This is a genomic window from Shewanella sp. MSW (assembly GCF_007636515.1).
Lineage (GTDB): Bacteria > Pseudomonadota > Gammaproteobacteria > Enterobacterales > Shewanellaceae > Shewanella > Shewanella indica.
The window spans coordinates 1-115,057 of the sequence record NZ_LVDR01000008.1 but is presented as its reverse complement, the minus strand read 5'-3'; the positions used below and the strand labels follow the sequence as shown (position 1 = coordinate 115,057).

Below are 115,057 nucleotides of genomic sequence, written 5' to 3'. Positions count from 1 at the left end.
ATCTATGTCGCCATAAACATTGTCGCGCAGCAGTCGTCCGGCCGAATTGACCTTGGAAATCTTCTCTTCGCTGTTACCGTGGTGGCCGCGGAAGGTAGCCACTTCAATAACATCCCGGCCAAAGACGATATGGGCCAGGCGGAAACGACGGCCAACCAGGCGGCAGTTGCGAAACAGCTTCTTGATCTCTTCCGGAGTGGCATTGGTGACCACGTCAAAGTCTTTCGGATCCAGTCCAAGCAGCAGATCGCGTACGCCGCCACCAACCAGATAGGCGTTAAAGCCAGACTTATGCAGGCGGTACAAAACCTTGAGCGCATTCTCGCTAATCTGTCTGCGGGAAATGCTGTGGCCATCGCGCGGGATAACCTCCAGGCTCAAACCTGTGTCTGTGTTGTCTTCTTGTTGAGCCTTGGCTGTCTGACCATCGTCAAACAACTGCTTACAAAACTGACTGATACGGCGAAAAATGGGACACCTCGGAACGTTAACGCAAAATAAGGGTTAAAAACTGGCGGCTATGATATACCAAATAGCGGGCGATGAGTATATCAGCGGCCGATGAGGATCTCTGTCTGTTTGGGAATGCTGTCCGGATCAAACTGAGCCACCGCCTGAGCCAACATCTGAGTCACATCGGCTTGGGGCGTGACAGCGGCCTGGCCGAGAAACTCAAGTGCCGCCAACAGCGCCGGCTGTGGATGGCGTTTATCCACCGGCGTGGCATGGTTTTGCTTGGAGAGCTTGCGTCCAGCCTGGGTGCTGGCCAGCGGCAGATGAAAAAAACTCGGTTCCTGAAACCCGAATTGGCGAAATAGGCTTATCTGTCGGCAACTGGCCTCCAAGAGATCGGCGCCGCGGACGATTTCTGTGATGCCCTGAAAGGCGTCGTCCAGCACTACCGCCAGTTGATAGGCGTACAGGCCATCGCTGCGCTTGATAATAAAGTCTTCTGCGGCGAAGGCCGGGTCGACACAGACTTGACCCAGATGGTCATCAATAAACTGAGCAACCGCCAATTGGTTGTGAATGCGAATAGCACCTTGCTTGAGTTGCAACTCCCGGCAGCGGCCGTCGTAAACGCCACCTCTTTGCTGGATCTGTTTGCGGGTGCACTGGCAATAGTAGGCCTGATTGGATTTCAGCAAGGCATCTATATGTTGTTGATAGTCTTGCAGGCGTTGGCTCTGGTACAGCACTTCGCCATCCCAGTGTAAGCCAAAGGCTTCCAGAGTGTGCATTATGTCATCGGCTGCGCCGCTGACTTCTCTTGGGGGGTCGATATCTTCTATTCGCAGTAACCACAGCCCTTGTTTTGAGCGGGCGCGTAGATAACTGCCGAGGGCGGCAACAAGAGAGCCAAAATGCAAAGAGCCAGAAGGCGAGGGGGCGAAACGGCCTATGTAGGAAGTGTTGTTCATCAAGGGCAGAGTGACAAAAAAATCGCGGGGCCAGTGTAACACTTGGCCCCGCGCTGTGGCAGATTAGATTAACCTGCCATCTGTTTTTCTTTGATCTCTGCCAGCGTTTTGCAGTCGATACACAGATCGGCTGTCGGTCTGGCTTCCAGACGACGGATGCCGATTTCAACGCCGCAGGATTCACAGAAACCGAAGTCATCTTCTTCAATTTTCTGCAGTGTCTTTTCGATTTTCTTGATCAACTTACGTTCGCGGTCGCGGGCGCGCAGTTCGAGGCTGAACTCTTCTTCCTGGGCGGCACGGTCCACCGGGTCCGGGAAGTTTGCAGCTTCATCCTGCATATGGGTAAGAGTGCGATCCACCTCTTGACGCAACTGATTCCTCCATGCTTCAAGAATGGTTTTGAAGTGACTCAGTTGTTGTGAGTTCATGTACTCCTCACCGGGTTTTTCCTGGTAAGGGTCTACACCAGCGATAGCGAGTACACCAAGTTTTTTAGTGCCTTCAGGCATAACGCATCTCCTGTTTCCATTTGCGTCGTAGGGCGTTCTTATGAACGGCCGCTATCTATATCAGAATCTCTCTACCTAGGCAAATATTTCGATTTACTTATTGCTAATTATTTGAATATGTCTGCTAAACCCGATTAAATCAACTTTTTATCACTTTTTACAGCTGGTTCAGCGGATAAATTCGAGCCTTGATTCCACCCTGAAGCCTTCTGGGGCAAGGCTTGTGGCATAGGCAAGCACTTCTACCCCGGCATCTATGGCTTCGTTCAATAAATCAGCATATTTTGAATCTATATGGCGGGCCGCTGATACGGTTTTTATGCCGGTATGTTGCACTAAAAACACCAATACCCCTCGTTGGCCACTTTTTACCACGGACATCAGTTCCCGCAAGTGTTTCTGACCGCGGCTGGTGACGGCATCAGGAAAGTAACCGTGACCCTCTTCCAAGAGTGTGGTGTTCTTCACTTCGATATAGCAATCGGCCTTTACCCCTTCGCTGAGAAAAATATCGATACGGCTGTTTTCATCACCGTATTTCACTTCCCGCTTGAGGTTTTGGTATCCCAGTAGTTCCTTGATGACACCTGTTTGGATCCCTTCCTCTACCAGGGCATTGGCCCGGCCGGTGTTGACTCCAATCAGGTCGCCTCCAGGGGTTTGCATCAGTTCCCAGGTGTGGGCGTACTTACGCTTGGGATTGTCCGAACAGGAGAACCAAACCCGCTCGCCGGGGAACTGGCAGTTCTTCATTGAACCCGTATTGGGGCAGTGCAGAGTAATCTCAGTGCCATCATCCAGCCTGACATCGGCCAGAAAGCGTTTATACCTTTGGATCAAAATGCCGGATTGCAGTGGTGGGATAAACTCCATCCCCATCTCCCTGAAGTGACTGAAAACTCCAAAGCCTAGCAGGCTTTACAGTTGGCAACAATTCTCATTCGGCGCAGGGCTTCAAGTGCCAGGCAGGAATGCAGTACACTGGACGCAATTGTGGCGCCTTGCGTTCACTACATATAAAAGAAGAAGGAATCGAAATGAGTCAATCCATGAAGATAGCGCTGACCCATGAGGCCCCTGCGGCCCATTGGGGCAAGGCCGATGTAACCTACAATGCTGAGCAGGCTCAGATCCACCTGCAGGGAAACGATGCCCTGCGACAAATTCAGATGGCCGCCCGCAAACTGCGTAACCAGGGGATCAATCAGGTTTCTTTGGTGGGAGAGGGTTGGGACCTCAACTGTCAGTGGGCCTTTGCCCAGGGCTTTGTCACTGCCAAAGGCGGCCATGAGATCCAGTGGGCCGGTGATGAGGCGCTCAAGGGCGCGCTGACCAGCAGGGCTTACAGCGCATCGTTTGCCCGCAGTCTTATTAATGAAACCCCGGAAAATCTGCCACCACTGAAACTGGCGCAGCAGGCGGCCAATTGGCTGGCAGAGCTCGGCGGTGACAAGGTCAGCTACCGGATAGTTGAAGGGGAAGCCTTGTTGCAGGAGCAATGGATAGGCATTCATGCAGTTGGCCGCGGCAGCGAAAGGCCACCAGCGTTGCTGGAACTGGATTTTAACCCTTTGGGTGAAGATGCTCCCGTGTCCGTCGCGCTGGTAGGTAAAGGGATCACCTTTGACTCAGGCGGTTACAGCATCAAGGCTTCCGAAGGCATGCTGGGCATGAAGGCGGATATGGGCGGCGCGGCAACGGTTACTGCGGCGCTGGGACTGGCGATTCAGAACGGTCTCGACAAGCGGGTTAAACTCTACCTCTGCTGCGCCGAGAACCTGATCAGTGGTCGTGCCTATAAGCTGGGAGACATACTGACCTACAAGAACGGCACCACGGTTGAAGTGGTCAATACCGACGCCGAGGGACGCCTGGTGCTGGCCGATGGTCTGCAGGCCGCCTGCGCCAGCGGTGCGACTCGGGTTATCGATGCCGCCACTCTGACCGGCGCCGCCGTGATGGCCGTTGGCCGCAACTATAACGCCATCTTCTCCCCCAGTCAGCCACTGCTGGCGTTGACGCAGCAAAAGGCGGCTCTAGTGGCCGAAAATGTTTGGCCTTTGCCGCTGGAGCCTTGGCATAAAGAGATGTGTCCTTCTGCCTATGCCGATACCGCCAACAGCCGCCCGGTAAAAGGTGGCGGCGCCGGTGGCGCTTCCAATGCCGCTGGTTTCCTGTGGCGTTTTGTCAATGAAGGTGTCGATTGGCTGCATATCGATCTGGCCGCCGCATTTGAAGACAATGCTTCGGCCCTTTGGGCTGCAGGCGCCACGACTCATGGTATGTTGACCATAGCCGAACTGCTGGCGGACTGAGTCATAGGGAATTAACGCCCAAACCAAGCCGCCCACAGGGCGGCTTTTTAATGCCTGTGTATCGCTATTTTTCAACGAAGGGAAGTGCAGGATGAAGTTACGCAAGGCAAGAAAGGAAGACGCACAAGCTGCCTGGGATATCCGTAATCTGGCGATTCAGGCCGGTTGCCAGGAGGTTTACACAAAGGCAGAGCTCAGAATTTGGACCCAAGGCGAGATGCCCTCTGTCTTTATCACCATGGTGGAGAGAGACTTTTATCTCATCGAACATCAGGGAAAAATACTGGCGACCGGCATGCTGGATAACGACCGAATTGAAGCCCTGTTCGTGCATCCACAAGCCATGGGCCAAGGGCTTGGGCGCGACTTACTCGCTCATCTCGAGTCTTTGGCGCGTGAAAGAGGCGTGACCGTGCTGACGCTGGAGTCTACCCTCAATGCCGCCGACTTCTATCGCAGTTGTGGCTTTTGCGGTGAGGGGATAAGCCAATACCACTCCCCAAGAGGTATAGTGCTCGACTGCGTGGTGATGCACAAGGCGCTTAAGTGATTCAGTCGCTTAACGGCCAACTGGCCAATATCCGGTACTCGACGCCGGTTGGAGTACTCAAAGACTCGTAGAGTTGCAGCTCGCTTGGCGTTAAATCGATAATCGGAATATGTTCGAGTTTCGGTAGGTTGCCGGCCCTTCGCATCAAGGTGATATGGGGGCGGTAATCATATTCGCTGCTATGCAGCCCAAGGTTTGTCGCCAGTTGTTGCGCCGCCCCGGCAAGCGCCATCAGTGCCGGATCCTCGGCTGTGCCGGCCAGGCAGAGTATTTTCGGCCCGGGCCAGAAACAGAGATGCTCGAGCCGCACCCGAAAGCGTTTCAAGGGCAAGCCGGGAATGGCAGCGAGTAAATCCCCATGCTGTTCTGCCGTCACCTGGCCGAGAAACGCCAGGGTAAGGTGCAGATTGGCCTCAGTCATTTTCTTGAGACCGGGGGCTGACGGTTCATCAGCTTGTTCACAAGCTTGCTGCAACGTCAGCAAGCTCGCTCTTTCTGCCGTGGTTGGCGCGAATCCCAGAAATAGCCTTTTAGGCGTAATTGAGCTCATTTTTCGTTCCCGGTTAAGACCTTGGCCTATACTGTGACTTGTACCATTGTACACAGGAGTCGATTCACTCGGTGAGAATGAAAAGCAATGGTATCGGATGGATTCTTCGGATCAAAAACAGTCGTAAGGAAATGACCCCATTATGCCCGCGAGTCTTGCCAATCAATTACAACATGCTCTGGTGGATGTCTTCAGCGATTCTCCACTGATCACCCTGGAGCAGAATGTTGATCGCGCCCTGGAGATCATCACCCGACAATTGGATTGTGACGGGGTGTTTGTGCTGGCGGCCGGTAAGACACCGGGGCGACTCAAGACCCGCAATCTCTACCTCAAACCCCAATTCAAGACTCAGCAAGCTTCCCGGGAATGGGGGCTGGGGAACATGCCTTTTTTTCGCAATCTGTTACGCCACCCCAAACTCCTGACCTTGGACAGTATTGAAGAGCTTCCCAAGGAAGCTCAGGAAGAGAAACGCTTCTTACGCCAGTGGCAGGTACGCAGCCTGTTGGTGCTGCCGCCACTGCATCTGGGAGATACCCATATCGCCGTTGGCGCCCTGCAATGCGGCGGCGAAAAGCGCTGGCAGGAAGATTTTATCAATGAACTCAGCCATGCGGCCGCTATGATAGGCTCGGCAATGGAGCTGACCCGCATCGCCTTGGCGCTGCTGGCCAGTGAGCGCAAGTATCAGGAGTTGTTTCAGCAGTTACCCCTGGCTTGTGGTCAGTTGGATAGCAGCAACCAACTGACCATGATGAACCGGATAGCCAAGCAGACGCTGGTGGCCGGTGACAGCAAGGATCTGCTGGCGTTGGTGCGTGAGGATGACAAGGGGATTTTGCTCGATACCCTGGCCGTGGTACGCGATGGGGTATTGAATCAGGCTTGGTGTGAGGTTGGTTTTCTGCATGGACAGGAGCTCTGCTGGCAAAAACTCAGTTTCAGCCGCAGTAAGGCTGATAAGCGTACTTTGGTGCTGATGGCCGAGGATGTCAGTGAACGCCACAGATTGGCCAGCGAGCTGTCATTTCACGCCAATTATGATGCGCTGACCGGCCTGCCCAACCGGGTGCATTTTGAAGCCCTGCTGGCCAAAGTGCTCGGCGAGGAACAGGCGCCGCCTGTGTGTATTGCCTTTGTGGATCTGGATCAGTTTCGGGTGATCAACAATGTCAGCGGTCATATCGCGGGTGACAGGCTCTTGTGTCAGGTGGCGCAGCGGCTCAAGCAACTGGTGCGCAAGGGGGATGTGGTGGCCAGGCTCGGCGGCGATGAGTTCGGGATCCTGATGCATTTTTGCAACCCAGAGTCGGCCAAACATATTGCCGAGCGTATCTGTCAGCAGCTGTTCAATCACGAATTCAACTGGGAAAACCGCAAACACGGGGTCTCGGCCAGCATAGGCATAGCCCAGTTGGATCCGGCAGCCCAGGACATCTATACCGTCATGGGCCAGGCCGACGCCGCCTGCCGACTGGCCAAGGAGCAGGGGCGCAACGGCTGGTTACTCTACGACAGCAGCGATCCCCGCCTCAAGCGGCTCTACAGCGAAATGACCGCCTCGGTCGATGTCCTGGGAGCCTTGGCCAACGACAAATTTGAGCTTTACTTCCAGGAGATCCGCCCGCTGGAAGCTACAGATAGCGGCATGCATCTGGAGATCTTGCTGCGTATGTATCAGGAGAAGGGGGAGATGCTGTCTCCGGCGATATTTCTGCCGGCGGCCGAGCGTTATAACTTGGCGTCCAGAGTGGATCGCTGGGTGATAGATCATCTGCTGCTCTGGGGCAATAGGCATCTTGAGTTGTGGCAATCCCTGTCTTTGGTGTCGCTGAACCTTTCGGCATCCTCGCTCGAGGATGACGAGTTTATGGACTGGCTTGAGATGCGCCTGCTGGCCGAACCCGAATTGGTCGATAAGCTGTGTATCGAAATCACTGAAACTTCGGTTCTCAGCCAGCTAGAGCAGGCCCACAGGTTGATTGAGCTGCTTAAACCCCTGGGTTGTAAGCTGGCGATGGATGACTTTGGCGCCGGCTTTTCCTCTTTTGCCTACCTTAAACAGTTGGCGGTGGATTATGTGAAGATTGACGGCCAGTTTGTGCTCAATCTCTGTGAAGACAAAGCGGATCAGGCGATTATTGCCGCCATGTGTCAGTTGGGGAAGCAGATGGCGTTTCAAACTATTGCCGAGTTTGTGGAAACCGAGGCCATAGTGGCGAAACTGCGGGAGCTAGGAGTGGATTATGCTCAAGGTTACGCCATAGGTAAACCCAGGCCCTTATTGGCGCTGAGCGAGCCAATTCGTTAGGTTAGCCACAGCGGCGGAAACTGGTTACACTGAGCGCCTGTTTTTGTAAGCCATGCCCTGAATCTTGAACGACTTACCCATTCAATCCCTGTTGCCTCAACTGCGCCAAACCTTGGCCAGTTGCCGGCAAGTTATCCTCGAAGCACCTACCGGAGCCGGTAAATCCACCGCGCTGCCCTTGGCACTGCTCGACTGGCCGGAAATCGACGGCAAGATCCTTATGCTGGAGCCAAGACGGGTGGCGGCCCGGGCCATCGCCGGCTTTTTAGCGCGCCAAAGAGGGCAGGCGCTGGGGCAAGAGGTGGGATTCAGGGTTCGTGGTGAGAGTCAGGTCAGCGGCAACACCCGACTCGAGATCATCACCGAGGGGGTGCTGACCCGCATGATCCAGCAGGACCCTGAGCTCAAGGGCGTTGCCATGATCATTTTCGATGAGATCCATGAGCGCCATCTGAGCACAGATCTTGGTCTGGCGTTGGCACTGGAAGTGCAGGCCTCATTGCGGGACGATTTACACTTGCTGGCCATGTCGGCAACGCTCGAAGGTTTGCCGTTACACACCTTGATGCCGGATGCCAAGCTACTTGCCAGTGAGGGTCGCAGCTACCCTGTGACTATCGCCTACAGCGCTGTTTCGGCGCAGAGGCGCAGCGGTTCGGGTTCCGGCTCTGGCATGGCGCCTTGGCTTGAACATATGGGGCGGCAGTTGCTGGCGCTGCTGGACCCTCAGCAGGCCAGTGCTTTGGGGGTTAGCGAAGCGCAGCAACAGGGCTCGATACTCGCCTTCCTGCCGGGACAGGGGGAAATTCAGCGCCTCAAGCACTATCTGCAATCCCGAGTGGCGGCCAATGTGCGCATTTGTCCTCTCTACGGCTCACTGAGTGCCAAAGAGCAGGATGCGGCGATTGCCCCGGCCAATGCCGGTGAGCGTAAGCTGGTATTGTCCACCAACCTGGCGGAATCCAGTCTGACCATAGAGGGGATTACTCTGGTGGTGGACAGTGGTTACAAGCGCCAGGCCAGTTTCAACCCCCGCAGCGGCGTGACCCGTTTGGGACTCAAGCGTATCAGCCAGGCATCGGCCACTCAAAGAGCCGGGCGGGCTGGGCGCACCAGTGCGGGTTTCTGCTTAAGGCTTTGGGGCCAGGAGGAGCACGGCCGCTTGCCGCAGGCGGATGAGCCGGAAATCTTGCATGCCGACTTGCTCTCCATGGCCTTGGATGCCGCTTGCTGGGGCGTGCGTAGCCTCAGTGACTTGCCTTTACTGACGCCACCGGCCAGAGCCAATGAGGCGGTGGCCTGGCAGCTGTTGCAGTCGCTGCAATTGGTAGACAGGCAACGTAAGCTTAGCGCCCATGGCCGCGCGGCCTATGCACTGGGGGCGCAGCCACGGCTGGCGCATATGCTGCTCCGGGCGCAGAGTTTGGGGCAGGGGCGCGGCGAACCTGAGCTCGCCGGTCTGGCTTGTCTGCTGGCTGCCTTATTGGAGGCCAGAAGCCTTGCGGGCAACGGCGCCGATATCATGGATAAACTTTCTCAGGCCACTCAAGGCCTTGAGGCCAGACAAGTCGGCAACTGGCTCAGACGCTTAGGGCTTAATGGCAAGGCGGCAGACTTTCTGAAATTGGCGAATCGTGCCGATTGCGCCCTGTTGTTGGCGCTGGCATTTCCTGACAGGATAGCCAAGGCAAGAGGCGTCGAGGGCTATCAGTTGGCCAATGGCAGCGGCGTGGTGCTCGATGCCGGTGACAGCCTCAGCGGCTGCGAGTTTCTGGTGGTGGCTGATTACCAGGAGACCGAGGGCCGCAGCGCCGGCCGCATCTATCTGGCGGCCGAATTACCGGCGGGGTTGCTGGAAAATGAGCTGGCTTTTCTCTGCACTTGGCAACAGCAGGCGGGCTGGGATGAGTCCAAGGGACGTTTCTTTGCCGAGCGCCAACTGCGTCTTGGGGAGATAGTGCTCAAGCGGGAAGCCGAGAAAGAGGTGGATCCCAAGCTGAGGGCTCAGGCGATTATGACGTTGCTGCGCAGTAAAGGCTTGGCGCTGCTCAATATGGATGAGGATGTCAGGCAGCTCCAGTTCAGGCTGGCACTGGCAAGATCCAAAGATCCGAGCCTATTCCCGGACAGCAGCGATCCGGCGCTGCTGGATTCTCTCGAGGAGTGGTTGGAGCCGTTTTTGAGCGATATCAAGCAGCTAAAGGGGTTAATGGCATTGGATATCAAGCAGTTGCTGCTCAATCGCCTCGAGTGGCAGGCGCAGCAGATGCTGAATGAATGGCTGCCGAGCCATTGGAAAATGGCCACGGGCACCCGGGCGCCGATCCGCTATGATGCCGGCGGGCGGGCGCTGCTGAGCGTGCGTCTGCAGGAAGCGCTGGGCATGGCCGAAAGCCCGCGGCTACTGCAAGGGGAGCTGACCGTAACCATGGAACTCTTGTCTCCGGCGCAGCGCCCTTTGGCACTGACGGCCGATCTGGCCAGCTTTTGGCAAGGGCCCTATGTCGAAGTGAAAAAAGAGATGCGTGGGCGCTACCCTAAACACCTGTGGCCCGACGACCCGGCTAATACTTTGCCGACCAAATTCACCAAGAAAAAGACCTTGAATATCCAGCAGTAAATTTTGGGATAAGCATGACCACCAAGAAAAGTACCACGAAAAAAAGTACCAGAAAAACCAGCAGCAAGAGCAAGCCGGCGCGGCAAAGCTCCGGGGTGTGGCGCAGGTTATGGTCGATAACCTGGAAGCTGGCCCTTATTCTGGTAGCGGCGTTGACCATCTATTGTATCTACCTGGATCAGATCATCGCCCGTAAGTTTGAAGGGCAGAAGTGGCACCTGCCGGCGCAGGTGTTCAGTCGCTCAATGGCACTCTATCCCGGGGCGGCGGTGAGCCACGCCCAGCTGATGGCCGAACTTAAGCTGCTGGGCTATCGCAAGGTGGCCAATCCGCGCCAGGTGGGGGAGTTTTCTGCCTCCAGTACCCGAATCGAGCTGTGGCGTCGCCCCTTCCTGCATCCTGAGGGTAGCCAGGCAGAGCAGCGGGTGATGATAAGTTTCGACTCCAACGGCGTCACTTCGGTGGCGCGCATGAGCGACAAACGTCAACTGGCGGTGTTTCATCTCGAACCTGTGCTGCTGGACAGGATCATCGCCGGTGATGGTGAGGACAGGCTATTTGTACCAACCGAACAGATCCCCGAACACATAGTCGAAGCGCTTATTTTGGTGGAAGACCGCAGCTTCTATGAGCACCACGGGGTGAATCCCTTTGCCATCGTCCGTGCCCTGCTGGTCAATATCAGCGCCGGTCGCACGGTACAGGGCGGCTCGACCCTGACCCAGCAGCTGGCGAAGAACTTCTTCCTCTCCAGCGAGCGCTCCTTAATCCGTAAGTCCAGGGAGGCCTTGATGGCGCTGATTATCGATTTTCGTTACAGCAAGGATGAAATTCTCGAGGCCTATCTCAATGAGGTCTACATGGGGCAGGACAAATCCAGAGCCGTGCATGGCATGGGGCTGGCATCGCAATTCTATTTTGGCCGCCCGGTCGGAGAGCTGACCCTGGCACAGCAAGCCTTCCTGGTCGCCGCTATCAAGGGGCCATCCTACTACAACCCTTGGCGCTATCCTGACAGGGCTCAGGAGCGGCGCGATCTGGTGCTCAGGTTGTTGATGGAAGGCAGCAAAATTTCTGTCGACCAATACAAGGCGGCAGCGGAGTCGCCGCTGGGATTAAGGCGCTCGGATAAGCCGGTGCACCAGAAACTGCCGGCCTTCTTTGCCGTGGTTAAACAGGAACTCAAGGACCGCTATGGTGCGGCGCTGCTGAAGCAGTCCGGCGTCAAGGTCTATACCACTTTGGATCCCATGGCGCAGGAAGCTGCCGAAAACGCCGTTGAGCGAACCCTGAAGGAGCTTGGCAAGAAAGATAAAGAGGTGCAGGTGGGCATGGTGGTGACCGACAAGTACAGCGCCGGGATTGCCGCCATGGTGGGCGATAAGGTGCCGGGCTACGAGGGTTTCAACCGGGCGGTGGAAATTCGCCGTCCCATAGGTTCACTGGTTAAGCCGTTTGTTTATGCCACGGCGCTGGCACAGGGCAGTAAGTTCAATCTCGCCAGCCCCCTCAAAGATGAGGCCATTACCCTCAAGAATGAGCAGGGCAAGACCTGGTCGCCCCAGAATGTGGATCGCAAGTTCCGCGGCCAGGTGCCGCTGTTGACGGCGTTCAAGAAATCGATGAACGTGCCGACCGTGAATCTGGGCATGATGGTTGGCGTCGATGCCGTAGCCGCGACGCTAAAAGAGGCCGGTTGGAATGAAGCTGTATCGGCTTATCCTTCCATGTTGCTCGGCGCCGTGAACGGTTCCCCCTTGATGGTGGCGCAGGTATATCAGACCCTGGCGGACGGAGGTCGTTATCGTAAGCTCAATGCGGTGACTGCCGTGCTGGACAGCGACAACCAGCCCCTGCCTGTGGCCAGTATGCCACGCCATGAGGCGATAACGCCTGCGGCCAACTATCTGGTGCAGTACGCCATGACCAAGGTGGTGGAGTCCGGCACGGCTTCGCGTCTTGGGGCGGCCTTCCCCGGAGTGATGCTGGCGGGCAAGACGGGCACCAGCAACGACCGCCGCGATTCCTGGTTTGCCGGATTTGACGAGCGTAACGTTGCCGCCGTTTGGGTTGGCCGTGATGACAACGGCAAGACCCAGTTCTATGGCAGCAGTGGTGCCATGACTGTTTATCAACGTTTCCTCGCCGAGCGGCCGCCGCTGGGGCTGAGATTGCCGCCGGTCAACGGTGTGGTGCAGGGCTATTTCGACCGGGATACAGGTGCGGCGAAACAAGCTGATTGCCGTAATGTGGTGGCGGTTCCTGCGCTGGCCGATAGTTATCATCCGGCGCCCAACTGTGGTGAACCTCTGCCTTGGTGGAAACGGATCCTCGGTGGTTAACGGCTAAAACTAAGCAGGGCGGCTATACCAGCGGCCCTGCTTATTGAGCAGGCCAAGCTGGGGCACTGAGTGTGCGTGAGCTTTAATCGGGGTTTTTCCACACCAACTTTTGGAGGGGGAAATGGACCAACAAGCGGTTGTTCTATTCCAGAGTGGCTGTGAATCGTACCGTTTTGTTCACAGTAATGGCATAGTGATACCACATTGCCAGATTACGTTTAATGCGATTCTCAAAGCAGTGCTTGTCCTTGTGAATTTCCCCCTCAGGGAAGGTCACCAAGTGCAAGGTAAAGTTATTGCAGCGGAGGGAGAGCCGAAGGCTCGCACTAGAGTAACTAAGACAACTTCTGACTGGTTCCTCCAGGTGAAATTCTAAGTACAAAAAAGCCCCTGTAATTAATTCTACTGGGGCTTTTTTGCAATCCTTTTAGTTAAGGATTTAGAACAGGATACCCTTGGCAACTATCTTGTATACACGGAGTTTCATTTGAGATACTCCATGACCCAGAATAATTATTATACATAAAAGTTTGTTCAGACTCTCTTGAGGTAAAACGAACAACGAAAGGAGTGTATTGGGAAATACCTGATTGCATTGCCATCTCGGTGATTCCTACGTACATCATGAGTGAGTCATAGCCTCCCCAACTTTGTAGTAGACGTCCCTCGACTTCTATCCGCTCAATTTCATCATCTTCACCTGATGTGGTTTGAAACACCTTATCCAGAGCAATGTTATGCAACTTTGCATTCAGCCTAGAGTAGGTTGCATATTGAGTGATAAGTCTATCCATTGAAGACTCTGGAATACCAAGACTTTGAGCCATGTTTAGCCTACGTGCTTTTATCAAAGCAAAGAGTTCACTCTTTTGCTCAACAGAAAGTGTAGAATAAGTAGTTCCAGCCCCCAAAGAGTTGATGTAAGTAGTCGTTTTTAAAAGAGGTTCTCCTAGGGTTTTCTTCCCGGACATCAGCTGATTTAATTCAGCTGAAAAGTGCAAGTAAGCCTCTGGACTTTGAAAACCAAAGTACTGAGCGTGAGCTTCTACTTTTTTTTGCACATCGCTTTCTGGTTTCGCAATCGCGTTTTGAGAGCAACACCCCAATAACAGAATTGCAAGTAAGATCCGTATACTCATTTCACATCTCCTTTGCATTTTTTAATCTGAGTATATCTAACAGACCTAATTTGCAGGGTCAATGATTTGATTGTCCATAAATTGAACAGTGAACGGGCGGAGATTCGGTGGGCTAAAGACCACTAAAGCCGGTCTTAGTGGCAGGTATGCACTTCTTATCTCATGGCGCAAGAAGCCGCCGAAAACGCCGTTGAGCGAACCCAGACGGAGCTTGGCAAGAAAGATAAAGAGGTGCAGGTGGGCATGGTAGTTGTTTCGGCATAGTGATGCCGCATTGCCAGATTGCTTTTAATACCATTCTCCAAAGCTGAGTTTATCTTTGTGAATCTCCCCTCTGTGCCACGAGGACTTATTCGCACCTTCCCTAAAGACAGCTTGGGGGCAGGAGATAGCGGCCTGAGGGCTCAAACCTGTAAAGAGCAGGCAAAAGAAGAGGGAGCCATCAGGCTCCCTCTATTACTCATGCTGTTACTGCGATAGGCTACTTAGAGTGATTTCAAAATCGCTTCTACGCTGGCCTTGGCATCGCCGAACAACATTTGGGTGTTGTCTTTGAAGAACAGTGGGTTCTGCACCCCGGCATAACCTGTGTTCATCGAGCGTTTGAAGCCGATGACGTTGCGGGCCTTCCACACTTCCAGTACCGGCATGCCGGCGATTGGGCTGGAAGGATCTTCAGTGGCCGCCGGGTTAACCGTATCGTTGGCACCTATCACCAGTACTGTATCTGTGTCTTCGAAATCATCATTGATCTCGTCCATCTCCAGCACTATGTCATAAGGCACTTTGGCCTCGGCCAACAGCACGTTCATATGGCCCGGCAGACGCCCGGCAACCGGGTGGATACCGAAGCGCACTTTCACTCCCAGATTACGCAGTTTCTGGGTGATCTCGGCCACGGGATACTGTGCCTGGGCCACCGCCATGCCGTATCCGGGGGTGATGATCACTGAGCTGGAGTTTTTCAGCAGCTCGGCTACCTCTTCGGCCGTGGTTTCACGGTATTCGCCCATCTCTTCATCACCGCTGGAAACGGCGCCATCGGTACCGAAACCGCCGGCAATTACAGAGATAAAGGAACGGTTCATCGCCTTACACATGATGTAAGACAGGATGGCACCGGAAGAACCTACCAGGGCACCTGTGACGATCAGCAGGTCGTTGGACAACATAAAGCCCGCCGCTGCGGCCGCCCAGCCAGAGTAGGAGTTGAGCATGGATACCACAACCGGCATGTCGGCGCCGCCTATGCTGGCTACCAGGTGCCAGCCAAAGGCAAAGGCTATCAGTGTCATGATCAGCAGAGGCCAGATGCTGCCACCTACGTTGACGAAGTAAATCATCAGCAGCAGGGATACCACTACCGCCAGCAGGTTGAGCTTGTGGCGATGAGGCAACATCATCGGCTTGGAGGAGATAATGCCTCTGAGTTTGCCGAATGCCACCACAGAGCCGGTGAAGGTCACGGCACCGATGAAGATCCCCAAGAAGACTTCCACCAGGTGGATGTTGAGCATGGCGCCAGTCATGGGCTCATGCGCTGCCGAGGCGGCGGCTTGCTCTATGGCTGCCCTGGCGGCTTCCAGAGTGGCATTGAGGTCATTACCGACAGTGACTATCACTTCGTTCATCGCCTGTGGGTGCAGGCCGAGGAAAGAGTTGAAACCTACCAATACGGCGGCCATACCCACAAAGCTGTGGAGAATGGCGACCAGCTCAGGCATCTCTGTCATCTCAACCTTGAGCGCCAGACGAATACCTATGGCACCGCCTATCACCATGGCGAGAATGATCCAGTGAACCCCATTGGTTTCGGGATTCAGTATGGTAGCGATCAAAGCGATCGACATCCCTATAACCCCAAACAGGTTTCCATTTTTTGCAGACTCCTGCTTCGATAAGCCGGCGAGGCTTAAGATGAAGAACAGGGCCGCTATGATATAGGCTGCTGTTACCAGTCCTTGAGACACGATATACCCCCTTAATCCTTACGGAACATCTTCAGCATGCGCTGGGTGACGGTAAAGCCACCAAAGATGTTGATACTGGCAATCAGCACGGCGATAAATGCCAGTGCGGTCATCAGGGCCGAGCCCTGGCCAACCTGCAGCAGTGCACCTACCACAATAATGCCGGAAATAGCGTTGGTGACTGACATCAATGGCGTATGCAGCGCATGAGTCACGTTCCAAACCACGTAGTAACCCACCACACAGGCGAGCACGAATACAGTAAAGTGCGACAGGAACTCAGCCGGAGCCACCGAGGCCACGGCGCCGAACGCGGCCACACCCAGAGCGCCCAAAATATACTTGAGCTTGGATGGCGCTTTCTCTTCAGCCTTTTTCGGCTCGACTTTGGCAGCCGGTTTTTTGGGCGCTGCGGTCACTGAGATCTGTGGCGGCGGGAAGGTGACTTCACCTGCCTTGACGACCGTCATGTTGCGCATCACCACGTCTTCGAAGTCTATGCTGGCGTTGCCGTCTTTCTCCTTGCACATCAGCTTCATCAGGTTCACCAGGTTGGTGCCGTAAAGCTGGGATGACTGTGCCGGCAAACGTCCTGGCAGATCTGTGTAACCTATGACTTTAACGCCATTGTCGGTCACAAAGAGTTCGCCGCTTTGGGTGTATTCGCAGTTGCCACCGGTAGCGGCCGCCAGGTCCACTATCACTGAGCCCGGCTTCATGGAGTCGACCATCTCTTTGGTGATGAGCTTGGGCGCAGGTTTGCCTGGAATCAGTGCTGTGGTGATGATGATATCCACTTCCTTGGCTTGCTCGGCGAACAGCGCCATTTCAGCCTTGATGAATTCATCAGACATCACTTTGGCATAGCCATCGCTGGAAGAGCCGTCTTCCCCGCCGAAGTCCAATTTGAGGAATTCACCGCCCATGGATTCGATCTGTTCGGCCACTTCCAGACGGGTATCGAAGGCGCGCACTATGGCGCCCAATGAACCGGCGGCACCAATGGCGGCAAGACCGGCAACCCCGGCACCTATCACCAGCACCTTGGCCGGTGGGACTTTACCCGCGGCAGTAATTTGGCCGGTAAAGAAACGGCCAAACTCATGGGCAGCTTCCACCACGGCGCGATAACCGCCGATATTGGCCATGGATGAGAGGGCGTCGAGGGACTGGGCACGGGAGATCCGCGGCACCATGTCCATCGCCATCACATTGATGTTGCGCTGTGACAACTTTTCCACCAATTCAGGATTTTGGGCCGGCCAGATAAAACTTACCAGGGTGGCTCCATCTTTGATTTGGCTGATTTCATCTTCTGTTGGCGCGTTGACCTTAAAGATCAAGTCGGCCTGCCATACATTCGGTACCACACTGGCACCGGCGGCTTCGAAGGCGGCATCACTGAAGCTGGACAGCGCACCCGCGCCTGCTTCCACTGCCACTTCAAAGCCGAGTTTTTTAAGTTGCTCTACCGTTGCCGGGGTCGCAGCGACCCGGGTTTCACCGGCGAGACTCTCTCTCGGTATTCCAATCTGCATGACTATTCCCTGATGGTTGATAAACAAAATTCACCCCGCCAAAACTCCGCTGGCAGAGTGAAAGAATGCAAGTCTGTTGACCTGGACTCGGGGGACTGGTCTTTCCCTTTCCATTGGGGACTTCCTGAAATGTTTTCAGGAACCAAGCCCGCTCATGAATGAAATCCTGGGTGTGGGGTACAGATATTCCTTTCATGGCACCTAGCGTGCTTTTGGCATTGTCGCAAGTCTTTCAATGGAAACAAGCTCATATTCTTCATGTGGTGTGTTTCTCCACTGGTCAGAGCAAATTCTTTGCGCCAGGCCACACTTTTGTAGCTTAATTTTTATACCATGCATATTCCTTATTGATATAAAAAATTAAATATTATTCTTTTTTGCTTTTCGATAGTGGGGCTAAGCTGCTGACATTACTCTGTCACCGGGCCGTCTCAATGTTACTGAAACAACTCTCTTCACTGGCTTCGCCACTCTCAGCACCACAAGTGGATAAGCTTAAACAACTCACCGCCGAGCTCAGCCCGCTGCAGCTGGCATGGGTCAGTGGTTATCTGGCCGCCAGCGCTCAGGGGCAGGAGGGCGCTTCCCCCCAAAACCAGAGCGGGCAAACTCTGACCATACTCTATGGCAGTCAGACGGGCAATGGCCGGGGTATCGCCAAGGCGTTGGCCACCAAGGCCCAGAGTCTGGGCTATGGCGTTAACCTGGCATCTATGGGCGAATACAATGTCCGGAACCTCAAGCAGGAAACCCTGCTGGTGGCCGTGGTGAGTACCCATGGTGAAGGTGAAGCTCCCGATGATGCCATTGAGCTGCACAAGTTTCTCGGCTCCAAACGCGCCCCCAAGCTGGATAAGCTTCAGTATGCGGTTCTCTCGCTGGGGGATTCCTCCTATGAGTTTTTCTGCCAGACAGGTAAAGACTTCGATGCCCGCCTGAGTGCCCTCGGGGCCAAGCCTTTACTGCCCAGAGTGGACTGTGATGTGGACTATCAGTTACAGAGTGACAGCTGGCAAACCGAGCTGCTTGAGCAGGTTAAGCCTCTGCTGCAGGCGACCGATGGCGCAGCGACCAATGTGGTGTCCATCAATGCCGTTAATGCAGGTATCAATGGCAATATCGGCCAGGAATATGACAAGCAAAACCCCTACAGCGCCGAAGTGATAGTCAGCCAGAAACTAACGGGCCGGGATTCACTCAAGGATATCCGTCATCTGGAAATCGATTTGGGCGAGTCGTCCATCAGCTATCAGGCGGGTGATGCGCTGGGAGTCTATTTCCATAACGATGAGGCTCTGGTGGCCGAAATTCTCGAGGCGCTGTCGCTGGCGCCGGATACCCGGGTTAAGCTTGGCAGCGAGTCTTTGGCGTTGCGTGATGCCCTGATTGAGCGCAAAGAGCTGACCCAACTCTACCCCGGTCTGGTGCAGTTTTGGGCCGAAACCGTACAGAGCGACGAGCTGCTCACTATCAGACAAGACAAGGAGCAGACCCGGCAGTTTATTCTCAGCCACCAACTGGTAGACCTGGTGAAACGCTACCCTCTCAATGGTGCCAAGCTGGATTCAGCCCAGGCTCTGTTGGACACGCTGCGCCCCATTACCCCAAGGCTTTACTCCATCGCTTCGAGTCAGAGTGAAGTGGAGTCTGAAGTGCATCTCACAGTGGCGCTGGTGGAAGAGGAACGTGACGGTCAACGCCGTTTCGGCGCCGCTTCTCACTTCCTGGCCCGGGCCGAGGAGGGCGCTCAGGTGCGGGTGTATGTGGAACCCAACAAGCACTTCCGCCTGCCCGAAGACCCACAGACGCCTGTGATCATGATAGGGCCGGGAACCGGTGTCGCGCCATTTCGGGCCTTCATGCAGCAAAGAGTGGCCGAGGGCGTGGCCGGCGACAGCTGGCTGTTCTTCGGTAATCCCCATTTCGAGCAGGATTTTCTCTATCAGACCGAGTGGCAACAGTACCTCAAGAGCGGCGCCCTGAGCCGGATCTCGCTGGCCTTCTCCCGGGATCAAGCGGAGAAAGTCTATGTTCAGCACAAGATTAAACAACAGGCCAAAGAGCTGTGGCAGTGGCTTGAGCGCGGGGCTCATATCTACCTGTGCGGCGATGCCGAGCGAATGGCCAAAGATGTACACCAGGCACTGCTTGAAGTGGCCATGGAGCAAGGCGGTTTGACGAGCGAGGCCGCCGAAGCGTTTCTTGATCAACTGCGCAGCGCCAAGCGTTACCAGAAAGATGTCTACTGAGCTGAAGAACCTAGGAATAAAGAGATAAGGCCATGAGTGAGCAGAAATTATCCGCCAACGAGCATATCAAGACCGACAGTGACTATCTGCGCGGCACCATACGCGAGGGTCTGGGCACGGAAGTGACAGGCGCCTTCAGCGACGACGATCAACAGTTGATCAAGTTTCACGGTTTCTATCAGCAGGACGACAGGGATCTGCGCAACGAACGTAAGGAGCAAAAGCTCGAGCCGCTGTACAGCTTTATGCTGCGGGCCCGGGTGCCGGGTGGTGTCTGTACTCCAGAGCAGTGGCTGGGGGTGGACAAGATAGCTTCGGAGCTGACCAGCTCCAACAGCATACGTTTGACGACCCGGCAGACATTCCAGTATCACGGCATCCCCAAGCGCAACCTGAAAACCATTATTCAGGGGCTGGACAGGGAAGCGCTGGACTCGATTGCCGCCTGTGGTGATGTGAATCGCAACGTCATGTGTAACCCCAACCCGGTAGAGTCCAAGCTGCATCAGCAGGCTTATTTCTGGGCCAAGAAGTTGTCGGATCATCTGCTGCCGCACACCCGTGCCTATGCCGAAATTTGGCTCGATGAGGAGAAGCTGCTCAGCACAGAAGATGAGCAGTCAGCCAAGGTCGAGCCTGTATACGGCAAGACCTACCTGCCGCGTAAGTTCAAGATGGCGGTAGCTGTGCCACCGGACAACGATGTGGATGTTTACACCAATGACCTGGGTTTTATTGCCGTGGCGCAAGAGGGCGAGCTGGTGGGCTTCAATCTGGTGGCCGGTGGCGGTATGGGCTCGACCCATGGCGAAGTGGAAACCTTCCCGCGGCTGGCCGATGACTTTGGTTTTATCAAGGCCGAAGACACCATTAAGTTTGCCGAGGCCGTGATGACAGTGCAGCGCGATTGGGGTAACCGCAGCAATCGTAAACGCTCCCGTCTCAAATACACCATAGTGGATCACGGCTTTGAGGCCTTTAAGGCCGAGGTTGAGAAGCGCGCCGGGGTTAAGTTCGCCCCCAAGCGTGATGTGGTCATTGGCGATCGCGGTGACAGATACGGCTGGGTTAAAGGCATAGACAGCCACTGGCACCTGACCCTGTTTATCGAAGGTGGCCGGGTGAAAGATACCCAGGGTAAGTTGTTGCAGACCGGGCTTCGGGAAATCGCCAAAATACATAAGGGCGATTTTCGGATGACTTCCAACCAGAACATTATCATCGCCAAAGTGGCGGATGAGGATAAGGCTGAAATCGAAGCACTGGCGCGTAAGCATGGCCTGATGGGGCAGGTGATCACCGCAACCCGTGGCCATTCTATCGCCTGTGTGGCGCTGCCGACCTGCGCCCTGGCCATGGCCGAAGCCGAGCGTTATTTCCCCGAGTTTATCGATCATGTGGATGCGCTGCAGGCCAAGCACGCCATAGGTGAGCAGGCGATAGTCGTGCGTATGACGGGCTGTCCCAACGGTTGTGCCCGCCCCTTTGCCGCCGAGATCGGTTTTGTGGGCAAGGCCCCTGGGCGCTACAACATGTATCTGGGCGCCAGCTTTGAAGGCACCCGATTGAACAAGATGTACCGTGAGAATATTCAGGAAGTCGAGATCCTCAGTGAGCTCGATGCCCTGTTTGGTCGCTATGCCGCCGAGCGCGAAATCGGCGAGAGCTTCGGTGATTTCACGGTGCGCGCCGGAATAGTAAAACCTGTATTGGACGCCGCGAGGGACTTTCATGGCTGATACCACAAGTTTATTGCACAGCGCCGAGGCGCTGCTGGCCTTGCTGGATGCGCCGACCTCTGAGCAGCAAAGTGCCCTCGCTGCCATCAATGGCTATCTTGGCGGATTGAGCGCTGAGGAGCGGATCCAATGGGCCCTGGCCTATCTGCCCGGAAGTCATGCCCTGTCGTCCAGCTTTGGTATTCAGGCGGCAGTGATGCTGCATCTGGTGAACTCGGTGCAGCAAGGCACACAAGTGATTTTGACCGACACCGGCTACCTGTTTCCCGAGACCTACCGCTTTATCGATCAACTGACAGAGCGGCTCGGACTCAATCTCAAGGTCTATCGGGCCGAGACGAGCGCCGCCTGGCAGGAGGCCAGATTCGGTAAGCTGTGGCAGCAGGGGCTTGAAGGGCTGGAGCAATACAACCGCATCAATAAGGTAGAGCCGATGCAGCGGGCACTGGCTGAGCTGGATGTCGGCACCTGGTTTGCCGGTTTGCGCCGTTCCCAGGCATCGACCCGGGAGGCGTTGCCGATTTTGGCTATCCACGGCAAGCGCTACAAGATGCTGCCGATTATCGAGTGGAGCAACAAACAGGTGCATGAGTATCTCAAGTGCTATGACTTGCCCTATCATCCCCTCTGGGAGCAGGGTTATGTCTCTGTGGGTGATAGCCATTCGAGCAAGCCCCTGGAGCTGGGGATGACGGAAGAAGAGACACGTTTCAACGGGTTAAAACGCGAGTGCGGATTGCACTATGAGATCTGATTTTGGGGCCGCTGTCATCAGCGGCCTTTTTCTGTCTGTGGACAAGTTGTCCGGCTTGTCATCTTGTGGTCATCTTGGAAAGTTAACCTTGAGGATTCCTATTGTTACGGTCTTCTAACCGTTGAGGGTTATACTTTAGTACATATTTGTTCACAGGGTTATGCACAGGGCGGTTTTCTGGTTTATAATCCATAGTTCCCGCTGGGGGAAGTGTGATATGTCATTCTGTATCGGGTGTTTTTATGAAACATCGGCTTAGCGGCAGGCAGTGCAGTCGGCAATACACATCAAGACGGCTCGCCTTTATGGCATCGGTTGCCCAGGTTTTTTCAGCAGTCGGTCGCGAGTGACCCCGAGCTTTGATTGGCTTGCTGGCGCAGCTTCAAAGCACTCTCCGTGTCCCGGATAGCCCACTTACCCTTTCATGGGGCTATCCGGGAATTGTTTGTTCCAAACTTCAACTTCATCTGTGTCTCTACTAACTAAGGTTTTCATCAAGTGACTTTTTGAATGAGTCAACTATTGAAAATAAGATGCCGGAGAGGGGCTACCGAGCAGTTGAGCTGGGCGTAGTCGAGCTTAATTGAGTCTTGGGTTCCATGAGTTCTGATTGAGCATCCTTAGACTTTCGCAAACGCTGCTCCGGGGAGATGAGTGACAGTAATCCCTGCCATTGCAAGGGGGCATCTGTAGGTAGCAACAGGTCCGGTTCTGTGCCGACTCCGGAAAGCAACTGACCATAACCGTCATAGCCAAGCGAGGCGCTGATACTCAGTTTAAGGCCGCTGGCCGGCAGGGTGAAATGATGTAAACGCCCCAGATCGCCGCGGGTCGGTTCGCCCACCAACAACGCCCTGCGCCAGCGTTTGGCGGCATAGGCAATCCATTCACACTCCTGACGACAGTCCGGGCCGATAAGCAGTACCAGGCGCCCCGACTCAGGCACGGGCGCTGCAGTCAGTTTTGGGAGCGGTCGGGCATACCAGTGACTCAGGTTGGGCTGTGGCTGATTGTCCAGTGCGGCCTGTACCGGCGGAAACGGTGCGAATTGAGTGAGCGGTTCAAAGTGCAGTGGCTGCAGAAAGTCGCGCCGTAGCTGCGGTGAGCGGCGGTAGCGGCTATAGCCCAGTGGTTGGCTGCTGAGTCCATCTTGATAGTTGCCGAGAAACTGCAGCAGGCTGTCGCTGAATCCGTTGGCGTGGCGCAGATCCAGCACCAGGGTGTGATTACTCATCGCGCGCAGCAGATCTTGTTGCAGCTGAGGGTCTGTCTCTATGGCGTTGAGATCCGTCAAGGTAAACAGGGCTGTGTCAGGCGCCAATTGTTGCCAACTGGCCAGAATAGACAGAGGAGCACTGAGAAATTGCAGCGGTACTTTTATCTCTATATTTTGTGGCTGGAGATCGGCCCCATAGAGCGTCAGTAGTACCTCATCTTTGACTCTAAGCCCCATCTCCCGCCGCAGAAGATCCAGCTGTTGCAGCCAAGGTATCTGCATAGGTACGTTATTTCGCTGCTCCGGCGGCAAAAAGTGATTGGCAATCTTCTGCCAATGGCTGATGGGCAGGCCATCGATATGGCTGATAAAAGGTGTATCACTTTGAAGGGGCTCGTCCTTGTCATTGAGCGCCAGCCATTTGTCTTCCATGGGCTTGAGCCTGAGGGGCAAGACGCCGGAAGGCAGCGCAGCTTGCTTGACCCTGACTCCGGGGTCTTTTAGCTCTCCCAGCAGTTTATTGACTTCGGCGGTGAAACGATTGATAGCTATGCTGTCTCGGTATTCCTGTTTCAGCCGTTGCAGCCGTTTCTCGAGCCGGGATTCAATGTCCGGATCCAGCACCATAAAGGCCGAGTGCTGCTGCAATTGTTTGAGCAGCACAGTCAGGTCGGCCTGCATCTGCCTTTGGCTAAGCAGCTCTTTTTTCGCAGGCTCAGGCAGCAGGAATCGTCCCAACTGCAGACAGGAGATCAGCAACAGCAGGATAAAGCAGCTAACTATTTCACGGAATCCCGGCTTCATATCTCTCCCTGATATCAGCCTCTGGGCCTATAAATGGCACAGAGGCAATCATTAAGCTCGCCCTTGATAGCTTACAGGATATCGTTGATGGCGACCCCTATACCTATACGCTGATTGTGATCGTTATAGTCGATAAGGCTTTCGCCGTAGCCATTGAAGTATTGTGCATATAGGCGCAGGTTACCGAGTATGGGGTAACTCCAGGTAAACTCCACCGCGCCGCGGTTGGAACTTTGAAGATTGTTACGCAACATCAGGCTGAATCTGTGGTCGTCTATGCCATAGACGCCGGTCAGCTCGAAGTGGCCAAGGTAATCTGTGATATCCGGGTTATCGTCGCCGCGGGGATCTCCCTCATACTCTTTCTCGCTTTCCGGGATCCGCCACCACACCTTGGCCGCCAGGGCGATTGGGCCTTTGTCGAACACCATGGTGCCATAAATACGGTTCCAACTGCGGGACAGGTCGCCCGACTTGCCATTGGACTGATGCACCGCGCCAAAGCCCCAGAAGGAGTTGGTGAAACCGGCTATTTTCCAGTCGTTGTTGAACAACATAAAGAGTTCGGGCTCGTGGTTGGTTTCCCGAAACGGCGAGGAGATATCCTTGTTGTACACCTGCCACCAGGATTGATTGGTATAGGCGAAAAACAGGTGACCATTGTCGCCAAACACGTTGTACATCAGCGGGAATTTGAAGCTTATTTGAAATTTGGCTTCATATTTATCCAAGGTTTCATCTTCTGAAGTCGTTTTCGATTCAAAAGGGGCCATGTTGGGCGAAGGATTATAGGTGACCGGTAGTATGTAATTGACCTTGTGCGGGGTGATTACAAAGGGTCGCTCTGAGGTTTCCAGCTCCTCTTGCACCCTTTGATCGACCAGCGAAGGGCCATTGGCTTCGGCGGCAGAGAGTTGGCTGGACGGTAATATGACCAGGGCCAAGGTCAGGCCGCTGAGGCTGGAACGGATTTTGGTATACATATTCTTCCCTGTTGTCTCTGAGGCTTGATGGGTGCCCGGCTATAGTTTCGGCTTGAGAGTGTAACATCCTGGCTTTAGCCTGCACATTCCCATCCCGAGTCGTAGTCACTGAGCTTAAACTAGAATTTTTTGCCATAAGTTAGTGCCAAATGCGGCAGTAAACAATAAAAAATTTCATCAACCCGGTTCGACTCTATTTTCGTAATTTATTGAAATTAAAAAGAAATGTTTTTTATTAACAGATTTATCCGTCCCAGATATCTTTTTCATTACCGCGATTTCCTCGTATATATCCAAAAGTAATAACAACTAATGATTCTCTATTTATAGTGGAATATGTGTAGCCGCTATATTGCTTGCATCAGCAAGATGGGGAATAGCGCATGGAATTACTGACACTGCCCGGTAAGCGGGCCAAAGGCAAAGTTTATCTGCTTGGAGCCGGTCCCGGCGATCCAGAACTATTGACCGTCAAGGCGTGGCACCTGCTTAAGCGCGCCGATGTGGTGCTGTTCGATGCCTTGGTCAGTCCCGAGATCCTGGCGCTGATCCCCGAAGGTGCCGAGCGCATTGCCGTGGGCAAACGGGCCGGTGAGCACAGTGCTTCCCAGAGTGAAATCAATCGTTTGTTGCTGACCAAGGCCTTCACCCGCCAAACCGTGGTCAGACTCAAGGGGGGCGATCCCTTTATCTTCGGTCGCGGCGGCGAGGAGTTGCAGACTATGGCGCAGGCCGGCGTTGCCTTTGAAGTGGTGCCGGGCATCACGGCCGCCAGCGGTACCGCCGCCTATGCGGGGATTCCCTTGACCCACAGGGATTTTGCCCAGGGGGTCAGCTTTATTACCGGTCATTGCCAGCTGCAAAACCGCCCCATGGATTGGCAAGGCTACGCCAACCCGGCCAACACCCTGGTGGTGTACATGGGGATCCTCAATGCCGGGCTTATTCAGCAACAACTGATTGCCCATGGTCGTAGCCCACAGACGCCGGTGGCCATAGTTTCCAAGGCCACGACCAGGCAGCAGCAGCGTGTTATCGGCACTCTGGAGCAGTTGCAAACCCTGGCTCAGGACTCGCGGGTAGTGATGCCGGCGCTGATGATCATAGGCGAAGTCGTCGCTCTGGCGGACAGCCTCAGCTGGTTTGAACCCGAGGCGGCGAACAATGGCCTGCAACTACAACATGATGCTGTTACAGCACTTTGAATCAATTGGAGAAATAAGATGTCAGGGCCAGTGTTGAGTCACCTTGAACAGTTGGAAGCCGAGAGCATCCAGATCTTTCGCGAAGTTGCCGCCGAATTTGACAACCCGGTGATGTTGTATTCCATCGGCAAGGATTCTTCCGTGCTGTTGCATCTGGCGCGCAAGGCTTTTTATCCGGGCAAGATCCCTTTCCCCTTGCTGCATGTGGATACCGACTGGAAGTTTCGCGAGATGATACGTTTTCGCGATCAGGCGGCCAAGAAGTACGGCTTCGAGCTTCTGGTGCACAAGAACCCGCAAGGCCTGGCGATGGGCATGAATCCCTTTACCTTCGGCTCGGCCAAGCACACAGACGTGATGAAGACCGAAGGCCTGAAACAGGCCCTGGATAAATACGGTTTCGATGCCGCTTTTGGCGGCGCCCGCCGCGACGAGGAGAAGTCCCGCGCCAAGGAACGTGTCTATTCCTTTCGCGATCGCCATCACCGCTGGGATCCCAAAAATCAGCGCCCCGAGCTGTGGCACACCTATAACGGCCAGGTCAACAAGGGGGAGAGCATCAGGGTCTTCCCGCTTTCCAACTGGACCGAGTTGGATATCTGGCAATACATCTATCAGGAAAACATCGACATAGTGCCGCTCTATTTTGCCGAGCAGCGCCCTGTGGTGGAGCGCGATGGCAGCCTGATCATGGTCGATGACGAGCGGATGCCGCTCAATGAAGGCGAAGTGCCCGAGTATCGCCGGGTGCGTTTTCGCACTTTGGGGTGTTATCCCCTGACCGGCGCCATAGAGTCCAGTGCCGCGACACTGGCAGAGATTATCGAAGAGATGTTGCTGTCCCGCTCCAGTGAGCGTCAGGGACGGGTCATCGACAGGGATTCGTCCGGGTCGATGGAAAAGAAAAAGCGTGAGGGGTATTTCTAATGTCGGTTGCACAACAAGTCAATGAGCTGGGTATAGAGCAATATCTTGAAAATCAGCAGCATAAATCGCTTTTGAAGTTTCTGACCTGTGGTTCCGTGGATGACGGCAAGTCAACACTGATAGGCCGTTTGCTGCACGACAGCGCCCAGATCTATGAAGATCAACTGGCGGCACTGCACAAGGATTCCAAGAACCATGGCACCACGGGCGAAGCCGTGGATCTGGCCTTGCTGGTGGATGGCCTGCAGGCCGAGCGCGAGCAGGGGATCACCATAGATGTGGCTTATCGTTATTTCTCTACCGAGAAGCGCAAATTCATCATTGCCGACACTCCCGGGCATGAGCAGTACACCCGCAATATGGCGACCGGCGCTTCCAACTGCGATCTGGCGATTATCCTGATCGACGGTCGCTACGGGGTGCAGACCCAGACCCGCAGACACAGCTTTATCTGCTCTCTTTTGGGGATCAAGCAGTTCATCGTGGCCGTCAACAAGATGGATCTGCTGGATTTCAGTGAGGAGCGTTTCGAGGCGATCAAGGCCGACTATCTGGCGTTTGCCGGCCAGTTGCAGCTGGAAGATATCCGCTTTGTACCGCTGTCGGCACTCGATGGCGACAACCTGGTGAACCGCTCGGCGCGCACCCCTTGGTATCAGGGTGAAACCCTGCTTGCCATGCTGGAGAGTGCGCCTGTGACCGGCTTTAATCACGCCTTCGATGCCCGCTTCCCGGTGCAGTATGTCAGCCGTCCCAACCTGGATTTCCGCGGTTTTGCCGGTACTTTGGCCTCCGGCAGTCTGCAAGTTGGTCAGAGGATCAAGGTGCTGCCTTCGGGGAAAGAGTCGACTATCGCCTCGATAGTCACCTTCGATGGTGATCGGCAGCAGGGCTATGCCGGCCAGGCACTGACCCTGACCCTGAATGATGAGATAGATATCAGCCGCGGCGATGTGATAGTACCGGCGGCGAGCCCTGTGGGCGTTTCCAACCGGCTGCTGGCCAAGGTGGTGTGGATGCACGAGCAGCCGCTGACACCCGGCAAGCAATACAACATCAAGCTGGGAACCAAAAAGGTGCCCGCCAGTGTCAGCCGCATACTGCACAGCATAGATGTGAATACCCTGGCACAGGATAGTGTTGCCGAGCTGAGCCTCAACACCATAGCCCTGGTTGAACTTGAGCTGAGTGAGGCCCTGGTATTCGATGCCTATAGTGACAATCGCGATACCGGCGGTTTTATCTTTATCGATCGTATCAGCAATGTCACAGTCGGTGCCGGTATGGTGCAGCAGGCGCTTGGGGAAACTGAAAAAACGACCCATTTCAGTGAGTTTGAATTGGAACTCAATGCCTTGATCCGCAAGCATTTCCCCCATTGGCAGGCGCTGGATATCCGCGCTCAGGGAGACTGAATTGTCTGAAACCTGGATCCTGGGGTTAATACTGCTCGCGCTGGTGGCCGGACTTGTCAGTGGTCTGGCATCACCGGCCATGCTGTTTACCATAGCGGCGCTGCTCAGTTACCTCTTGGGTATGCTGGAACTGGAGTCGCTGCTGGGCAGTTTTACCAACGCCAGTCTGGTGACTCTGGTGCTTCTGGTGCTGGCAACCACGGCACTGGAGAAGACGCCATTGCTTGGCAGGTTAAGCCAGGTCATAGGCTCAGGCTCCTTGGGGCTGACCATGGCCAAGCTGGGGTTTTCCACCGCGCTGCTGTCATCTTTTACCAACAATACCGCAGTGGTGGCCTCGTTGATTGGCGTGGTGCGTCGCAATCAGCAACACGCACCGGCCAAGTTATTGCTGCCCTTATCCTACGCGGCGATTTTGGGCGGCACCCTGACCCTGATTGGCACCTCGACCAACCTGATAGTGAACTCCTTTGTTGAAAATGCCGGGCTGAAACCCCTGGGCTTTTTTGAGTTTTCCTTGATTGGTCTGGCCGTGGTGGTGGCCGGTATTGCGCTTTTGGTATTGCTGTCACACCTGTTGCCCGATGGCGATGAGCAACATGGAGATGAAAGTCTGCCCTATCTGTTGGAAGCCAAGGTGTTGCCCGGCTCAACCCTGGTGGGCCGCAGCGTGCAGGACAACAGACTCAGGGCCCTGAAAAAGCTCTATCTGGCGGAGCTGGAGCGCAGCGGCATTCGCATCTGCCCTGTGCCGCCGCAACTCGTGCTGGCCGCGGGGGATGTGCTGCGCTTCAGCGGCGCGGTGGAGTCGGTGGAGTTGCTGCATCAATTCGATGGTTTGGAGTGGTTCGGCAAGCAGCAGGCCAGGGGCCAGAATCTGGTGGAAGCCGTGCTGGCGCCGTCTTCGGCTTTGGTGGGATCGTCACTCAAGGCCTCGCGATTTCGGGAGCAGTTTGATGCCGCCGTAATGGCGATTCGCCGTGGCCATCATCCACTCAAGGGCGGCTTGGGCGACATAGTGCTGCAGGCCGGAGATGTGTTGCTGTTGACCCCGGGCGATGGCTTTGGCCGTAATCCGCGTCTCAGTACCGACTTTGCCGCCGTCAGCGGCCTGGACCTGAGTGTCAGGCTGGACAGTCGCCGCAGTCAGTGGGTGCTGGCGGGCTTTGTGCTCACCATAGCTGCCAGTCTGCTGGGCTGGCTGCCGCTGGCCAAGGGGCTGGTGCTCTTGCTGCTCAGTTATCTGGCGATAGGTGCTGTGACCCTGGGCGAGCTCAAACGGCGGTTCCCGCTGGAGCTGGTGTTGATTGTCGGCAGTGCCCTGAGTCTGGCTAAGCTGATGTTGGATACCGGCTTGGCCAAAGGGATGGCCGATACTCTGCTCGGCGCTTTTTCCGGCTTTGGGGTCTTTGGTGCCTTTGTCGGGGTTTATTTGCTGACCTTGCTGTTGACCGAACTCATTACCAACAACGCGGCGGCGGCCTTGGCTTTTCCCGTGGCCTATGCGATTGCGACCAGCTTCGGGGTCGACAGTCGGCCTTTTATTCTGGCAGTGGTGTTTGGTGCCAGCGCCAGCTTTATTTCGCCCTATGGCTACCAAACCAATCTGATGGTGTTCAACGCCGGTAACTACCGCTTTATTGATTTTGTGCGCTTGGGGCTGCCGCTGTCGCTGCTTTACTCGGCGATAGTTCTGTTTCTGGTGCCCATGCTGTTCCCCTTTGATGCGGGTCTTTAAGGAGTGACGATGAAGAATTCTACCCAGCCCAATGCCGATATCGTTTGGCACCAGCATGCTGTCGATCAGGCGGCAAGGGCAGCCCAGAAGGGCCAACAACCTGTGCTGCTCTGGTTCACCGGGCTGTCCGGCGCCGGCAAGTCGACCCTGGCAGGTGCCCTGGAGCGGGCACTGTTCGAGGCGGGGTTTCATACCTATCTGCTCGATGGCGACAATGTGCGTCATGGTCTTTGCAAAGATCTCGGCTTCAGCGCCGCCGATAGGGATGAAAACCTGCGAAGAGTGGGCGAAGTGGCGCACCTGATGGTGGATGCCGGTTTGCTGGTACTGTCGGCCTTTATCTCGCCGACCCGGGCCGAGCGTGATGCCATTCGCTGTCGGTTTGCCGCGGGACGTTTTATCGAAGTGCATGTTTCCACGCCGCTGGCTGTGTGTGAGGCCCGCGATCCCAAGGGCTTGTATCAGAAGGCGCGTAAGGGGGAGATCCGAGACTTTACCGGGATTTCGGCGCCCTACGAAGAGCCGTTGGCCGCCGAGTTGACCATAGATACCAGCAAGGGCGATCTCAATACCCAGGTGCAGGCATTGCTGGATTACCTCTCTGCCTTGGAAGTGATCCCATCGACGCGATTACAGGCCAGCGCCTGAGGCTCAGTTGATGCCTAGCTAATGCTGAAGTCTTTGGTAAACAAGGCCTTCAGCGCCTTGATATAGGCTTCGTCTTCCCTTGGGCGCACCAAGAGTGCCAGTTCATCGCCCACAGGGGTAAAGCGGTAGTAGCTGAACAACAGGTGGCCTGATTTGGGGGTCAGCTTCAGGTGTTGCTGCTGGATCTGCAGTTGCAGTGGGCTCTTGCTGTCCAATATGCCGGTCTCGAACTCGCCTCTGTGCAGTATGCCGCCATCCACCAGGGTGAGTATGCTTGAGTAGGGCATGCCGAATTGCGACAACCCCAGGTTGACCGCGCTGTGTTTACGAAAATACTGGCCTATGCCGCCGCTGACTCTGTAACCACTGATAAGCTTGAGTCGGCTTTCATTGTTGACCTTGACCGCCATCCCCAGCGCTTTTTCCAGTATGTGTGCCTCTCTCAAGGTCAGCTGTTTCAGGGTTGCCAGGGTACGCAGGCTGAAGTTGCCTGGATTGATGATTTCACTGGAGAGGATCCGAGCCCACAGATCCTGCATCTTGCGATTGTGGATCTGCTCGGCCATTTGGAAGAATTGATGTACCCAGTCGGGATCCAGCTCCACCCCGGTCACGTCGGATGGGGTATAGCTCAGTGCCATGGCATAGATGTTTTCCAGGTTACGTTGGTACTGGGCTTGCTGTTTGTCGATGCGAAAGGCGGCCCGCTCGGCGACGCTGGCATTGGCGGGTTTGTAGTCCTGCTCAGAGGCGAGTCCCAGCAGGCGCCCGAGGCGCAGTGCCTTCTTGCGGGCCGATGCCTGACCTGGCTCTTCGATTTCTCTGGGGAGTTTTTCCTCTGCCATCTTAATTATCTTCTAGCAAAAACTGTGCTTATTTATGCATAGTTTTCAGTTAGTTGTCCAGTAGTTCAGCCGGCTTCCTGTTGTTGGGTTTCTGCAACGAGAGTCTTGTGCCAACTGAGTTCGCGCCCAGGGGCAGGATCTTTGGGCACCAGGCGTGCCAGCAACAGCGAACAGGCGGCGAAACCTGCACCGATATAGAATACTGCCGCAGGTGAACTGAGCCAGAGCACTCCGAGCAATACCGGGATCACCACGGCCGCGATATGATTGATGGTAAAACTGACCGACATGGTGGCGGCAATGTCTTTGGGCTCGGCAATTTTTTGGAAATAGGTCTTGATGGCAATCGCCATGGCAAACAGCAGGTGGTCTATCACATAGAGTGCCGCTGCCATGTGGCCGTCCTCCACCAGGGCATAACTGATAAATAGCAGCACCAGGCCGATATATTCCAGGGTCAGGGCGTGCCTTTCTCCTATGCGGCCGATAAAGCGGCCTATGGCCGGGGCAAACAGCAGGTTGACTACATAGTTGATCAGGAACAGAGCCGTGATCTCACTGACGCTGTAACCGAACTTCTCCACCATCATAAAGCCGGCGAACACCATAAATATTTGCCGTCTGGCTCCCGAGAAAAAAGTCAGCAAGTAATAAAGCCAGTAGCGTTTTCTGAGGATGATTTTCTTGTGCTGGACTTCGCCGGTATCGAACCTGGGGAAATAGCAGTAGAGGGTGATCACCATTAAAAGCCCCAAGGCCCCTATAAGGCTGTACATCCAGACATAGTCCAGCTTGAAGACTGTCATCACCAACCAGATGCTGCCATACCCCCCCAGGGCGGCCGCAGCGCGCCATGACATGGCCTTTCCCATAAAACCGGCTGTCTGGGACTTGTCGACCCATTGCAGGGTCAGGGATTGATTGATGGTTTCAAAGTAGTGAAAGCCAACTGACATTAAAACGGTCGTCAGGTAGAGTCCCAATACCTGGGGAAAGAAACCGGTAATGCCCACTCCAATACACAGCAGCGCCAGCGACAACAGAGCGAAGGCCTGTTCTTTAATCAACAGCAGCACAAAAATGGCGCTAAAGGCCAGAAACCCGGGAACTTCCCTGAGGCTTTGCAGCATGCCTATTTCGGCGCCGGTAAATTGTGCTCTTTCAACAACAAAGTTGTTCAACAGGGCCTGCCAGACGGCAAATACCAAGGACATGACAAAGGTCATCCATAGTAGCAAGGCCTGGGGATTGCGGCTTGGTTGCTGCATCTTGTTTAGAAAATGGCTGCAGAGTATCAGCTTATGCTAATGCCTGAACCTGGAGATAACCAGAAAACTTTGTTGAAAAATATTATTCGGCTGTAAAGCTGCTGTAGCGCCAAGGTTCCACTGCTATAACGGCTCCTTGAGGGACGGTTACTCAAAGGGTCTCACAGCGGTTATTTTTTGTGAACTACTCGGTATTTCCGCGGCTTGGATAGCGTTTCGCCCTTCGCCCGTGATCTGTTTCATGTAAATGAGCTAATGGATCACCTAAGATGACATCAGTACTAAGAGATTGAACTATTAGGGGTTAAGGTGAGCAAGACTCTTCTGCTGTATTCCAGCGTGCATGGTCAGACCCGCAAGATCTGTGACGTTATGGCAAAGCAACTTGGCGCTTTGGGGCAGCAAGTGACCATGGCGGCGATAGATGATGCGCCGGATCTGGCCGATTTTGATCGGGTCGCCATTGGAGCCAGTATTCGACACGGCAAACACAATCCCGCCGTGTTCGACTATATCCGTCAACATCAGCAGCAACTGGAAAGCAAGGCCAATGGCTTCTTTTCTGTGAGTCTGGTGGCGCGCAAGCCGGAAAAAAATACTCCTGAAACCAACCCTTACATGCAGGCGTTTCTTGCCAAGACTGAATGGAAGCCCAAGCAGTTGGCCGTATTTGGCGGCAACCTTGACTATCAGGGCTATGGAGCCATGGACAGAAATATCATACGTTTCATCATGTGGATCACCAAGGGACCGACCGATCCCAATACCTGTATTGAATACACTAATTGGGACAAGGTGCAGGAATTTGCCGAGCAATTGGCGGCGCAGGCTCTGATCTCCAGAGCGGGTTAAAGCGAGGCAGAAATGGCTCTGTTGCAACGTCTTTGGCGCTTCTATAGTGCCCATCAACACTTGTTGTTAATGCTCTTGTGTTTGTTTCTGGTGCTGGGTAGCAGCAGTTTGATGATGATCCGCAGCATCAGGGCCGGTGCCGGCTTCTGGGATCTGAGCCATGTTTATCTCGGGTTACTGTGTGTGCCGTTGTCGCTGACGTTTCTTGTGAGTAACTGCACTGCTGGCCGCTGGCGTCAGTATTTCAGCCTGTTTATCGGCGATTGGCGCCAGATAGGTGCCGATATCGGCGGCTTGTTCAAAGGCAAGTTACCGGTTGCCGGTGGCAAGGGGCTGTTCAGCCTGATAGAAGGGCTGGGGATGTTACTGCTGCTCGGTGTGGCCCTGACCGGCCTGCTCTGGTATTTGACCCAAGGCTCCAGTGATGCGCTGCTCTGGCGTGGTTGGCATAAACATCTGGCTCACGGTTTTATCGGATTTTTGATAGTGCACGCCATCTGTGCCCTCAGCCATTTGCTGGACTTCTTCCGTCAGTAGCACGCTGAAAGTAAAAAACTTTGGTAATAAAAATGCCGCTTTTAAGCGGCATTTTTATCTGACTTATTTGCGCAGTGCACGCCTGAGTATCTTGCCGACCGTGCTCTTGGGCAACTGGGCGACAAACTCTATCACCTTTGGCACCTTGTAGGCCGCGAGCTCTGCCCGGCAGTGTGCCTCTATAGCTGCTTGAGCCTGGGTGGCATCGGCCTCGGGTTTGAGTACAATTACCGCCTTGACAGCTTCACCGCTGCGCTCATCTTCAACACCGATAACCGCACATTCAAGTACCAATTCACAGCGGGCCAATACGTTTTCGACTTCATTGGGGTAAACATTGAAGCCGGAGACGATAATCAGATCTTTCTTGCGATCCACTATGCTGTGGAAACCATCTTCGCTCTCAATGGCGATATCCCCAGTCTTGAAGAAGCCATCCTCTGTCATCACAGCCGCAGTTTCATCGGGCTTTTGCCAGTAACCACTCATCACCTGAGGGCCGCGCACCGCCAGCTCACCGGCTTGCCCCGGCGGTAGGGGCTGGTCATTGCCATCGAGAATTTGCACCTGAGTTTCGATAACCGGCTTGCCTATGCTGCCCAGACGTTCCAACCCCGGCGCGTTGAGGGAGATAACCGGTGAAGTCTCACTCAGGCCATAGCCTTCGGATATGGTACAGCCAGTGGTTTGTTGCCAGAGTTTGGCCGCGGCTTCGGTCAGGGCTGTACCGCCGGAAATGGTGATCTTCAGATGAGAGAAGTCCAGTTCACGGAAGGCTTGCTGGTGGCACAGGCCAACAAAAAGGGTGTTGAGCCCGGCAAATCCGGTAAAGGGATATTTGGCCAAGGTCTTGATCAGCGAGGCTATGTCCCTCGGGTTGGGAATGAGTACTGTCAGGGCGCCTCGCTCGAAGTAGAGCACCAGATTCACCAAGAAGGCGTAAATATGATAGATGGGCAGCGGGGCGACGAAGATCTCTTCTCCCTGAACCAGGTTGGCGCCGATACGTGATTCACATTGCAGGGCGTTGGCAATCAGGTTTTTGTGGCTGAGCATAGCTCCCTTGGAAAGGCCTGTGGTACCGCCCGTGTATTGCAGCGCCACCAAATCGTCCAGCTTCAGCTTTACTTCGGTGAATTCCAGCTGACGCCCCTGTTCAAGAACTTTGGTAAATTCGAGGTTTTTCAGGCCGGTCTTGGGTTGAATTTGTGGCTCGATAAGATCCAGCGGATGGGTGGATATCACAGTTTCTATCGGGGTGCTGGCAACGACCTTGGCCAGAATCGGCAAGAGATCTGACAGTACCACTAGCGCCTTGGCGCCTGAATCTTTGAACTGATGGATCAATTCCCGTTCGGTATACAAGGGGTTGGTATTTACCAGTACCAGGCCTGCGCGAATAGCGCCATAGGCGGCAATAACGAATTGGCTGATATTGGGCAGTTGAATGGCGATGCGATCGCCGACTTGCAACTGGGTATTGTGCTGCAGGAAAGCGGCAAAGGCGCGTGAATCCCTCTCCAGTTCCCGGAAGCTGATGGCCTTGCCGAGGCAGGCAAAGGCGCTCTTGTCGCCATAACGCTCACAACTGCTGACTATCATATCTGCAAGAGAGTCGTAGCGGGAAAAATCCAACTGAGTCTGGCTATCGTATACCTGATTCTGTATCACTCTTGTCATCACCTTTTCCTTTGGAATTTATTATTGTTATTGGGTTTTGAATACTTATCCAGCCATGATATTAACTTTGGCCCGTGCTTCCCCCGACACTTTCTGCACCTTTTGGAGTGCTTAGTAATGATCAGAGTTCAGGTTAGAGGCAAAGCGCGGTCAAGGCAATGGTGACTGATGAAAAATCCTGTGCAATAAGTGGGTTAATTGACTGTAATTAAGGATAAAAACATGCAGAAACTGCGGATAAAGTTTATTTCCGGTAGCCTGAGGAAAGGTTCGTTCAACACCCGCCTAGCCCTTTATGCCGCAACAGCGGCCGCTGGACTGGGGCTGGAGCCTGAAGTGCTGACACTGAATGCCTTTCCCATGCCTCTGCTCAATCAGGATGAAGAGGCCGAATTTGGCGCTCCCGAAGCTGCCGTGGCACTCAAGGGCAAGCTGTTGCGGAGCGATTGTCTGGTGCTGGTGTGCCCCGAGTATAATGGTTCCATGACTGCGGCATTGAAAAATGCCATCGACTGGCTGTCCCGCCCGGCAACTCAGCCCGCGGGCAATGTATTTGCCGGTAAATGGGTGGCTTTGATGGCGGCAAGCCCGGGAGCTCTCGGGGGGCTCAGAGGCTTGACCCCGGTCCGCGAACTGATGTTCAACCTGGGAGCGCTGGTATTGCCCGAGCAGTTGGCGCTTGCCAAGGCTCACGAAGCCTTTACCGAAGATGGTTCTCTGCTGGGAGACTACCAGCAGAGCAAGGTGAAAAGCATACTGCAGGGGCTGATTGCCCAGCAGAGTAGAGGATAAAAAAGCGGGCGACGAAGCAGGGTGAAACACTTCGCCGCCCTGAGGCAACTCAAGGGGCAAAAAATACCGACTTCTGGCTGACGCTATTATCTGGCGCATCGGCCTCAAGCACTTTAAACAGCAGATTGCTGCGGTTGTTGTCAATTTGCGCCACAGGCACAGTCAGGGTCAGCGGCAATTCATACTGCTCGCCGGCGGCGATATGAACGCTATTGGTCGACAACTTATAGGGCAGGGCGCCGCTGATCTCTATCCGGTAGTGCTTATCCTGCTGGGTTTTATTGCGTATTTTCAGCAGATAGCTGTTTTCTATGCCGTCATCCAGGGTTTCCCGGTACAGGCTCTGGCGGTCGCGGATCACATTGAGCGTGATGGGATCCCGCGAGTAGATATCCAGCCCCATGGTGCAGAGTATGGCCAGCAAGGCGGCACCATAGCCAATAAAGCGTTTGCGTTGCCACAGTGGCGGAGTTTGCCCGGTCAGTGACTCTTCACTGGTATAGGAGATGAGCCCGGGGCGATAGCCAAACTTGCTCATGGTCTGATCGCAGGCATCGACGCAGGCGCCACAGTTGATGCACTCATATTGCAGGCCGTTACGAATATCTATACCGGTTGGGCACACCTCGACGCAGAGATTGCAATCGACACAGTCGCCAAGCTCTGTGGCTTGTTTGCGCTTTCTTGGGCCGCGGCTTTCACCCCGCTGGGCATCATAGGTCACTGTCTTGGTGAAGGAATCGAACATGGCCGATTGGAACCTTGAATAGGGGCAGCAATGCAGGCACATCTGTTCGCGCATCCAACCGGCATTGAGATAGGTACACAGGGCAAAAAAGTACACCCAGGCGCTATCCAAAAAACCGGCGGAGAAGGTAAAAATCTCCGGATACAACTGCTTGGCCGGTACAAAGTAGGCGATAAAGCCACAGCCGGTGAGCAGTGAAATCAATATCCACAGCAGGTGTTTGCCGCCGCGTTTGCTGGCCTTGCTGAGGCTCATGGGCGAAGCGTCCAGCTTGATCCTCTGGTTACGGCTGCCTTCGAGCTTCTCTTCTACCCAGGCGAAGCCGAATGTCCAGGCGGTTTGCGGGCAGAGATAACCACACCAGACCCGGCCCCAAAACAGGGTTACAAAAAACAGTGCAAAGGCGGCGGCGATAAAGAACCAGGCCAACAGGGTAAAATCCTGGGGCCAGAGGCTAGCACCAAAAAAGTAAAACTGTTGATTGGCCAGATCGAACCAGATGGCCTGTCGCCCCTGCCAGTCGATAAAGGGCAGTAACAGAAACAGGGCTATCAACAGGGCGTTGAGGCCGCTGCGCCAACGCTGAAAATAACCGCGTTGGCTACGAAAGTGGATTTTACCGCCTTGGTGGCTGCTCTTTTTATCTTGGGGGGAGGGGATAAAAGTGACCGGAATCGCTTCCGATGACTGTCTTGCCTGTTGAACCATGCTATTTCCTGAATGACGACTGACATACGGCTAGGCAATCGCAAGAGACGTGCCAGTTCAAATACAGGATTAACTTGTTGATTTATATCTAATGTTTGTTTAGATGTAGGAAACCCAACTCACGACATAGCGTGAGTTGGCGATATGTCGTGACTTTTTACGCCTTGAATCCCCTGTTATGGCTTTAACTGCCTTGGCGGCAGATCCCCAGCTTTTGCATCCGGGATCTCAAGGTGCTGGGAGGCAGCCCCAGACTGCTGGCCGCACCCCTTGGGCCGGATATTCGCCAGTGACAGGCATCCAGAGTCGCCTTGATATGAGCCGCCTCCACTTCGGCCAGAGTCTGACCCACGGTCGGCAGCTGTGTATCGCTGGGCAAGGGAGCGAGATGCAGTATCGGCTCGCGGGCAAGGATGGCTTCCCGCTCCAGCAGGTTTTGCAATTCACGCACATTTCCCGGCCATTGATATTGCATCATCCGCCGCAGACTATCGCCATCAACGCCCGCCAGCGGTTTACCCAGTTTCAATGACAGACTCTTGAGCAGCTGTTGCACCAGCTCGGGAATATCTTCCCGCCGCTGTCTCAGTGCCGGGACCTTGAGCGGAAAGACATTGAGTCGGTAGAAGAGATCCATCCGGAACAGACCTTGCTCCACCCGCTGCTGCAGATCGTGGTGAGTGGCGGCGATCAGTCGAATATCCACCTTGATACTGTCGCTGCCGCCGACGCGTTCAAACTCCTGCTCCTGAATGACCCGTAGCAGCTTGGATTGCGCCTCCAGACTGAGCTCGGCCACTTCGTCGAGGAACAGGGTGCCTCTATGGGCCAGTTCGAAGCGCCCCTTGCGCCGCTGACTGGCACCGGTAAAGGCGCCTTTCTCATGGCCGAATAGTTCGCTCTCCAAGAGTCCGGCAGAGAAGGCGGCGCAGTTGACCGAGATCATCGGCTTGTCTTTGCGGCTGCTGAGTCGGTGCAACTGGCGGGCGACCAGCTCCTTGCCGGTGCCATTTTCCCCCTGGATCAACACGGTACTGTCGGTATTGGCCACCAGGCGCAGCTGTTTGAGCAGAGTTTGGATCATCGGGCTGTTACCGGCAATCTCCTGGGTGCCCGTCTTGTCTTCCAGCTCGGCCTGCAGCCAGGAGTTTTCCGAGGCCAGCTGTTCCGATAGCGCCTGTACCTGTTCCAGCGCCTGACGCAGCGACAACTCAGTCTGTTTTTGCAGGCTAATGTCGCGAAATATCGCTACTACGCCCTTGAGCTTACCATCCTGCCACACTGGGGTGGAACTATAGTGTACGGGAAAGCAGCTGCCGTCCTTGCGCCAGAAGACTTCCGTGGTGATTTCTCTGGCTTTGCCATCTTTGAGTGTCTGATAGATGGGGCAATCTTCGTGGGGATAGACACTGCCATCGGCGTGGCTGTGATGGTGAAAGTCATGGATCTTGCGCCCCAGGAGTTCGGCGGTGCTCCAGCCGGTCATCTTCTCGGCAGCTGGGTTGATAAAGACGGCATTGCCTTTAAGATCAAAACCATAAATGCCTTCACTGACGGCATTGAGCAAGAGGCGGTTTTCGGGTAAAAAGCTGTTTGAGTCAGACAAGAGCGGCTCCTTCGGCACTGAGGACTGCGCCAGTATAGAGCCGCTTACGGGGCTTGTCAGTATAGAGGCACGATATATCGTGCCTTACTGCCTGGCTTGAACATGAGCCAGCACCTTGAGCAGATCATTGACCGTCAGGACGCTGGGCATCACGACTCCCTCGGGCACGGCCGGGCCATGGATGCGGTTATAAGGCACTCCGGCAACGCCCTGGGAGCTGAGATAGTTGGATACCGCCGGGTTGGGCTTACTGAGGTCGCCGCGCATCAATACAATATTCGGCTCGGCCAGCGCTCTGACAATCTGCTCCCGATGGAGCACATTGGCCTTGTTGGCCTGGCAAATCAGGCACCAATCGGCACTCACATCGATGACGACTGTTTTGCCTTCGGCCACCAGAGCCGGGATTGCCTGGCTGTCTAAGGTTTGCCAATGCAGTTCCCGGTAAGCCTCATAATCTTCGCCGCGATACACAAAACTGACCACGGCGGCGACACAAAAAGCCATTCCTCCCAACACCAGGATCACCGCCATGGGGATCTTGGCGCCGCGGCGTTTTTTGATTAACAGCAGCACAATCACTGCTATTAGGCTGAGCAGAGCCAGTATGCTGAGAGTAAGTATCATCCGGGCCTCAATGGGGTTCGGGAGCTATAAGGGCGCCCAGTATAGCCAGCAAGCCTTAAAACTAATTGAAAATTGGCGGCTCGAAAGCGCTGGCTTCATAGAGTATATTGACCAACCTGTTGCGGATGGTACTTGTCTTTTGTGGGTCACAAAACAGGGCTAAATGGTGTGGGTTTCATCGAGGGGAAACAATGAATTGGAGTGACTGGTTGGGACTGGTGGCTATCTCGTGTTTGGGGGCCATGTCACCCGGGCCGAGCCTGGCCATGGTGGTGCGCCACACCTTGGGTGGCGGTCGCAGTCGCGGTATTACCTGCGCCTGGGCACACTCTTTGGGGATAGGTGTTTATGCCTTTATCACTCTGCTGGGTTTGGCTGTGGTGTTGAAACACACCCCTTTGCTGTTTAATGGCATCGCCTTATTGGGGGCGCTTTATCTCGCCTGGCTTGGAATTCAGGCACTGCAATCCAAGGGCGGCATGCAGCAAAAACTCAGTGCCGGCAAGCCGACGAGCATGCTGACAGCCGCCCGTGACGGTATTGCCATTTCATTGTTTAACCCGAAAATTTTGCTGTTTTTCCTGGCCTTGTTCAGCCAGTTTGTCGCCGCCGCAGACAGCCTGCTGGGGCGAGGCATCATAGTCTTGACCCCCATGCTGGTGGATGGACTCTGGTACACCCTGATAGCTTTCCTCTTGTCTCAACCCAAGGTGTTACCCAAGCTCAGAGAGAAGGCACAGTTGATTGACCGCCTTAGCGGCCTGGTGCTTATCCTGTTGGCCGGGCGGGTGATCTATTCACTGCTGTGATTGCAATGCCTGCTCGAGATGTTCCCTGAGGGCGATAACCAAAGGACTGAGCTGGCGTCTGTCGGCGCAGAGCATATTGAGTGGTGCTTCTTCACCGCGCCACTCGGGGCAGAGTTGTAGTAGTTGACCATTTTTCAGTTCTTCACTGATATCGAGCCGTGACTTGTAGGCTATGCCTTTGCCGGCCACGGCCCAACGCCGTACCAACTCGCCATCATCGGCGACTCTATCGCCTTTGACCTGCACAGTGATTTGGCCCGACTGTGACTGAAAAAGCCACTTGCTGTGAGTCGCATCGGCCAGCATAAAGCACAGGCAGTTGTGTTTTGCCAGTTCCTCTGGGCTGCCCGGCGCACCGAACCTGGCAATATAGTCGGGCGAGGCGCACAGCACCCTGTCATTTTGGCGACAAAGCGGCAGGGCGATAAGCGCCGAGTCGGCTGGCAGCCCGTAGCGGATCACTAGGTCGACGGGGTGGCGATAGATATCCGTCAGGCGATCGCTTATCTGCACCCTGATACTCACCTGTGGGTGGCGTTCCATAAATTCATCCAATATCGGCAGCAAGCGGTTGCGGCCGAGATCCGATGGCAATGACAACTGTAACTTGCCCTTGAGCAGGCTCCGACCTTGTTGAATCGCCTGAAAGCCATTATCGAGAATATTCAGGGCTTCATTGCAGTGCTGCAGAAAGATTTCGCCTTCCTGAGTCAGACGCAGGCTGCGGGTAGAGCGGACAAAGAGCACAGTGTTGAGTTGGGCCTCAAGGCGCTTGATGGCAGCGCTGGTGGCGGCTGGAGTCAGATCAAGCTGTTGTGCCACCCGCGACAGGTTGCCCTGTCTGGCGGTTTCGCTGAATATTTTCAAGTCCTGCAATGCTCGTATCATGCGCGGTTACCCAGAATAGTCCTGTTGATGACTCTGGTATTTATGCCTGTAATTGGCAGATATTCAAATAACTTTTGAAAGTGTCGCGGAAGAAACAGAGGTTGTGATGCGCTGACGAGACCGAGAAGGGGAAAGCCGGAATGGTGTAATAGTGCGGGGACCAGGCCCCGCAGCTGCAATAAACTGAGCCTAGATCTTGAATTGCTGCACGGCATTATCGGCCGCTTCGGTAGTTTCTTCGTTGTTGACTACTGGAGGGTTGGCAATGTGATCTTCCAGGTTGTCATCCAACATGTCGCGATATTCGGCGGTAAACCACTCCAGGGCATTGGCTTTTTCGGCGCCCAGATCGGCAGACTTGATCGAGGCTTCAAAGGCGTTGAAGCGGGCGGCGGCAAATCTCAGGGCGGTGCCAACCTTGCCGACGTCGCCTTCTTGCTGGGTCAGTTCATTGGCGAGGGCGATAAACTGATCTGCTAACTGGAATATGGTGGTTTGGTTGTTGGCATCTGACATATTATATTCGCTCTTGCTAAGCCAAAGATTGAGGGCCGATTCTAACCTAAAAAGGCGCTATGCCAAGGAAAAATATTGGTGATTGGGATCTGAATCCCCGCGCCTTGGGGCAAAGTTCTTGGCATTTGGGTAAAAAGTGGCTTCAACCGTTGCGGCAGTTGCTGTCACTCAAGTCTGTGTCCGTGGGGTATCTTGGCTTACACTTCAAAAGGTTGGCTTGCATAATTGACTCGGGTTCCTTCGAATACAGGCCTCAGAGTCTATGCTCGGCGCTTGTATCCCGCAGTCGGCACTCTTAAGCTATGGCCTCTTTTACGCAGAGGATTATCACCATGGCGCTTTCCACTGACTGGCAGGCATTTATCGCCGCCGAACAACAGGTCCCTTATTTTCAGCAACTCAGTGAGTTTGTCGCCGCAGAGCGCGCCGCCGGCAAGGCCATCTTTCCTCCTGAAGACGAGGTGTTCAGCGCCTTTGAACTGACACCGCTGGACAAGGTGAGAGTGGTGCTTATCGGTCAGGATCCTTACCATGGCCCAGGGCAAGCCCATGGCCTGTGTTTCTCGGTCAAACCCGGGGTGAAGGCGCCACCTTCGCTGGTCAATATGTACAAAGAACTGGCGACTGACATCCCGGGATTCACAATCCCGGATCACGGCCATCTTGTAAACTGGGCCAAACAAGGGGTCTTGATGCTCAACACTGTGCTGACAGTGGAACAGGGCAAGGCGCACTCCCATGCCAAAGCGGGCTGGGAAACCTTCACCGATAGGGCGCTGCAACTGCTGGATCAGCGTGAAGAACCGATTATTTTTGTCCTTTGGGGCAGTCATGCCATTAAGAAAGGCAAACTTATCAAGGCGCCGCAGCACAAGATCTTAAGCGGCCCGCATCCTTCACCTCTTTCTGCCTATCGCGGTTTCTTTGGTTGTGGCCATTTCTCGGCCATCAATCAGCAACTCAAGCAGTGGCAGCAAGCGGAAATAGACTGGCAGGTATAGGACGTATCCCCAGACTCCCTTTTGATTCTGTAAACTTTGAACTGCGCCGGAGCGGCGACTGAGGTCTGCACGCTCCTGACCCATAATGCTCAACCAGCCCCGAATGCATCTATGGGAACATAGGATGAAGCCACAGATCTGCCTTGATAATTCCTGAGCAGCAAGACCATTATTTGATTGTGTTATTGACTGGTTCGAGAAAGGAGCCGGTGCGGATACCCTTGTCTATGTTTGCTAGATAACTATCTGCCTTTTAAGTTATTTCTTCCACGCGCTTGTATAGCGTTTTTAAGTGTTCGCTGTTGCAAATCTTTTAATTGTGATCTCCATCCATTGCCAAAGTGGGTGGATAAAGGTAATTTTCAGCGCTGTATATTTTTGTATATATCGATTGGCGGTGAGGATAACAAGATTGGATAGAAGGAGTGTTATTAAGGGCGGCTTAAGTCTAGGCTTGTTGGCCTTTTTGCCCATGCTGGCCAATGGAACTGAGTTGACCCCAAATGGGCAATTGTCGCTGCCACAGGCTAAAGATATCAAGCGGGTGGTCAGTGCCGGCGGGCCGGCTGATCTGCTGTTGCTGGCCTTGAGTCCGGAAAAACTGCTCGGCTACGCCCATCTCAAGCCGGCTTTGTTACAACAGCATGGATTTGCTCCGAGTCTGTGGCAAAAGCCCAGACTGGGCCGTTTGGTGGGCCGCAATGCCAGTCTTTCGTTGGAAAAGCTGATGACTCTGGATGCCGATCTTGTTGTTGACTATGGCAACCTCAGCCAAAACTACCAGTCGATGGCACAAAAGGTGGAACGCATCAGCGGCGTGCCGTTTTTGCTGCTCGATGGCTCACTCGCAGGTACTCCGGCACAGCTGAGAAAATTGGGGCAGGTATTGGGAGTCAACGAGCGAGCCGATTTTGTTGCCAAGCGTACGGCCGAAATACTCAGTGATGCCAGAGAGTTTGGCCGCAGTTTGGGGGAGCCGCTCTCTTTTTACTTCGGCCGCGGGGCGACAGGGCTTGAAACCGGAGTTACAGGTTCCATTCATACCGAAGCCATAGAGCAGCTTGGGCTTAAGAATGTCGCCAAGGCCGGTGACTACCGCGGCTTGGCCAAAGTCTCTTTGGAGCAATTAATGGCCTGGGAGCCTGAGCTAATCATAAGTCAGGATCCCGCCTTTATCCGCCATATTCGTCAAGACCCGGTCTGGGGCACGCTGGCGGCTGTGCGTAATCAGCGGGTCTATTGGTTGCCGAACAAGCCCTTTGGTTGGATTGACTCACCGCCGGGAATAAACCGGTTGCTGGGCATGAGTTATCTTAGACTGCTTTTATCCGGCGCTGATGAGCAGGCCAAGCAAGCATTGGTTAAGGATTTCTACCGCGATTTTTACCACAGTGAGCTGAGTGGAGAGCAGGCTGCCAATCTGCTGCGCTCCGCATGAACGACAGAATTAAATACCCACTGGCGGCCGGGATCTGTCTCGGTATTCTCTGTTTTGCTGCGGCCAGTGGCCAGTATCCGCTTAGCCTGGTACAGCAGGGCCAAGCGCTATGGCATGCTATCGGCGGCGATGTTGCCGCCCTGGACAGCAAGAGTATCAGTGTCTTTTGGCATTTGCGGCTGCCCAGAATTTTGGCGGCGCTTATGATAGGAGCCGGTCTGGCCGCCAGCGGCGCCGCCTATCAGGGGATGTTCCGTAACCCTCTGGTATCACCTGATATTCTGGGCGTTTCCGCCGGGGCTGGCCTGGGGGCTGTTCTGGGCATCTACCTAGACTTACCGGTTTACAACATCCAGCTGTTTGCCTTTCTCGGCGGTTTGCTGGTGGTGGCTCTGGTTTGTCTGCTGGCGCGGCTCAGTCGTCAGGGCGATCCAGTATTGTCTTTGGTTCTGGTGGGCATAGCTATTGGCGCCTTGTGTGGCGCCGGTATTTCATTGATGAAATTGTTGGCCGATCCCTACAGTCAGTTACCTTCCATTACTTTCTGGCTGATGGGTGGGTTGTCGGATATTACGCTGGCAGACCTGAAGTCCAGCTTGCTGCCCATGTTGCTGGGCTTGGTACCGTTAATGCTGCTGCGCTGGCGTATGAATCTGTTAAGCCTGGCCGACGATGAGGCCAGCAGTCTTGGGCTTAATATAGCGAAAACCCGGCTGATATTTATTTTGGCGGCTACTTTGCTGACTGCGGCGGCGGTATCCATCGCCGGTATCATAGGTTGGCTTGGGCTGGTGGTGCCGCATATAGCCCGCCTGCTGGTGGGCGCCGATTTCAGACGCTTGTTGCCCATGTCCATGCTACTGGGTGCCTTTATGTTGCTGCTGACCGACACTCTGGCGCGCACTCTGGCGCCAATCGAGTTGCCGCTGGGGATTTTAACCGCGTGTATCGGCGCGCCTTTCTTTATGTTTTTACTGTTAAGAGGCGGAGGTCGGGGCCAATGATCGCCAGCATGCAAGGCGTCACAGTGGGCTATGCCGGTAAGCCTTTGCTGGCAAATGTAGAGCTTTGTTTGCCGGAAGCTGAAATCGTCTGTTTGCTCGGCTGTAATGGCAGCGGCAAGACCAGCTTATTGAAAACGCTGCTTGGCTTGCTGCAACCACTGGCCGGTGAGATAAAGATAGCCGGCAGGCAAATTCATCAATGGTCGCAGCGCGAGCTGGCGCAGCAGATGGCCTATGTGCCGCAGGCGCAGTTGAGCCGTTTTTCATTTCGGGTGTTGGAAATGGTGCTCATGGGCTGCCAGTCGCGATTGGGGCCGTTTGCCGTGCCCGGCGCCAATGAGCAGAAGCGGGCGTTGGCGGCTTTGAAGCAGTTGGATATAGCTCACTTGGCCGATTGCGCCATGGATCAGATAAGCGGCGGCGAACGACAACTGGTATTGATTGCCAGGGCCCTATTGCAATCGCCAAGACTGCTGGTGATGGATGAACCGGCCGCCAGCCTGGATTTCGGCAATCAAATCAAGTTGCTGGCTCAGGTTAAACGACTCAAGCAGCAGGGAATCGCAGTATTGATGTCGACTCACCATCCACGTCATGCCGAGCTGTTGGCCGATAGCGTGGCCTTGGTGGAACCCGGTCATGGCCTGAGACAAGGCGCAGTGGCCGGGCAGTTGCAAGTATCAGGACTGGCGCAGCTCTATGGCGTCAGTGAATCTGCGATTGCCGAGCACCTTTGAGGTGTTGACGGGAGCGCTAAATTTTAAGCAAGGTGATTTCATGATAATAGAAGAGCTGGACTTTGCCGCCATGTACCGCGAGCACCTGCAAAGGGCTGAACGTAGCCACAAGAGTGCCGAACATTGGGACAAGCGCGCGGAAAAGATGGCCGAAAACTGCGCCAGACCCAAGGACAGTTACTTGGAGGGCTTTTTCAAGCTGATGGACTTGAGTGATTGCGACACGCTTTTGGATATGGGCTGTGGCCCTGGCTCAGTGTGTCTGGGGTTGGCCGACAAGATGCAGGCCGTCTATGGCCTGGATTACAGCAGCGGCATGTTGGAAGTGGCCAAACGCCGCGCCGATGCGGAAGGTTTGAGCAATGTCACTCTGATTAAGAGAGCCTGGGAAGATGATTGGAGTGATATCCCCGTGTGTGATATCGCAGTAGCGTCGCGCTCGACTCTGGTGGGCTGCCTCAAGAGTGCCCTGGAAAAGCTCAATCGTCAGGCCCGCAAAAGGGTTTATACCACACATACAGTCAGCTCAACCTTTATCGACCCCGCCATTATTCAAGCCATAGGTCGTAAGGTGGTGACTCTGCCTAACTATCTGTATGCGGTGAATATTTTGCAGCAGATGGGTATTAAGCCCAAGGTGGACTTCATCGAGTCCAGTGGTTGCATGAACCAGGCTGAGAGTTACGCTCAGTTTGAAGACAACGTTGCCTGGTCGCTGGGGCCGCTGGATGAACCCGAAAAACTGCGGTTGCAAGAGTATTATCAGCGTCATAAGCAACAGGACAAACCGCTGCGAACCGGCGATCGCAGCTGGGCCATGGTCTATTGGGATGCGACTCCCCTGTCCTGAGTCAGAGTCTGATTAGTTATTGCCCGGACTCGCACCGAGCTTCGGGTATTTTTTTAATTATCGATATATAGAGATTTATATATCGATTGGATGTTGAAGGTCTGTAGTATGAAACCAAAGCACTATTACTCTATTCTGCCGCTGATGCTGGCTTCTCCGTTGGCGCTTGCCGATGGCAGCGTGGCTGAACCTGAGAGTAAAAACGAAACCAAAATAGAAAGGATCAGTGTCTGGGGCAGCCCGATTGCCGCCAATCAGGACAGTGTCAATCAAGACACCATCAAGATGCTGAATAAGCAGAACGTGGCAGAGGCGCTGAATATTATTCCCGGGGTTAGCCTGCAAAAATCCGGTCGTCGTAACGAGGTACAGGTTAAGGTTCGGGGTTTTGATAGTAGGCAGGTACCGCTGTTTTTTGATGGAGTCCCGATTTACATCCCCTATGACGGTAATCTGGACTTGGGGCGTTTTTTGGCGTCGGATCTGGCCTCGGTGGAAGTCTCCAAGGGGTATGCTTCTTTGCTGCAGGGACCGAATATGATGGGCGGTGCCATCAACCTGACGACCCGCAGACCCAAGAAGAGCTTTGAAGCACAACTGAGCGCTTCTCAAGGTTGGGCCCGTGGAGAGGACAACGGTTATAGCCTGGATGCCAGCCTGGCCGGCAGTAATGATTGGGGCTTTATCCAATTGAGCGGCAATAAGCTGGACAAAGACTTTGTTGGCCTGTCCCACGATAACGACAACCCGATCGCCGGCAGTGACGGCAAACGCGCCAACTCGGCATACAGCGATAGCCGCGGCACCGCCAAATTGGGGCTGACTCCCAATGAAACAGACGAGTACATTTTTACTTATATCCGCCAGGAAGGGGAAAAGAACAGTCCGCCTTATGCCGGCACTGAAGCCGATATTCGCCCTACCTATTGGCAGTGGCCGCAGTACGACAAACAGAGCTTTTACTACAGCGGCTATACAGAGTTCACCCCCGGGGTTGTGCTGCACAGTCGCCTCTATCGCGATGAATTTGAAAACACCCTGAGGATATACAAGAGCCTGAAAAACCTGCAGCAACAAAAAGGCCCCTACAGTCATTATGACGATGCCAGCAATGGTGCCGGTCTGCAGCTCAGTATCGATATGCGCAAAGACGATATCTTGTCGTTTGCCGCTCACTGGAAGGAAGATCTGCACAAGGAACAGGGGGAGCCAGGGGGGGAGTTTGACAAGTACAAGGACAGAACCCTGTCGGCGGCAGTGGAGTATCAATGGGCCCTGAGAGAGAACCTGGATCTGGTTGGGGGCATCAGCTATGACTCCCGCAAGAGCCTTGAAGGCTACAAACATGAAAAGGATGGCAGCCTGACCCGCTATGAAGACAACTCGCAGCACGCTTTCAATTGGCAAGTGATGGCCCGTTATGAGTTGGATAACCTGGATACACTGCAACTGTCTCTATCCCAGCGCAGTCGCTTTCCGACATTGAAAGAACGCTACACCACTTTCAGGCCCGCCTATGGCCAAACTGCCATAGTCAACCCGCATTTGGAGCCTGAGCGGGCGACTAACCTGGAACTCAGTTATCAGACAACTCTGGCCGCTAACTGGCAACTGGACAGCAGTGTCTATTATAACCGGGTGTCCGATGCGATTTTGACCCATAACATCACCCCGACGCTTATCCAAAACCGCAACAGCGGCAGGGTAGATTACAGCGGGCTGGATCTGGGGCTTTATGGCGATCTCAGCGATTGGGCCAGTGTAGGCCTGAGCTACAGCTATATTCACGCCGATGTTGAGGATGAACAGCTTGATGTTACCGGCCTGCCGGATCATCAACTCTTTGCCTGGGTTAAGCTGACCCCGCTGGATAAGCTGGACATCATCCTGAGTCAGGAAGCTCGCAGCGACAGCCTCAGCAGCTCCAGAGGCACTCAGGTAGCCAGTGGCTTTGGCGTGACCGGCATTCGCTTCGATTACCGTCTCTGGCAGGGGCTGAGTGTTAATGCCTCGGTCAATAATCTGTTTGACCGTAACTACGCCTACAGTGAGGGCTTCCCCGAGGAGGGACGTAACTATTGGTTGGGAGTGGAATACCGTTTCGGTCGTTAAGCTCTTCAAGGGGACAGAAAACGGAAGAACCCGGCTATGACCGGGTTCTTTGTTATCTGCTAGCGTTTTTTGCTCAGAGAGCGTTAGCGCAGCAGAATAAACAGCAATGGCAGTAGGATACCTGTGAGTGTCAGCCAGGTCTTGCGGCTTTTCATCACGTTACTGCTACGCAACATCACTAGCGCAGATAATGCCAAAAACAGCAGCATGGCGGCATAGATGTCGGCAATCCAAGTCCAGGCGTCACGGGCATGGTTGAGGTGCAGATAGTTGAGCGCCTGCAACAATGGCCTGTTGTTTACCATCTCGGCCGAGACACTGCCGGATACCAGGTTGGCGCTCAGCAGGCTGCCGTCTTTGAGAAATAGTTGGTACTCGGTGGCGCTGGCGCGGTAACCGCTGCGGATATTATCCTGCAGTGAAAAGTGCCTGCTCAACAGGCTTTGAATGTCATTATTACCCAGTGAAGGACTCAGCCCTTCGACACGGCTTTCGCTTTGGGTTATCTGATAGTTGGGGTTCCAGTCATTGATATGATTGACGGCAATTCCCGAAATGGCATACACCAGAGTCATGCCTATGCACAGATACCCTATGTCTCTGTGTAATAAACGTATCCTTTTGCGCAGCTTATTATTCAGCATCACGGATCTCGACCCCGTATGGATGCAACTGATAGAAAGTCACGGCTTGAGTAATAGACTCGGGATCGAAAGGTTTGTTGTGTTGCAGGGCCTGATGTCCGAGATAAGCGCGGGTTTGTTCGAGATCCAGCTCAATTGCCTCTAAAGCTCCGGTAGCATAGGCTTTTTGCCCTCTGGCACTGATGGGAAAGACCATCTCACCGTCACGAACCTTGATTCTCAAACGATCAAAGCTGTCGTCGGTTGCCAGCTCCATCCAGCAGCCTCGCTTACTGCACACTGAGACTATGGTGCCTTCCACTGTGAGTTCCTTACCCAGATAGTCATTCGGCGATGCCATCAATGTGGAAATGGGCACTAAGATATTCAGATCGACCGCTTTGCCAAACAGGCTGTTGGCACTGTAGGCCAGAGGGGAAATAAACAGGGCTACCAATAAGATTAACTGATTGAGACGCATGGGAGTGACCTTTGTAGTTGAATTTTTAATTGATAATACTGGGTATTTGTATGGCGATACTGTTGAAGCGAGCACAGGTGTAGCAGTATTTATGGCTTTGAAATTCAAATATGCGAGCGAGTTGGCACTTTGCCGATTAGTCAAGGTTATCTGTTTATTTTCATAGGGTTTCCAATATGTTCAGATTAGCATCTGCGCCCAGGTTAGAGCACTGTCCGAGACTGGTCAGAGTGCGGCCTAACGTGAAACAATAGTGTGACTGACACATGAAAGGAAAATACATGCAGCCTATTTTGATCACCGGCATAGGAAAGCGTCTGGGACTGGCAATGGCCAAGGATTTGATGGCTCAGGGCTACCCACTTATCGGCACTTATCGCAGCCACTATGCTGCTATCGACGATCTCAAGGCAGCGGGCGCTGAGCTGTATCGAGTGGATCTTTTGCAAAATAGCGAGATCAAAGCCTTTATTGCCGAGGTAAAAAGCAAGCATGAGTCTCTGCGGGCAATCATTCACAACGCCTCGGATTGGATGCCGGAGCGGCCTGACATAGATGCCGCAGAGGTTTTTGACAGCATGATGCAGATCCACGCCTCCGTGCCCTATCAGTTGAATCTGGCACTGGCGCCGCTACTGCAGACAGATGAGATAGGCAGCCGAGATATCATCCACATCAGCGATTATGTGGCGCAGAAGGGCAGTAAGAAGCACATAGCCTATGCCGCCAGTAAGGCGGCGCTGGATAATTTAACCCTGTCATTTGCCGCCAAGCTGGCGCCGGGTGTCAAGGTCAACGGCATAGCACCGGCACTGATGCTGTTCAATGAGCAGGATGACACGGCCTACCGGCAAAAGGCGCTTGCCAAGGCATTATTGCCTAAAGAGGGCGGCGAGCAGGAGATGCTGACCGCGGTGAAGTATCTGATGACCAGCCGCTATATAACGGGCCGCACTCTATCACTTGATGGTGGGCGGCCGCTGAAGTGATTTAATGCAGCAAGGGGCAACTGGGTTTTAACGCCAGTACATCGCAGCGCAGTTGATTGAGCATCTGCTCTGAGGCGTGGCCGTTGAGTTCACTCAACAAGCCCCTGTGCTCTGCCGCCCCCATGATAACTATGTTGCTGTGCCATTTTTGAGCGGCTTCCGGTACTACATGATCCGGCATGCCGCTGGCCAGATGCAACTGTTCGTCACTCAAAGCCAAAGGCCTGGCAACCTGTCGCAGTTTATGCCATTGATTGTCTTTCAGTGAGCGACAGCCGGGTAATAGGTTATCGAAGGCCATGCTGATGTCGGCTTCCTGATAGCAATTGAGCAGATGTAATTTTTGTTTAAGTAATCCGGCAAATTCATTGGCTTGTTGCAACAACCTGTGATTGAAATGGGCATGATCTTCCGTGTCTTCATCCAGCTCCAAAGCCGCCAGCAACGACCCTTGTTGTTCCCAGGGAGAGTCGCTGACAAACATCACCGGCAGAGACACACGTTGCAGCAGTTGCCAGTCATAGGTATGGCCCAACTCACACTGCAGGGCTGAGTAACTGTGATGTTCTACCAACAGCAGATCGTAATGTGCTTGTTTGAGCTCAATAAGAATGGCGGTAGGCAGATCTTTGGCCTGACATTGCTTCACGCAAAGGTTCAACTCTCTCGATGGATAATGGGGGCGTTTTTCCCTTAGATGGGAAACCAAGGGCTGGGGATGTACTTTTTGCTGTAACCACTGACCAATACCCTGATACTGGGGGGTTTTGACTCTGAGCAGTGTGAGCTCGGCATGGCTGGCATTGGCCAGTTGCACAGCCTTTCTCAGGGCCAGTTTTCCTCTATTGCTGTCGTCTGAAACGGCCAGCAGGCGTGTAAAGACACTCATGACGCTATCCTCGAAGCCAAGTCTAATCTTGGCTTCGTATAAGTCTAGCTATACCAGGCTGCGCCATCAGATCCTTTTGCTCTTGAAACGCCTGTCAATAGTGGCTTTTGCTCTGTTTGGTTGCTTAGACTTGGTTGCAGATCAGTGACTCCAGCAGCTGATATTTACGGCAGGCAAAATGACGGAATGATTCGCTGATAAAGCTGATTAACCAGTCGGACTCCACTGAGCCGTAGCGAGCGGAAGAGATATACAGTTTATAAATAAACTCGACATCGGATAGACTGCTTGGTGCTTCCAGTACACAAAGCTCAGTACCTATTTCTTCCAGAGGGAAAGCCAGTGCCGAGGTATACACCAGGGCGTTACTGCTCTTGAGGACTTCGATTATCTCACTGATGCTGCTAATTTTAGCTCTGATCTTGAAGTGTGGAAATTTGAGCTTCATGGTCTTTTCGATCAGGGATTGACCATAAGAGTTGAAACCGCACAAGTCGTGCAATACCACGGGGAAATCCAATAGATCCTTTAGATCAATATGTCCTTTCTTCGCCAGGTAATGATCATGACGCATAAAGAAATACCTGCAACAGGGTAGCAGATCTACCTTGTAGAGAGAACTGAGCGAGGTTTGGTTAACGTGAATGCCAAAGTTGATAGAGCCGGTGAGAATTTCATCAAAACTATTTTGATTCCAACTGCGGGTACAAAGTATCATTCTAGGAGCGATTTGATTGGCTTGTTCTATTAACTCTGGAAACCAGTTGCAGATAGTATTATCGGCCGCAAGCCAGACTTCCTTATCGATATTCATAGGCGAAAAGTCACAACTGTTTAGCAGATCATCTTCAATTCTTAATATAATATCCTGAACAGTGCTTTTAATTTTGTTGCACTTTTCTGTTGGGGTGAAGCCGTACTTTGTTCTGACAAACATTTCGTCATTAAATATCTGTCTTATTTTTTTTATATGATAGCTGATTCCAGATTGAGTCAACCCTAATTCTTGAGCAGCAATACTGGCATTTCCATGCTCCAAGATAAGCCTTATTAGCTGAAGGTGAATTAGTGATAAATTGTTTATGTCGGCTTTATTCATGGTCGGCTCCCCTTTTTATACAAGATAGTATATAAAATGGAGATTTACTGTGACCCGCGTCCATCAAGAGTGATATGTATTTTAACATTGCCAAAGGTAATAATGTGATCCTTATTACCTTTGGCATACTTTTTGTGTTATTTATTTGTTTTTTTTTAAAATTGATATCCTAACTCGAATAACAGTTCTCCTCCATGATGAATTGAACCTCCCCAAGCATCTCGATACTTATATGCCAATGAAGCTGAGGCTTGAGGTAGGAGTTGATAATCCAACCCCAAAATTGCTTGATAACCAGAATCCCGATAAAGGAAAGTTGTTACTTGTTCATCACTGCGATCAAATTGGGTTTCAAAGTAAAATTTACCCAGTAATTCCTGAGTTATAGGATATGCTATCTGCACCACTGCGGCATAACCACTGCTGCCATTAAAGTCTTGCTTAGAGGCATCCATATCGCCCCAGGCGTAATGGGCGCCAATCGCCATGGTTCCTTTAAGCTTCTGCCACTGAATGTCGTAAGACAAGCCGTAGTAGAAGTTTTCTTCGGTACGGTGTTTATTGTTGGCCGTAAAAGACTGCAGCCAAAGGTTAAAGGAACTATCTCCCAGATTGTAGTCCAGCTTTAGCCAGGACTTGACGGTAGCGCCGGCCTTTTCGCCTTGCTGATTGTCGTTGTCGTCCAGGGGGTTTTCCAGTGTCAGCCAAGCCGCAAAATCGCCCCAACTGGCGCGGGTAGTGTTGGTAAAGCTGAGGTAACTCTGACTATAGAGATTAGGGTTGTTGTCCTTGACATCCAACAGGTGTTCATAGCCGACTTTGATGCCATTTTGTTGTTGGAATACCTCTGCTTGGGCCGTGGGGATCAGCAGCAACAAGGGCAATAGCCGCAGTAATGAAGTCCTTACTAACATAGTGTTACCTTAGGCCGGGAAGCTCCCGGCCGTTAGAGTCAAATCAACGTCCGAACATCTTCGCCGGTTCAATAAACAGGCCACGATAATGGGGCTGGCCAGCCTTGTCGGAGAGAACGTCGATTTCCAGTTTCACTTCCTTGGTGCGGTAATCAATCTCATTGAATTTGCCTGTGACTCTGCCGGGCTCAAACAGATTGATAGAGCCACCAAAACCAAAGATGGTGTTGTGGTCGGCAACGTATTCCACGTTGGAGGTGATAGGGCTATACCACTCGTAGCCCCGTTCTTTACCGTATTCCCAGATTTGCTGCACTGTCATATTGTTTTCGTCGATTTTATATTCCACAAAGCGACTGTATTTCTGGGTGGGTAAAGCGGGTTGGGTATAGTGGCGACCATCACCGTTATCAAACACAGTTAAGGTGCCTTTGCTGCTCAGCCAGGCTGTGTGCTGGGTATAGGTGAAGTCAAAGTCGCCTTGGCAATCACCTTGCTCAGAGCAAGCAATGGCCTTGCCTTTGGCATCGACGGGCTTAAGGAGCTTTTTGGCCAGTTCTCCCTTCCAGCCTATGCTGGGGGTGAGGATCCATTTGACCTGTTTATCGCGGGTGATCTTCACTACCCCTTGGTGGCGCAGCGACAGAATGATGCCGTCATCTTTGGGGTCGTAGGAAATGGAGTTGACGTGGGCCCAGTTACGACCTGCGGCTATACCTGGAATATCGCCATAGGGAGCATCTATCTTCATTTCACCGGCGGCTTGACCGGCATGGTCGAGATCCACGTTGACGCAAACAGCGCCCATATCCAAGGCCTTGAGCAAGGCATCACGGTAGGGATCGAGAATCTTATTGAGATCCCAGACATCAACCAAATTCCCCTGTTGGTCTACCTCGAGGATATGGTCCCTGACGGTATGCACCTTGTCCCCTTGTGGGTTGACATAGTTGGTCTTGGCGCCCCTGAGTAATAGGTTGCCATTGGGCATGGTTATGCTTTCATGGGACAGGTCCTGATAGCCCCTTGGGATCTTGAAGTCGACTATCTTACCCATCAAGTCCAGATATCCGAAATGTTGACCTTGGACAAAGCTCAGATTACCGCGGCCATCCTTTCTCAATCCCATCAGATAGCCGCGCTTGTTTACGTCGATATCACGGCCATTATAGGTGGCATCCTGATCCAACCACCAACGTGTTTCACCTTGTGTATCAATGATATAAGTAAGAGGGGCCATGTCGAATGTCATGGCGCCCAATGCTGGGGTCGACTCGAAAATACCGGCATCCTTACTCTTGACTCCGGACCAGTGCAGATCTGAACCTTGGAATACCATGGTATGAGAGTTCACCATTAACAGTCTGTCTTTAAAGTTTTTATCGACTTTCTTGACCTTTACTTCCTGCATCGAAGTAATATTACGGTTATCTATGTACTTGTTCTCGAGTGCACTGGTGAGAATTTCATATTTATCGCTATATTTTTTACCATCTAGAGTGAAGTTAACACTGACCTGATTCTTATAATCGGCATACAGACCGAAAATAGGAATACCGTCATGTCTGTTAATAGTTTTGGGACCGACCGGATAGGAAATACTGACTCCATTCTTACCTTTTCCGGCCACGGTAACGCTAACATTGGACACTCGCTTGCTACCCAAATCGACTAAGGCAGTGAGTGGCGAATTACCATAGGGGTTGACAATAATCCCTCCTAAGTTTCCAGCTGGCGGTGCTGGGTAAAAACCAGCAGCAGAGACAGAGGCTGATAAACCAATACCTAATACCACAGCCAATGAAGTGAGTGACTTTTTCATATCATCATCCTTTGTTTTTAATAGACGCTTATTAATTAAGTTGAACGGAGGAATTTAATTTGAGGCCATAGTCACATTTGGCGTTTTTAATGTTTGGTTAATGTTTTGTTTGTGCTCTTGTTTAAGTCTTGACTTATAACTTCAAAAAAATTGATTTACCTTATTGGTTTGTTTGTAATCCATTATTTTTTGAAATCCATATTGGTTTATTTGAATTCTGTTGTTTATTTTGTTGTTACTCACAGTGTTATTAATTATCTGGAGTGGCTTGTTGTGATTGGTTTTTATATTGGCATTATGGGGTTGAATCTGATTGATGGATAAGAGGTCGAAAATGAAATTTATTAAAAAAATTGTAGTGGGTGCTTTTCTACTGGGAAGCTGCAATGTAATGGCATTGGATTTGGAAGAAGGAAACCATTATCAAGTTTTACCGGAAAATGTTCAGTTTCAGGCTAATAAACAGGTAACCAAAATTTTTTCTGTCAACTGCCCGTTCTGCTACAAGTATGAGAAGTCTGTTGTTCCCGGAATGGTTGGAAATTTGCCTTCCGGCGTGGATTACGATGCTTATCATATTTCCAGTAAATCGCCTTTTGGTGCTGAAGCTTCTGAGGTTTTAGCGGTGGCCAAGGTGTTAAGTGAAGACAAATATAAAGCTGCCAAAATGGCTTTATATGCCAGGATCCACGATAAGAAGGCCAAGTTTACCAGTGGTGATGAGCTCATCCGTTTTGGCTTGAGTCAGGCCGGGATCTCGCAAGAAGAGTTCAACCGTCTCAAGGGAACCCCTGAAGTGAAACAACTCTTGGCCAAGTGGGACCAAGGGATTGCCATCGCCAAAATCCAGGGGATCCCGGCGCTGGTGGTCAATGGCAAGTATCTGATCAATACCAAGTCGATTCGCAGTATGCCTATGCTGGACGAAATGATCCTTGAATTGTCCAAGAAGTGAGGATAATGCAGATGAATCTTGTTAGCCGTTTGTTTGGGGAGTTTAAACAGGCTCCTTTATCAACCTTGGGCCGCTGGCAGGCCCAGAGAGGTGTGTGGTTGCTGATGGCCGGAGCTGCGCTGTTTCTGTTGTTGTCGGCAATGGGGTATTTCCAGTGGTTCTTGGCGATGGATCCCTGTGAGCTCTGTGTTTATATTCGTTTTAGTCAGTGCTGTATCTTGATTGCCGGTATTGCCATGGCGATTAAGCCTTCCAGTCAATGGCTCAAGGTCTTGGGATTGGCGCTGGCTTGGTATGGTGTGATCCAGGGGATGCTCTGGTCAGTTGAGCTGCAACAGATACATGCAGCTGCGCACATGCTGGATGGTGGCGATATCTTTGCTACTGGTGGCGGTGGTGCCGCTTGTTCAACCGAACCGCATTTCCCCTTGGGGTTACCGTTGCATGAATGGTTACCCTATGAGTTTGCGCCGACAGGGGGCTGTGGAGAAGATGATTGGTCACTGCTGGGAATGAATATGGCTGATTATTGCATCATAGCCTACAGCATTTTCAGCCTGGCGCTGGGTGCCGTCACCCTGGGCTGGTTATACAGTCTGTTTGCCAAGAAGTGAATCAAGGCGGCTCCCCCACCCAGTGAGCGAAGGCGAGGGAGCCTGTAAGGCTATTTATGACTGCCCTTAGCTAGGGCGATTGCGCTGTTTTGGCAGATCGCTCAGGTACTGGACAAACTCCACTTCAAACCCGGCCGGGTCGATAAAGTACACATTGCGGCGCCAGGGCTCGTCAGCACCGTCTTTATCTATGCTATAGCCTGCGTCCTGCAGGCGCTTGATCACCCCGTCAATGTCTGCTGTGACAAAGGCGAAGTGGGCCAGCCCGGGTTGATGACCGCTCAAGTCGCGGTTATTGCCTTCGCCATTATCGCTGAAAGCCAGGTATTGATAGTCATCACCGAAGTGGAGCCATTTTCGTGGCTTGCCATACCAGCTTCCTTCTCCTTGGCAGCGGATCTGCCAGTGAGGAAAGGCGGCGCGGTAAAAATCCAGGGTCTTGGGGAGGTCAGCGACCACCAGGTTCAGATGTTCCAGTTGTATCATTTGCGTTCTCCTTGGTATTTGCCCTTTTTCCTTCTTATTCGGGCCTTTTGTTTACATGCCGTAGCAATATTCCTGTTGTTTGGGAAAGGGGGCGTCCCTGTGGGCAAAACGTATCTGTGCCAGTGCTGCTGCATACTGGGCCAACATATGCAGGCTGTAGCCGATCCTTTCTCTTAATCTGGCATCGCGGATGCTGTCGCATTCGGGGTTGAGCATTTTCTCGACATCGCGGACGATCAAATGATCCGGCACCGCCACCAGTTTGTTGTTTTTCATGGCGTTCATTCTCAATTCACTGATGGGATAGGCGCCGCTTATGCCTGAGACAACTGCAACCAGCAGCACAGGCTTATGGGCCGTATGTTGGCTGTCACACATCAGTAGAAAGTTCTTCAACAAAGGTGTCGCCATGCCGCCCCATTCCGGAGTGATAAGCACCAGAGCATCGGCTGCTGTCACCTTGGCTTCTATCCGTTGCCAGTCGGCGCCCTTGTGTTGTTGTTCACCATCCCAGAAGGGAAGATTGAAACCGCAGAGCTCCAAATGCTCCGCCTCTGCGAGCTGCTTGGTCTTTATTTCCCGGGTGATGAATTCTGCGACCTTGGCACTCTGGGATTGGAAACGTTGGCTGGCGCTGACGACTAGGTATTTCATGTTAAGTAAACCTTTTTGTTTATTTATTGTTTTATAAGGTATGTGCTTTACTTAATAATGTAAAGATAAAATAAACAAAAAAGTTTATTTATTCTGGATGCGGCGTCCTGATCCGGGCATAATCAGCGCTGGAGGTGCCATGAAGACCACAGACAAGATAGTCGACATTCTCAAGTTGAACGGAGCCCAGACGGCCCAGAGCCTGGCCGCTGAGCTGGGGCTGACCAGTATGGGGGTGCGTCAACATCTGCAAGCCCTTGAAGCCGAGGGGCTGGTGCGGACAGAAGATAGAGCCGAAGGCCGCGGCAGGCCTGCGCGTTATTGGACGTTGACCGAGCAAAGTCGCTCGCTGTTTGCCGACCGTCACGATGAGTTGAGTCTGCAGCTGATAACTTCAGTGCGTCAGGTCTTTGGTGACGAGGGCTTGGATAAACTCATCAGTCACAGGGAGCAGCAAAGCCTCGAGAGCTATTCGAGCCAGATGGCCGCTGCCGCTTCCCTGGCCGACAAGCTGGAATGCCTGGCCGAGATCCGAAGCCGTGAAGGCTATATGGCGCAGATTGAAGCGGACAGTACCGGCTTTTGGCTGCTGGAAAACCATTGCCCCATTTGTGCGGCGGCCACGAGTTGCCAGAATTTTTGTCGCTCTGAGTTGGCGCTGTTCCGGCAGTTGCTGGGGCCCGAAGTGGAGATCAGTCGCCGCGAACATATCCTGGATGGTTCACGTCGCTGTGCTTATCGGATTGAAGCTAAAGGCGCCTTAAACGATGCGCAGTAAGAGGGGACGACTGGACAGGTTTCTCGCCGGGCAGCTGAATATTCCCCGTAAACAGGCCAGGCAATTGCTTGCCGATGGCCGGGTTTGGCTCGATGACGAGCAGGTGTTTGCCGCAGACAGGCTTATCCATGAGTTCAGTCATATTCGTCTCGATGGGCAATGGCTGCAGCGGCAAAACCCTGTCTATTGGATGCTGAACAAGCCTGCCGGAGTAGTGAGCGCCACCCAAGATCCCGAGCATAAAACCGTGCTCGACTGCCTGCCCCCGGCAGCATTGGTGCCGGGGCTGCATATCGCCGGCCGCCTGGATAAACAGAGTACCGGGCTGGTACTGCTCAGCAATGACAGCCGCTGGACCCAGGCGTTGACCCTGCCTTCATCGAGCAAGGCCAAGCGTTATCGGGTGCGTCTGGCCAATCCGCTGGATGACACTTATATCGAGGCTTTCAGGGACGGATTTTTCTTTGAGTTTGAAAACGTCATCACAGCGCCGGCCGAGCTGAAAATGTTGGCAAGCCATGAGGCCGAGGTGATACTCACCGAAGGCAAGTATCACCAGATAAAACGCATGTTCGGCCGCTTTCGTAACCCTGTGCTGGCGCTGCATCGCAGCCAGATAGGTCAGATAATGCTGGATGACTCTCTGGCCGAGGGCGAAGCCAGAGAGTTGACCCGGGAAGAGGTGGAATCGGTCGCTTACTGACGATTTTACTGACGGCTACTGAACTGCGGCGATAATGCTATCTATGGCAAGTACCACCTGCATACTGGCATCTTCCATCCGTTGCAGTGCCATTACCTGCTCTGTGGTGTTGCCGGCTGCGGCCTGTTGCAGCGCCAGGCGGCCACTTTCGTGCACCAATGCATGCGGCGCTTCCAACTCGCGGAACCCCGGGAGTGAGCTATAGAGGCTGGCGCCTTGTCCTTCGTAGTACCACTTACCCAAACGGCAGTCATGGTGGCTGTTTACCGGCTGATCAAAACACTGGTTTTGCAGCAGTTCATAGATATTCTGCTTCCATACCGCATGATCCAGCTTGGTGGTGTTGAGGAAAGACACTGTCGCGGCATGGCTGATCACCTGTTGCATCTGCGCCGATTGCGCCAATACCTGAGTGACCACTGTGTCTATCTGCACCGCCGAGCTGGCCACTTCATCGGCGCAGCCTTGGTTGTCATCTGTCAGGGTTCGTATGCTTTCTGACTGAGTGATGATCTGTTGCACCAACTGCTCTATCTGTTGGCTGGCGTCACTGGCCTTGGCCGCCAACTGCCGGACTTCATCGGCCACCACCGCAAAGCCGCGACCTGCCTCTCCGGCGCGGGCGGCTTCGATGGCGGCATTGAGTGCCAACAGGTTGGTCTGTGCCGAAATGCCCTGAATGGCGCTGACAAACTGGCTGATGCTTTGGGTACTGGTATCCAGCTGCGCCACTGTTCCCAGGCTATGCTGTGACTGAGAACTGAGCAGATGGGCTCGCTCTCCCAATCTGGTCACGGCGCTGCGGGTTTGCTCGAACAGGGCGTTGAGTTGCTCCAGTTTGCTTTGCTCCTCAAGCAGACGTCCGGCGTCTTCGGCCATGGCCTCGCGTACCGATTGCAACATGAGCCCGCCCTGGTTCTGGCAGGCCAACATGGCGGCAAGGTCGTGGTTTTGCGCCAGTGCCTGGTCCCTTTCCTGTTTAAGCTGCCCCAGTTGCAACTGCAATTGCTCCAGTGTCGCCTGGTGCTGCTGGCTCTGTTCATCGAGCTGCTGTTTCAATGAATCTATCTGCCGGTGAAGATGATGGTTAAAAAGCATAAAACTTCCTTGGATACAAATAGTTGCATTCTATTTATGGCTATTTTAAGCATAGACTTTGGCCTGTTCCCTTGGCGGGATCAAGCTCTCATTTACAATCAATATAAAAAACGCCACCCTGAGGTGGCGTTTCCAATCAGGCTTGGGCCTGCTGCATTCTCAGCAGCCACTTACCGTAGATATAGATGCCGACGGCGGAAATGGTGCCTATGGCGCCTATGATGTACCAGGCCATGCCTATGTTGTGGCTCTGGTAGAGGATCTCAGTCAGCTCGCGGCCACTTTGGCCGGTGAACTCAACCAGTTTATGAAAGGCTTCCCCCTGCGGAATGGCGGCTACATCCTTCTGTGACATGCCCTTATCCAGCAGCATCTCACGGGAGAAGATCTCTTTGGAGGCAAAGATCTCATAGAGTTTGGGGCCGAAATAGCCTTCCAGGCCCCAGCCTATGCCCTGTGGCAACATCACAAAGCCGAGGTACATGGCCTTCTTGCCTTCGGGGGCGATATTGCCCATAAATTCGTTCTTCTTCGGGCTTATCATCATTTCGCCGAGGGAGAACATGGCGATAGCCAACACGATAAACCAGGCCGCATGGGTGGCACCGATCAACACAAAGGCAAATATAGACAGCAGACAGCCGGCCAGCATGGCGCTGGTGATACGGTACTTGGCGGTCAGAGCGGCTATCAGGAAGCAGCTGGTCATAATCAGACCCGCGTTGAGGTTGAGCATGCCTTCCGGCATGACCTTGGTACCTTCGTTGTTCAGCCCGAGCCAGAATTGCAGTATGCCGTTGCTGGTGCCTTCAGGGCCAAACAGGCTGGTGACAATCACGCTGGTATCCACCCATTCGGCAATATGAATAGGCAGCACGTCAAACAGGGAGTTGAATAGGAACCAGAAGCCGGAAAACACCAGCATATAGTAGATGACTACCGGCTTTTTCAGTTCGCTCCAGGCATCTTTCCAAAGCATTTCCTGCTTGAGTTCACCGGACTTGATCTTACGTTGCCGTTCCAGGCGTTGCTCTTTACCCGGTTCTTTGTACGTCAGCAGGAACAGGAAGTTGAGCGAGATAATGGCGGCGCAGGCGTAGAACACATTGTCCCAGGACAGCTGCCGCATATGCACCGCCACTAAGGGGCCAAGGAAGCCACCGATATTTACCACCTGATAGAAGATACCCCAGGCCATGGAGGTGTTGTTACGGTTGGTGGACAGCACCAGCGTTCCCTGGATGCCGGGCTTGAAGATGCCGGTACCGGCCGCCAGCAGCATGGCACCGAACAAAAAGCCCCAGAAGCTGGGGAAGAAGGCCATACAGAGGTAGCCACAGATCTTGATGATGGTTGAGGCAAAGATGGTCTCTTTGTAGCCCACTCTATCTGAGAGCCCGCCGGTAAATACCGGCACAAAGGTCTGCAGCAAGGCCCAGAGTGAAATAATGATGCCGTAATCGCTGAGGCTGATACCTAGGCCGCCTTCGGAAGCCGGCGCCTTGGCATAGAGTCCGGCACTGGCCTTAACGCCGTAGTAGGCGATACGTTCAACCAGTTCCATACCGCCGACCAGCCAGAAGATATAGCTTAAACTGGCGATGGAGGCCCACATTCCCAGTTGCTTGACTTCGCGCAGGTCATTGCCTGCACAGGAGTTGGAGTCGCTCATACTCTTCCCTTGTCTGTATTATTATGTTTGTAGGTCTTTTATCAATTGCAGGCTAATGCCTTGTATCAAAAAAGGTGATAACCGCGACACTTTACCCGCTTTACTGTCAAACACCAAAAAACAAGCCTGATCAAATTGGAAAAATCATGTTCTGCCTGGCAAAAATTGCTGCTTACTTTTAACAATATTCATAACTTTCAAATCATTAACTTGGATAAGTGGCTCATTCGCTTGCAGACCTTGCTATCTCCTTGTAGCTTGGAGTTTGTTTGAGCTGATACTGGAAAGTCTGCGGTGGCAATTGGGCGCGCCCAAGGGACTGAGCAAGGAGCCAAGATGCGAGTATTAACTGTAATGATTGTGGGCACTGTGCTGCTGTTGGGGGGCTGCTCTGAAGAGGCGGCAAAAACCGGGTCCGAGAGTCTGAAAGATACTGTGGGAAGCCCTAATCCGGCAGCGGTATTTTGTGTCGAATCCGGCGGTAAGCTGGAGCTGGTTCAGGAACAAAAGGGCACTGTAGGCTATTGTCACCTGCCGGATGGCAGCATTGTGGAAGAGTGGGCCTATTTTCGGGCCAATCATCCGCTAAATTGATTGGCCCGATCCCCTAAAAGGGTGTTAGAAACGGTAGCTATAGGCCTGGTTGACAAAGTCGAGCCCTGGGTTGGGTTTGCTGAGGCCCGCATTGGAATAATGCAGGTAGGTGATGGAGCCTGTCTGTTTGCGCTCACGGCCAAATTTGAAGGCAAAGCCTATCCCGGCCTCCAGATAAAAGTCCAGCCATTGTCCCCTCATCAGCGGGTATTTCAATATGGGTGACATGGCCAGCAGATGATTGACATCATGCTGGTTATTTTCGCCGCATTCCCAAAAGTTGATACTGGCTTTCAGGGGCAGTTCAAAATTTCCACTGATAGGTTTCAGGGGATCCAGATACAGCTGATAAGCCAGTTTGCTACCCTTGGCCTGGCCTTCTTCATGGATATAGTTGATTGCCACACTTTGTTCGGCGGCGTTGGCATAGCTTGGCATGATACAGCACTGCAATAAACTGCCCAGTAAAAAACAGCCTGGCTGGATAGCGCTCGCAGTATCAAGGTTAGTATGAGTGCCAACAGGGGGAGTTGTTTCTGTGAGAGGCTCAGCCAAGTGCCGGGCTTATAGACCCTTGGCTGAGTGAACAATCGTTTAGTGAAACAGATTCAGTCCCATGGCGGCTTTGACATCTTGCAGTACGGCATCACTTATGGCTCTGGCTTCTTCCGTACCTTTTTGCAGTATCGCCAGCAGTTGCCCTTTGTCTGCCAGGGCTTGCCTGCGCCGCTCCCGCATGGGCGCGAGTAATTCCTGCAGGCAGTCGTTGAGTATCCTTTTGCACTTCATATCGCCGAGGCCGCCTCGGCGATAATGGGCCTTGAGCTCGGCTACCAAGGGCTTGTCCGGATGGAAGGCATCGAGATAGCTGAATACCGTGTTGCCCTCGACTCTACCCGGATCTTCTACTCTCAGATGGTTGGGATCCGTATACATGGAAAACACCGCTTGCTTGAGTTCATCACTGCTCATTCCCAGTTCTATGGTATTGCCAAGGGATTTGGACATCTTGGCTTTACCGTCGAGCCCCGGGAGGCGGCCTGTGTCACTGAGAATCGCCTGACACTCCTTGAGCACTTCGGCCCCCACCAGATTGTTGAAGCGACGGACGATTTCGTTGCTTTGCTCCAGCATGGGCAACTGATCTTCACCCACAGGCACATGAGTGGCCCGAAAGGCGGTAATATCGGCGGTCTGACTGACGGGGTAGACCAGAAAACCCGCCGGTAGGCTGCGTTCAAAGCCTTTTTGCTGGATCTCCGCCTTGACTGTGGGATTGCGCTCAAGCCGGGCAACCGTCACCAAGTTCAAGTAGATACAGGTGAGTTCCGACAGCGCCGGTAGTGCGCTTTGCAGGCAAAAACGTGTCTTGGCCGGATCCAACCCGGCCGCCAGGTAGTCGGCCATGACTTCGAGAATATTGTCGGTCACCTTGGCCGGGTTATGGCCGTTGTCGGTCAAAGCCTGATAGTCGGCGATCATTACGTTCTGATCGAATTCGTCCTGAACCTGGACTCTTTGCCTGAGCGAACCAACATAGTGGCCGATATGCAGTTTGCCTGTGGGTCTGTCGCCTGTGAGTATGATCTGTTTCATCTTGTTCTCCTTGAGATTGCCGGAGCCATAAGACGTACAGATACACAAAGGCCGCCTTATGGCGGCCCGGAAGATATGATTTTACCTATGTTTAATCCTGACGCCGCCGGTTTGGGCTGCGCCACCAAGTCTGTTGCATGAGCAATGAGTCGATTGGGGAATACATAGGATTAATCAAAAATACATTTAAAGACCCAAGGATAGTAAGTCCTGAGTCTGTGTTATGCAAGTCAATTAAAGTGAGGTTATTTGTCAGGAGTTTGTGCCAGGTCAAGCATTTTTTAACTGTAAGGTATAAGGTTAAAGCATAGTCACTCGGCAAGTGAGAGGTGCTTATGATGCGGTCCTTGTTTGCTGGCAGATCTTGGCTGTTCTTGGGTGTTGGCGCCAGTCTGCTGTTGTCGTTGGGGGTTGTGGGACGCTTTCCCGAGCAGGTGATGCAACTCAACCCACTGATGTTGTTGGCCAGTCTGCTGGTGGCCGTGGGCGTCGGTGTCTGGTCGGCGCAGCTTGGTGGTAAAGCCTTGTGGGCAGTACCTCTCTCCTTTGTGCTGGTGATGTTGGCCGGTACTTTGATGGCGCAAACCTCGGTAGCGCTTATCGTCAGTAAATCCTTTGTCCTCTTGTCCATGTTTGTGCTCGGCATGTTGATTGCCGGTAATATCTGTTTTGCCACCCATATCGCTGCGGCAATGGTTGGCATGTTGGCATTTGCTCATGGCTACACCCTGGGCAGCGCCAATCTGGGTGTAGCCGACTGGACCCTCAGTGGCTCCAACTTGTTCTTGGGCTATCTGGTGGGGATTGGCGCGACGGTGTTGATCCTCAGCATGGTAGGGGAGGTAACCTGTAAAGTGCTGGCTAAGAAACAGCTGCAATACGTGCTCGGCACTTGTCTGTTGCTGGCCGGCTTGATGATGGTTGTGGCAGTGTGACGGGGCAGAAACAACAAGGGCAAGTTCGATGAACCTGCCCTTGAGTCTTTATGCCGCTTGGATAGCGGTTTGATTGGTCGGAGCGACAAGATTCGAACTTGCGACCCCTGCCTCCCGAAGACAGCGCTCTACCGGGCTGAGCTACGCTCCGACTCTGGAACCAGATGGTAAGTGAAGCTTAATTGGAAAAATGCCAACCAGGCCGCAAAATTATTCTCCGATGTGAGCTTGACAGTTGAAGCGCTGAAAAAAGCATCATGGCATTACCCTCGGCTGAGCTCGATGATTCTGCTTATCAGGGCATAGAGGCCGTTGCTGCGTGATGGGCTCAGTTGCCCCTCCAAACCCAGTTGCTTGAGATAAGCCTTGGGCTCAAATTGCGCCAGGGTTTGGCTGTCGCTGTTATTCACAGCATGCAGCAACAGGGCGATCAGCCCCTTGACGATGCGGGCCTCGCTGTCGGCAATAAACAGATGCTTACCATCGATTTGACAGTAATAGAGCCAGGCGGCGCTTTCACAGCCGCGTACCCGGGCGGCTTCAGTTTGCAGCTCGGGTGGCAGGGCCGGTAACAGCTTGGCGCCTTGCATTAACTGGCGGTATCTGTCCTGCCAATTATTGGCCGAGGAGACGGCTTCAAATAAGTCGGCCAGTGGCGCCTGGGTTTGCTTGGCAAACTGGATAAAGTCGGCAGCAGTGAGTGTTTGCTCTGTCATGGTTCAGTATCCCAGTAGTTCGGCGCTTGCCTTCAGGGCATCGAGAAAACGTTTGATATCTTGCTCATCAGTGTAGATCCCCACAGAGGCCCGGCAGCAGCCCTTGATACCCATCAGCGACATCAGTGGCATGGCGCAATGATGGCCGCAGCGTACCGCTATGCCTTGTTGATCCAGCAGTATGCCTACATCCTGGTGATGCTCCCCCTTGAGATTAAAGGCCACGGCGCCCAGATTATCCCCGTGGGCGGCGTAAAGCTCGACCCCGGCAATGGTGGATAACCCCTGTTGCAGCTCGTTCAGCAGTTTTTGTTCGGCAAGCGCCAGGGCTTGTCTGTCCTGCTGTTCGAGAAAGGCGATGGCCTCTCCCAGACCTATGACCTCGGCTATCGGCGGGGTGCCGGCCTCGAGGCGGTTGGGCAAGTCGCCAAATGTACTGTCTTGGAAACTGACGGTTTTTATCATCTCACCGCCGGTCAGTAGTGGCTCCAGGGTGTCCAGCAACTCATAGCGGCCCCAGAGTACGCCTATGCCGCTGGGGCCATACATCTTGTGGCCGGAAAAGGCATAAAAGTCGCACCCCAGTTGCTGCATATCCAGCGGCAGGTGGGCAACGGCCTGGGCACCATCCACCACACTGATGGCACCGGCGGCGCGAATATCCTGACACAGGCCTGCTATGTCATTGACTGTACCCAATACATTGGAGACATGGCTGAGGGCCACCAATTTGGGCTTTTGCTGGAGCAGCAGGCCAAAGGCCGCCTTATCGAGGCGCAGATCTTTATCCAGTGGTATGGGTTCCAGCCTGGCACCACTGCGTTTGGCCAGTTGTTGCCAGGGCAGCAGATTGGCGTGATGAGCGCAGCTGTCGACCAGAATGAGGTCATCTCTGCCAAAGCGCTCGCCAAGGCCCCAGGCCAGCAGGTTGATGGCTTCGGTGGTGCCGTGGGTGAAGATGATCTCTTCCCGCCGGGCGGCATGGATAAAATCTTGCAAGGCATCACGCACAGCTTCGTAGGCCTGGGTCGCCCGGGCGGAAAGCTGATGGGCCGCTCTGTGCACATTGGCGCAATCTTCACGGTAGAAACGCGCCATAGCTTCCAGCACCCGCTGGGGTTTTTGGCTGGTGGCGGCCGTGTCGAGATAGACCAGGGGATAATCCCCCAACATCTGGGTGAGCGCGGGAAACTGGGCGCGCAATTGTGGAGTGCTCATTGCTGTGGATCTTCAATCAAAAGGGCGCACAGATCTTTATGGATTTGTGCGCCCAATGCAAGGCGAAATATCTCAACCCTTAAGGACAGGGCAGGCGAAATCGGCTCGACAGCGAGTTGAGCTCACCGAGCAGTTCATCACTCAGCTTAAGCTGCGAGGCGGCAATGTTCTCCTTTAACTGCTCCAGATTGGTGGCGCCTATGATATTGCTGCCCACAAAGGGACGGGAGTTGACGAATGCCAGTGCCATCTGTGCCGGGCTCAGGTGGAATTTTTGGGCCAGCTTGACGTAGGCCTCGGTGGCCTCAAGCGCCAACTCGGTGCCGGTATAGCGGGCGAAGCGCTTGAACAGGGTCAACCTGGCGCCTGCCGGCCACTGACCGTCGAGGTACTTGCCTGTGAGGGTACCGAAGGCCAATGGCGAGTAGGCCAGCAGTGGTAACTCCTCGCGGTGGCTTATTTCACTCATGCCCACTTCAAAGCTGCGATTCAACAGGTTATAGGGGTTCTGCACGCTGACAATTCGCGGCAGGCCGTGTTTCTCAGCCAGTTGCAGGTATTTCATCAGGCCCCAGGGCGTTTCGTTGGAGACCCCGATATAGCGCACCTTGCCGGCGCGGATCACTTCGCTCAAGGCTTCTAGGGTATCCAGGATGGGAGTCATCGACTCCTGCTCCTGCTGCTCATAGAAGAGTTCGCCGAAGAAGTTACAGTTTCTGTGGGGCCAGTGGATTTGGTAGAGATCGATACAGTCTACGCCCAGGCGCTGCAACGATGCATCCACCGCCAGCTGGATATTGCGCCAGTCCAGTGCCATCTTGCTGCGGATATAGTCACTCTTGCCGCCGGGAGCCGCCACCTTGGTGGCAATCACCAGGTTGTCTCTGTTGCCGCGGGCCTTGAGGTAGGCGCCAAGAATGCGTTCGGTCTCACCCTGAGTCTCGGGTTTTGGCGGCACCGGATACATCTCGGCAGTGTCGATAAAGTTAATCCCTTCGGCTAGGGCCATATCTAACTGGGCGAAGGCCTCGGCCTGGCTGTTTTGCTCGCCCCAGGTCATGGTGCCGAGGCACAGTTTGCTTACTTCCAGAGTAGAGTGGGGGATACGTCTGTATTCCATTGAAAGCTCCCGCTAATTTCCTTATCTGCAAGCTAACAAGCGACAGAGGTTGATTGTCAATAAATAAAACAGGTTTTTGTGTCACTTTTGTTGCTTGTGCCTGTTGCTGTAGGTAGAGGTGAAACACAGAAGTAATCGATGAGGGGAATAACCAATGGTGGATTTATGCCTTATTTGAGCCCCAAAGCCTGGCTCTGCTTTGGAGTCTTTGGGGCGTCAATCCACTGACCTCTGGTTTGAGCGCCGAGTTTTCTCTCTATTCAGACGGTGAAACATTCTCGGCTCCGGCCAACCATTGGCGTTAAACTTTAAACTCGCCAACTGAAGCCTGCAACTCTTCGGCGAGTTGCGCCACCTGATGGCTGGATTGGGCGGTCTGATCGGCGCCTGAGGCGGTTTCTTCCGAGATCAGTGCAATATGTTCCAGTTTTTCTGAAACCTGCTGGCTGACCAGGTTCTGCTCCTGAGCGGCGTTGGCGATTTGGGTGCCGGCATCGAAGGCCTGATGAACAGATTCGCTGATAGCTTCCAGAGCCTGATTGGCTTGCTCTGTCTTGGCGACGCAGGAGTTGGCCTGGGCGCGGCCTTGTTCCATGACAGCGACCGCCTCTTGGGTGCCTGTTTGCAGCACCTGGATCATCTGCTGGATCTCCTGGGTCGATTCCTGGGTGCGGGAGGCGAGGTTGCGTACCTCATCGGCCACAACGGCAAAGCCGCGTCCCTGTTCACCGGCCCTGGCGGCCTCGATGGCGGCGTTGAGAGCCAGTAGATTGGTTTGCTCGGCAATGCCGCGGATCACATCCAGAATCGAGCCAATGGCGTCGCTGTCTGAGTGCACCTTGTTGATCACCTGTCCCGCCTTGGCGACTTCGTCGGCCAGTGCTTCTATGGTGCGGCGGTTTTCCTCGGCAATGATCCGCATATTCTGAGCTTCTTCATCGGCCTGTTTAATCTGGCTCAGGGCGTGATCTGCGCTGTGGGATACCTGCTGGGCACTTGAGCTCAGCTCTGTGGTGGCTGTGGCTACCTGATCTACCTGACTCTTTTGCTCCTGGATCCCGATAGTGGTTTGTGAGGTGACTGCCGAGGTTTGTTCGGCGGCGGCTGCCAACTGGTTGGATCTATCCAAAATGCCGCGAATAAGACCTCTGAGACTGTCGATAAGGCGGTTGCAGTTGCGGGAAAGCTCGGCAAACTCATCCTCGCCTGAGTCATCCAGTTTATGGGTCAAGTCACCGGAAGCGAGGATATTCAATGCTTGATTGATACGGTTGAGTGATGCGGTCAGTGGTTTCACCACGGCAATACTCACGGCTATGGCTACCACAATAGCTACCAGCACCACCAATAGGGTCTGCATACTGGCCGAGTCGATACTGGCCAGGGTTTTGGCATTGATCTCGTTGGTCAGGGTTTCGATGGCCCCGGAAAGGGCTGCCATTGCCTGATTGGCATTTTGTTTGTCGGTTTCCACTTGAGCCAGTGCCACCTGAGTACTGGCCTTGAGTTCAAGTTGGATTGCTTTCTGGGCCTGAATCGAGTTTTTGCCTTTAAGATGCTGGTTGAGTTTGCCAAGCTCGCTGGTCATTTCATTGAGTATGTCGGCATCGATGACACCTGTGCCGTGACGACTGATGTATTCCAGTTTGGCCTCGGCTTCGTTGCTGATATAGCTAAGTTCTTTGACTATGATTTCGTATTTGCTGCGGTCTTCGGTGGCCACCAGATCGTAAACCGTGCTGATCAGATTTGTGACATTGCTGTCCAGTGCTGCGGCAGAAGCGGCAATTTCCCGCTCTGTGGTGTGTTCACTTTGCTCAAGATCCATCAGGTCCAGCAGCAGACTGGCGGCATCATCGGCGGTTGTCTCCAGTTGATCCCGCTGTTTATTGAGGCTTTCCTGCTGTTCCAGCGCACTGAGGTGGTCGGCCATCATGCGTTCGCTGGTGTTGATAAAGGCCTGATAATTGCGCTCTACTTGGGGCAGGATCTCTTTGAGTCCGGGTTCGTGCTGTACCAGTTTCGACAGACTGGCAAATTGCGCCTTGAAGCTTTGCTTTTGACTACCAAACAGTTGTTGGATCGGCGGCAGCTTATTGGCCTTGGGGACATGGTAACCCACCAGAACCAACCTTTGCTGCTCGCTGAGGGTCTCACTCAGCTCGCCGGTTGATTTCAGTGCCGGAATACTCAGTTGTTGTAGAACTTCTGTCGTGTTTTTCAGTTCATTGTTGGTGAACCAGGAAACAGCACCAAGCAGGATCAATAGCAGGGTGACTACGGCAAATCCTGCTATGACCCGGGTTGCTACATTCAACTTCATAGGCTACTCCGGATAAGGTTGTGGTTTTTCTCTTGGAAAAATCTTTTAGTTTTCATAGGCACGTTACCAAATGGTTATCGGCGTATGTCAGCTAAGCTTAACCTTTTTTTAACCTGGATTGGGTAATTTTTTGATCGGTTTCCAGGTGCCAGAGTGTTAGGTGTTCTCCCCAACAGCAGCCGGTATCCAGCGCCTGCAGTCTTTCGCCATCGACCTTGCCCATCAGGGCGGCCCAATGACCAAAGACCCGGGTGTAGTCAGCTGTGTTTGATGGGAATAAAAACCAGGGTTTGAGATTGGGATCTTCGCATTTGGCCGGCGGCACCTTGCAGCTGAAGTCCAGAGCGCCGTCGAGATAGAGGTAACGCATTCGGGTCAGGGCGTTGATACAGTACCTGAGTCTGGGCAGGCCACTGAGCGCACTGGACCAGTCTTCCGGCTCTTCTGTGTACATCCGGGCGATGAGACTGTCTAAATAGTCGGCTCTTTGCAATGCCTGGCTGACGGCGTCCGCTTCCTGTCGCAAGGTTTGGATGTCCCACTGGGGCGGCACGCCTGCGTGGGTCATGATGAGTTTGTGTTCGGGCAACTCACGCATCAAAGGCTGGTTTCTAATCCAGTCGATGAGACTGTCTATATCTGTAGCGTCCAGTAGCGGTTGTAGCTTGTCGCTGGGTTTGGCGCGTTTGAGCCCGGCCTTGACGGCCAGTAAATGCAGGTCATGATTACCCAGCACAGACTTGGCCGAGTCGCCGAGATCGCGGAAGAATCTCAAGGTCGAGAGAGAATCCGGACCGCGGGCGACCAGATCGCCGACCGCCCACAGCTCGTCCTTGGAGGGATTAAAATCGACTTTCTCCAACAGGCGTTGCAACTCGTTGAAACAGCCTTGAATATCGCCGACAAAATAGTGAGCCACAGTTATCTGCCCATTAGTGCACCTGGCCGGGTACAGCCAGGCGGAAAGGAGGGATCTGGGCGTAGAAACTCTCGCCCGAATCGGTTTCCATCAGGTAGCTGCCTTCCATAAAGCCCAGCGGCGTTTCCAGCACTGTGCCGCTGCTGTATTGGTAGGCGGTATTGGGCTTGATCCTCGGAGTTTCGCCGACGACACCAGCACCCTGAACTTCGCTTTGTTGACCATTGCCATCTGTTATCACCCAGTGGCGACTCTTGAGGGTCACCGCCTCATCACCCAGGTTGATAATTGTGATGGTGTAGCTGAAAAGATACTTGTCTTCATCCGGCGCAGACTGGTGTTCTATATACTGGGTCTGCACCTCGACTCTGATACGGCTTTTCTGGGGGTTCATCTTAAGTTCCTGGCCAAAATCTCTGATGGAAAGGAAGGACGCCGACCGGCGTCCGGATGTTATGCCTGGCGGTCGCTCAGTAAGTTGGCGATGGCGACATATTGCTCGACGCTGATCTGCTCGGGTCTGAGGCCGGGATCGATTCCCAGGGTCTCATAATCGGCATCATCAAGCAGCCCCTTGAGGTTATTTCTCAGGGTCTTGCGGCGCATATTGAAGGCGGTGCTGGTTACCTTGCTGAGCATGGCAACGTCTTTGGCCGGCCAGGGTTTGGTTTCATAGGGCACCAGACGCACTACGGCGGAATCTACTTTAGGTGGCGGCGTGAAGCTGCCCGGAGGCACTTCCAGTACCGGCACTACCTGGCAATAGTATTGGGCCATGACGGTGAGGCGGCCATAGGCCTTGCTGCCCGGGCTGGCTGAAAGCCGCAGTACCACCTCTTTTTGCAACATGAAGTGCATGTTGGTGATCTGCTCGGCATATTCAAACAGATGGAACATCAGCGGCGTGGAGATATTGTATGGCAGGTTACCGAAGACCTTGAGCTTCTTGCCCTCGACCATGAGTTTGTTGAAGTCAAACTGCAGGGCATCACCCTGATGGATTTCCAGCTTGTCTTTCAATACCGGGTGCTGCTTCAGACGTTCCACCAGATCTCTATCCAGCTCGACCACGGTCAGCTTGTCTATGGCACTGGCCACAGGTTCGGTCAGGGCCGCAAGACCCGGGCCGATTTCGACCATGACATGCTCATTATCCGGGGCGATAGCCGCCACAATACGGTTGATCACATTGTCGTCGGTCAGGAAGTTTTGTCCGAAACGTTTTCTGGCGGTATGGCCTAAGTGTACTTTATTGCTCATTGATACTCAGTTGGATCAGTTTTTACCGGCCAGTTCTATGGCCTTGTTGAGTGCACAGACGAAGCTGCCGATATCGGCCTTGCCTGTGCCTGCGAGTTCCAGCGCCGTGCCGTGATCCACCGAAGTGCGGATATAGGGCAGGCCCAGCGTAATGTTGACCGATTTGCCAAAGCCTTGTGACTTGAGCACGGGCAGGCCTTGGTCGTGGTACATGGCCAGCACCACATCGGCGTCTTGCAGATATTTGGGTTGGAACAGGGTATCGGCAGGCAGAGGGCCTATAATGCGCATCTGCTCCTGCTCTCTGAGCTCGTTCAGCGCCGGGATGATCACATCCAGCTCTTCCCGACCCAGATGACCATCTTCACCGGCATGGGGATTGAGGCCACAGACATAAATCTTGGGGTTGTCCAGGGCAAACTTATTCACCAAGTCCTGGTGCAGTATCCTGATGATCTGATGCAGGCGTTCCCGGGTGATCGCCTTGGAAACGTAAGCCAGTGGAATGTGAGTGGTCACCAAGGCTACCTGCAGACCTGGGCAGGCGAGCATCATCACCACATCCTGGCAACCGGCCTGATGGGCAAAAAACTCGGTATGGCCGGAAAAAGGGATCCCGGCCTGATTGATAATGCCCTTGTGAACCGGACCTGTCACTACAGCGTCAAACTCGCCGTTCATGTTCTTTTCACCCGCATAACGCAGGGTGTCGACCACATAGGCGCTGTTTTGCTCATTGAGCACGCCGCAGCGCGGCTCACAGGCCATGGGAAAGGGCACTATGGTCAAACTACCGGCTTGCTGTGGCTTGGCCGCTTGGCTTGGTTGATAAGGCTTGAGCTGGAGACTGAGCCCCAGCATCTTGGCGCGCGCCTGCAATAAGGCAGGATCCGCGCACACAACCAGCTCGGCCGGCCAGTCGCGCTGCGCCAGCTGTACTACCAGATCCGGACCTATGCCGGCAGGCTCTCCGGGGGTAATGGCAATACGTTTAATATCCAAGCGACTTAACCTCTGTCAGTTTCTGGGTCGAAGAGTTCAATGTATGCGTCGGCCCGCATTTCGTCCAGCCAGTTTTGTAACTCTTCGTTGAATTTGCGGCGGAAGATCAACTGATGCGCACGGTTGGTATTGAACTGATCCGTGGCATCGGTTTTGCGTCTCTCTTCCAGCTGAGTGATGTGCCAGCCGTGGGTTGAACGGAAGGGCTCACTGATTTCACCTTGCTTCAGGCTGTTGAGTGTTTGGGCAAACTCGGGCACATAAATGCTTGGGGCAGCCCATCCCAGCTCACCGCCTTTGGTGGCGCTGCCGGGATCTTCCGAATACTGGCGCGCCAGATCTTCAAACTTGGCTTCACCGCTGCGGATCTGTTTGAGGAACTGCTGCAACATCGCCTTAGCTCTATCTTCAGACAGAATTGGTGATGGCTTGAGCAGAATATGGCGGGCTCTGACTTCCTCAACTTCCTGGGTCTGTAGGCCGCGGGCGTCCATAATTTTGATGATATGGAAACCGGCACCACTCTTAATGGGGCCTATGATGTCGCCTGTTTTGGCATCAGTAATGACTTCGGCAAACAGGGTCGGCATCTCATTGATGTTCATGTAGTCCCAGATACCGCCTTCCAGCGCCTTGGGGCCTGCGGAGGAAGCAATGGCAGTTTCACGGAAGTCTGCACCGGATTTCAGACGTTCCAATACGGCATTAGCACGTTTACTGGCCGCTTCCAATTGCTCTGAGCTGGGGTTGGAAGGCACTTCGATCAGTATGTGGCCAACCTGATATTCGACGTCTTTCAGGCCCTGTTCCTTGATCAGTTTCACCAGGCTGTTGATCTCCTGGGGCGAAACCTGGATTCGGCGTTGTACTTGAATGCGCTGGATTTCACCCAGAGTCACTTCTTCACGCAGTTGCTCGCGGTATTGACTGAAGCTGTTGCCATCGGCTTCAATTTCGGCGCGCATCTGGGCGACCGTCATGTTCTGTTGCTTGGCGATATTCTCTATTGTTTGGTCCAGCTGCAGATCCCCGATATGCAGGCCGATACGGTCGGCCATCTGCAGTTGCAGACGGGTCAGGATCAAACGCTCAATAACCTGGGTGCGCAGTGCCTGATCTGAAGGCAGGCTTTGGCCGGCGGCCTTGGCGTTGGCCTTGACTGTGTCGACCATGTTCTGGACTTCACTTTCCAGCACTATGCCGTCGTTGATTTGCACCGCAACGCGATCCAGCAGTTGTGGTGCCGCCAGGGAAGCCTGGCTCATGACTAGAGCAAAAAATCCAAAAATCAGTTTCTTACAGGGTTTCATCCACAAAATCCTTGCCACATTTTCGTTTCGTTGGCCGCCGATGGCAGCGGCCCGGGTTGTCCAGATTGGACTCTCTGTCCTGTCCGAGGTTCAGCAATCTACCACAAATCTTGATTAATTCCTTAGATAAAGTGGTTTGCGGTAGTTGAACAGACCTTCATCCAACATGTCGTTGACCCCCAGAGGACCTGAGCCACCGAGACCTTTGATCACAAAGTTGAGGTAGACGCCGGTTTCGAACATTTCGCGCTCGTTGGGGGCGGCAGTCCTGAGGTCGTCCTCATAGTTGGTCTTGATACGGTAGTGGTAGCTCAAACGCACTGCCCAGCAGCATGACTCGTACTGGAAGCCGGTATAGCTTTCCACCGAGCGTTCCTCTTTAAGGTCGTAATACCAGTTACCGACAAAATAGAGTTCATCGGTAATAGGCCAGGTAGTACGGAAACCTGCCTGGGAGATATCCACTCTGTCGTTGGTGTTACTGTTGAGCAGATCCGGCACATAACGATAGCTGAACTGTAGCAGCTTGTTGGGGCCGGGGCGGTAGTCCAGAGATGCTTCGCTCTTCTTGTTGGAGCTGTTACGGGTATCGTATTGAATAGCACCACTGACAAACCAGTCTTTGTAGACTCGGGCATCCAGCTCAGCGGCCAGTACCGAAGTTGATGGTTGCTCCGTGAGGTCATCTTCATAGAGGCTGACCTTGCTGTCATCGAAATAGATGATCTGGCCCAGGCTGAACTTCAGTTGTTCCAGGTTACGCTCATCAAACAGGCGGGTGGTCAGACCCAGGGTTAACTGGTTGGCATCGGCGATGCGGTCCAGCCCCGAAAAGCGGCGGTCGCGGAACAGGCCGAAATAGTCCTGTTGCAGTTCACCCGTGTCATAAAGACCGATTTTGGACTGGTCTTCATAGCCGACATACAGATACTGGAATTGAGGTTCCAATGTCTGGCGATAGTTCTGGTTAAAGTAGTCGGTATAGCGCTCGAAGTTTATCTGACCGTGAATTCTCACCTGAGGCAAGGTACGGCTTATACTACTCTCCTGCTCGGACTGCTGAATATTGTGCTGCCAGTAGTTGGTTTGCATCAGCTTGACTTCACTGGTCAGTGAGCCTGCCGGGCCGTGAATAGGCAGAAGGATACTGGGCTCCATATGTACCCGTGTTGCCGTGGTGTAGATATCTTCTTTGTGACGGAAGTTGGTTATCTCTGAGGCGAAGTTGAAATCCAAGCCTTGCCACATTCCCGGAGTGCGGTAGTTGAAGTTCAGCTGCGGCATCACCTGATAGGGCCGTTCTTCCTTGCCCAATACTTTGATGTCCTGCACTCTGGCACTGAAGTCCCAGTTGTCGGTGAAATAGGCGATTTCACCAACCCGGGACAACTGGTTGTCCGTGGCACGATTGACATCAGAGTTGAGATCGTTGAAGTAGTTGTTGTCCGAGACATCGGTATAGTTGGCTAACACCCGCCAGTTTTCATCCAGAGCGTCGCTGTGTTCCCAGTGATACATATAGCGGTTGGGGCTGCCATCAAGCATGTTATCGCTGCCCAGGTATTCCAGGTTGAACTGGCCTGTAGGCGTTTGTCGATTACCTGCATCACCCAACAAATAGCGGAATTCTGTCTTGGTAAACAAGCCCCGCGACGACATATAGTGTGGGGTGAAGGTCAGATCGTACTCGGGGGCTATGTTCCAATAAAACGGCGCGGCAAATTCCACCCCGTTGGTGGTGCTGGAACTGAAACTGGGGAACAGGAAACCTGTCTTGCGTTTCTCCGAAACCGGCACTGTCATGTAAGGAATATAGAATACCGGCACCCCGCCTATTCTGAGTTTGGCGTCCCAGATTTCCCCCCACTCTTCTTTGCTGTCGATTTTGATCTTCTCGGCTTCCAGCAGCCAGGAGACATTATCCGGTGGGCAAGTGGTGAAGTTGGTGTTGTTCAGGATCAGGTTGTTGTTTTGGGTGATTTCCAGTTTCTGGGCATCACCGTGAACCTGCTGACCGTGGAGCCAGTACTGTGCCCCTTCAAGGGTAGCGTTATTGGAACGCATCTGCGCCATCAGCGAGTCGGCGGTCACGGTAAACAGCGGGTCTTGAAACACCAGATTGCCCTGAGCGGTTAATTGTTGCTCCTGCTGGTTGACCGTGGCTCTTTCAGCGGAAATTCTGCGCCCGGCCTGAGAAAAGGTCACATTGCCTTCAAAGCTGGCCTCGAGCCCCAATTGTGCCGAAGAGGCATCCGAATGGATCTGTATTTTTTGATCGGCCAAAGGGCCGCTGCTTTCCCCAACCTGATGGTAGGGAACCGGAGGCAAGATAACACATTGAGCGTTGTTGCCGCCCTCCTGAGAAAGGGGTTCAGCCAGCGTCAGGGGGGGTAAAAGGCTCAGTGCCAGAAAATATCGGATCTGCATCTTAGGTCAATTATTTAGATTTCTTTGTCTGGACAAGTATTCGGAGGGAAAAGTTGCATCCTGCCTCGGGCAACGCAGCCATAAAAAACTCTGTATTTATTGGCTGTTTCCTGTTTTTTACCTCGGTATAATAAAGCAATTTTTCGTCAAGAGCCATGAGATGACCTTGTCTGACCCCAGATTTCTTTCCATGTCGTGCTGGTTGCAGCAACTTTTCGGTAAGCCCTTGCAAGCCAAGCTGATTTCCGGTGACGCCAGCTTCCGGCGTTATTTTCGCCTCAATGTGGATGGTCGTGATTACATAGTCACAGACTCTCCGCCCAACTTATTGGATAACAAACCCTTTATTGCTTTGGCGCGGGCATACCATCAAGCGGGTATCCGAGTGCCCAAGGTGCTTGAGTTCAATGAGGCGGAGGGCTTTATCCTGCAGCAGGATCTTGGCGATAACTTGTTGTTGCCCGAGTTGACTGAAACCAATGTGAGTGCTTGGTATCTCAAGGCGCTGGCGATTTTGCCGGATATCGCAGCGGTGCGGGAAAGTGAGCTTGGTCCCTTGCCCGACTATGATGCGGCCTTTGTCGAGCGCGAGCTGGCGATTTTCAGCGAATGGCTACTGGAAAAACACTGGCAAGTCTCCCTGACAGCCGCTGAGCATACTATGTTGGCCGAAAGCTTTGCTATTCTGACTGCCAGCGCGCTTGCGCAACCCCAAGTCGGTATGCACAGGGATTTTCACAGCCGTAATCTGATGCTTAAAGAAGGTAAGCTTTGGGTAATAGATTTTCAGGATGCCGTATTGGGACCTGTGACCTATGATGCAGTCTCGCTGCTGAGAGATTGCTATATACGTTGGCCGGATGCGATAGTCGAGCCGCTGCTCAAAGCCTTCTTTGAACAGTGTCGCGAGCTGGGGTTGGTTGGCAAAGATGTTGATTATGCCACCTTCTGTCGCTGGTTCGATCTTATGGGAGTGCAGCGACACCTGAAGGCGGCGGGTATCTTTGCCCGCTTGCACCACAGAGATGGCAAGTCAGGTTATCTCAAGGATATACCGCTTACACTCGGCTATGTGGCAGATATCTGTGAGCGTTATCCTCAGTTGCAGGCGCTTTCCTCCTGGGTAAGACTGAAGTTATTGCCGCTGACTCAGCAACAGGCTCAAACCCAGTCTCAATTACAGTCCAGACCACAAGCAGAGGCACAGGAGCAAAAATGAAGGCGATGATTCTGGCTGCCGGTCGAGGGGAGCGTCTGCGCCCTTTGACCGATAAGCTACCTAAACCCCTGGTGCCCGTGGCCGGTAAGCCCTTGATTGAGTATCACATTGAACGTTTGGCCGCCATGGGCGTGACAGAATTGGTGATCAACTGCGCCTGGCAGGCAGACAAACTGATTGAACACCTGGGAGACGGCAGCCGTTTTGGCGTGACGATTCATTACAGCCGTGAGATTGAAGCGCTGGAAACCGGCGGCGGGATCAAGAAAGCCCTGCCACTGCTGGGTAATGCACCTTTTTTGGTGATTAACGGCGATGTGTTTATCGATGCCATGCCTGAGCTGCCCAATTTGGCTGCCGATACTCTGGCGCACCTGTTTCTGGTGGATAACCCGGCGCAGCATCCCGAGGGAGACTTCGCCTTGCTGCCGCAAACATTCGGCTATTCGCGGGTCAGTGACAGGGGCGCGCCCAGGTACACTTTCTCCGGGGTGGGAATATATCGCCCCGAATTATTCGATGGGGTAACCCAAACACATTTTGCCTTGGCGCCGCTGCTGCGGCAAAAGATGGCGCAGGGGCTTATCAGCGGCAGTCATTTCACCGGTTATTGGTGTGATGTCGGCACACTGGACAGGTTGCAACAGCTGGAGCTGAGGCAGGCCAAAGGGGCTGTTTAACCACGACCCCGCAAGCAGACACAAGATAAGACAGTTCAAGATTGAATATTGGCCCGGCCAAGTGCGGGCACACTATGGGATAACAGATGCGTATTTGGGGTAAATTTTTCGGCGGTGTCATCGGCTTTATGTTCGGGCGTTTCTTCGGTGCCTTACTGGGTATCTGGCTTGGACATCTATATGACAAGCGGATGGCAGCTGCTCAGGGGGAAAGTGCCGGCAGTCGGCAGGCTGAGTTTTTCAACACCACTTTTGCCGTTATGGGGCATATCGCCAAGGCTTCTGGACGGGTGACTGAAAATGATATCCGCATGGCCACCAGTCTGATGGATATGTTGCGCCTCAGCGGCGCGGCGCGAAAAGATGCCCAGCAGGCGTTTCGCGAGGGCAAGGAGCCGGACTTTGAACTGGAAGCCAGCCTGCGCCGTTTTCGGCGCATCACCTTTGGTCGCCGGGAAGTACAGCAGATGTTTCTGGAAATTCAAATCCAGACAGCCCTGTCTGACGGTGAGCTGCAGGACAAGGAATATGCAATACTGCAGGTGATTGCCAGAGAGCTGGGATTCAGCAGCTTTCAGCTCGATGAGCTGCTCAAGCGTTGGCAGGCAGAGTTTCGCTTTCAGCAAGCGCCCGGCGATCATAGACCATCGGTTGCCGATGCCTATGAAGTCTTGGGGCTTTCAGAGTCTGCCAGCGATCAGGATGTCAAACGCGCCTATCGTAAATTGATGAATGAACATCATCCGGATAAATTGGTAGCCAAGGGCTTACCGGAAGAGATGATGGAGTTGGCCAAGCGTAAGGCTCAGGATATTCAGGCGGCTTACGACAGGGTCAAGAGCAGTAGAGGAATGCGCTGAGCCTAGCCCTTGGGGGGCGGCTCATACTGTTAAAGAGGGTTCACCCAAGGAGAGCGCCATGAAACTTGCTTATTCAATTCCCTTGCTTTTGGCCCTGAGCGGTCAGGCTCAGGCCGAAGTGTTTGTTGCGCCGTTCGGCGGTTACAGCTTTGGCGGCAATGATCTTGACTACAGACCCAGCGAAAGCGCAGTTAATGACAACAATAGTGCGGATATTACCGAGGCCGGTCATTTTGGCTTTATGTTGGGGCTGACGACGTCAGATCCGGGTGACATGTATCTGCTTTACTCCCATCAGGGCACTGAGCTCAGTGGCAATGGTTTTCCGGGCGCTGACAAGCTGATGGACCTCAGCGTTGATTATCTGCATCTGGGGGGCACGCTCTATTTCCCTAAAGGCAAGCTGCGGCCCTATGTCACCGCCAGTGCCGGTTTGACGCAACTGCGTCCCGAGTATGGCAGTAATGAGACCCGTTTTTCCATGGGACTTGGGCTGGGGCTGGATTACCAACTGCTGGAGCAGCTATCCCTGTTTGCCGATGTGCGCGGTTATGCGACCCTGATAAACAGTGACAGCAGCCTGTTTTGCGATGCCAATCAGTGCTTATGGCATATCAAGGGCGATACCCTGTGGCAGGGACAGGTCAATCTGGGGTTAAGATACCGTTTCTGAGTGGGGTAACAAAGAGGTGAGTATGAGCTTTAAAATAGTGGTTCTGGATGGCTTTTGTCTCAATCCCGGCGATCTCGATTGGTCGCCACTCAAGGCGCTTGGGGAGCTTAGCGTCTATGACAGAACCCCGGCTGAGCTTGTGCTGCAGCGCGCCCAAGGCGCCGATATTCTGCTCACAAACAAGACAGTGCTCGGGGCGCAGCAACTGGCGGCGCTGCCCGGGCTCAAGTACGTAGGCATTCTTGCCACGGGCACCAATGTGGTCGACTTACAGGCCGCCGGCGACCTTGGCATCACAGTCACCAATGTGCCTGGCTATGGTCCGGATGCGGTGGCGCAGATGGTCTTTGCCCATCTCTTGTATCACACCCAACAAGTGGCGCAGCACCACCAGGCTGTGGCGGCGGGGGCCTGGAGCCAGTGCGCCGACTTCTGTTTTACGCTGTCACCGCTGATGTCACTCGCGGGCAAGGTGATGGGAATAGTCGGTTATGGTGATATAGGCTCGCGAGTGGCGAATATTGCCAGGGCGCTGGGGATGCGGGTGCTGCTGCATACCCGAACCGAGCGCCATGACCTGGCCGAAGGCATCAACTGGGCGCCACTGGAGCAGTTGTATAGTGAAGCCGATGTGATCTCGCTGCACTGCCCGCTGACCGCGGCGACCGAGAAGATGATCAATCAAGACTCGCTACAGCTGTTAAAGCCCGGGGTGATTTTGATCAATACCGCCCGTGGTGGGCTGGTGGATGAAATTGCGCTTGCCACAGCACTCAATCAGGGCAAGTTGCGGGCCGGAGTGGATGTGCTCTCCAGTGAGCCTCCAATGCCTGACAACCCCTTACTCAATGCCAAAGGAGTCAGCATAAGTCCGCACAATGCCTGGGCGACAATAGAAGCCAGGCAGAAGCTGTTGGATATTGCCGTGGACAATCTGCGCGCCTTTATTGGCGGAGACTCAGTTAACCAGGTTTAACTCAATAAGGTATAGTGCGGCACAGTTGCCGATAGGAGCAGGGCTCCAACATGGCTTGGGTCAGCCCGAACCGGGCCGCCAGTTGCCAAAGCTCGCTGCGAAGCTGCTCCAGCTTATCGCTATCGTCGGTCATGATCGCCAGCTCGGCAAAATCGCCGAGCCCCGCCAGGCTGTCCAGCGTCATATGCCACTTGCCGATAAAGTAGATGCTGCGGCATTTTTGCAGCCGCTGCACCGGCACATAGCCCATGGCGCTGAGCATGCTGCGGGCCCTGGCGGCATCCGAGATATTGACCGCCTCACAGCAATCCGCTCCTGGGCCCTTGAGGATCCACAGCAGATTGTTGGATGGCTGCATCTCCCGGATGCACAGAGACTTGTCCGCCGCGGCCAGTTGACCATCCGGGGTATCGAAGTAGCAGTCGTCCTCCTGATTATCGGCAAACATGCACTCATGCTCCATGGCATTGAGGCGCTCAAGCAGTTGTTGTTTGCTGCAAGATTCATTCAGACGGAACTTGAGTTCCACTTCATACTTACCCTGAAAATGCTGGCTCATGGCGGCTTCTTTTAAAAAATCACTTCCACTTTGGCGGCGCTGCGTAGCGCCTTGTCTATGGCGCTTTGAATATCTAGATCCCTTGCCAGGGCAACTCCCAGACGGCGGCGACCATGGATCTCCGGCTTGCCGAACAGTCGCAGCTGGGTGTCGGCTTCGCTCAGCGCTGCTGCAAGGCCCGTGTAGCGCAGGTTGTTTGAGTCGCCTTCTTTGAGCACCACAGCCGAAGCGCTGGGGCCGTGCTGGCGGATATTGGCGATCGGCAATCCAAGAATGGCACGCACGTGCAGGGCAAACTCGGACAGATCCTGGCTTATCAGGGTCACCATGCCGGTGTCGTGGGGCCGGGGCGAGACTTCAGAGAAGTAGACTTCATCGCCCTTGATAAAGAGTTCTACCCCAAACAAACCATGGCCGCCGAGCGCCTCAACCACTTTGGCGCCTATCTGTTGCGCCTTTTCCAGGGCCACTTGGCTCATGGCCTGTGGCTGCCAGGATTCGCGGTAGTCACCGTCTTCCTGCCTGTGGCCTATAGGCGCACAGAAATGAATGCCGTTGACTGCACTTATGGTGAGCAGGGTGATTTCGTAGTCGAAAGGCACAAAGCCTTCGACTATCACCCGGCCTTGCCCGGCGCGGCCACCTTGCTGAGCATACTCCCAGGCTGCGGCTATCTGAGCTTGCTCGCGGATCACGCTCTGGCCCTTGCCCGATGAGCTCATCACAGGCTTGACCACGCAGGGCAAACCTATTTTGGCCACCGCCTGATTGAATTCTGCCTCAGTGTCACAAAAGACGTAGGGCGAGGTGGGGATCCCCAACGTCTCTGCCGCCAGACGGCGAATGCCTTCTCTGTCCATGGTCAACTGGGTGGCTCTGGCGGTGGGTACCACCTTCAGGCCTTCGGCCTCCATCTTTGCCAGGGTTGCTGTGGCTATGGCTTCGATTTCCGGAATGACCAGATGGGGTTTTTCCAGCTCGATGACGGCGCGCAGCGCCTCGGGATCGAGCATGTTGACCACATGAAAACGATGGCTGACCTGCATGGCCGGGGCATTGGGGTAGCGGTCGACGCCGATGACTTCGACGCCCAGGCGCTGCAGTTCAATCGCAACTTCTTTGCCCAGTTCGCCGCAGCCGAGCAGCATGGCGCGCACGGCGCCTTGGCTAAGGGGAGTGCCTAACATAGTGTGGGTACCTTTGGTTATTGTAGCTGCCTGTGGCAGCGGATTTTTTTGCTAGTTTACCCTTTGGTAATCGACTTGGGCGGAAGGCTTGATAAATTGTGCGCTGGATCACTGCTTGCGTTGCTGTGGCGAATGTTGGAATGTTGTTATTCTTAAGTCCGTTATTATCGTGCGGGAAGCCAGAATGCAGGATGTCAAAGACTTAACCGGGGTGCTCAGGGGCGGTACGCCCTTGGTGATAATTGAAACGTATGAGGAGCCCAGGGTATTGGAACTGCTCAAACGAGTGGCCGGTGTGCTGATGCGGCCCCTGTATGGCTGGAGTGTTACCCAGGGGCTCAAGCGGCTGGACAGGGAAGTTGGGGTGCAGAAATTCAATGCCGAACCGACCGATATTCTGGCGCATATCAAGGCCAGCCAGCAGCAGGGGATCTATGTGCTCTGTGACTTTCACCCCTATGTGGTCGATGCGCCGCGTAACGTGAGAATGATCAAGGAGATTGCCCTTGAGCACGAAACCTTGCAGCACACCCTGGTGATGGTCAGCCACGCTTTTGATGTGCCCCCTGAGCTTAGCCGTTACTGCGCTCATTTCTCCCTTTCCATGCCAGGGCAGGCCCAGCTGGAAAACCTCATCATAGAGGAAGCGCGCCTGGCCCGAGCCAAAGGGGCCTTGAATCGTCTCGATGAAGCCGTGATCCCACTGCTTGCCGGTAATCTTCGCGGTCTGAGCCATGCCGATGCCCGCCGTCTTGCCCGTAAGGCCATCTGGGATGATGGCGCCTTGTGTCACTCGGATATTCCCGTGGTCAACAAGGCCAAGTTTGCGCTTTTGGATATGGAAGGTGTGCTGCAATTTGAGTACGACACCTGTGACTTTGCCGATGTTGCCGGGCTGTCCAGACTCAAGGAGTGGCTGAGCCACAGGCGCCTTGGCAGCGATGCGCAAGCATTCGATACGCCCAAGGGCGTGATGCTGCTTGGGGTGCAGGGCAGCGGCAAGAGCCTGGCGGCCAAGGCGGTGGCCGGTATCTGGCAGCGGCCTTTGCTGCGCCTGGATATGGCCGGACTCTACAATAAGTACATAGGCGAGACGGAGCGTAACCTCAAGAAAGCGCTGGAGATGGCGGAATTGATGGCGCCCTGCGTACTCTGGATAGATGAAATTGAAAAGGGGCTGGGCAGCAGTAACAGCGATGAAGGCACCTCGAAGCGGATCCTCGGCACCCTGCTGACCTGGATGGCAGAGCGCAAGTCCGAAGTCTTTATGGTGGCGACCGCCAATGATATCAGCGCGCTGCCTCCCGAGCTGCTGCGTAAGGGACGCCTGGATGAGATATTTTTTGTCGACTTGCCGGACAGCTCCACCCGGGAGGAGATCTTCCGCATTCACTGCCGCAAGCGTAATATCGATCCGGCCGCGCTGGAATTGGCGAGTCTGGCAAGCGCCAGTGAAGGTTTCTCCGGCGCCGAGATAGAGCAGGCGGTTATTTCCGCCCGTTATGCTGCGAGGGCTGCGGGGCAGGAGGCCAATCAGGCCTGGCTGCTCGATGCCCTGAGTCGGACCCGCCCCTTATCTGTGGTGATGGCCGAAAAGCTCAACGCTTTGCGTCAATGGGCCAACGGCCGCACTGTGATGGCTCACGGTTGAGGCGGAAACTGGCTCAGGATCCGCATCACGGTTTCCCGAGTTGCCTCTGCCTTACCTTCACCGCCATCGCTGAAGCTGAACTGATCGCTGCCGCGCCAGATGAGGCGGTTGCTACTCGCTTCTATGATATCGATTTGTATGGTTTGGAGTTTGGCATCGGCGCCCAAGGGCACACCCACACTGGTGCCTACGCCAATGCCGCCGCCAGAGCCCCAGGTGCCGCTGCCAAGGCCGATGGAGAGGCCTGAGTCTTTCGGCTTATCTGTAGTGCGAAAGGCAAAGGAAACCTTGAAGTCCGCTGACTCAGTGACTTCAGTAAATTGTTTGCTTTTCAGCGTGTCGACAATTGCCTGATTGATCCGCTCGGCGCTCAGGGGATCATCACTGCTGGAAATCGGCAGGGGGGTGAACTTTTGTAGCTTGGCGAAGCTGTATCCTGGGTCGTAGTCCTGTTTCGGCTGCTGGGCGCAGGCCGTCAGCAGCAGGGGTAACAGCAGCAAAAGTGTCCTGAATGTCATCGCTTGTCCTCCGTGAAAGGATATACCTTACCCTGTGACTTTGTGCCAAAGCGGCCGTTAGTGCAAGAAGCGGATAAAAAATCGCCTTTTTAAGAATGAGATGATATACCTAAGGTTTACCCATCAGATAGAGCCTGCATTTACGCCCCTATGGAACAACTGGTCTTTTTTGATATCCCCAGCCCCTGTATCGGTGTCTGCCAGACAGATGCCAAGGGCTATTGCAAAGGTTGTTTCCGTAACCGTGAAGAGAGGTTTGATTGGCTCAATTTTTCCAACGCCCGCAAGTTGGATGTTATTCGCCTGTGCAAGGCGCGTAAACGGCGTTGGCAACTGGCGCAAATAAAGGCGCGCAGGGCGCAGCTAAAGGTGGAAGAGCTGCAGTTGAATCACAGCCTGGACTTTGATGCCAAAGACGACGCAGACGAGCCTCTGGACTTCAGTGATTTCAGTCTCGATTGAGTTCACGCTTGGGCAGGCTGATGCAAAAACGGGTTTCCCCGGGGCGGCTGAATAGCAGGATTTCCCCATGATGGCGTTCGGCTATACGCTTGATTATTGCCAGCCCCAGCCCAAAGCCTTTATTGTTGTTGCGTGAGGTATCGCTGCGGACAAAGGGCTCGAATATCTTGCGTTGTTCCTCTTCGGGGATCCCTTCACCATCGTCTTTAACCTCAATAGTCACCCTGTCTTTTTCATCACTCAGAGTCACCTGAATTTGGCTTTCGGCAAAGCGCTGGGCATTGGTGAGCAGGTTTTGCAGTGCTCTTTCAATCAAGGCCGGTTCACAGGTGAAGGGCAGTTTGGCGACGGAACTATCCAGGGTTATTGGAATCGGGCTCAGGCTCTGCAGTCTGTCTATCACCTGGCGGCAGAGGGCGGTGAGATCGCAGCTCTCCTGTCTCAGCCCTGTTTGGGCCGACTCCAGGCTGGCGTAGGTGAGCATCTCCTGCAGCAAGGATTCCATCTCTTTGACATCTTCTGTCATGCCGGCAATAAAGTCGGCTCTGGCGGTTTCATCGGCTCCTTTACGGCAATAGTTGGGGATCAGCGCCAGGGCAAACTTGAGCCTGGCCAGCGGCGTGCGGATCTCGTGGGATACAGCATTGGCCAGGTGTCGTTGGTTGTCGATAAGAGCACCGATATGCCGTGCCATCTCATTGAAAGTGTGCGCCAGGGGCTTTACCTGAGAGCGGGGCGACAGCTTGATACGGGTATCCCATTTGGCTTGTCCGAGGGCTTCAGTTGCTTGTTTGAGCACTTTAAGATCTCTCGATAGCGGCCAGACCCAAACCAAGGCCACACCGGCCAGCGACAGATAGAAAAACAGGGTGAATAGGCCACGCAGTCTGGCTCTGGGATCTGTGTCTATCGGGCCTGTCATCAGCACCTGTTGGTCCAGGCGGATAAACTGCATCTGTCTACCTGAGTTGGTCAGGGTAGTGAAGACTTCACCGGGAGCTAACTCGCCATCATCGGCCAGGGTGATCTTGTCGGCACTGAACAGACGCAATGGATAGGTGGCATTGACATTGGCGGTGGCGATCGCCTGTTGCCGCTGTTCTGGGCTCATGGGCTTCAAGATGGCTGCCATGGCCATAAGTGGCGCATCGGCCAAGAGTTCCGCCTCGTCATCGTGTTGCTGCCAAAGGGCGTCTAGGGTCCATCCCAGCCCGAGAAAGCTCAGGCTGATCAGTAGATACAAACTGATGAAGAGGCGTTTCACGCGGTAACCTATTTGGGGATTAGCTGTTCCAGGCTTCGGGGGCAAATAGATATCCCTGGCCCCAAACCGTCTTGATCCTGAATGGCGTTTCTATGTTATCGCCCAGTTTTTTACGCAGGCGGGAGATACGTACGTCTATCTTACGATCCTTGCCATCGAAGTCGATATTCAGCAGGCACTGATAGATATATTGGCGGCTCAGTACTTGGCCGGCCTGGGATGCCAGCAGCCACAGGAGTTCAAATTCGTGACTGGTGAGATCCACCTCTTTATCGCCCAGACGAATTGCCTGGGTGTGAGGATCTATGCTCAGCTTGCCAAAGCTCAGGCAGTGAGATTCTGCCATAGGTGGCTTGGTATGACGTCTCAGCAGATTGTTGATCCGCGCGACCAGGAGTGCCGGGTCAACCGGTTTAACCACATAGTCATCGGCTCCCAGTTCCAGGCCTTTGATTTGATCTTCATTGGAGCCAAGTGCGCTCATCAGCAGGATAGGGCCGGCAAAGTAATCCGGCAGTTTTTCGCACAGCGACAGTCCATCCATGCCTGGTAGCATGATGTCCAGCAAGATAATATCAGGTTTGTAGTTGAGCAGTCGGGTCAAAACTGTGTCACCGCGGCGCTCAACTTCTACATGCATGCCATGGGACTTGAGATAATCCACAATAAGGTTGGCAAGACGAATGTCGTCTTCTACCAATAAAACTCGGTGAGTCGATTGCGCTGAGGTCATCAGAATAAACTCCAAGGGTTGCGATATCTGCGCCTGACATTGGTGTCAGATACGGGGGTCGTTCTAAAGTAAACGCCGGCTAAGGTTTGCCATGTGTCTTTATCTACCATGACAAAATGAATGTCCTCACTGGTTGTGAGCCGGAATGTGAGGCTGTGCACATCTTCAGTTTCACTGCACCAACGTTGTAACCCTTCATAATCAGAAAGGATACAAACCGCACCATTTGTATTAGTCCAGCTTAAACTGACATCAAGCGAACAGGTGTCCTCTTCACTCTTGAGAATACAGAGCTGAGGTGTGATAGCCAGCTTGATTTCTTGATTGTTATTATCTGGGTCAGCCTGCACCTTGGTTGCAAATATCATTGACAACATCAGCAGCAGGAACAGCCAACGCCAGCTGTTTGCTATGCGCACCTTGTTTAAAACCTATAGGCAGCACCAATGAAAAAAGCCCTGACATCATCTTCATCCAGCAGAGGGCTCTTGGCTATTTCATCGGCAAGTTTGGTATAACGCAGTCCCAATATAAGATCCCAGTCCTCGTTGAGGCTATAACGGCCGGTAAACTCCAGCCCGCGGTTAAAGCCTGAACTCCCCTGGTAAGCCTGACTCCAATAGGCATTCTCGCTTGGTCTTACGCCAAAGTAATAATCGACTATTTCTTTACTCTTCCACTCTATATTCAGGGCGAACTCAAGTTTCCAGCGTTCCAAATTCAGCTGATACAACCACCTGGCTTTGGCCTCAGTGCCCTGGTGAACATTGAACATATCATGAGTAAGCGAAAGATTCAGTATACCGTATTGAGTGTAAAAAAAAGCCTCGGCTCCGCCAAGAAATGTAAAGTGTCTGTCTTCCAATTCATTAAATACTTTTGGTGGTTCATTGGCTTGCATTAACATCATGGGTGCCGCGCGACTCTCGGTGGCCTTGGAGATCTGAGAGCTGCCACCGAAAGTAAATACATTACTGGGGTCCCAGCGATAGAAAAAAGCCCGCTCTTTGCTGTAGGCCGTCACCAGATTAATGGTGTAGTTTTCCGACTCGGCCAGGGTTAGTCCCAGATTACCGTTATCAAAAAACCAGTTTTTACCATAGTAGGCAATACTGGGAATGACATAGAGGGGAATATCGTCCTGCTGGCGTAAGGGGTTGGTTTTTTGACCGTAACCCAAGGCCAGTCCTAGATCCCATTTATCAATAGGGATGCATTCTGTCTCTTTGCAATAGGGATGTGCCCAGGCATTGAGAGACAAGAGGCCGATTATGAATAAGCAGAGCCGTACAGACATTGAATACCGAAAATATTACTAAAAGCTATGACCAAGAATAGTGCTGAAGACTAACATTTGTGCGGCGCAAATTCAGAGATTTCTTTCATGAAAGTAGCAATTTGATACAGACGTAATCTTTGTTTGGCGGAGGTTTCAGCGCTGGGCAGAAATCCGGGACTGAGTTAGCATGATGAAAATCAGCTGAAAAAAAGGACAAAGCTATGGCCCGTAACCCCTTCGATTGGCAAGATCCCTTGCAGTTTGACAGCCTGTTGCTGCCGGAAGAAAGGATGATCCGCGATACTGTGCATGAATATGCCCAAAGCAAATTGCAACCCAGGATCCTGCAGGCAAATCGCGAGCAATACTTTGATCCCGAGATCATGACAGAGCTCGGTGCTCTGGGGTTACTCGGGGCGACTCTGCCGACTGAATATGGCGGCGCCGGGGTCAACTATGTCAGCTATGGCCTGATTGCCCGTGAGATAGAGCGGGTCGACAGTGGTTATCGTTCCGCCATGAGTGTGCAGTCCTCTTTGGTGATGCATCCGATTTTTGCCTACGGCAGTGAAGAGCAGAAACAGAAATATCTGCCAAGGCTGGCCCGGGGTGAACTGATTGGCTGTTTTGGGCTGACCGAGCCGGATGTAGGTTCAGATCCCGGCGGTATGAAGACTCGCGCCGAAGCCATCCCCGGAGGGTATCGGCTCCATGGCAACAAGATGTGGATCACCAATTCACCGATTGCCGATCTCTTCCTGGTTTGGGCCAAGCTTGATGGGGTCATTCGTGGCTTTTTAGTGGAAAAGGGCACCCCTGGGCTGTCGGCGCCCAAGATAGAGGGCAAGTTTTCTCTCAGGGCTTCGATAACCGGCGAAATCGTGCTGGACGGAGTTGAAGTGGGTGTCGATGCTCTGCTGCCCAATGTCGAGGGGCTCAAGGGGCCCTTTGGTTGTCTCAACAAGGCCAGATACGGCATCGCCTGGGGCGCCTTGGGCGCGGCCGAGTTTTGCTGGCACGCCGCGCGGCAATACAGTCTGGACCGAGTCCAGTTCGGCAGACCATTGGCGGCCAATCAGCTAATCCAGAAAAAGCTGGTGGATATGCAAACAGATATCACCACGGCGCTGTTTGCCTGCTTGCAGGCCGGTCGCTTGCTGGATCAGGACAGTTTGGCTATCGAGGCCATCTCGCTAATCAAGCGTAACTCCTGCGGCAAGGCGCTGGAAATTGCTCGCCAGGCCAGGGACATTCATGGTGGTAATGGTATCAGTGACGAGTTTCATGTCATCCGGCATCTGATGAACCTGGAAGCGGTCAATACCTATGAGGGGACCCATGATATTCATGCCTTGATCCTGGGACGGGCCCAGACAGGCTTGGCGGCTTTTAGTTAAGGAGAACAACAGAGTGCAGGTAACAGAGTTTGAACCCAAGGTGAGTCAGTCACAACAAGAGGTAGTGGTGCGCCACAGCGAGCACACGGATATTCCGGCAATACGGGCGCTATTTACTCAGCCCAGCTGTTATGCCGGCACCTTGCAGCAGCCCTTTCCGTCACTCGAAAAGTGGTATAAGCGCCTGGGCGAACTGCCGGATGGTTATTATTCGCTGGTTGCAGAGTGGCAAGGGGAGGTGGCAGGTCAGCTCTCCTTGCAGGTGCAAACCAACCCCAGACGTAAGCATGTGGCCGACCTGGGGATGGCGGTGAGTGAAGAGTGCCGCGGTATCGGCGTGGGTTCTGCGCTGCTGGCGGCCGCAGTGGATTTGGCCCATAACTGGTTGGCGGTGAGACGCCTTGAGCTGACGGTTTATACCGACAATCACGCCGCTATAACGCTCTACAAACGCCATGGCTTTGTGATTGAGGGCGAGGCGCGGGACTATGCTTTTCGCGATGGCGAGTATGTGGATGTGTTTTTCATGGCCAACATCCGCGAATGATTACTCAAACATCAAGAACAGATAGACCACAAACAACACCAGGTGAGTCGCCCCGTGCAGCGCATGGGTGCGACCACTACACTCAGGATCATTTTTCATTATCTTGTGCCCCCTTCGAGTGACGGACAAAAGACAGGTATTATGCCTGTGGCTGCTTCCCCTTATCCCGGGTCAGCCACAGACTGCCCAGTATGCTGACCAGTAGAATAATCGCGATGACCGCCAGTGCCAGCATGATAGGTAGATGATAGATATCCAGTAGAAGCATCTTGATACCGATAAACATCAGGATCAGCGCCAGGCCATATTTGAGCAGTACAAAACGTTCGGCGGCGCCCGCCAACAGAAAGTACATGGCCCTGAGGCCCATGATGGCGAAGATGTTGGACGTCAGTACGATAAAGGGATCTGTGGTGACCGCGAAGATGGCCGGGATACTGTCCACCGCGAAGATGATGTCGCTGATCTCCACAGCGATCAACGCCAGCAGCAGGGGGGTGGCAAATAATACGCCGTGGCGACGCACCACAAAATGCTCACCTTGAAGATTTTTCACCACCCTCAGGTGTTTTCTGAGCCAGCCGAGCAGCTTGTTGTTGGAGAGGTCGGTTTCATTATCTTCCTTGGTAAACAGCATCTTGACGCCGGTAAACAGCAGAAATGCCCCGAAAAGATACAGCACCCAATGGAACTGATTAATCAGCCAGGTGCCGCCAAATACCATGGCGGTACGCATCACTATGGCGCCCAGTACTCCGTAGAGCAGCACCCGTCTTTGCAGTTCGGCGGGGATAGCGAAATAGCTAAACAGCATCAGCCAGACAAACACATTGTCCACGGCCAGGGCTTTCTCGATGAGGTAGGCGGTGAGAAACTCCAGCCCTTGTTGATTGGCGACTTCGAGACCTGCGGTCTGTTTCAGGTAGAACCAAATCCCTAAGTTGAACAGCATGGCGACGCTTATCCATACCAGGGTCCAGATCCCCGCCTCTTTGATAGAGACTTTATGGCTGTGACCACCGCCGACAAACTTAAGGTCTATCCAAAGGATCCCCAGTACTATTACCAGAAATCCGCTCCATAACCACCAGGTACCCATTTCATTTTCTCCAAATACAACAAAGCCTGCCACCGACGGCAGGCCAGCTGAAGGAGCGCGGATCTTGCCTGTCGGCAAGGTCTCACTTACAAAGCACAGCTCAGTGGCTTTGCCCGGTTGCCGGGTGCGCAAACACCGTAATGACGACAAGCCGGCGAGAAGTTACTCCCCTTGGAATATTCTTCAATCTAACAATATGTTGTTCCGATAGCCAGACTTAGCTGATGAAATTATCTGAATTCGGGGGCCATTTGGAGTCGAGGGCAAGCGAATAGTAAAAAAGGGCAGTCGATTGACTGCCCTTGGGTTTTATGGCTCTTGGGTTAACCGTTAGGCTTCCAGTTTGGCCAGCTCGGCTTGTTGCTCTTTGAGCTTGTCCATATCGCGCTTGAGATCAGCCATCTTGCTGCGCTCTTTGTCGATAACGGCTGCCGGGGCTTTGGCGACAAAGCCTTCATTGGACAGCTTGCCTTCAATGCGGGCCACTTCGCCACTCAGCTTCTCCAGCTGTTTGTCGATACGGGCCATTTCGGCCGCTACGTCGATAAGCCCTGCCATAGGGATCAACAGTTCCATCTCGCCTACCAGTTGGGTGGTGGACATGGGCGCGTTGTCGCCATCGGCCAAAATCGTCATGCTTTCCAGCTTAGCCAGGGTAGTGAAGAAGGTTTGGTTGGCCTCTACACGGGCCTTGTCGCGAACACTGACACTGCGCAGCAAGGCGTTGAGCGGCTTGGACGGAGCTATGTTCAGCTCGGCGCGGATGTTACGCACGGCAACAATCACTTGCTTGACCCATTCCAAGTCGGCCATGGCCTCGGTATCGACTTTGTCGGCCTGATACTCAGGGAAGGCGGCCAGCATCAAGGTTTCACCTTCTACACCGGCAAGTGGTTTGACACGGTGCCAGATGGTTTCAGTGATGTATGGCATCAATGGGTGCATCAGGCGCAACAGCTGCTCGAGTACAGTCACCAGAGTATGACGGGTGCCACGCTGCTCGGCTTCAGAGCCGTTTTGCAGCACAGGCTTGGTCAGCTCAAGATACCAGTCACAGAACTGGTTCCAGGTGAATTCGTACAGGGTATTGGCGGCCAGGTCGAAACGATAGGCGCCCATATGCTCTTCGAAGGTCTTGACCGTTTGGTTGAACAGACCTGTGATCCAGCGATCCGCCAGCGACAGCTGCATCTCACCGCCGGCCTTGCCGTTAGGTGAGTTGGGGCCGCAATCCTGATCTTCGGTGTTCATCAGTACATAGCGGGAAGCATTCCACAGCTTGTTACAGAAGCTGCGGTAACCGTCCAGGCGCTTCATGTCCCAGTTGATGTCACGGCCGGTGGATGCCATGGCAGCCAGGGTAAAGCGTAGCGCATCGGTACCGTGGGCTTCGATGCCGTCGGCAAACTCCTTGCGGGTGCTCTTTTCAATCTTGGCGGCCAGTTGCGGCTGCATCATGTTGCCGGTGCGCTTGCCAACCAGAGACTCGAGATCTATGCCATCGATCATATCCAGAGGATCCAGCACATTGCCCTTGGACTTGGACATCTTGTTGCCTTGCTCATCACGGATAAGCCCGGTCACATAGACAGTCTTGAAGGGTACCTGAGGTGTGCCGTCTTCATCCTTGATGAAGTGCATGGTCATCATGATCATCCGGGCTACCCAGAAGAAGATGATGTCGAAACCTGTCACCAGCACGTCTGTGGGGTGGAAGGTTTTCAGCTCAGGAGTCTGCTGTGGCCAGCCCAGGGTTGAGAAGGTCCACAGGGCAGAGGAGAACCAGGTATCCAGTACATCATCGTCCTGACGCAGAGCAATATCGCTTGCCAAGTTGTGCTTGGCGCGTACTTCGGCTTCGTTACGGCCGACATAGACCTTACCGCTGTTGTCATACCAGGCCGGAATGCGGTGACCCCACCACAGCTGGCGCGAAATACACCAGTCCTGAATGTCACGCATCCAGGAGAAGTACATGTTCTCGTATTGCTGAGGTACAAACTTGATATCGCCGTTTTCCACCGCTTCTATGGCTGTCTTGGCCAGTGGTTTGACAGACACATACCATTGGTCGGTCAGCAGCGGTTCAATCACCACGCCGCTGCGGTCGCCATAAGGCACTTTCAGGCCGTGGGGCTCGATTTTTTCCAAAAGACCCAGGGTCTCGAATTCGGCGACAACGGCATCGCGGGCCTTGAATCTGTCCATACCGGCATAACGGCTTGGCAAAGAGGCGTCCAATTCGGTGTTGAGGCTACCGTCGACATTCACTACTTCGGCCACAGTGCGGATGGCGGCATCCTGGGTAAGGATGTTGAACATAGGCAGATTGTGACGCTTGCCGACTTCATAGTCATTGAAGTCGTGGGCCGGAGTGATCTTCACGCAGCCGGTACCGAACTCCATATCTACATAGTCATCGGCCACCACAGGAATACGGCGGTTAACGATTGGCAGAATGATCTCTTTGCCAATCAGGGATTGATAACGCTCATCGTCAGGGTGCACGGCAACGGCACTGTCACCCAGCATGGTTTCCGGACGTGTGGTGGCGACAATCAGATAGTCTTTACCGTCGGCGGTCAGGGCGCCATCGGCGAGTGGATAGCGGAAATGCCACATGTGGCCCTGCTTTTCCTTGTTTTCCACTTCCAGATCGGAAATTGCAGTGTGCAGCTTGGGATCCCAGTTAACCAGGCGCTTACCGCGATAGATGAGGTCATCTTCATAGAGGCGAACAAACACTTCCTGCACGGCTTCCGACAGGCCTTCGTCCATGGTGAAACGCTCACGGTCCCAGTCTACCGAGGCGCCCAGGCGACGCATCTGGCGGGTAATGGTGCCACCGGACTGGTTCTTCCATTCCCATACCTTGTCCATAAAGGCTTCACGGCCCAGGTCGTGGCGGCTCTTGCCTTCTTCGGCGGCGACTTTGCGCTCCACCAACATCTGGGTGGCGATACCGGCATGGTCGGTACCCACTTGCCAGAGGGTATTCTTGCCTTTCATCCGCTGGTAACGGATCAGGGTGTCCATAATGGTATCCTGAAAGGCGTGTCCCATATGCAGGCTGCCGGTGACATTCGGCGGCGGGATCATGATGCAATAGTTGCCCTGGGACTCGTCACCGTGGGGCTTGAAGTAACCTTTCTCTTCCCATACACGGTAGAGCGCTTGTTCAATAGACTGCGGATTGTATGTTTTTTCCATGGGAACTGTCGTTTCTCAAACAAAATTAAGTGGTTGTGTTGCCAAATCCTGGGTGCTGAGCGTGACTCCCAGATTACGATACTGGCGGTATCTGTCCCTGGCCAGGGCCTTGTGTTGCTCATCACCGGCAACAAAATCTATGATCCTGCCAAAGTTTACCGCAAATGCCGGGGCTTCTGTGGCCAGATTGATCAGTATCGGGCGGCGTTGGTTGGGCCCCAGCTTGTCAAAGCCGATTTCAACCGGTGCACCGGCGGCAGGGCCTTCCCCTTTAAGGTTATGGGGCACGAAAGCACTGGGTTCAAACTGCCAAAGCAGTTCATCAATCCCATGGGCCTGCGCCTGATCCTCACAGTGAATATAGAGCCATTCACCCTTGGCATAATGCTGCCCGGCCAACTGACAGGCAAGCAGTTGCAACTGCTCGGCGCTTGGTTGCTGTGCTGCATTTGGCAGCAGATAAAAAGTTGCCTTGCTCATCGCCTGCATCTCACCCCTGCACAGAACACTGGTAGCCATTTGACATAAGAGGAGGATTTTACACCTTTTGGCCAAAGGTTGAAATGGTCAGCGCCATCCCGATAAGGCTCTTGAGCTATTAGCTAATAAGTCATACGTGCATAAAATGGATCAAGATTCAGTTTGGCGTTGTCTTGCTGCCAACCATATTGAGCTGCTGTTTGATGTTAAGCGTGAGGTGATTTTAAGGAAACCTAAGGAAGGCGCTAACAAGTCCCATGTGTGCTCTGCGTCGGCCTACAGGCCTGAATGCAAGATTCAAATTAAAGGAAGTGCCCGGATTGTCTTTGAATCCCGGTTTAAGCTGGAGCCAAGGCTTTGTTAAAGATGGCGTGAATAGCCTGAATTAAGCCGTTAAAATTGGCGGCCCTCTTGGCGTTTATGCTTAAGAGGGCCGCAGGTCTTGCTTTGCTGGTTACCGAATGGCCGCAGCAATCAATCTAGTGCAGCCATCAGTTTTTATCACAGCGGCTCGGCAACCTTGATCACCAGCTTGCCGAAGTTTTTACCTTCAAGCAGGCCGATAAAGGCTTGTGGGGCCTGCTCCAGCCCTTCGACCAGTTGCTCCTTGTATTGAATTTTGCCCTGAGATACCCAGGCATCCATATCCTTGGCGAACTCTTCATATCTGTGGCCATAATCGTCAATAATGATAAAGCCCTGCATCTTGATCCGCTTCACCAGAATGGTGCTCATCAGCAGTGACAGGCGATCCGGACCGGCCGGCAACTCAGTGGCGTTATATTGAGACACCAAACCACATACGGGGACTCTGGCGCTGGTATTCAGCAGGGGCAATACGGCATCAAACACCTTGCCGCCGACGTTCTCGAAATAGATGTCTATTCCCTGGTCGCAGACTCGGGCCAACTGCTCGGCGAAGTCCTCTGCCTTGTGATCCAGACACTCATCGAAACCCAGTACTTCTTTGGCGTGGCGACATTTCTCAGCGCCGCCGGCAATACCTATGACCCGGCAGCCCTTGAGTTTGCCTATCTGACCTACGGTTGCGCCAACCGGTCCGGTCGCGGCGGCAACCACCAGAGTTTCTCCCGCTTTGGGCTGGCCAATATCCAGCAGTCCCATATAGGCGGTGAAACCCGGCATACCCAAGACTCCGAGGGCGTATGAAGGGGCAGCAGGCGCTTTGCCGAGTTTCAACAATCCTTCACCGTCTGAAAGGGCATAGTTTTGCCAGCCGGTGTAGGCGAGCACCCACTCACCGACTTCAAAGTCAGGATGACGGGACTCTTCTACCTGGCAAACTGTGCCGCCGACCATGATATCGTTCACGGCTACCGGCTCGGCATAGGATTCTGCATCACTCATGCGGCCGCGCATGTATGGATCCAGCGACAGGTAGATGGTGCGCAGCAACACCTGGCCGTCGTTTGCCACCGGCTTGCTGCTGCTTTCCAGACGGAAGTTTTCTGCGTTGGGAGCGCCGCTCGGGCGAGAGGCCAGCACAATGCGCTGATGTGGGGTTTGATTGGCAGTCATAATAGGCTCCATTGGGTTTTATTGCTTGATTAGACCGGTCGTCTAGTGCTCGGTTAAAAAAATCCCGCCACCTGTGTGGCGGGGAGTATCTGTTATTGGCCGCTGTTGTCCAGCCTGCCTGCGAGTATGCTGTCAGTGGTTTGCATCACCAGGTTGAGGGCGTTTTTATCCTGGGTCAGCTTGCTCATCAGGCTGGCTCCCAGCCAGAGGTTGTAAAGTAGCTGCGCCGTCTGTTCACTGTTGCCGACCTTGACAGAGCCATCCCGGTTTCCGGCTTCGATGCATTCGGCAATGGTGGCAATGATCCGCTTGGCGCCTTGCAGCAGCGCCATACGCATAGGTTCAGAGAGATCGGCTACTTCGGCGCTCAGCTTCACCACCAAGCATTTTTGTGCGCCGCAGACATCGGCGTCGCAATCCAGCCAGAGTTGCCAGTAGCTTTGCAGCCGCTGCAGCGCCGGAGTGCGTTCATGGCCCAAAAGTGCCTGCAGCTTATTCTGATAATCGTTGAAATAGTCCTTTATCAGGGCTTCGCCGAACTGCTCCTTGGATTTGAAGTAGTGGTAGAAGGAGCCCTTGGGGACTTCTGCATGTTGCAGCAGTTGTGACAGGCCAACATTGGAAAAGCCTTTGGTTACGACGAGCTGGTAACCCGTGTCCAGTATGTGTTGGCGTGTGCTTTGTGTCTGTGTGTTCATGGCGGCCAGTATAATCACCATTAGACCAGTCGTCTAGTATTTTATTTGAACAGCAGTTGTTTGGCTTGGAATCTCAACGGCAATACCAAGTGACAAAAAAAAGTGACAGGAAGTAACTGGATGAAAAGCAATGAATTAAAGCGTTCAGAGTTAAAGTAAACGGAGTCATGTCGGCTGGAACTGTATTGGCAAACTCAGCTGTGCAAACTTAGTCTGAAGCCGAGTTTTATGGGGGCTGTTTTGAGCCACTGCCTTTCAACAGGGCGGTTTATTGTGGCTTAGCTCTGTGGCTTCGCTCTGTGGTTTGAACCGTGGATGAATACTATTTTGCCCAAGCGCCGACGCTTTCGGCGATAATCAAAAGGCGGGGGCGATAATCAAAAGACGGGGAAGGAGCTGGACAAAGGGAAGCTTGGCTTTATAAAATAGCCCACAAAAAGAAAAAGCGAAGCACTGGGCTTCGCTTTTTATTAGCAGGGAGTCAGGCGCTTATTCGCCTTGCTCGACCCCGGCGCGGTTGAGCAGGAACTGCGCCAGCATAGGAACCGGACGACCGGTTGAGCCCTTGTTGGCGCCGCTGTTCCAGGCTGTACCCGCTACATCCAAGTGAGCCCAGTGGTACTTTTTGGTAAAGCGCGACAGGAAACAGGCCGCCGTGATAGAACCGGCAGGGCGTCCGCCCAGGTTGGTCATATCGGCAAATGGGCTGTCCAGCATCTCCTGGTACTCATCCCATATTGGCAGGCGCCAGGCGCGGTCACCACTCTGCTCACCGGCATTGAGTAGCTCACTCGCCAGTGGGTTATGGGCAGAGAACAGACCTGAGGCGTGTTTACCGAGCGCGATAACACAGGCACCTGTCAGAGTGGCGGTATCGACCACCAGTTCAGGGTCGAAGCGCTCCACATAGGTGAGTACATCACAAAGCACCAGACGGCCTTCGGCGTCTGTGTTGAGCACTTCCACGGTTTGACCGCTCATGGTGGTGAGAATATCACCTGGGCGATAGGCGTTGCCGGAAGGCATGTTTTCACAGCCGGCCAGTACCCCAACCACATTGATGGGCAGCTTCATTTCACAGATGGCCTTCATGGTACCCAGTACCCCGGCAGCGCCGCCCATGTCGTATTTCATTTCATCCATGGCTTCACCCGGCTTGAGTGAGATACCACCTGAGTCAAAAGTGAGGCCCTTACCCACAAGCACTATCGGCTTGGCGGTCGTGTCGACGGCGCCTTGATATTCCATCACTGTCATGATGGACTCGTTGGCACTGCCACGGCCCACGGCCAGGTAGGCGTTCATGCCAAGCTTGGCCATCTGCTCTTCACCAATAGTGCTGACCTTCAGGTTCTCATGCACTTCGGCCAATTGCCGGGCCTGTGAGGCCAGATAAGCCGGGTTGCAGATGTTGGGTGGCATATTGGCCACGTCGCGGCACAACTGCATACCGGCGGAAACGCCAACACCGTGCTCGATGGCGCGCTCGCCAACCGTCAGTTCACGGCGGGTTGGGACATTGAATACCAGTTTGCGCAGCGGGCGACGGGTCTCGCCCTTACGGGTCTTGAGTCCATCGAAGCTGTAGAGGGTAGAGCTGGTGGTTTCCACGGCCTGGCGCACTTTCCAATAAGTGTCGCGGCCTTTAACGTGCAGTTCGGTCAGGAAGCACACGGCTTCCATTGAGCCGGTATCGTTGAGGGTGTTGATCGTCTTGGTGATGATCTGCTTGTATTGGCGCTCGTCTAGTTCTCGTTCTTTTCCGCAACCTACCAGCAGAACCCGCTCACTCAGCACATTGGGTACATGATGCAGGAGCAACATCTGCCCGGGCTTACCTTCCAGATCACCGCGACGCAACAGGTTGCTGATGTAACCTTCACTGATTTTGTCCAGTTGTTCGGCGATGCCGGACAGGCGACGGGGTTCGTAAACGCCTACAACTATGCAGGCCGAGCGCTGTTTTTCGGGGCTGCCGCTCTTTACGCTAAACTCCATGAGCTCTCCTAGATTCTTTTAAAGACAAACTTTTTTATTTATTGGATAATGTCTGCTTGTGCCGCCTAAAGGCGGAAAATTTCCTGCAGCAGGGGGCTGGTTTGGCTGACAAGAATCATACGCCTGAAACAACCAAAATGCCGCCTGTTATGGTCAGAAAACTATCAAAAGTAGACAGTCTACATGAAAGTAACACTGACACCAGCAAAAAGATAAGTTTGGATACCGGATTCAGCCTGTGATTGTATTTAGATACTTGATCCGCGAAGTTTTGAAGGCACAAATAGCGGTGCTTTCAGTCTTATTAGCTATTTTTATCAGCCAGCAATTTGTTCGCATCCTGGCCGATGCCTCCGACGGCGAATTTCCCGCCTCCCTGGTGCTGACTCTGATAGGCCTTAATCTGCCCGAATTGACGGTGCTTATCCTGCCTCTGAGTCTGTTTCTGGGGATCTTGCTCGCCCACGGCCGCATGTATGCAGAAAACGAGATGGTGGTCTTTCACGGGGTCGGTATCAGCGAATGGTATGTTACCCGGGTAACCTTGATCCTGGCGTTGCTCAACAGCTTGTTTACCGGTTATCTGGCGCTTTATGTTGCGCCTTGGGCCCAGGACAAACAGCACGCGGTTTTGGAGAAGGCCCAGTCAGAGGCTGGGTTAGCCGCCCTGGTTCAGGGGCGCTTTCAAACCAGTGCCAATGGCCGGGCAGTGCTCTTTGTTGAAAAAATCAGTAAAGACAATGAATTGGAAAAAGTCTTTGTGGCCCAGCTTCCCGATGCGGAAGATGAGAGCGGCGTTACCAACCTGGTCGTGGCCCATGGTGGCCGGGTGGTGGAAGACGCAACAGGTGGCCAGCGGCTCAAGCTCGATGACGGCGTGCGTTATCAGGGAGCACCGAACCGGGTGGATTACCAGGTGATTGAGTTCGGCGGTTATCAGATGCAGCTCAAAGAGCAGGAAGTGGATGAGAGGGATCGCAAGTTATCTGCCGTGCCTTTCAAGGAGCTGCTCAATACGCCGGGGCCGGAAGCCGTAGCCGAATTCCACTGGCGACTGGCGATTCCGCTGGCTATCCCTTTGATGACGCTGATTGCTGTGCCGCTGGCGCGGGTCAATGTGCGCCAGGGCAAGTTTGCCAAGGTATTCCCGGCGGTATTGCTCTATCTTGGTTATTTCGGCTTGATGGTCGCCGGGCGCAAGGCGCTGCAGGATGAGGTGATCCCGGCCTGGCTGGGAATGTGGTGGATCCATGCCTCGGCATTGGTGATGGGCATCTTGCTGATAGGTAAGGGCAGACCTTTGGGCACTCGCCTGACCGGTCTGTTCAAACGCCGGGGGGCCGCAGCATGAAGATACTGGACTGGTATATTGCCAGAGTATTGCTCAGCACTTCTGCCCTGTGTCTGCTGATTTTGACCGGGCTTTCCGGGATCATCAAATGGGTCGATCAGCTGCGTTTGGTAGGGCGGGGCAGCTACACCATGATGGATGCCGCCGTCTATGTGCTGTTTTTGATCCCAAGAGATGTGGAGATGTTTTTCCCCATGGCCGTGTTGCTCGGGGCGCTCATCGGCATGGGCATGCTGGCCTCCAACTCTGAACTGATAGTGATGCAGGCCTCCGGCATGTCGCGGCTGCAGATCACCCTGTCGGCGATGAAGACGGCGGTTCCTTTGATGCTGATGGTAATGGTACTGGGGGAGTGGGGCGCACCGGTGGCGGAGCAGAAGGCCTATGAGCTGAAGACCAATAAGATCTCCGGCGGCAACCTGATTAAGTCTCACCGCGGGATTTGGGCCAGAGATGGAAACCTGTTCGTCAATATTGGCGAGATTGAGGATGTGACTCGTCTTGGCAATATTACCCTTTATGAGTTTGACTCTGAGCAGAAGCTGGCCAGTGTGGTGCACGCCGAGCAGGCTATTTACACCAAGGAATATTGGCGTTTATTGGAGGTTCGCCGCACTGTGTTCAAAAATGAGCAAGTGGTGCTGGATAACCTCAAGGAAGACAGATGGCCCTCCAGTTTGACACCGGACAAGCTGAGTGTGGTGTCGGTTAAACCCGATGCCCTGTCTATCCGCGGTTTGGTCGGTTATCTCGACTATCTGAAGAACAATAATCAGGATGCCAGTCGCTATGAGTTGGCGCTGTGGCGTAAGGTGATGCAACCCATCACAGTGGCTGTGATGATGCTGGTGGCGCTCTCTTTTGTGTTCGGGCCGCTTAGAACCGTCACCATGGGGGCCAGGGTATTACTCGGGGTGATAGCCGGCTTTACCTTCTATATCTGTAATGAGATCTTCGGCCCCATGAGCATAGTCTATGAGCTGCCGGCCTTGATGGGGGCCATGATGCCGAGTGTGCTGTTTACCGGCGCGGCTATCTACTATATCCGCCGCTGAGGACGCTGAGGATTGAGGGCTTGAGAGTAAAGCCGCTGCGGTTTAAAGCCTCCCTTGTTGATTAACCCTATGAAAAAGCCCTGTCACTGACAGGGCTTTTTGCTGTGGTTTGCGTATTAGTATCTAAAAAGCTCTATTTTAATGCTACCGCTACCTGGGTATTTCAGGCCATTACCTCAGAATCAGTGCCAGTTGCGCAGTGAGTTGGCTTCTTTACTGAGAAGCACCACTTCGGAGCGGGTCATGCTGTCCTGCAGTGCCAGTTTGTCACCGCTGAACAGGATCCACAGGTTGCCTATCCCCAGCAAGGACCAAACCACCCGTGCCAGCGCGGTAATAAAACTCAGGTTTTGGCCGTTGGGATGCTGTACCTTGAGGCGCCAGGCGCGCATGCCCAGAGTCTGGCCGCCCTTGGACCAAAAGAGAGCGTAGAAACCGGCCACACAGCAGGCCAGCCACAGCTGATAGAGGCCGTGATAGAGGCTGTTGCCATTGAGCAGATCCGAAACATGTTCATAGTTCCCCATGGGAATGAGGCCGGAGGCGGTCAGGCCGGCAAAGATCCCAAACCCTATGGCACCGGCAAACATGTAGACGGCTACCGCCAGCAACAGATCATAAACGGCGGCACCGAGGCGCTTGAAAAAGCCGGCTCGGGGAAAATTGGCGTGCTCTGGATTTATCATGGCTTAACCCTCTTTTGGGCAGGTATTAACCCTGCTCTTCTTCTTTGACAAAGTGGATATGACGAAATCCCATACGGGCGAATTCACTGGTGCGATAGCTCTTCAGGGCGCCGCCGCCTTTGGCTGTCATGGCGACTTGCTGCTCCATCGCCAGAAAACGGCTGAGATCTATTCCCTCGGCGGCGGCAACAGCCTCGTACATGTCGTGGTATTTGTCATAGGCAAAGTTGATCACTTTCGCGACCCCCTTGTATTCATAGGCGACCTGACGTGCCATCTTGTGTCCTCATTAAAGCAGTGGGCTCAAGCGAACTTACTGCGAAATATAAAATAAACGGCGCCGAGCATACACAACCCGGCCCAGAGATAGTCCAGTTTCAGCGGTTCTTTAAGGTAATAGAATGAAAAAGGAACAAACAGACTCAGGGTGATGACTTCCTGAAGTATCTTGAGTTGGCCCACATTCATCACACTATAACCAATACGGTTGGCCGGTACCTGCAAAAGATATTCGAACAGGGCTATGCCCCAACTGACCAAAGCGGCAATTATCCAGGGTTTACCTGAAAGGGACTTGAGGTGGCCGTACCAGGCAAAGGTCATAAAGATATTGCTCAGGCACAATAAGCCTATGGTGATGAGTGTGGGTTGCATCTGTCAGCGGGCTACCGGATAGACCATATAACTGGCGTCATCTGTATAGGTGGCCAACGATTTTTCGATACGCTTGTGGTTAAAGCCAAGCTTTTCCCAGTAACCACAGGCGCCCTGTACTGCAACCAGTGACAAGGAACCCAGGCGCAGTTTTTCCGCCTGCAGTTTGAGGGTATCAAACAGTTTGCGTCCGGCGCCGAATCCCTGAGCCCTGTTGCTGATGGCAATATCATGCAGATAAAGGGTGTCGGCCTTTGGCAGTGTGGTAATCGCCTTGTACAGTGGCGGAGGGGTGTCTTCGGTCCAGGGATGAGCCAGACAATAGCCTACCACCTGGTCACTCTTTTCAAGGACATAACAGGTTTGCGGTGATGCCTGCCACTTGCTCTTGAGTACATGTAAAGGTTCGGGGGCCAGCGCGTGGTAGCACTCTGCTTGAATTTCGCCTATGGCTTGCCAGTCATCCTGGCTAATGGCGCGTATCAACATCTGAATTCACTTTCTCTTTGCAGTTACTTCGTAGAAACGCGCCATTATACCATTTTTGCAGATAAATTAATCCAGATAGCGCTGTTGCAGATGGCGCTGCAGGAAGTTGGGATCCAGACTCTGCCCTGTAGCGCTGCGGATCAGTTCATCGGTTTCCAGCAGGCACCCCTTGGACCAGATTTTTTCATCCAGCCAGTCGCAAATCTGCCCCAGCTTATCCTGGCTCAGCAGGGCTTCAATGGGGCCCAATTCGGCTTCCATGGCAAATCTCAGCTGGGCGGCGTACATGGCGCCCAAGGTGTAGCTGGGGAAATATCCCAGTTCGCCCAAGGTCCAGTGAATATCCTGCATGCAGCCATCTTTATAATTGCCGGCAGTACTCAGCCCCAGATATTGCTGCATCTTTTGATCCCAGAAATCGGGTAGGTCTTTCACCTCCAGGCTGCCGTCGATAAAGGCCTGCTCGGCTTCAAATCGCAGCAGTATATGCGCCGGATAGGTGACTTCATCGGCATCGACCCGGATAAGACCCGGCTTGACCCGGGTGATATTGTCGACCAGTTCATGGGCCGATACCGGGCAGTCGAGATGTCGGCGAATTCTCGGATAGAGCTTGCTGATAAAGGCGCGGCTGCTACCGAGTTGCATCTCAAAAAACAGGCTCTGACTCTCGTGGATCCCCATGGAGCGAGACATTCCGGCGGGTTGCCCTCGCCAATCCTTTGGCAGCGCCTGCTCGTAACGGGCATGACCCGTTTCGTGAATAGTGGAGGTGAGGGCAGTGATAAAGTCGTTTTCCGTGTAGCGACTGGTGAGGCGGATATCACCGGGCACGCCACCGCAAAATGGGTGCGAGCTGACATCCAAACGCCCTTGGTTGAAATCAAATCCCAGGTATTGCATCACCTCCCGTCCCAGCAGCTTTTGGTTTGCTATCGGGTAGTCGCCGGCGCTGCTCTTGTAACTCTGGTGCAGCTGTTTGTGCTTCACTTTTTGGATAAGCTCGGGCAACCAGTCCCGCACTGCTCCGAGAGTGGTCTCCAGCCGCTCACATGTCATGCCGGGTTCAAATCTGTCCAGCAGGGCATCGTAACCTGCCTTGCCTGTGTGCGCCGAGCGAGCCTGGGCTTCTTCTCGCACCAAGGCGATTACCGCCTCGAGATTGGGGCGAAACCCTTGCCAATCGTTGTTATGCCGCTGTTCGCGCCATTGGTTTTCACAGCGATAACCCGCCAGCGTCTTGGCCTGCACCAAGTCCCCTGGCACGGCGAAGGCTTGGGCGTAGTGCCAGCGCATCTCCCTGAGATTGGCCCTCTGTTCGATACTGAGTTCGGCGGCCTTGGCTTCGGCGCCATCCAACCATTCGGCAAGCCGGGGCGAGGTTTTTAAACTGTGAATGTGTAATGCCAACTCGGCCATCGCCTCGGAGCGGGCCTCGCTGCCGCCCATAGGCATCATGGTGGCTTGATCCCAGTCCCCCAGGGCACTGAAATGCTCGAAGTGGCTGATGGTGCGAAAGTGCTGGCAAATATGTTGGTATTCGGTTTTGGCAGTCATGGTTTGCTCTAAAATAATGGCATGCATCAGAGGGAACAGTTCTTATGCTAACCAAGCCAAGGGATCGTTCTCAAGTGTTTTTCGGCAGTTTTTGTTCTTGCGAAATGTAATTAAATTAATGCCTTGTAATAAAAAACAAAGTTTAAAATTCGGTTTTGTCTGGGCGTTGCTGGCGTAAACCTTGTGGTTTGTTGCAACACTAACCCAAGCAAAGATAGCCTCAGTATGGAGTGGCTAACATTAATGTGAGCCGCTGCAGATTTCTGACGTTAAATGCAGATAAAAGCTATTGGAGTCCAAGCTTGCCAAGGGGTACACTCAGTAACGACCTGAAATAAACAGGCTTAAATGGAATATTGACGACAGGTACAGTCGTCTACAAGGAGGAATCCTGTGCTGGACTTTTTTCTGGCCCAGTCCAATTTGCCCTATGCTGTAGCCTTGGCGATAGTGGCACTGCTTGGAGTGATAGAGGGACTCACACTAATCGCGGGTATCAGCCTGATGGCCGCTATGGATGACTGGCTTCCCGATGCCGATCTTGATACTGACCTGCCTCAGGGGGGACTGACAGCGCTGGCCGGTTGGCTCTGCCTGGATAGGCTGCCTGTGCTCATCTGGTTTGTACTGGCACTGGGATGTTTCAGTATTACGGGCTACCTGCTTAACTATTTTTCCTGGCTGCTCACCTCGGCCCTGTTACCGCAAGTGTTTTCCTTGTTGCTGGCCTTGCCGCTGGCGGCGGTTGCCTGCCATTTCCTCGGTGGGCAGTTGGCCAGAATCCTTCCCAAAAATGAATCCAGCGCCGTCTCAATCGAAGATCTCAGCGGCAGCGTCGGCACAGTAACGCTCGGCTGTGCCATCAAGGGTAATCCCAGCGAGGCCGTGGTTCAGGATCAATACCGTCAAAAACACTATGTCCTGGTCGAGCCCGAGGACGAAGACACCGAATTCCCGGCAGGGGTGCAAGTGGTGCTGCTCAGACGCAGCGGCCGCGTGTGGTCTGCCACCCGTTTTGAACAATAATCCAACCAAAAAAGGAAACAACAGGAATGGAAACCATCCCGGGTTTAAATACCAGCGGCACCAGTATGTTGCTGTTTACCGCAGGCGCAGTAGTGCTCTGCCTGTTGGTGATAGGGTTTATTTTTGCCAAGCTCTATTGCCGCGCCACCAAAGAGATGGCCTTTGTGCGCACGGGTTTCGGTGGTGAAAAGGTAGTCAAAGATGGCGGCGCCATTGTCCTGCCGGTACTGCATGAAATTATTCACGTCAATATGAATACCCTGCGCATTGAAGTGGGCAAGACTCAAAAAGATGCCCTGATCACTAAAGACAGAATGCGGGTGGACGTCAAGGCCGACTTTTACTTGCGGGTGGCCCCCAATGCCGAAGGTATCTCCATGGCGGCCCAAACATTGGGCGGTCGCACCAATAGGGTGGAAGAGCTCAAGAAGCTGATGGAGTCCAAGTTTGTTGACGTGCTGCGCGCCGTGGCAGCCGAAATGAACATGACAGAGATGCACGAACAGCGGGCCGACTTTGTACAGCGGGTGCAGAACAACGTTGCCAACGATCTTGAGAAAAACGGTCTGGAACTGGAGTCGGTTTCTCTGACAGGTTTTGACCAAACAGAGCTGGAGTTCTTCAATGAGAACAACGCCTTCGACGCCGAAGGTCGTGCCAGACTCGCCAAGATCATCGAAGAAAAGCGCAAAGAAACCAACGATATTCAGCAGGATAACCGGATCCAGATTGAGCTGCGTAACCTGGAAGCCGAAAAAGAGTCGCTGAATATCGAAAAGGCCGAAGAGGAAGCGCGTCTGATCCAGCAGCAGGCACTGGAGTTCAAGCGCGCCGAGCAAAAGGCCGAGATCATCAAGCAGAAAGAGCAAAAGCAGCGTGAGGAGCGGGAGGCGGAAATCGCCAAGGAACGCGCCATCGAGTCGGCGGAAATTGAAAAGACCAAAGACATAGAAACCCGCGAGATTGAAAAGCGTAAGCAAATTGAGCAGGCCAGAATTCAACAGCTGCGAGATATCGAAGTCTCCGAGCAGGAAAAACAGATTGCGGTTGCCGCCAAGTCGGAAGAAGAATCTGCCGCCAGAGCCCGCGCCGCCGAGGCCGAAAAGCTCAAGGTTGAAAAAGAGGAAGCGGTAATCACAGTGCGTCAGGTGGCTGAGGCTAATCGTCGCAAAGAGATTGAAGTTATCGACGCCCGTAAAGAGGCAGAGCGGGAAGCCGTTGGCGTTACAGTTCAGGCTGAAGCCGAGAAACGCGCCGCCGAAGATAGATCCATAGCGATACTGACCGAAGCCCGCGCCAGTGCCGATGCCAAGATGCTCAAGGCCGAGGCCGATGAGAAGGTGTATGCAGTGGAAGCGGCCGGTAAACAGGCACTGCACGAAGCTGAGAACGTGTTGCGTGACGAGCAAGTTGCCCTGCAGCGCTCACTGGCGATCCTCAAAGTTCTGCCGGAAATCGTCGCCAATGCGGTTAAACCGCTGGAAAACATCGAAGGCATCAAGATCCTTCAAGGCTATGGCAGCGGCGTAACCGGCCAACTGGGGACAGCTTCCGATGGTGCCGGTGTCAAGGGCGGCATTGCCGAGCAGGTTACCAGTGCGGCGCTCAACTACCGTGCCAATGCGCCTGTGGTCGATGCCATGCTCAGAGAGTTGGGGCTGGTAGATGCCGAAAAGGGCGGGCTGAATGATCTGCTGAGCGGCAACAACATGCTCACCCATGAAGCGTTGCAAATCGCCCGGGATACCAAGGCCAGTGCCGAGCCCAAAGTGGAGACGATAAAGCCTGTTAGCCAAAACAATGTGGCCTATGAAGTGACTTTGGATATAGATAAGCCTGAACAACCGAGAAACGCTTAAGCCCAGTTGTACTCATCAATGAATGCCCTCCATCGGAGGGCATTTTCTTATCAGGCATAACTTCTTATCAGGTATAGCTTCTTCTTATCAGGCATAGCCTCGGAAAATTCGTTTTCAATTTTCCAAGCCGGCCTCGGCTACGCTAATATGCAAACAACGCCTAGCGGCGGCTTTGAAGGAAAGTCGGTGCAATTCTTTCCACACAGAGTTGTTTTAAGCTGCAGATATATGCCTATTTTCCAGGCGCTTGCGGAACTGTGACCGTCGAAAACAGGGCCGAATCTTGTTCCAGACAAATTCGGCATTTCCTACGTCTCTGTAGGTCAGATGTTTTCGTCGAGGCTACATGGACGTATTCACAACAACTTTCCTGTTTAACGGCCAGCTCACCATCCCTGGTTCGCGGTCGAAAGCATGTTGCTGCGCAACTCTCGCCGAGTCACAGGCCTGTGCATAAGCCTGCGGCAGGCAATGAGAAACATACGTTGCCGGAGGCCCTGCCAATACTAATTAGTAACTTTTAGCTAGAAGCTATGATAGCCGCTGTGCCAGCGGCCTAAAGTCGTGGAGCTTCGCCCCACACCCGAGGAAAGGGGGCTGTACCGACTCGCCCCCTTTCCAAACCCCCTGCGACCCGCGACGCAGCGGACAACCCCTTGTGCTTATGATGTCAATTCGCTATCGCGCCAGACGCTCATCCCTGATTCGACTGGCGCTGCTTCGGCATCCATGCCTCGCTACGCGATTGTCATCAACGCCCTGCGGCCGCTTCGAGCGGGAGCCGGTGCAATTCTGTGACAATGGAGTAGTTTGAAATATTTGAGAGATCTGCAGATATACGCCTAATTCTAGGCACAGGCGGAACTGTGACCTTCCGAGGCATGGATGCCGAGGCAGAGCTTACAGGGAAGTACTCGCAGCGAGTCACAGGATCGCCTGTGCATAAGCCTGCGGCAGGCAATGGGAGACGTCCGTCGCTGGAAGCTCAATCAACGTTATTTGGCTATTTGGGGCTGAAAGCCATGCTAGCCGCTGTGGCAGCGGCCTAAAGTCGTGGTGTTCCACACCACACCGGGCAAGGGGCTTTGCTTGTCCAAAGCCCCTTGCATCCCCAAGGACACCCCGACGTAGCCGAAATCCCCGCTGGCTTATGAAACAAATTGGCTACACTCAGGACTCGCATCCTTGCTCGACCTTCGAGTCTCGACATCCCTGTCTCGGCTACGCCAATTTGCAATAACGCCAGCGGCGGCTCCGAAGGGGGCATTGGTGCAATTCTGTTAGCGCTGAGTAGCTTGAAATATTTGAAAGATCTGCAGACATACACCTCATTTCCAGGCACAGGCGGAACTGTGACCGTCGAAAACAGGGACGTTTTCGTCGAGCGCCCAGGGATGGGTTCACAGCGCGTCACAGGATCGCCTGTGCGAAAGGCGCACCGCAGGTGATTGGCTACACCGTGGCCGGAAGCTCGGCCAGTACTAACTTAGGAACTTTTGGCTGGAAGCTATGATAGCCGCTGTTCCAGCGGCTTAAAGTCGTATCGTTTTGGGTTTAAACTCAGTCAGTTCTGCTTCAAAAACAACCCAAATTAGGGTTTTGTTGCCTTTGTCAAAACTTGACCTTTGGCTAATTGTTTTCACATTCAGTACTGGGTATTGTATAACCAATTCAAACGCTTAGCTTTAGCACTTCCTTAAGCTTAAGGCCGAAAGCAGTAGCACTTTTCCGTTTTCAGCGGAATGTAGGGACAAACAGAGTTTGGACCCGTGCGGTAGCCATGGCTTTACTTAACGTTTTTTTGTAAGGCCTGGGTTGTAGGGCTCTTGGTTTTAAGGCCCTTAGTTGCAGGGCTTGGAGCGCTTATGACAAGCGCCTAATAACTGATTTTCTATACAGTATTATTGCCGTTCCAGGAAAAATGCCGGGAATTTGTAGCTAAGTTTGCGCGTTATTTCTGTAACATTTTAGAAAATAGCATCAAATTCATAATGTTAAAAAATACAGCTGGTAGATAATAGGTTTGGAAACCACGCATGCGCGTTTAGCTGCAAGGGATATTAGGACTAAACTCTATTATATCCAGCGAATACAAATAGATAGCGATGCGTGTTTACACTCCTCCGAGGACTAAAACGCGCATGCGCACTATACAGCTGTTAAGCAACAAAGGGTAAATATGAATATTCCAGGTGAAAATTTAATAATTAAGATGTGGGATTCTCTTGTTGACAAGGGTATTGGTAGTATTCTTCAACCGTGGCAAGAGCGACGAGTCGGTGAAAGCCGATTAGATCTTAAGCGCCAAGAAATTCTAAAAATTGCTGAAGCAGAAAGGCTAGCGGAAGATATTAGAAACGGTAATATTCAATTTGAGAGTCCTCAGTTAGAAAATTTTCTTGAGAATAGGCAGGGAAGAATTGAGCCGACTCTTGGGGTTGAATATGCAGTGAGAAACTCTTTTGGAAAAAGTGTCAGTGAAAATATTCGTAAGGAAGCAAATGTTGCGAAATCAATACTGATCGCAGAGGATTTATTGGCTGATGACGCCACCCCCGTAAATGAATCTAAGATTGAAGATGACTGGTTGTTCAATTGGCAAGAATATGCTGGTCGTGTGTCCTCCGAGGACTTGCAGCAGCTTTGGGGCAAAATTCTAGCTGGCGAGATTAAAAGTCCAGGGTCATATTCATACAGAACATTAGATTTCTTAAAAACTTTGTCAAAGGCTGACGCTGAGGTTATTGCAATAGCTGCACAATTTGTTGTCGAAGGTGTTATTTTTCGAGAGCATGATGAAATTCTTGAAAAGGCAGGAATTAACTTTGGTATCTTGATGTATTTACAAGAGCTGGGGATATTATCAGGAGTAGAGGCTGTCGGGCTACAAACCAAATGGAAAAGTTCACAACAGACCCGTTTTATTAAAGGTTTAATTTCATATAATCATTGTCTAATTTTGGAGCACGAGAACGCTCAAAAAGTCGCTAGTAAGCCAGTTTACTTAGTTACCACAATAGGTAAAGAAGTGCTAAGTCTGGCTCAATTTGGCGCCAATAAAGACTATTTGAAAGCTGCTGGTACTCTATTTGCCAAACAAGGCTTTAAGGTAAAAGTTGCAGATTGGCTTCAACAAACGAAAGATTCTGGTAGATTTTATAATGCAGAGGAAATTGTTGCTTAACAAACGCTTCAAGACGGATTCGCAACGCGTGGCATTTTTACTATGCGTTGAATTTAGTGATTTAGGTGGTGTGCAGGAACATCGTATTGCGTTGCTCACCACTTAAGCGGGCGTTATCTCTTTATTGGAGCCATAACTCTATGAACCTGTTTGAGCCGATTGTTGAAGACGCAAAACTTCACAAAAATTTTCGTTCAATCATGAGAGAGTCTAGGACTTTGGAGCGAGCTGAACTTCAACGTTGGGCTGATGGATTTCCAGATCGAGACGGTAAGTTTGCCCGAGAGTTTCAGACTTCTTTTAACTCTTGTTTTTGGGAAATTTACCTTTACGCCTTGTTTAAGGAATTTGGGTTTGAATTTAACTGGGATTCAGCTTCACCAGATTTCCACATCAAGAGAGACAATATTAGTCTTATTGTTGAGGCAACAACAGCAAACAACAGCCAAGGGAAAACCGCAGAGTGGGAGTATTTCCGCTCCGCTGATGAACTTCAAAATATGCGTTTTGGAGAAATGAATCGAGAATCAATCATAAGACTTTCGAATTCATTTATATCAAAGGCTAAGTTATATAAGCGAAAATACAGTGAACTCGAACATGTAAAGGCAAAAAGATAGGACAGCCATATCTTTTTGATGTTTCGCCCAGCTTTGACTAGGCTTTGAAATACCCATCAAAGCTCAGTCGAGGTTGGTTATGACCACTGCCCGTCGCCAGTTGATAGATGCTGAAAGTACGCCCTTTTACCACGTGATTAACCGTTGCGTGAGAAGGGCATTTTTGTGTGGTGAAGATGCACTGTCGGGGCGCAGTTACGAGCATAGACGTGGCTGGATAGTGGATAAAATCAGGCAGTTGTCGTCAATATTCTGCATCGACGTTTGCGCTTATGCGGTTATGAGTAATCACTACCATTTGGTGCTTAAAATCGACCTTGCTGCGCAACAATCGTTGTCGCCATTTGAAGTCGTTGAGCGTTGGACGGGGCTCTTTAGTGGCA

103 protein-coding genes, 1 tRNA gene and 1 pseudogene (1 of these 105 cut by a window edge) are annotated in these 115,057 nt (G+C 53.4%); 46 read left to right on the top strand and 59 right to left on the bottom strand.

Translation table 11 applies throughout. From position 1 onward, the window contains the following. The 4 genes from pcnB to sfsA form a co-directional block, all read right to left on the bottom strand. Positions 1-438, bottom strand: partial view of a polynucleotide adenylyltransferase PcnB gene (gene pcnB / locus AYI96_RS10585; RefSeq protein WP_202932874.1) — the beginning only. It extends 948 nt beyond the left edge of the window; the window shows 438 of its 1,386 coding nt (coding positions 1-438); its start codon is at positions 436-438; its stop codon lies off the left edge, out of view. Positions 439-551: 113 nt separating this feature from the next. Next, positions 552-1,421, bottom strand: a complete 870-nt coding sequence (gluQRS, locus tag AYI96_RS10580; protein WP_144361621.1) for a tRNA glutamyl-Q(34) synthetase GluQRS — start codon at positions 1,419-1,421, stop codon at positions 552-554. 68 nt (positions 1,422-1,489) lie between these two features. Beyond that, on the bottom strand, positions 1,490-1,933 hold the full coding sequence (gene dksA, locus AYI96_RS10575) for an RNA polymerase-binding protein DksA (RefSeq protein ID WP_025010051.1): 444 nt from the start codon (positions 1,931-1,933) through the stop codon (positions 1,490-1,492). Positions 1,934-2,101: 168 nt separating this feature from the next. After that, positions 2,102-2,806: a DNA/RNA nuclease SfsA gene (gene sfsA / locus AYI96_RS10570; protein ID WP_144361584.1), complete on the bottom strand. Its 705-nt coding sequence runs from the start codon at positions 2,804-2,806 to the stop codon at positions 2,102-2,104. 164 nt (positions 2,807-2,970) lie between these two features. Here sfsA and pepB point away from each other — a divergent pair, with 164 nt between their 5' ends. Next, complete coding sequence (gene pepB, locus AYI96_RS10565) at positions 2,971-4,248, top strand: aminopeptidase PepB (protein ID WP_144361583.1); 1,278 nt, start codon at positions 2,971-2,973, stop codon at positions 4,246-4,248. 91 nt (positions 4,249-4,339) lie between these two features. Continuing rightward, complete coding sequence (locus AYI96_RS10560; protein ID WP_144361582.1) at positions 4,340-4,798, top strand: GNAT family N-acetyltransferase; 459 nt, start codon at positions 4,340-4,342, stop codon at positions 4,796-4,798. A 1-nt stretch (position 4,799) separates the two neighbouring features. Here AYI96_RS10560 and thpR read toward each other — a convergent pair whose 3' ends face one another. Further along, on the bottom strand, positions 4,800-5,348 hold the full coding sequence (gene thpR / locus AYI96_RS10555) for an RNA 2',3'-cyclic phosphodiesterase (protein WP_144226812.1): 549 nt from the start codon (positions 5,346-5,348) through the stop codon (positions 4,800-4,802). A 142-nt stretch (positions 5,349-5,490) separates the two neighbouring features. On the opposite strand from thpR, the gene AYI96_RS10550 reads away from it, so the two are divergent. The 3 genes from AYI96_RS10550 to mrcB all read left to right on the top strand — a co-directional run bounded on the left by AYI96_RS10550 (position 5,491) and on the right by mrcB (position 12,624). Beyond that, positions 5,491-7,662 carry a putative bifunctional diguanylate cyclase/phosphodiesterase gene (locus AYI96_RS10550; protein WP_144361581.1) on the top strand — a complete coding sequence of 724 codons (2,172 nt, stop codon included), beginning with the start codon at positions 5,491-5,493 and terminating at the stop codon, positions 7,660-7,662. Positions 7,663-7,726: 64 nt separating this feature from the next. Further along, the gene (gene hrpB / locus AYI96_RS10545; RefSeq protein WP_144361580.1) at positions 7,727-10,282 is read left to right on the top strand and encodes an ATP-dependent helicase HrpB; all 2,556 of its coding nucleotides are present in this window, start codon (positions 7,727-7,729) and stop codon (positions 10,280-10,282) included. Positions 10,283-10,296: 14 nt separating this feature from the next. Then, on the top strand, positions 10,297-12,624 hold the full coding sequence (mrcB, locus tag AYI96_RS10540; protein ID WP_144361579.1) for a penicillin-binding protein 1B: 2,328 nt from the start codon (positions 10,297-10,299) through the stop codon (positions 12,622-12,624). A 431-nt stretch (positions 12,625-13,055) separates the two neighbouring features. Here the strand turns inward: mrcB and AYI96_RS10535 are convergent, their stop codons facing one another. The 3 genes from AYI96_RS10535 to pntA all read right to left on the bottom strand — a co-directional run bounded on the left by AYI96_RS10535 (position 13,056) and on the right by pntA (position 17,271). Further along, entirely contained in the window at positions 13,056-13,763 is a 708-nt protein-coding gene (locus tag AYI96_RS10535) for a hypothetical protein (protein ID WP_144361578.1), read from the bottom strand. Positions 13,764-14,248: 485 nt separating this feature from the next. After that, positions 14,249-15,733: a Re/Si-specific NAD(P)(+) transhydrogenase subunit beta gene (pntB, locus tag AYI96_RS10530; RefSeq protein ID WP_144361577.1), complete on the bottom strand. Its 1,485-nt coding sequence runs from the start codon at positions 15,731-15,733 to the stop codon at positions 14,249-14,251. A gap of 11 nt (positions 15,734-15,744) precedes the next feature. Next, on the bottom strand, positions 15,745-17,271 hold the full coding sequence (pntA, locus tag AYI96_RS10525; protein ID WP_039033109.1) for a Re/Si-specific NAD(P)(+) transhydrogenase subunit alpha: 1,527 nt from the start codon (positions 17,269-17,271) through the stop codon (positions 15,745-15,747). Between the two features lie 434 nt (positions 17,272-17,705). On the opposite strand from pntA, the gene AYI96_RS10520 reads away from it, so the two are divergent. Genes AYI96_RS10520 through AYI96_RS10510 form a run of 3 tightly spaced genes read left to right on the top strand, consistent with a single transcriptional unit; the run spans position 17,706 to position 22,013 of the window. Then, positions 17,706-19,520 carry an assimilatory sulfite reductase (NADPH) flavoprotein subunit gene (locus AYI96_RS10520; protein ID WP_144361576.1) on the top strand — a complete coding sequence of 605 codons (1,815 nt, stop codon included), beginning with the start codon at positions 17,706-17,708 and terminating at the stop codon, positions 19,518-19,520. A 32-nt stretch (positions 19,521-19,552) separates the two neighbouring features. Next, entirely contained in the window at positions 19,553-21,259 is a 1,707-nt protein-coding gene (gene cysI / locus AYI96_RS10515) for an assimilatory sulfite reductase (NADPH) hemoprotein subunit (RefSeq protein ID WP_144361575.1), read from the top strand. Then, positions 21,252-22,013: a phosphoadenylyl-sulfate reductase gene (locus AYI96_RS10510; protein WP_039033112.1), complete on the top strand. Its 762-nt coding sequence runs from the start codon at positions 21,252-21,254 to the stop codon at positions 22,011-22,013. The genes cysI and AYI96_RS10510 overlap by 8 nt, the downstream gene beginning before the upstream one ends. Positions 22,014-22,560: 547 nt before the next feature. Here the strand turns inward: AYI96_RS10510 and AYI96_RS10505 are convergent. Further along, a complete protein-coding gene (locus AYI96_RS10505; RefSeq protein ID WP_144361574.1) occupies positions 22,561-24,033 on the bottom strand; it encodes a S41 family peptidase in 1,473 nt (490 codons plus the stop codon). Between the two features lie 71 nt (positions 24,034-24,104). Continuing rightward, entirely contained in the window at positions 24,105-25,016 is a 912-nt protein-coding gene (locus AYI96_RS10500; protein ID WP_186300054.1) for a phospholipase A, read from the bottom strand. Between the two features lie 383 nt (positions 25,017-25,399). Between AYI96_RS10500 and cobA the strand changes: the two genes are divergently transcribed. The 5 genes from cobA to cysC are packed head-to-tail and all read left to right on the top strand — an operon-like array spanning position 25,400 to position 30,949. Beyond that, a complete protein-coding gene (gene cobA / locus AYI96_RS10495; protein ID WP_144361573.1) occupies positions 25,400-26,221 on the top strand; it encodes a uroporphyrinogen-III C-methyltransferase in 822 nt (273 codons plus the stop codon). 18 nt (positions 26,222-26,239) lie between these two features. Further along, the gene (cysD, locus tag AYI96_RS10490) at positions 26,240-27,148 is read left to right on the top strand and encodes a sulfate adenylyltransferase subunit CysD (protein ID WP_025009976.1); all 909 of its coding nucleotides are present in this window, start codon (positions 26,240-26,242) and stop codon (positions 27,146-27,148) included. After that, positions 27,148-28,563 (top strand): sulfate adenylyltransferase subunit CysN, encoded by a 1,416-nt coding sequence (gene cysN, locus AYI96_RS10485; RefSeq protein WP_039033115.1) that lies wholly within the window; start codon positions 27,148-27,150, stop codon positions 28,561-28,563. The genes cysD and cysN overlap by 1 nt, the downstream gene beginning before the upstream one ends. A gap of 1 nt (position 28,564) precedes the next feature. Continuing rightward, complete coding sequence (locus AYI96_RS10480) at positions 28,565-30,301, top strand: SLC13 family permease (protein WP_071475796.1); 1,737 nt, start codon at positions 28,565-28,567, stop codon at positions 30,299-30,301. A gap of 9 nt (positions 30,302-30,310) precedes the next feature. Then, positions 30,311-30,949: an adenylyl-sulfate kinase gene (gene cysC, locus AYI96_RS10475; RefSeq protein WP_025009979.1), complete on the top strand. Its 639-nt coding sequence runs from the start codon at positions 30,311-30,313 to the stop codon at positions 30,947-30,949. Between the two features lie 14 nt (positions 30,950-30,963). Here the strand turns inward: cysC and AYI96_RS10470 are convergent, their stop codons facing one another. Together AYI96_RS10470 and AYI96_RS10465 are read right to left on the bottom strand one after the other, a co-directional pair. Beyond that, positions 30,964-31,794, bottom strand: a complete 831-nt coding sequence (locus AYI96_RS10470; RefSeq protein WP_039033117.1) for a TIGR03899 family protein — start codon at positions 31,792-31,794, stop codon at positions 30,964-30,966. Between the two features lie 65 nt (positions 31,795-31,859). Beyond that, a complete protein-coding gene (locus tag AYI96_RS10465; RefSeq protein ID WP_071475797.1) occupies positions 31,860-33,062 on the bottom strand; it encodes an MFS transporter in 1,203 nt (400 codons plus the stop codon). Positions 33,063-33,371: 309 nt separating this feature from the next. Here AYI96_RS10465 and hemG point away from each other — a divergent pair, with 309 nt between their 5' ends. Beyond that, positions 33,372-33,914: a menaquinone-dependent protoporphyrinogen IX dehydrogenase gene (gene hemG / locus AYI96_RS10460; protein WP_039033119.1), complete on the top strand. Its 543-nt coding sequence runs from the start codon at positions 33,372-33,374 to the stop codon at positions 33,912-33,914. A gap of 12 nt (positions 33,915-33,926) precedes the next feature. Continuing rightward, on the top strand, positions 33,927-34,451 hold the full coding sequence (locus AYI96_RS10455) for a cytochrome b/b6 domain-containing protein (protein WP_039033120.1): 525 nt from the start codon (positions 33,927-33,929) through the stop codon (positions 34,449-34,451). 63 nt (positions 34,452-34,514) lie between these two features. Here AYI96_RS10455 and AYI96_RS10450 read toward each other — a convergent pair whose 3' ends face one another. Further along, on the bottom strand, positions 34,515-36,131 hold the full coding sequence (locus AYI96_RS10450) for an AMP-binding protein (protein WP_144361572.1): 1,617 nt from the start codon (positions 36,129-36,131) through the stop codon (positions 34,515-34,517). A gap of 222 nt (positions 36,132-36,353) precedes the next feature. On the opposite strand from AYI96_RS10450, the gene AYI96_RS10445 reads away from it, so the two are divergent. Next, on the top strand, positions 36,354-36,923 hold the full coding sequence (locus AYI96_RS10445; RefSeq protein ID WP_144361571.1) for an NADPH-dependent FMN reductase: 570 nt from the start codon (positions 36,354-36,356) through the stop codon (positions 36,921-36,923). A gap of 49 nt (positions 36,924-36,972) precedes the next feature. Here AYI96_RS10445 and ccoG read toward each other — a convergent pair whose 3' ends face one another. From ccoG to AYI96_RS10430, 3 genes are all read right to left on the bottom strand, one after another. Then, the gene (gene ccoG / locus AYI96_RS10440) at positions 36,973-38,379 is read right to left on the bottom strand and encodes a cytochrome c oxidase accessory protein CcoG (RefSeq protein WP_144361570.1); all 1,407 of its coding nucleotides are present in this window, start codon (positions 38,377-38,379) and stop codon (positions 36,973-36,975) included. A 184-nt stretch (positions 38,380-38,563) separates the two neighbouring features. Then, positions 38,564-39,985: a sigma-54 interaction domain-containing protein gene (locus AYI96_RS10435; protein WP_238398953.1), complete on the bottom strand. Its 1,422-nt coding sequence runs from the start codon at positions 39,983-39,985 to the stop codon at positions 38,564-38,566. Between the two features lie 84 nt (positions 39,986-40,069). Then, positions 40,070-40,612 carry a thioredoxin family protein gene (locus tag AYI96_RS10430; protein ID WP_071475802.1) on the bottom strand — a complete coding sequence of 181 codons (543 nt, stop codon included), beginning with the start codon at positions 40,610-40,612 and terminating at the stop codon, positions 40,070-40,072. A 191-nt stretch (positions 40,613-40,803) separates the two neighbouring features. Here AYI96_RS10430 and AYI96_RS10425 point away from each other — a divergent pair, with 191 nt between their 5' ends. Then, positions 40,804-41,421: a LysE family translocator gene (locus AYI96_RS10425; RefSeq protein ID WP_039033127.1), complete on the top strand. Its 618-nt coding sequence runs from the start codon at positions 40,804-40,806 to the stop codon at positions 41,419-41,421. Here AYI96_RS10425 and AYI96_RS10420 read toward each other — a convergent pair. Both AYI96_RS10420 and AYI96_RS10415 read right to left on the bottom strand, forming a co-directional pair. Continuing rightward, complete coding sequence (locus AYI96_RS10420; protein ID WP_202932873.1) at positions 41,410-42,309, bottom strand: LysR family transcriptional regulator; 900 nt, start codon at positions 42,307-42,309, stop codon at positions 41,410-41,412. The two genes, AYI96_RS10425 and AYI96_RS10420, sit on opposite strands and share 12 nt — an antisense overlap. A gap of 189 nt (positions 42,310-42,498) precedes the next feature. Further along, entirely contained in the window at positions 42,499-42,825 is a 327-nt protein-coding gene (locus tag AYI96_RS10415) for a DUF3144 domain-containing protein (RefSeq protein WP_071475804.1), read from the bottom strand. A gap of 332 nt (positions 42,826-43,157) precedes the next feature. On the opposite strand from AYI96_RS10415, the gene ung reads away from it, so the two are divergent. From ung to AYI96_RS10385, 6 genes are all read left to right on the top strand, one after another. Continuing rightward, on the top strand, positions 43,158-43,826 hold the full coding sequence (ung, locus tag AYI96_RS10410) for a uracil-DNA glycosylase (protein WP_144361568.1): 669 nt from the start codon (positions 43,158-43,160) through the stop codon (positions 43,824-43,826). 412 nt (positions 43,827-44,238) lie between these two features. Beyond that, positions 44,239-45,264, top strand: coding sequence for an ABC transporter substrate-binding protein (locus AYI96_RS10405; RefSeq protein WP_144361567.1), 1,026 nt, complete (start codon positions 44,239-44,241; stop codon positions 45,262-45,264). Further along, on the top strand, positions 45,261-46,268 hold the full coding sequence (locus AYI96_RS10400; protein WP_071475806.1) for a FecCD family ABC transporter permease: 1,008 nt from the start codon (positions 45,261-45,263) through the stop codon (positions 46,266-46,268). The genes AYI96_RS10405 and AYI96_RS10400 overlap by 4 nt, the downstream gene beginning before the upstream one ends. Further along, positions 46,265-47,005: an ABC transporter ATP-binding protein gene (locus AYI96_RS10395; RefSeq protein WP_039033131.1), complete on the top strand. Its 741-nt coding sequence runs from the start codon at positions 46,265-46,267 to the stop codon at positions 47,003-47,005. Before AYI96_RS10400 ends, AYI96_RS10395 begins: the two co-directional genes overlap by 4 nt. Positions 47,006-47,045: 40 nt before the next feature. After that, complete coding sequence (locus AYI96_RS10390; RefSeq protein ID WP_039033132.1) at positions 47,046-47,855, top strand: class I SAM-dependent methyltransferase; 810 nt, start codon at positions 47,046-47,048, stop codon at positions 47,853-47,855. Between the two features lie 108 nt (positions 47,856-47,963). Next, positions 47,964-49,967 (top strand): TonB-dependent receptor plug domain-containing protein, encoded by a 2,004-nt coding sequence (locus AYI96_RS10385; protein ID WP_083399752.1) that lies wholly within the window; start codon positions 47,964-47,966, stop codon positions 49,965-49,967. An 83-nt stretch (positions 49,968-50,050) separates the two neighbouring features. On the opposite strand, the gene AYI96_RS10380 is transcribed toward AYI96_RS10385, so the two are convergent. After that, a complete protein-coding gene (locus tag AYI96_RS10380; RefSeq protein WP_082014224.1) occupies positions 50,051-50,611 on the bottom strand; it encodes a PepSY-associated TM helix domain-containing protein in 561 nt (186 codons plus the stop codon). Next, the gene (locus AYI96_RS10375; protein ID WP_039033133.1) at positions 50,601-51,071 is read right to left on the bottom strand and encodes a DUF4920 domain-containing protein; all 471 of its coding nucleotides are present in this window, start codon (positions 51,069-51,071) and stop codon (positions 50,601-50,603) included. Before AYI96_RS10375 ends, AYI96_RS10380 begins: the two co-directional genes overlap by 11 nt. A 281-nt stretch (positions 51,072-51,352) precedes the next feature. Here AYI96_RS10375 and folM point away from each other — a divergent pair, with 281 nt between their 5' ends. Continuing rightward, entirely contained in the window at positions 51,353-52,060 is a 708-nt protein-coding gene (gene folM, locus AYI96_RS10370) for a dihydromonapterin reductase (protein ID WP_200887981.1), read from the top strand. Position 52,061: 1 nt separating this feature from the next. Here the strand turns inward: folM and AYI96_RS10365 are convergent, their stop codons facing one another. The 4 genes from AYI96_RS10365 to AYI96_RS10350 all read right to left on the bottom strand — a co-directional run bounded on the left by AYI96_RS10365 (position 52,062) and on the right by AYI96_RS10350 (position 56,784). After that, positions 52,062-52,949, bottom strand: coding sequence for a universal stress protein (locus AYI96_RS10365; protein ID WP_144361566.1), 888 nt, complete (start codon positions 52,947-52,949; stop codon positions 52,062-52,064). Between the two features lie 124 nt (positions 52,950-53,073). Continuing rightward, entirely contained in the window at positions 53,074-54,048 is a 975-nt protein-coding gene (locus AYI96_RS10360; protein WP_039033136.1) for a LysR family transcriptional regulator, read from the bottom strand. 155 nt (positions 54,049-54,203) lie between these two features. After that, the gene (locus AYI96_RS10355) at positions 54,204-54,962 is read right to left on the bottom strand and encodes an outer membrane protein OmpK (RefSeq protein ID WP_039033137.1); all 759 of its coding nucleotides are present in this window, start codon (positions 54,960-54,962) and stop codon (positions 54,204-54,206) included. A gap of 43 nt (positions 54,963-55,005) precedes the next feature. Then, positions 55,006-56,784 (bottom strand): aryl-sulfate sulfotransferase, encoded by a 1,779-nt coding sequence (locus tag AYI96_RS10350; RefSeq protein ID WP_039033138.1) that lies wholly within the window; start codon positions 56,782-56,784, stop codon positions 55,006-55,008. Positions 56,785-57,316: 532 nt separating this feature from the next. On the opposite strand from AYI96_RS10350, the gene AYI96_RS10345 reads away from it, so the two are divergent. Then, positions 57,317-57,739: a DsbA family protein gene (locus AYI96_RS10345; RefSeq protein WP_234501210.1), complete on the top strand. Its 423-nt coding sequence runs from the start codon at positions 57,317-57,319 to the stop codon at positions 57,737-57,739. A gap of 11 nt (positions 57,740-57,750) precedes the next feature. After that, positions 57,751-58,353: a disulfide bond formation protein B gene (locus AYI96_RS10340; RefSeq protein ID WP_039033197.1), complete on the top strand. Its 603-nt coding sequence runs from the start codon at positions 57,751-57,753 to the stop codon at positions 58,351-58,353. Between the two features lie 66 nt (positions 58,354-58,419). On the opposite strand, the gene AYI96_RS10335 is transcribed toward AYI96_RS10340, so the two are convergent. Both AYI96_RS10335 and AYI96_RS10330 read right to left on the bottom strand, forming a co-directional pair. Then, positions 58,420-58,839, bottom strand: a complete 420-nt coding sequence (locus AYI96_RS10335; protein WP_039033140.1) for a VOC family protein — start codon at positions 58,837-58,839, stop codon at positions 58,420-58,422. A 51-nt stretch (positions 58,840-58,890) separates the two neighbouring features. Further along, complete coding sequence (locus AYI96_RS10330) at positions 58,891-59,493, bottom strand: NADPH-dependent FMN reductase (RefSeq protein ID WP_039033141.1); 603 nt, start codon at positions 59,491-59,493, stop codon at positions 58,891-58,893. A gap of 139 nt (positions 59,494-59,632) precedes the next feature. Between AYI96_RS10330 and AYI96_RS10325 the strand changes: the two genes are divergently transcribed. Both AYI96_RS10325 and AYI96_RS10320 read left to right on the top strand, forming a co-directional pair. Further along, positions 59,633-60,271, top strand: a complete 639-nt coding sequence (locus AYI96_RS10325; RefSeq protein WP_039033142.1) for a helix-turn-helix transcriptional regulator — start codon at positions 59,633-59,635, stop codon at positions 60,269-60,271. Beyond that, positions 60,261-60,974 (top strand): pseudouridine synthase, encoded by a 714-nt coding sequence (locus AYI96_RS10320; RefSeq protein ID WP_144361565.1) that lies wholly within the window; start codon positions 60,261-60,263, stop codon positions 60,972-60,974. Before AYI96_RS10325 ends, AYI96_RS10320 begins: the two co-directional genes overlap by 11 nt. Before the next feature lie 15 nt (positions 60,975-60,989). On the opposite strand, the gene AYI96_RS10315 is transcribed toward AYI96_RS10320, so the two are convergent. Beyond that, entirely contained in the window at positions 60,990-62,072 is a 1,083-nt protein-coding gene (locus tag AYI96_RS10315; RefSeq protein WP_144361564.1) for a methyl-accepting chemotaxis protein, read from the bottom strand. A 136-nt stretch (positions 62,073-62,208) separates the two neighbouring features. Continuing rightward, complete coding sequence (locus AYI96_RS10310; protein ID WP_071475811.1) at positions 62,209-63,744, bottom strand: MFS transporter; 1,536 nt, start codon at positions 63,742-63,744, stop codon at positions 62,209-62,211. A gap of 336 nt (positions 63,745-64,080) precedes the next feature. Here AYI96_RS10310 and AYI96_RS10305 point away from each other — a divergent pair, with 336 nt between their 5' ends. Further along, positions 64,081-64,338: a DUF333 domain-containing protein gene (locus AYI96_RS10305; protein WP_039033146.1), complete on the top strand. Its 258-nt coding sequence runs from the start codon at positions 64,081-64,083 to the stop codon at positions 64,336-64,338. Positions 64,339-64,362: 24 nt separating this feature from the next. On the opposite strand, the gene AYI96_RS10300 is transcribed toward AYI96_RS10305, so the two are convergent. Then, positions 64,363-64,776 carry an acyloxyacyl hydrolase gene (locus AYI96_RS10300; protein ID WP_039033147.1) on the bottom strand — a complete coding sequence of 138 codons (414 nt, stop codon included), beginning with the start codon at positions 64,774-64,776 and terminating at the stop codon, positions 64,363-64,365. Positions 64,777-64,932: 156 nt separating this feature from the next. Next, on the bottom strand, positions 64,933-65,934 hold the full coding sequence (gene trpS / locus AYI96_RS10295) for a tryptophan--tRNA ligase (RefSeq protein ID WP_071475813.1): 1,002 nt from the start codon (positions 65,932-65,934) through the stop codon (positions 64,933-64,935). A gap of 335 nt (positions 65,935-66,269) precedes the next feature. On the opposite strand from trpS, the gene AYI96_RS10290 reads away from it, so the two are divergent. Beyond that, positions 66,270-66,869, top strand: coding sequence for a HupE/UreJ family protein (locus tag AYI96_RS10290; protein ID WP_082014226.1), 600 nt, complete (start codon positions 66,270-66,272; stop codon positions 66,867-66,869). A 74-nt stretch (positions 66,870-66,943) separates the two neighbouring features. Here the strand turns inward: AYI96_RS10290 and AYI96_RS10285 are convergent. The 11 genes from AYI96_RS10285 to lptD all read right to left on the bottom strand — a co-directional run bounded on the left by AYI96_RS10285 (position 66,944) and on the right by lptD (position 79,164). Beyond that, positions 66,944-67,020, bottom strand: a tRNA-Pro gene (locus tag AYI96_RS10285). Positions 67,021-67,132: 112 nt separating this feature from the next. Beyond that, on the bottom strand, positions 67,133-67,585 hold the full coding sequence (locus tag AYI96_RS10280) for a SufE family protein (RefSeq protein WP_039033149.1): 453 nt from the start codon (positions 67,583-67,585) through the stop codon (positions 67,133-67,135). A 3-nt stretch (positions 67,586-67,588) separates the two neighbouring features. Further along, on the bottom strand, positions 67,589-68,803 hold the full coding sequence (locus AYI96_RS10275; protein WP_144361563.1) for an aminotransferase class V-fold PLP-dependent enzyme: 1,215 nt from the start codon (positions 68,801-68,803) through the stop codon (positions 67,589-67,591). Between the two features lie 79 nt (positions 68,804-68,882). After that, complete coding sequence (locus tag AYI96_RS10270; protein WP_144361562.1) at positions 68,883-69,923, bottom strand: NADP(H)-dependent aldo-keto reductase; 1,041 nt, start codon at positions 69,921-69,923, stop codon at positions 68,883-68,885. A 301-nt stretch (positions 69,924-70,224) separates the two neighbouring features. After that, positions 70,225-72,246: a methyl-accepting chemotaxis protein gene (locus AYI96_RS10265; protein WP_144361561.1), complete on the bottom strand. Its 2,022-nt coding sequence runs from the start codon at positions 72,244-72,246 to the stop codon at positions 70,225-70,227. Positions 72,247-72,343: 97 nt separating this feature from the next. Continuing rightward, on the bottom strand, positions 72,344-73,165 hold the full coding sequence (locus AYI96_RS10260; RefSeq protein ID WP_039033153.1) for a symmetrical bis(5'-nucleosyl)-tetraphosphatase: 822 nt from the start codon (positions 73,163-73,165) through the stop codon (positions 72,344-72,346). Positions 73,166-73,178: 13 nt separating this feature from the next. Next, complete coding sequence (apaG, locus tag AYI96_RS10255; RefSeq protein WP_101095426.1) at positions 73,179-73,559, bottom strand: Co2+/Mg2+ efflux protein ApaG; 381 nt, start codon at positions 73,557-73,559, stop codon at positions 73,179-73,181. Positions 73,560-73,618: 59 nt separating this feature from the next. Next, positions 73,619-74,425 (bottom strand): 16S rRNA (adenine(1518)-N(6)/adenine(1519)-N(6))-dimethyltransferase RsmA, encoded by an 807-nt coding sequence (gene rsmA / locus AYI96_RS10250; protein WP_071475818.1) that lies wholly within the window; start codon positions 74,423-74,425, stop codon positions 73,619-73,621. Positions 74,426-74,440: 15 nt separating this feature from the next. Continuing rightward, positions 74,441-75,427, bottom strand: a complete 987-nt coding sequence (gene pdxA, locus AYI96_RS10245; protein ID WP_025889251.1) for a 4-hydroxythreonine-4-phosphate dehydrogenase PdxA — start codon at positions 75,425-75,427, stop codon at positions 74,441-74,443. Positions 75,428-75,432: 5 nt separating this feature from the next. Continuing rightward, a complete protein-coding gene (surA, locus tag AYI96_RS10240) occupies positions 75,433-76,737 on the bottom strand; it encodes a peptidylprolyl isomerase SurA (RefSeq protein ID WP_071475820.1) in 1,305 nt (434 codons plus the stop codon). A gap of 114 nt (positions 76,738-76,851) precedes the next feature. Then, complete coding sequence (lptD, locus tag AYI96_RS10235) at positions 76,852-79,164, bottom strand: LPS assembly protein LptD (RefSeq protein WP_039033158.1); 2,313 nt, start codon at positions 79,162-79,164, stop codon at positions 76,852-76,854. Between the two features lie 160 nt (positions 79,165-79,324). On the opposite strand from lptD, the gene AYI96_RS10230 reads away from it, so the two are divergent. The 5 genes from AYI96_RS10230 to AYI96_RS10210 all read left to right on the top strand — a co-directional run bounded on the left by AYI96_RS10230 (position 79,325) and on the right by AYI96_RS10210 (position 83,572). Beyond that, positions 79,325-80,383, top strand: coding sequence for an aminoglycoside phosphotransferase family protein (locus AYI96_RS10230; protein ID WP_144361560.1), 1,059 nt, complete (start codon positions 79,325-79,327; stop codon positions 80,381-80,383). Continuing rightward, positions 80,380-81,063: an N-acetylmuramate alpha-1-phosphate uridylyltransferase MurU gene (gene murU / locus AYI96_RS10225; protein WP_144361559.1), complete on the top strand. Its 684-nt coding sequence runs from the start codon at positions 80,380-80,382 to the stop codon at positions 81,061-81,063. The genes AYI96_RS10230 and murU overlap by 4 nt, the downstream gene beginning before the upstream one ends. 86 nt (positions 81,064-81,149) lie before the next feature. Next, positions 81,150-81,923, top strand: a complete 774-nt coding sequence (gene djlA / locus AYI96_RS10220; protein WP_039033160.1) for a co-chaperone DjlA — start codon at positions 81,150-81,152, stop codon at positions 81,921-81,923. A 58-nt stretch (positions 81,924-81,981) separates the two neighbouring features. Continuing rightward, entirely contained in the window at positions 81,982-82,596 is a 615-nt protein-coding gene (locus AYI96_RS10215) for an outer membrane beta-barrel protein (protein WP_144361558.1), read from the top strand. Between the two features lie 22 nt (positions 82,597-82,618). Next, the gene (locus AYI96_RS10210; RefSeq protein ID WP_144361557.1) at positions 82,619-83,572 is read left to right on the top strand and encodes a D-2-hydroxyacid dehydrogenase; all 954 of its coding nucleotides are present in this window, start codon (positions 82,619-82,621) and stop codon (positions 83,570-83,572) included. A 1-nt stretch (position 83,573) separates the two neighbouring features. Here the strand turns inward: AYI96_RS10210 and AYI96_RS10205 are convergent, their stop codons facing one another. Together AYI96_RS10205 and purT are read right to left on the bottom strand one after the other, a co-directional pair. Continuing rightward, positions 83,574-84,131, bottom strand: a complete 558-nt coding sequence (locus AYI96_RS10205; RefSeq protein WP_144361556.1) for a class IV adenylate cyclase — start codon at positions 84,129-84,131, stop codon at positions 83,574-83,576. An 11-nt stretch (positions 84,132-84,142) separates the two neighbouring features. Then, on the bottom strand, positions 84,143-85,318 hold the full coding sequence (gene purT, locus AYI96_RS10200) for a formate-dependent phosphoribosylglycinamide formyltransferase (protein ID WP_144361555.1): 1,176 nt from the start codon (positions 85,316-85,318) through the stop codon (positions 84,143-84,145). A 184-nt stretch (positions 85,319-85,502) separates the two neighbouring features. Here purT and AYI96_RS10195 point away from each other — a divergent pair, with 184 nt between their 5' ends. Continuing rightward, positions 85,503-86,969: an AAA family ATPase gene (locus AYI96_RS10195; protein WP_071475825.1), complete on the top strand. Its 1,467-nt coding sequence runs from the start codon at positions 85,503-85,505 to the stop codon at positions 86,967-86,969. On the opposite strand, the gene AYI96_RS10190 is transcribed toward AYI96_RS10195, so the two are convergent. Continuing rightward, positions 86,960-87,487, bottom strand: coding sequence for a DUF4136 domain-containing protein (locus AYI96_RS10190; RefSeq protein WP_071475826.1), 528 nt, complete (start codon positions 87,485-87,487; stop codon positions 86,960-86,962). The genes AYI96_RS10195 and AYI96_RS10190 overlap by 10 nt on opposite strands. 150 nt (positions 87,488-87,637) lie before the next feature. Between AYI96_RS10190 and AYI96_RS10185 the strand changes: the two genes are divergently transcribed. Next, complete coding sequence (locus tag AYI96_RS10185) at positions 87,638-87,949, top strand: DUF1289 domain-containing protein (RefSeq protein ID WP_039033167.1); 312 nt, start codon at positions 87,638-87,640, stop codon at positions 87,947-87,949. Here AYI96_RS10185 and AYI96_RS10180 read toward each other — a convergent pair. The 4 genes from AYI96_RS10180 to AYI96_RS10165 are packed head-to-tail and all read right to left on the bottom strand — an operon-like array spanning position 87,936 to position 91,126. Further along, positions 87,936-89,213, bottom strand: coding sequence for an ATP-binding protein (locus tag AYI96_RS10180; protein WP_039033168.1), 1,278 nt, complete (start codon positions 89,211-89,213; stop codon positions 87,936-87,938). The genes AYI96_RS10185 and AYI96_RS10180 overlap by 14 nt on opposite strands. Before the next feature lie 19 nt (positions 89,214-89,232). Further along, the gene (locus tag AYI96_RS10175) at positions 89,233-89,946 is read right to left on the bottom strand and encodes a response regulator (protein ID WP_039033169.1); all 714 of its coding nucleotides are present in this window, start codon (positions 89,944-89,946) and stop codon (positions 89,233-89,235) included. Further along, on the bottom strand, positions 89,946-90,365 hold the full coding sequence (locus AYI96_RS10170; protein ID WP_039033170.1) for a DUF3019 domain-containing protein: 420 nt from the start codon (positions 90,363-90,365) through the stop codon (positions 89,946-89,948). Before AYI96_RS10170 ends, AYI96_RS10175 begins: the two co-directional genes overlap by 1 nt. Positions 90,366-90,370: 5 nt before the next feature. After that, positions 90,371-91,126, bottom strand: a complete 756-nt coding sequence (locus AYI96_RS10165) for a MipA/OmpV family protein (RefSeq protein WP_233962693.1) — start codon at positions 91,124-91,126, stop codon at positions 90,371-90,373. Between the two features lie 320 nt (positions 91,127-91,446). Between AYI96_RS10165 and AYI96_RS10160 the strand changes: the two genes are divergently transcribed. Then, entirely contained in the window at positions 91,447-92,622 is a 1,176-nt protein-coding gene (locus AYI96_RS10160) for an acyl-CoA dehydrogenase (RefSeq protein ID WP_071475827.1), read from the top strand. A 13-nt stretch (positions 92,623-92,635) separates the two neighbouring features. Continuing rightward, on the top strand, positions 92,636-93,169 hold the full coding sequence (locus tag AYI96_RS10155; RefSeq protein WP_233962694.1) for a GNAT family N-acetyltransferase: 534 nt from the start codon (positions 92,636-92,638) through the stop codon (positions 93,167-93,169). Positions 93,170-93,308: 139 nt separating this feature from the next. On the opposite strand, the gene AYI96_RS10150 is transcribed toward AYI96_RS10155, so the two are convergent. From AYI96_RS10150 to pepA, 6 genes are all read right to left on the bottom strand, one after another. Then, complete coding sequence (locus AYI96_RS10150) at positions 93,309-94,268, bottom strand: TerC family protein (protein WP_039033201.1); 960 nt, start codon at positions 94,266-94,268, stop codon at positions 93,309-93,311. Positions 94,269-94,598: 330 nt separating this feature from the next. Beyond that, positions 94,599-97,478 carry a valine--tRNA ligase gene (locus AYI96_RS10145; RefSeq protein WP_039033173.1) on the bottom strand — a complete coding sequence of 960 codons (2,880 nt, stop codon included), beginning with the start codon at positions 97,476-97,478 and terminating at the stop codon, positions 94,599-94,601. 15 nt (positions 97,479-97,493) lie between these two features. Beyond that, positions 97,494-97,958 (bottom strand): DNA polymerase III subunit chi, encoded by a 465-nt coding sequence (locus AYI96_RS10140; RefSeq protein WP_039033202.1) that lies wholly within the window; start codon positions 97,956-97,958, stop codon positions 97,494-97,496. 501 nt (positions 97,959-98,459) lie between these two features. After that, positions 98,460-99,497, bottom strand: coding sequence for an NADP-dependent oxidoreductase (locus AYI96_RS10135; protein WP_039033203.1), 1,038 nt, complete (start codon positions 99,495-99,497; stop codon positions 98,460-98,462). 92 nt (positions 99,498-99,589) lie between these two features. Continuing rightward, positions 99,590-100,195, bottom strand: a complete 606-nt coding sequence (locus tag AYI96_RS10130; protein ID WP_144361554.1) for a TetR/AcrR family transcriptional regulator — start codon at positions 100,193-100,195, stop codon at positions 99,590-99,592. Between the two features lie 489 nt (positions 100,196-100,684). Beyond that, the gene (gene pepA / locus AYI96_RS10125) at positions 100,685-102,193 is read right to left on the bottom strand and encodes a leucyl aminopeptidase (protein WP_039033174.1); all 1,509 of its coding nucleotides are present in this window, start codon (positions 102,191-102,193) and stop codon (positions 100,685-100,687) included. Between the two features lie 238 nt (positions 102,194-102,431). On the opposite strand from pepA, the gene lptF reads away from it, so the two are divergent. Together lptF and lptG are read left to right on the top strand one after the other, a co-directional pair. Continuing rightward, positions 102,432-103,544 (top strand): LPS export ABC transporter permease LptF, encoded by a 1,113-nt coding sequence (gene lptF / locus AYI96_RS10120; RefSeq protein WP_039033175.1) that lies wholly within the window; start codon positions 102,432-102,434, stop codon positions 103,542-103,544. Then, complete coding sequence (gene lptG / locus AYI96_RS10115) at positions 103,541-104,599, top strand: LPS export ABC transporter permease LptG (RefSeq protein WP_028781603.1); 1,059 nt, start codon at positions 103,541-103,543, stop codon at positions 104,597-104,599. The genes lptF and lptG overlap by 4 nt, the downstream gene beginning before the upstream one ends. 182 nt (positions 104,600-104,781) lie before the next feature. On the opposite strand, the gene AYI96_RS10110 is transcribed toward lptG, so the two are convergent. From AYI96_RS10110 to AYI96_RS10090, 5 genes are all read right to left on the bottom strand, one after another. Next, positions 104,782-105,285, bottom strand: coding sequence for an RDD family protein (locus AYI96_RS10110; protein ID WP_144361553.1), 504 nt, complete (start codon positions 105,283-105,285; stop codon positions 104,782-104,784). A 25-nt stretch (positions 105,286-105,310) separates the two neighbouring features. Next, the gene (locus AYI96_RS10105; protein ID WP_025011397.1) at positions 105,311-105,562 is read right to left on the bottom strand and encodes a DUF2960 domain-containing protein; all 252 of its coding nucleotides are present in this window, start codon (positions 105,560-105,562) and stop codon (positions 105,311-105,313) included. A 26-nt stretch (positions 105,563-105,588) separates the two neighbouring features. Then, the gene (locus AYI96_RS10100) at positions 105,589-105,939 is read right to left on the bottom strand and encodes a DMT family protein (protein WP_025889282.1); all 351 of its coding nucleotides are present in this window, start codon (positions 105,937-105,939) and stop codon (positions 105,589-105,591) included. Positions 105,940-105,942: 3 nt separating this feature from the next. After that, a complete protein-coding gene (locus AYI96_RS10095) occupies positions 105,943-106,428 on the bottom strand; it encodes a GNAT family N-acetyltransferase (RefSeq protein WP_025011398.1) in 486 nt (161 codons plus the stop codon). 66 nt (positions 106,429-106,494) lie between these two features. Further along, positions 106,495-107,985 (bottom strand): carboxypeptidase M32, encoded by a 1,491-nt coding sequence (locus AYI96_RS10090; protein WP_144361552.1) that lies wholly within the window; start codon positions 107,983-107,985, stop codon positions 106,495-106,497. A 393-nt stretch (positions 107,986-108,378) separates the two neighbouring features. Between AYI96_RS10090 and AYI96_RS10085 the strand changes: the two genes are divergently transcribed. The 5 genes and pseudogenes from AYI96_RS10085 to AYI96_RS20385 all read left to right on the top strand — a co-directional run. Next, positions 108,379-109,011 carry a YqiJ family protein gene (locus AYI96_RS10085; RefSeq protein ID WP_039033177.1) on the top strand — a complete coding sequence of 211 codons (633 nt, stop codon included), beginning with the start codon at positions 108,379-108,381 and terminating at the stop codon, positions 109,009-109,011. A gap of 26 nt (positions 109,012-109,037) precedes the next feature. Then, positions 109,038-110,870: a flotillin family protein gene (locus AYI96_RS10080; protein WP_144361551.1), complete on the top strand. Its 1,833-nt coding sequence runs from the start codon at positions 109,038-109,040 to the stop codon at positions 110,868-110,870. Positions 110,871-113,049: 2,179 nt separating this feature from the next. After that, positions 113,050-114,054 carry a DUF2806 domain-containing protein gene (locus AYI96_RS10075; RefSeq protein WP_039033178.1) on the top strand — a complete coding sequence of 335 codons (1,005 nt, stop codon included), beginning with the start codon at positions 113,050-113,052 and terminating at the stop codon, positions 114,052-114,054. Between the two features lie 140 nt (positions 114,055-114,194). Beyond that, the gene (locus tag AYI96_RS10065; RefSeq protein WP_144361549.1) at positions 114,195-114,674 is read left to right on the top strand and encodes a hypothetical protein; all 480 of its coding nucleotides are present in this window, start codon (positions 114,195-114,197) and stop codon (positions 114,672-114,674) included. 79 nt (positions 114,675-114,753) lie between these two features. Continuing rightward, positions 114,754-115,057: pseudogene (locus tag AYI96_RS20385) on the top strand (alpha-amylase family glycosyl hydrolase); the annotation flags it as partial.

What these genes read in the sequence shown, in the direction of transcription:
- gluQRS (WP_144361621.1), bottom strand. Translation starts at nt 1,421, where the DNA reads ATGAACAACACTTCCTACATAGGCCGTTTCGCCCCCTCGCCTTCTGGC.
- dksA (WP_025010051.1), bottom strand. Translation starts at nt 1,933, where the DNA reads ATGCCTGAAGGCACTAAAAAACTTGGTGTACTCGCTATCGCTGGTGTA.
- sfsA (WP_144361584.1), bottom strand. Translation starts at nt 2,806, where the DNA reads ATGGAGTTTATCCCACCACTGCAATCCGGCATTTTGATCCAAAGGTAT.
- pepB (WP_144361583.1), top strand. Translation starts at nt 2,971, where the DNA reads ATGAGTCAATCCATGAAGATAGCGCTGACCCATGAGGCCCCTGCGGCC.
- AYI96_RS10560 (WP_144361582.1), top strand. Translation starts at nt 4,340, where the DNA reads ATGAAGTTACGCAAGGCAAGAAAGGAAGACGCACAAGCTGCCTGGGAT.
- thpR (WP_144226812.1), bottom strand. Translation starts at nt 5,348, where the DNA reads ATGAGCTCAATTACGCCTAAAAGGCTATTTCTGGGATTCGCGCCAACC.
- AYI96_RS10550 (WP_144361581.1), top strand. Translation starts at nt 5,491, where the DNA reads ATGCCCGCGAGTCTTGCCAATCAATTACAACATGCTCTGGTGGATGTC.
- mrcB (WP_144361579.1), top strand. Translation starts at nt 10,297, where the DNA reads ATGACCACCAAGAAAAGTACCACGAAAAAAAGTACCAGAAAAACCAGC.
- AYI96_RS10535 (WP_144361578.1), bottom strand. Translation starts at nt 13,763, where the DNA reads ATGAGTATACGGATCTTACTTGCAATTCTGTTATTGGGGTGTTGCTCT.
- pntA (WP_039033109.1), bottom strand. Translation starts at nt 17,271, where the DNA reads ATGCAGATTGGAATACCGAGAGAGAGTCTCGCCGGTGAAACCCGGGTC.
- AYI96_RS10520 (WP_144361576.1), top strand. Translation starts at nt 17,706, where the DNA reads ATGTTACTGAAACAACTCTCTTCACTGGCTTCGCCACTCTCAGCACCA.
- cysI (WP_144361575.1), top strand. Translation starts at nt 19,553, where the DNA reads ATGAGTGAGCAGAAATTATCCGCCAACGAGCATATCAAGACCGACAGT.
- AYI96_RS10510 (WP_039033112.1), top strand. Translation starts at nt 21,252, where the DNA reads ATGGCTGATACCACAAGTTTATTGCACAGCGCCGAGGCGCTGCTGGCC.
- AYI96_RS10505 (WP_144361574.1), bottom strand. Translation starts at nt 24,033, where the DNA reads ATGAAGCCGGGATTCCGTGAAATAGTTAGCTGCTTTATCCTGCTGTTG.
- AYI96_RS10500 (WP_186300054.1), bottom strand. Translation starts at nt 25,016, where the DNA reads ATGTATACCAAAATCCGTTCCAGCCTCAGCGGCCTGACCTTGGCCCTG.
- cobA (WP_144361573.1), top strand. Translation starts at nt 25,400, where the DNA reads ATGGAATTACTGACACTGCCCGGTAAGCGGGCCAAAGGCAAAGTTTAT.
- cysD (WP_025009976.1), top strand. Translation starts at nt 26,240, where the DNA reads ATGTCAGGGCCAGTGTTGAGTCACCTTGAACAGTTGGAAGCCGAGAGC.
- cysN (WP_039033115.1), top strand. Translation starts at nt 27,148, where the DNA reads ATGTCGGTTGCACAACAAGTCAATGAGCTGGGTATAGAGCAATATCTT.
- cysC (WP_025009979.1), top strand. Translation starts at nt 30,311, where the DNA reads ATGAAGAATTCTACCCAGCCCAATGCCGATATCGTTTGGCACCAGCAT.
- AYI96_RS10470 (WP_039033117.1), bottom strand. Translation starts at nt 31,794, where the DNA reads ATGGCAGAGGAAAAACTCCCCAGAGAAATCGAAGAGCCAGGTCAGGCA.
- AYI96_RS10465 (WP_071475797.1), bottom strand. Translation starts at nt 33,062, where the DNA reads ATGCAGCAACCAAGCCGCAATCCCCAGGCCTTGCTACTATGGATGACC.
- AYI96_RS10455 (WP_039033120.1), top strand. Translation starts at nt 33,927, where the DNA reads ATGGCTCTGTTGCAACGTCTTTGGCGCTTCTATAGTGCCCATCAACAC.
- AYI96_RS10450 (WP_144361572.1), bottom strand. Translation starts at nt 36,131, where the DNA reads ATGACAAGAGTGATACAGAATCAGGTATACGATAGCCAGACTCAGTTG.
- AYI96_RS10445 (WP_144361571.1), top strand. Translation starts at nt 36,354, where the DNA reads ATGCAGAAACTGCGGATAAAGTTTATTTCCGGTAGCCTGAGGAAAGGT.
- ccoG (WP_144361570.1), bottom strand. Translation starts at nt 38,379, where the DNA reads ATGGTTCAACAGGCAAGACAGTCATCGGAAGCGATTCCGGTCACTTTT.
- AYI96_RS10430 (WP_071475802.1), bottom strand. Translation starts at nt 40,612, where the DNA reads ATGATACTTACTCTCAGCATACTGGCTCTGCTCAGCCTAATAGCAGTG.
- AYI96_RS10425 (WP_039033127.1), top strand. Translation starts at nt 40,804, where the DNA reads ATGAATTGGAGTGACTGGTTGGGACTGGTGGCTATCTCGTGTTTGGGG.
- AYI96_RS10420 (WP_202932873.1), bottom strand. Translation starts at nt 42,309, where the DNA reads ATGATACGAGCATTGCAGGACTTGAAAATATTCAGCGAAACCGCCAGA.
- AYI96_RS10415 (WP_071475804.1), bottom strand. Translation starts at nt 42,825, where the DNA reads ATGTCAGATGCCAACAACCAAACCACCATATTCCAGTTAGCAGATCAG.
- ung (WP_144361568.1), top strand. Translation starts at nt 43,158, where the DNA reads ATGGCGCTTTCCACTGACTGGCAGGCATTTATCGCCGCCGAACAACAG.
- AYI96_RS10400 (WP_071475806.1), top strand. Translation starts at nt 45,261, where the DNA reads ATGAACGACAGAATTAAATACCCACTGGCGGCCGGGATCTGTCTCGGT.
- AYI96_RS10395 (WP_039033131.1), top strand. Translation starts at nt 46,265, where the DNA reads ATGATCGCCAGCATGCAAGGCGTCACAGTGGGCTATGCCGGTAAGCCT.
- AYI96_RS10390 (WP_039033132.1), top strand. Translation starts at nt 47,046, where the DNA reads ATGATAATAGAAGAGCTGGACTTTGCCGCCATGTACCGCGAGCACCTG.
- AYI96_RS10385 (WP_083399752.1), top strand. Translation starts at nt 47,964, where the DNA reads ATGAAACCAAAGCACTATTACTCTATTCTGCCGCTGATGCTGGCTTCT.
- AYI96_RS10380 (WP_082014224.1), bottom strand. Translation starts at nt 50,611, where the DNA reads ATGCTGAATAATAAGCTGCGCAAAAGGATACGTTTATTACACAGAGAC.
- AYI96_RS10375 (WP_039033133.1), bottom strand. Translation starts at nt 51,071, where the DNA reads ATGCGTCTCAATCAGTTAATCTTATTGGTAGCCCTGTTTATTTCCCCT.
- folM (WP_200887981.1), top strand. Translation starts at nt 51,353, where the DNA reads ATGCAGCCTATTTTGATCACCGGCATAGGAAAGCGTCTGGGACTGGCA.
- AYI96_RS10365 (WP_144361566.1), bottom strand. Translation starts at nt 52,949, where the DNA reads ATGAGTGTCTTTACACGCCTGCTGGCCGTTTCAGACGACAGCAATAGA.
- AYI96_RS10360 (WP_039033136.1), bottom strand. Translation starts at nt 54,048, where the DNA reads ATGAATAAAGCCGACATAAACAATTTATCACTAATTCACCTTCAGCTA.
- AYI96_RS10355 (WP_039033137.1), bottom strand. Translation starts at nt 54,962, where the DNA reads ATGTTAGTAAGGACTTCATTACTGCGGCTATTGCCCTTGTTGCTGCTG.
- AYI96_RS10350 (WP_039033138.1), bottom strand. Translation starts at nt 56,784, where the DNA reads ATGAAAAAGTCACTCACTTCATTGGCTGTGGTATTAGGTATTGGTTTA.
- AYI96_RS10345 (WP_234501210.1), top strand. Translation starts at nt 57,317, where the DNA reads ATGGTTGGAAATTTGCCTTCCGGCGTGGATTACGATGCTTATCATATT.
- AYI96_RS10340 (WP_039033197.1), top strand. Translation starts at nt 57,751, where the DNA reads ATGAATCTTGTTAGCCGTTTGTTTGGGGAGTTTAAACAGGCTCCTTTA.
- AYI96_RS10335 (WP_039033140.1), bottom strand. Translation starts at nt 58,839, where the DNA reads ATGATACAACTGGAACATCTGAACCTGGTGGTCGCTGACCTCCCCAAG.
- AYI96_RS10330 (WP_039033141.1), bottom strand. Translation starts at nt 59,493, where the DNA reads ATGAAATACCTAGTCGTCAGCGCCAGCCAACGTTTCCAATCCCAGAGT.
- AYI96_RS10325 (WP_039033142.1), top strand. Translation starts at nt 59,633, where the DNA reads ATGAAGACCACAGACAAGATAGTCGACATTCTCAAGTTGAACGGAGCC.
- AYI96_RS10320 (WP_144361565.1), top strand. Translation starts at nt 60,261, where the DNA reads ATGCGCAGTAAGAGGGGACGACTGGACAGGTTTCTCGCCGGGCAGCTG.
- AYI96_RS10315 (WP_144361564.1), bottom strand. Translation starts at nt 62,072, where the DNA reads ATGCTTTTTAACCATCATCTTCACCGGCAGATAGATTCATTGAAACAG.
- AYI96_RS10310 (WP_071475811.1), bottom strand. Translation starts at nt 63,744, where the DNA reads ATGAGCGACTCCAACTCCTGTGCAGGCAATGACCTGCGCGAAGTCAAG.
- AYI96_RS10305 (WP_039033146.1), top strand. Translation starts at nt 64,081, where the DNA reads ATGCGAGTATTAACTGTAATGATTGTGGGCACTGTGCTGCTGTTGGGG.
- AYI96_RS10300 (WP_039033147.1), bottom strand. Translation starts at nt 64,776, where the DNA reads ATGCCAAGCTATGCCAACGCCGCCGAACAAAGTGTGGCAATCAACTAT.
- trpS (WP_071475813.1), bottom strand. Translation starts at nt 65,934, where the DNA reads ATGAAACAGATCATACTCACAGGCGACAGACCCACAGGCAAACTGCAT.
- AYI96_RS10290 (WP_082014226.1), top strand. Translation starts at nt 66,270, where the DNA reads ATGATGCGGTCCTTGTTTGCTGGCAGATCTTGGCTGTTCTTGGGTGTT.
- AYI96_RS10280 (WP_039033149.1), bottom strand. Translation starts at nt 67,585, where the DNA reads ATGACAGAGCAAACACTCACTGCTGCCGACTTTATCCAGTTTGCCAAG.
- AYI96_RS10275 (WP_144361563.1), bottom strand. Translation starts at nt 68,803, where the DNA reads ATGAGCACTCCACAATTGCGCGCCCAGTTTCCCGCGCTCACCCAGATG.
- AYI96_RS10270 (WP_144361562.1), bottom strand. Translation starts at nt 69,923, where the DNA reads ATGGAATACAGACGTATCCCCCACTCTACTCTGGAAGTAAGCAAACTG.
- AYI96_RS10265 (WP_144361561.1), bottom strand. Translation starts at nt 72,246, where the DNA reads ATGAAGTTGAATGTAGCAACCCGGGTCATAGCAGGATTTGCCGTAGTC.
- apaG (WP_101095426.1), bottom strand. Translation starts at nt 73,559, where the DNA reads ATGAACCCCCAGAAAAGCCGTATCAGAGTCGAGGTGCAGACCCAGTAT.
- rsmA (WP_071475818.1), bottom strand. Translation starts at nt 74,425, where the DNA reads ATGAGCAATAAAGTACACTTAGGCCATACCGCCAGAAAACGTTTCGGA.
- surA (WP_071475820.1), bottom strand. Translation starts at nt 76,737, where the DNA reads ATGAAACCCTGTAAGAAACTGATTTTTGGATTTTTTGCTCTAGTCATG.
- lptD (WP_039033158.1), bottom strand. Translation starts at nt 79,164, where the DNA reads ATGCAGATCCGATATTTTCTGGCACTGAGCCTTTTACCCCCCCTGACG.
- AYI96_RS10230 (WP_144361560.1), top strand. Translation starts at nt 79,325, where the DNA reads ATGACCTTGTCTGACCCCAGATTTCTTTCCATGTCGTGCTGGTTGCAG.
- murU (WP_144361559.1), top strand. Translation starts at nt 80,380, where the DNA reads ATGAAGGCGATGATTCTGGCTGCCGGTCGAGGGGAGCGTCTGCGCCCT.
- djlA (WP_039033160.1), top strand. Translation starts at nt 81,150, where the DNA reads ATGCGTATTTGGGGTAAATTTTTCGGCGGTGTCATCGGCTTTATGTTC.
- AYI96_RS10215 (WP_144361558.1), top strand. Translation starts at nt 81,982, where the DNA reads ATGAAACTTGCTTATTCAATTCCCTTGCTTTTGGCCCTGAGCGGTCAG.
- AYI96_RS10210 (WP_144361557.1), top strand. Translation starts at nt 82,619, where the DNA reads ATGAGCTTTAAAATAGTGGTTCTGGATGGCTTTTGTCTCAATCCCGGC.
- AYI96_RS10205 (WP_144361556.1), bottom strand. Translation starts at nt 84,131, where the DNA reads ATGAGCCAGCATTTTCAGGGTAAGTATGAAGTGGAACTCAAGTTCCGT.
- purT (WP_144361555.1), bottom strand. Translation starts at nt 85,318, where the DNA reads ATGTTAGGCACTCCCCTTAGCCAAGGCGCCGTGCGCGCCATGCTGCTC.
- AYI96_RS10195 (WP_071475825.1), top strand. Translation starts at nt 85,503, where the DNA reads ATGCAGGATGTCAAAGACTTAACCGGGGTGCTCAGGGGCGGTACGCCC.
- AYI96_RS10190 (WP_071475826.1), bottom strand. Translation starts at nt 87,487, where the DNA reads ATGACATTCAGGACACTTTTGCTGCTGTTACCCCTGCTGCTGACGGCC.
- AYI96_RS10185 (WP_039033167.1), top strand. Translation starts at nt 87,638, where the DNA reads ATGGAACAACTGGTCTTTTTTGATATCCCCAGCCCCTGTATCGGTGTC.
- AYI96_RS10175 (WP_039033169.1), bottom strand. Translation starts at nt 89,946, where the DNA reads ATGACCTCAGCGCAATCGACTCACCGAGTTTTATTGGTAGAAGACGAC.
- AYI96_RS10160 (WP_071475827.1), top strand. Translation starts at nt 91,447, where the DNA reads ATGGCCCGTAACCCCTTCGATTGGCAAGATCCCTTGCAGTTTGACAGC.
- AYI96_RS10150 (WP_039033201.1), bottom strand. Translation starts at nt 94,268, where the DNA reads ATGGGTACCTGGTGGTTATGGAGCGGATTTCTGGTAATAGTACTGGGG.
- AYI96_RS10145 (WP_039033173.1), bottom strand. Translation starts at nt 97,478, where the DNA reads ATGGAAAAAACATACAATCCGCAGTCTATTGAACAAGCGCTCTACCGT.
- AYI96_RS10140 (WP_039033202.1), bottom strand. Translation starts at nt 97,958, where the DNA reads ATGAGCAAGGCAACTTTTTATCTGCTGCCAAATGCAGCACAGCAACCA.
- AYI96_RS10135 (WP_039033203.1), bottom strand. Translation starts at nt 99,497, where the DNA reads ATGACTGCCAATCAAACCCCACATCAGCGCATTGTGCTGGCCTCTCGC.
- AYI96_RS10130 (WP_144361554.1), bottom strand. Translation starts at nt 100,195, where the DNA reads ATGAACACACAGACACAAAGCACACGCCAACACATACTGGACACGGGT.
- pepA (WP_039033174.1), bottom strand. Translation starts at nt 102,193, where the DNA reads ATGGAGTTTAGCGTAAAGAGCGGCAGCCCCGAAAAACAGCGCTCGGCC.
- lptG (WP_028781603.1), top strand. Translation starts at nt 103,541, where the DNA reads ATGAAGATACTGGACTGGTATATTGCCAGAGTATTGCTCAGCACTTCT.
- AYI96_RS10110 (WP_144361553.1), bottom strand. Translation starts at nt 105,285, where the DNA reads ATGATAAATCCAGAGCACGCCAATTTTCCCCGAGCCGGCTTTTTCAAG.
- AYI96_RS10105 (WP_025011397.1), bottom strand. Translation starts at nt 105,562, where the DNA reads ATGGCACGTCAGGTCGCCTATGAATACAAGGGGGTCGCGAAAGTGATC.
- AYI96_RS10100 (WP_025889282.1), bottom strand. Translation starts at nt 105,939, where the DNA reads ATGCAACCCACACTCATCACCATAGGCTTATTGTGCCTGAGCAATATC.
- AYI96_RS10095 (WP_025011398.1), bottom strand. Translation starts at nt 106,428, where the DNA reads ATGTTGATACGCGCCATTAGCCAGGATGACTGGCAAGCCATAGGCGAA.
- AYI96_RS10090 (WP_144361552.1), bottom strand. Translation starts at nt 107,985, where the DNA reads ATGACTGCCAAAACCGAATACCAACATATTTGCCAGCACTTTCGCACC.
- AYI96_RS10080 (WP_144361551.1), top strand. Translation starts at nt 109,038, where the DNA reads ATGGAAACCATCCCGGGTTTAAATACCAGCGGCACCAGTATGTTGCTG.
- AYI96_RS10075 (WP_039033178.1), top strand. Translation starts at nt 113,050, where the DNA reads ATGAATATTCCAGGTGAAAATTTAATAATTAAGATGTGGGATTCTCTT.
- AYI96_RS10065 (WP_144361549.1), top strand. Translation starts at nt 114,195, where the DNA reads ATGAACCTGTTTGAGCCGATTGTTGAAGACGCAAAACTTCACAAAAAT.